Origin of the sequence: Vibrio sp. S17_S38 (genome assembly GCF_014694375.1) — a bacterium.
Lineage (GTDB): Bacteria > Pseudomonadota > Gammaproteobacteria > Enterobacterales > Vibrionaceae > Vibrio.
In genome coordinates this window covers 1-115,343 of sequence record NZ_JAAUWW010000009.1, presented here as the reverse complement: position 1 = coordinate 115,343, position 115,343 = coordinate 1, and the positions used below count along the sequence as shown (strand labels likewise).

The 115,343-nt window shown below is 40.0% G+C and carries 109 protein-coding genes (1 of these 109 running past the window's edge); 59 read left to right on the top strand and 50 right to left on the bottom strand.

Features of this window, described 5'->3' with window-relative positions; translation table 11 throughout:
* The 6 genes from ureC to HC725_RS08955 form a co-directional block, all read left to right on the top strand.
* Positions 1-1,694, top strand: the 3' portion of a protein-coding gene (gene ureC, locus HC725_RS08980) for an urease subunit alpha (RefSeq protein ID WP_190331474.1). The gene continues 49 nt to the left of window position 1, outside the view; 1,694 of the gene's 1,743 nt are visible here — the last part of the coding sequence; its start codon lies beyond the left edge, outside the window; its stop codon occupies positions 1,692-1,694.
* 42 nt (positions 1,695-1,736) lie between these two features.
* Positions 1,737-2,219: an urease accessory protein UreE gene (ureE, locus tag HC725_RS08975; RefSeq protein ID WP_086960172.1), complete on the top strand. Its 483-nt coding sequence runs from the start codon at positions 1,737-1,739 to the stop codon at positions 2,217-2,219.
* 73 nt (positions 2,220-2,292) lie between these two features.
* Complete coding sequence (locus HC725_RS08970) at positions 2,293-2,883, top strand: HupE/UreJ family protein (protein WP_190331473.1); 591 nt, start codon at positions 2,293-2,295, stop codon at positions 2,881-2,883.
* Between the two features lie 6 nt (positions 2,884-2,889).
* A complete protein-coding gene (locus tag HC725_RS08965) occupies positions 2,890-3,606 on the top strand; it encodes an urease accessory protein UreF (RefSeq protein ID WP_190331472.1) in 717 nt (238 codons plus the stop codon).
* Between the two features lie 36 nt (positions 3,607-3,642).
* Positions 3,643-4,308 carry an urease accessory protein UreG gene (ureG, locus tag HC725_RS08960; RefSeq protein ID WP_190331471.1) on the top strand — a complete coding sequence of 222 codons (666 nt, stop codon included), beginning with the start codon at positions 3,643-3,645 and terminating at the stop codon, positions 4,306-4,308.
* 185 nt (positions 4,309-4,493) lie between these two features.
* Positions 4,494-5,117, top strand: a complete 624-nt coding sequence (locus tag HC725_RS08955; RefSeq protein ID WP_190331470.1) for a flavin reductase family protein — start codon at positions 4,494-4,496, stop codon at positions 5,115-5,117.
* 224 nt (positions 5,118-5,341) lie between these two features.
* Here HC725_RS08955 and HC725_RS08950 read toward each other — a convergent pair whose 3' ends face one another.
* Entirely contained in the window at positions 5,342-5,923 is a 582-nt protein-coding gene (locus HC725_RS08950; protein WP_190331469.1) for a hypothetical protein, read from the bottom strand.
* Positions 5,924-6,248: 325 nt separating this feature from the next.
* Here HC725_RS08950 and urtA point away from each other — a divergent pair, with 325 nt between their 5' ends.
* From urtA to HC725_RS08910, 8 genes are all read left to right on the top strand, one after another.
* Positions 6,249-7,550 (top strand): urea ABC transporter substrate-binding protein, encoded by a 1,302-nt coding sequence (gene urtA / locus HC725_RS08945; protein WP_190331468.1) that lies wholly within the window; start codon positions 6,249-6,251, stop codon positions 7,548-7,550.
* A gap of 290 nt (positions 7,551-7,840) precedes the next feature.
* Positions 7,841-9,430, top strand: coding sequence for an urea ABC transporter permease subunit UrtB (gene urtB / locus HC725_RS08940; RefSeq protein WP_190331467.1), 1,590 nt, complete (start codon positions 7,841-7,843; stop codon positions 9,428-9,430).
* An 18-nt stretch (positions 9,431-9,448) separates the two neighbouring features.
* Positions 9,449-10,642, top strand: a complete 1,194-nt coding sequence (urtC, locus tag HC725_RS08935; RefSeq protein ID WP_190331529.1) for an urea ABC transporter permease subunit UrtC — start codon at positions 9,449-9,451, stop codon at positions 10,640-10,642.
* On the top strand, positions 10,639-11,502 hold the full coding sequence (gene urtD / locus HC725_RS08930) for an urea ABC transporter ATP-binding protein UrtD (protein WP_190331466.1): 864 nt from the start codon (positions 10,639-10,641) through the stop codon (positions 11,500-11,502). The genes urtC and urtD overlap by 4 nt, the downstream gene beginning before the upstream one ends.
* A gap of 2 nt (positions 11,503-11,504) precedes the next feature.
* Positions 11,505-12,200: an urea ABC transporter ATP-binding subunit UrtE gene (urtE, locus tag HC725_RS08925; protein ID WP_190331465.1), complete on the top strand. Its 696-nt coding sequence runs from the start codon at positions 11,505-11,507 to the stop codon at positions 12,198-12,200.
* A 99-nt stretch (positions 12,201-12,299) separates the two neighbouring features.
* On the top strand, positions 12,300-13,553 hold the full coding sequence (locus HC725_RS08920) for a mechanosensitive ion channel family protein (RefSeq protein WP_190331464.1): 1,254 nt from the start codon (positions 12,300-12,302) through the stop codon (positions 13,551-13,553).
* Positions 13,554-13,826: 273 nt separating this feature from the next.
* The gene (gene cueO / locus HC725_RS08915) at positions 13,827-15,398 is read left to right on the top strand and encodes a multicopper oxidase CueO (protein ID WP_190331463.1); all 1,572 of its coding nucleotides are present in this window, start codon (positions 13,827-13,829) and stop codon (positions 15,396-15,398) included.
* A gap of 96 nt (positions 15,399-15,494) precedes the next feature.
* A complete protein-coding gene (locus tag HC725_RS08910; RefSeq protein WP_190331462.1) occupies positions 15,495-16,325 on the top strand; it encodes an SDR family oxidoreductase in 831 nt (276 codons plus the stop codon).
* Positions 16,326-16,361: 36 nt separating this feature from the next.
* Here the strand turns inward: HC725_RS08910 and HC725_RS08905 are convergent, their stop codons facing one another.
* Positions 16,362-16,793 carry a MarR family winged helix-turn-helix transcriptional regulator gene (locus HC725_RS08905; protein ID WP_190331461.1) on the bottom strand — a complete coding sequence of 144 codons (432 nt, stop codon included), beginning with the start codon at positions 16,791-16,793 and terminating at the stop codon, positions 16,362-16,364.
* A 156-nt stretch (positions 16,794-16,949) separates the two neighbouring features.
* On the opposite strand from HC725_RS08905, the gene HC725_RS08900 reads away from it, so the two are divergent.
* The gene (locus HC725_RS08900; RefSeq protein WP_190331460.1) at positions 16,950-17,378 is read left to right on the top strand and encodes an organic hydroperoxide resistance protein; all 429 of its coding nucleotides are present in this window, start codon (positions 16,950-16,952) and stop codon (positions 17,376-17,378) included.
* Positions 17,379-17,600: 222 nt separating this feature from the next.
* Positions 17,601-19,145 carry a sensor domain-containing diguanylate cyclase gene (locus HC725_RS08895; protein ID WP_190331459.1) on the top strand — a complete coding sequence of 515 codons (1,545 nt, stop codon included), beginning with the start codon at positions 17,601-17,603 and terminating at the stop codon, positions 19,143-19,145.
* 45 nt (positions 19,146-19,190) lie between these two features.
* On the opposite strand, the gene HC725_RS08890 is transcribed toward HC725_RS08895, so the two are convergent.
* Entirely contained in the window at positions 19,191-19,739 is a 549-nt protein-coding gene (locus HC725_RS08890; RefSeq protein ID WP_190331458.1) for a TetR/AcrR family transcriptional regulator, read from the bottom strand.
* 107 nt (positions 19,740-19,846) lie between these two features.
* Here HC725_RS08890 and HC725_RS08885 point away from each other — a divergent pair, with 107 nt between their 5' ends.
* Complete coding sequence (locus HC725_RS08885) at positions 19,847-20,302, top strand: HPP family protein (protein WP_190331457.1); 456 nt, start codon at positions 19,847-19,849, stop codon at positions 20,300-20,302.
* A 156-nt stretch (positions 20,303-20,458) separates the two neighbouring features.
* Complete coding sequence (locus HC725_RS08880) at positions 20,459-21,211, top strand: SDR family oxidoreductase (RefSeq protein ID WP_190331456.1); 753 nt, start codon at positions 20,459-20,461, stop codon at positions 21,209-21,211.
* Between the two features lie 113 nt (positions 21,212-21,324).
* On the opposite strand, the gene gcvP is transcribed toward HC725_RS08880, so the two are convergent.
* A complete protein-coding gene (gcvP, locus tag HC725_RS08875; protein WP_190331455.1) occupies positions 21,325-24,207 on the bottom strand; it encodes an aminomethyl-transferring glycine dehydrogenase in 2,883 nt (960 codons plus the stop codon).
* Between the two features lie 247 nt (positions 24,208-24,454).
* Entirely contained in the window at positions 24,455-24,835 is a 381-nt protein-coding gene (gcvH, locus tag HC725_RS08870; protein ID WP_190331454.1) for a glycine cleavage system protein GcvH, read from the bottom strand.
* A gap of 336 nt (positions 24,836-25,171) precedes the next feature.
* Here gcvH and HC725_RS08865 point away from each other — a divergent pair, with 336 nt between their 5' ends.
* The 4 genes from HC725_RS08865 (at position 25,172) to HC725_RS08850 (ending at position 29,386) form a co-directional block, all read left to right on the top strand.
* The gene (locus HC725_RS08865; protein WP_190331528.1) at positions 25,172-25,762 is read left to right on the top strand and encodes a helix-turn-helix domain-containing protein; all 591 of its coding nucleotides are present in this window, start codon (positions 25,172-25,174) and stop codon (positions 25,760-25,762) included.
* Between the two features lie 240 nt (positions 25,763-26,002).
* On the top strand, positions 26,003-27,358 hold the full coding sequence (locus tag HC725_RS08860; RefSeq protein ID WP_190331453.1) for an alanine/glycine:cation symporter family protein: 1,356 nt from the start codon (positions 26,003-26,005) through the stop codon (positions 27,356-27,358).
* Between the two features lie 74 nt (positions 27,359-27,432).
* The gene (gcvT, locus tag HC725_RS08855) at positions 27,433-28,566 is read left to right on the top strand and encodes a glycine cleavage system aminomethyltransferase GcvT (protein WP_190331527.1); all 1,134 of its coding nucleotides are present in this window, start codon (positions 27,433-27,435) and stop codon (positions 28,564-28,566) included.
* Positions 28,567-28,828: 262 nt separating this feature from the next.
* Positions 28,829-29,386, top strand: coding sequence for a sugar O-acetyltransferase (locus tag HC725_RS08850; RefSeq protein WP_190331452.1), 558 nt, complete (start codon positions 28,829-28,831; stop codon positions 29,384-29,386).
* Between the two features lie 12 nt (positions 29,387-29,398).
* Here HC725_RS08850 and HC725_RS08845 read toward each other — a convergent pair whose 3' ends face one another.
* From HC725_RS08845 to HC725_RS08835, 3 genes are read right to left on the bottom strand one after another with little or no spacing between them, the layout of a single operon-like run.
* On the bottom strand, positions 29,399-29,659 hold the full coding sequence (locus HC725_RS08845) for a hypothetical protein (protein WP_190331451.1): 261 nt from the start codon (positions 29,657-29,659) through the stop codon (positions 29,399-29,401).
* The gene (locus HC725_RS08840; protein ID WP_190331450.1) at positions 29,625-30,110 is read right to left on the bottom strand and encodes a hypothetical protein; all 486 of its coding nucleotides are present in this window, start codon (positions 30,108-30,110) and stop codon (positions 29,625-29,627) included. The genes HC725_RS08845 and HC725_RS08840 overlap by 35 nt, the downstream gene beginning before the upstream one ends.
* Positions 30,111-30,135: 25 nt before the next feature.
* Positions 30,136-30,357 carry a hypothetical protein gene (locus HC725_RS08835; RefSeq protein WP_190331449.1) on the bottom strand — a complete coding sequence of 74 codons (222 nt, stop codon included), beginning with the start codon at positions 30,355-30,357 and terminating at the stop codon, positions 30,136-30,138.
* 341 nt (positions 30,358-30,698) lie between these two features.
* On the opposite strand from HC725_RS08835, the gene HC725_RS08830 reads away from it, so the two are divergent.
* The 3 genes from HC725_RS08830 to HC725_RS08820 all read left to right on the top strand — a co-directional run bounded on the left by HC725_RS08830 (position 30,699) and on the right by HC725_RS08820 (position 33,266).
* On the top strand, positions 30,699-31,586 hold the full coding sequence (locus HC725_RS08830) for a LysR family transcriptional regulator (RefSeq protein WP_190331448.1): 888 nt from the start codon (positions 30,699-30,701) through the stop codon (positions 31,584-31,586).
* Positions 31,587-31,776: 190 nt separating this feature from the next.
* A complete protein-coding gene (locus HC725_RS08825) occupies positions 31,777-32,280 on the top strand; it encodes a magnesium transporter (protein WP_238928465.1) in 504 nt (167 codons plus the stop codon).
* The gene (locus tag HC725_RS08820) at positions 32,277-33,266 is read left to right on the top strand and encodes an efflux RND transporter periplasmic adaptor subunit (protein ID WP_190331447.1); all 990 of its coding nucleotides are present in this window, start codon (positions 32,277-32,279) and stop codon (positions 33,264-33,266) included. The genes HC725_RS08825 and HC725_RS08820 overlap by 4 nt, the downstream gene beginning before the upstream one ends.
* Positions 33,267-33,441: 175 nt before the next feature.
* Here HC725_RS08820 and HC725_RS08815 read toward each other — a convergent pair whose 3' ends face one another.
* The 4 genes from HC725_RS08815 to fruB form a co-directional block, all read right to left on the bottom strand.
* A complete protein-coding gene (locus HC725_RS08815; protein WP_190331446.1) occupies positions 33,442-35,124 on the bottom strand; it encodes an RluA family pseudouridine synthase in 1,683 nt (560 codons plus the stop codon).
* Positions 35,125-35,278: 154 nt separating this feature from the next.
* Positions 35,279-37,024, bottom strand: a complete 1,746-nt coding sequence (fruA, locus tag HC725_RS08810; protein ID WP_190331445.1) for a PTS fructose transporter subunit IIBC — start codon at positions 37,022-37,024, stop codon at positions 35,279-35,281.
* Complete coding sequence (pfkB, locus tag HC725_RS08805; RefSeq protein WP_190331444.1) at positions 37,021-37,965, bottom strand: 1-phosphofructokinase; 945 nt, start codon at positions 37,963-37,965, stop codon at positions 37,021-37,023. Before pfkB ends, fruA begins: the two co-directional genes overlap by 4 nt.
* An 11-nt stretch (positions 37,966-37,976) precedes the next feature.
* Positions 37,977-39,110 (bottom strand): fused PTS fructose transporter subunit IIA/HPr protein, encoded by a 1,134-nt coding sequence (gene fruB, locus HC725_RS08800; protein WP_190331443.1) that lies wholly within the window; start codon positions 39,108-39,110, stop codon positions 37,977-37,979.
* Between the two features lie 436 nt (positions 39,111-39,546).
* Between fruB and cra the strand changes: the two genes are divergently transcribed.
* A complete protein-coding gene (gene cra, locus HC725_RS08795) occupies positions 39,547-40,548 on the top strand; it encodes a catabolite repressor/activator (RefSeq protein WP_190331525.1) in 1,002 nt (333 codons plus the stop codon).
* 64 nt (positions 40,549-40,612) lie between these two features.
* Here cra and madM read toward each other — a convergent pair whose 3' ends face one another.
* Together madM and madL are read right to left on the bottom strand one after the other, a co-directional pair.
* Positions 40,613-41,374 (bottom strand): malonate transporter subunit MadM, encoded by a 762-nt coding sequence (gene madM / locus HC725_RS08790; RefSeq protein WP_190331442.1) that lies wholly within the window; start codon positions 41,372-41,374, stop codon positions 40,613-40,615.
* A 22-nt stretch (positions 41,375-41,396) separates the two neighbouring features.
* The gene (madL, locus tag HC725_RS08785; RefSeq protein ID WP_190331441.1) at positions 41,397-41,807 is read right to left on the bottom strand and encodes a malonate transporter subunit MadL; all 411 of its coding nucleotides are present in this window, start codon (positions 41,805-41,807) and stop codon (positions 41,397-41,399) included.
* Positions 41,808-42,018: 211 nt separating this feature from the next.
* Here madL and HC725_RS08780 point away from each other — a divergent pair, with 211 nt between their 5' ends.
* Together HC725_RS08780 and HC725_RS08775 are read left to right on the top strand one after the other, a co-directional pair.
* On the top strand, positions 42,019-42,957 hold the full coding sequence (locus tag HC725_RS08780; RefSeq protein WP_190331440.1) for a LysR family transcriptional regulator: 939 nt from the start codon (positions 42,019-42,021) through the stop codon (positions 42,955-42,957).
* Between the two features lie 154 nt (positions 42,958-43,111).
* Positions 43,112-44,443: a DEAD/DEAH box helicase gene (locus HC725_RS08775; RefSeq protein WP_190331439.1), complete on the top strand. Its 1,332-nt coding sequence runs from the start codon at positions 43,112-43,114 to the stop codon at positions 44,441-44,443.
* A gap of 157 nt (positions 44,444-44,600) precedes the next feature.
* Here HC725_RS08775 and speB read toward each other — a convergent pair whose 3' ends face one another.
* Together speB and speA are read right to left on the bottom strand one after the other, a co-directional pair.
* Positions 44,601-45,536: an agmatinase gene (gene speB, locus HC725_RS08770; protein WP_190331438.1), complete on the bottom strand. Its 936-nt coding sequence runs from the start codon at positions 45,534-45,536 to the stop codon at positions 44,601-44,603.
* A 77-nt stretch (positions 45,537-45,613) separates the two neighbouring features.
* On the bottom strand, positions 45,614-47,527 hold the full coding sequence (gene speA, locus HC725_RS08765; protein ID WP_190331437.1) for an arginine decarboxylase: 1,914 nt from the start codon (positions 47,525-47,527) through the stop codon (positions 45,614-45,616).
* A gap of 626 nt (positions 47,528-48,153) precedes the next feature.
* On the opposite strand from speA, the gene HC725_RS08760 reads away from it, so the two are divergent.
* The 3 genes from HC725_RS08760 to HC725_RS08750 all read left to right on the top strand — a co-directional run bounded on the left by HC725_RS08760 (position 48,154) and on the right by HC725_RS08750 (position 50,085).
* Complete coding sequence (locus HC725_RS08760) at positions 48,154-48,816, top strand: hypothetical protein (RefSeq protein ID WP_061024339.1); 663 nt, start codon at positions 48,154-48,156, stop codon at positions 48,814-48,816.
* Between the two features lie 139 nt (positions 48,817-48,955).
* Entirely contained in the window at positions 48,956-49,492 is a 537-nt protein-coding gene (locus HC725_RS08755; RefSeq protein ID WP_061024342.1) for a hypothetical protein, read from the top strand.
* Positions 49,493-49,572: 80 nt separating this feature from the next.
* Positions 49,573-50,085 carry a hypothetical protein gene (locus tag HC725_RS08750; RefSeq protein ID WP_082315258.1) on the top strand — a complete coding sequence of 171 codons (513 nt, stop codon included), beginning with the start codon at positions 49,573-49,575 and terminating at the stop codon, positions 50,083-50,085.
* Positions 50,086-50,416: 331 nt separating this feature from the next.
* Here HC725_RS08750 and HC725_RS08745 read toward each other — a convergent pair whose 3' ends face one another.
* From HC725_RS08745 to ectA, 4 genes are all read right to left on the bottom strand, one after another.
* Positions 50,417-51,952, bottom strand: coding sequence for an aspartate kinase (locus tag HC725_RS08745; protein ID WP_190331436.1), 1,536 nt, complete (start codon positions 51,950-51,952; stop codon positions 50,417-50,419).
* 170 nt (positions 51,953-52,122) lie between these two features.
* Positions 52,123-52,509: an ectoine synthase gene (locus HC725_RS08740; RefSeq protein ID WP_190331435.1), complete on the bottom strand. Its 387-nt coding sequence runs from the start codon at positions 52,507-52,509 to the stop codon at positions 52,123-52,125.
* A gap of 133 nt (positions 52,510-52,642) precedes the next feature.
* The gene (gene ectB / locus HC725_RS08735) at positions 52,643-53,908 is read right to left on the bottom strand and encodes a diaminobutyrate--2-oxoglutarate transaminase (RefSeq protein ID WP_190331434.1); all 1,266 of its coding nucleotides are present in this window, start codon (positions 53,906-53,908) and stop codon (positions 52,643-52,645) included.
* A 96-nt stretch (positions 53,909-54,004) separates the two neighbouring features.
* Complete coding sequence (gene ectA / locus HC725_RS08730; RefSeq protein WP_446751359.1) at positions 54,005-54,547, bottom strand: diaminobutyrate acetyltransferase; 543 nt, start codon at positions 54,545-54,547, stop codon at positions 54,005-54,007.
* Positions 54,548-55,100: 553 nt separating this feature from the next.
* Here ectA and HC725_RS08725 point away from each other — a divergent pair.
* Complete coding sequence (locus tag HC725_RS08725; RefSeq protein WP_194687911.1) at positions 55,101-56,873, top strand: SulP family inorganic anion transporter; 1,773 nt, start codon at positions 55,101-55,103, stop codon at positions 56,871-56,873.
* Positions 56,874-56,989: 116 nt separating this feature from the next.
* Here the strand turns inward: HC725_RS08725 and HC725_RS08720 are convergent, their stop codons facing one another.
* The 6 genes from HC725_RS08720 to HC725_RS08695 form a co-directional block, all read right to left on the bottom strand.
* Entirely contained in the window at positions 56,990-57,247 is a 258-nt protein-coding gene (locus HC725_RS08720) for a glutathione S-transferase N-terminal domain-containing protein (RefSeq protein WP_190331433.1), read from the bottom strand.
* Positions 57,248-57,280: 33 nt separating this feature from the next.
* Positions 57,281-57,688: a hypothetical protein gene (locus tag HC725_RS08715; protein ID WP_190331432.1), complete on the bottom strand. Its 408-nt coding sequence runs from the start codon at positions 57,686-57,688 to the stop codon at positions 57,281-57,283.
* A gap of 113 nt (positions 57,689-57,801) precedes the next feature.
* Complete coding sequence (locus HC725_RS08710) at positions 57,802-58,341, bottom strand: YaeQ family protein (protein ID WP_190331431.1); 540 nt, start codon at positions 58,339-58,341, stop codon at positions 57,802-57,804.
* Positions 58,342-58,477: 136 nt separating this feature from the next.
* Positions 58,478-58,999, bottom strand: a complete 522-nt coding sequence (locus HC725_RS08705; RefSeq protein ID WP_190331430.1) for a CueP family metal-binding protein — start codon at positions 58,997-58,999, stop codon at positions 58,478-58,480.
* A gap of 121 nt (positions 59,000-59,120) precedes the next feature.
* Entirely contained in the window at positions 59,121-59,636 is a 516-nt protein-coding gene (locus tag HC725_RS08700; protein ID WP_190331429.1) for a DUF2301 domain-containing membrane protein, read from the bottom strand.
* A gap of 58 nt (positions 59,637-59,694) precedes the next feature.
* A complete protein-coding gene (locus tag HC725_RS08695) occupies positions 59,695-60,633 on the bottom strand; it encodes a M14 family metallopeptidase (RefSeq protein WP_190331428.1) in 939 nt (312 codons plus the stop codon).
* A 226-nt stretch (positions 60,634-60,859) separates the two neighbouring features.
* On the opposite strand from HC725_RS08695, the gene HC725_RS08690 reads away from it, so the two are divergent.
* The 3 genes from HC725_RS08690 to HC725_RS08680 all read left to right on the top strand — a co-directional run bounded on the left by HC725_RS08690 (position 60,860) and on the right by HC725_RS08680 (position 64,503).
* A complete protein-coding gene (locus tag HC725_RS08690; protein WP_190331427.1) occupies positions 60,860-61,696 on the top strand; it encodes a DUF6279 family lipoprotein in 837 nt (278 codons plus the stop codon).
* 218 nt (positions 61,697-61,914) lie between these two features.
* The gene (locus HC725_RS08685) at positions 61,915-63,876 is read left to right on the top strand and encodes a bifunctional 2',3'-cyclic-nucleotide 2'-phosphodiesterase/3'-nucleotidase (protein ID WP_190331426.1); all 1,962 of its coding nucleotides are present in this window, start codon (positions 61,915-61,917) and stop codon (positions 63,874-63,876) included.
* A 255-nt stretch (positions 63,877-64,131) separates the two neighbouring features.
* Positions 64,132-64,503, top strand: a complete 372-nt coding sequence (locus HC725_RS08680; protein ID WP_190331425.1) for a LysM peptidoglycan-binding domain-containing protein — start codon at positions 64,132-64,134, stop codon at positions 64,501-64,503.
* 312 nt (positions 64,504-64,815) lie between these two features.
* Here the strand turns inward: HC725_RS08680 and HC725_RS08675 are convergent, their stop codons facing one another.
* On the bottom strand, positions 64,816-65,097 hold the full coding sequence (locus HC725_RS08675; protein WP_342365936.1) for a universal stress protein: 282 nt from the start codon (positions 65,095-65,097) through the stop codon (positions 64,816-64,818).
* A 56-nt stretch (positions 65,098-65,153) separates the two neighbouring features.
* Positions 65,154-66,017, bottom strand: coding sequence for a LysR family transcriptional regulator (locus HC725_RS08670; protein ID WP_190331424.1), 864 nt, complete (start codon positions 66,015-66,017; stop codon positions 65,154-65,156).
* Between the two features lie 98 nt (positions 66,018-66,115).
* Between HC725_RS08670 and HC725_RS08665 the strand changes: the two genes are divergently transcribed.
* Entirely contained in the window at positions 66,116-66,340 is a 225-nt protein-coding gene (locus HC725_RS08665; protein ID WP_190331423.1) for a hypothetical protein, read from the top strand.
* A gap of 1 nt (position 66,341) precedes the next feature.
* A complete protein-coding gene (locus HC725_RS08660; protein WP_190331422.1) occupies positions 66,342-66,494 on the top strand; it encodes a hypothetical protein in 153 nt (50 codons plus the stop codon).
* Positions 66,495-66,623: 129 nt separating this feature from the next.
* Here HC725_RS08660 and HC725_RS08655 read toward each other — a convergent pair whose 3' ends face one another.
* The 6 genes from HC725_RS08655 to napF all read right to left on the bottom strand — a co-directional run bounded on the left by HC725_RS08655 (position 66,624) and on the right by napF (position 71,371).
* On the bottom strand, positions 66,624-66,761 hold the full coding sequence (locus tag HC725_RS08655) for a TIGR02808 family protein (RefSeq protein ID WP_190331421.1): 138 nt from the start codon (positions 66,759-66,761) through the stop codon (positions 66,624-66,626).
* Positions 66,762-66,809: 48 nt separating this feature from the next.
* On the bottom strand, positions 66,810-67,382 hold the full coding sequence (locus HC725_RS08650; protein ID WP_190331420.1) for a NapC/NirT family cytochrome c: 573 nt from the start codon (positions 67,380-67,382) through the stop codon (positions 66,810-66,812).
* Between the two features lie 62 nt (positions 67,383-67,444).
* Positions 67,445-67,927 carry a nitrate reductase cytochrome c-type subunit gene (locus tag HC725_RS08645; protein ID WP_190331419.1) on the bottom strand — a complete coding sequence of 161 codons (483 nt, stop codon included), beginning with the start codon at positions 67,925-67,927 and terminating at the stop codon, positions 67,445-67,447.
* A 39-nt stretch (positions 67,928-67,966) separates the two neighbouring features.
* On the bottom strand, positions 67,967-70,459 hold the full coding sequence (napA, locus tag HC725_RS08640) for a periplasmic nitrate reductase subunit alpha (RefSeq protein ID WP_190331418.1): 2,493 nt from the start codon (positions 70,457-70,459) through the stop codon (positions 67,967-67,969).
* A gap of 79 nt (positions 70,460-70,538) precedes the next feature.
* Positions 70,539-70,832, bottom strand: a complete 294-nt coding sequence (locus HC725_RS08635) for a chaperone NapD (RefSeq protein ID WP_190331417.1) — start codon at positions 70,830-70,832, stop codon at positions 70,539-70,541.
* Between the two features lie 53 nt (positions 70,833-70,885).
* Complete coding sequence (gene napF / locus HC725_RS08630; protein ID WP_190331416.1) at positions 70,886-71,371, bottom strand: ferredoxin-type protein NapF; 486 nt, start codon at positions 71,369-71,371, stop codon at positions 70,886-70,888.
* A gap of 248 nt (positions 71,372-71,619) precedes the next feature.
* Between napF and narQ the strand changes: the two genes are divergently transcribed.
* The 3 genes from narQ to HC725_RS08615 all read left to right on the top strand — a co-directional run bounded on the left by narQ (position 71,620) and on the right by HC725_RS08615 (position 76,190).
* On the top strand, positions 71,620-73,371 hold the full coding sequence (gene narQ, locus HC725_RS08625; protein WP_342365935.1) for a nitrate/nitrite two-component system sensor histidine kinase NarQ: 1,752 nt from the start codon (positions 71,620-71,622) through the stop codon (positions 73,369-73,371).
* On the top strand, positions 73,358-73,981 hold the full coding sequence (locus HC725_RS08620; RefSeq protein WP_190331415.1) for a response regulator: 624 nt from the start codon (positions 73,358-73,360) through the stop codon (positions 73,979-73,981). The genes narQ and HC725_RS08620 overlap by 14 nt, the downstream gene beginning before the upstream one ends.
* Positions 73,982-74,198: 217 nt before the next feature.
* Positions 74,199-76,190 (top strand): GGDEF domain-containing protein, encoded by a 1,992-nt coding sequence (locus tag HC725_RS08615; RefSeq protein ID WP_190331414.1) that lies wholly within the window; start codon positions 74,199-74,201, stop codon positions 76,188-76,190.
* Between the two features lie 94 nt (positions 76,191-76,284).
* On the opposite strand, the gene pstB (HC725_RS08610) is transcribed toward HC725_RS08615, so the two are convergent.
* The 9 genes from pstB (HC725_RS08610) to HC725_RS08570 all read right to left on the bottom strand — a co-directional run bounded on the left by pstB (HC725_RS08610) (position 76,285) and on the right by HC725_RS08570 (position 85,404).
* The gene (gene pstB, locus HC725_RS08610) at positions 76,285-77,034 is read right to left on the bottom strand and encodes a phosphate ABC transporter ATP-binding protein PstB (protein ID WP_190331413.1); all 750 of its coding nucleotides are present in this window, start codon (positions 77,032-77,034) and stop codon (positions 76,285-76,287) included.
* Between the two features lie 226 nt (positions 77,035-77,260).
* Complete coding sequence (gene pstA / locus HC725_RS08605) at positions 77,261-78,076, bottom strand: phosphate ABC transporter permease PstA (protein WP_190331520.1); 816 nt, start codon at positions 78,074-78,076, stop codon at positions 77,261-77,263.
* A 116-nt stretch (positions 78,077-78,192) separates the two neighbouring features.
* Positions 78,193-79,083 (bottom strand): phosphate ABC transporter permease subunit PstC, encoded by an 891-nt coding sequence (gene pstC / locus HC725_RS08600; protein ID WP_190331519.1) that lies wholly within the window; start codon positions 79,081-79,083, stop codon positions 78,193-78,195.
* 237 nt (positions 79,084-79,320) lie between these two features.
* Entirely contained in the window at positions 79,321-80,142 is an 822-nt protein-coding gene (locus HC725_RS08595; RefSeq protein WP_190331412.1) for a phosphate ABC transporter substrate-binding protein, read from the bottom strand.
* Positions 80,143-80,350: 208 nt separating this feature from the next.
* The gene (gene pstB, locus HC725_RS08590) at positions 80,351-81,166 is read right to left on the bottom strand and encodes a phosphate ABC transporter ATP-binding protein PstB (protein WP_203219072.1); all 816 of its coding nucleotides are present in this window, start codon (positions 81,164-81,166) and stop codon (positions 80,351-80,353) included.
* Between the two features lie 61 nt (positions 81,167-81,227).
* Positions 81,228-82,097, bottom strand: coding sequence for a phosphate ABC transporter permease PstA (gene pstA, locus HC725_RS08585; protein ID WP_190331411.1), 870 nt, complete (start codon positions 82,095-82,097; stop codon positions 81,228-81,230).
* On the bottom strand, positions 82,094-83,026 hold the full coding sequence (gene pstC / locus HC725_RS08580; protein ID WP_190331410.1) for a phosphate ABC transporter permease subunit PstC: 933 nt from the start codon (positions 83,024-83,026) through the stop codon (positions 82,094-82,096). The genes pstA (HC725_RS08585) and pstC (HC725_RS08580) overlap by 4 nt, the downstream gene beginning before the upstream one ends.
* A gap of 174 nt (positions 83,027-83,200) precedes the next feature.
* Positions 83,201-84,244 carry a phosphate ABC transporter substrate-binding protein PstS gene (gene pstS / locus HC725_RS08575; RefSeq protein WP_190331409.1) on the bottom strand — a complete coding sequence of 348 codons (1,044 nt, stop codon included), beginning with the start codon at positions 84,242-84,244 and terminating at the stop codon, positions 83,201-83,203.
* Between the two features lie 371 nt (positions 84,245-84,615).
* Positions 84,616-85,404, bottom strand: coding sequence for a ferredoxin--NADP reductase (locus HC725_RS08570; RefSeq protein ID WP_190331408.1), 789 nt, complete (start codon positions 85,402-85,404; stop codon positions 84,616-84,618).
* A 319-nt stretch (positions 85,405-85,723) separates the two neighbouring features.
* Between HC725_RS08570 and HC725_RS08565 the strand changes: the two genes are divergently transcribed.
* The 5 genes from HC725_RS08565 (at position 85,724) to HC725_RS08545 (ending at position 92,116) form a co-directional block, all read left to right on the top strand.
* On the top strand, positions 85,724-86,986 hold the full coding sequence (locus HC725_RS08565) for an ABC transporter substrate-binding protein (protein ID WP_190331407.1): 1,263 nt from the start codon (positions 85,724-85,726) through the stop codon (positions 86,984-86,986).
* A 77-nt stretch (positions 86,987-87,063) separates the two neighbouring features.
* A complete protein-coding gene (locus tag HC725_RS08560) occupies positions 87,064-87,942 on the top strand; it encodes a carbohydrate ABC transporter permease (protein WP_190331406.1) in 879 nt (292 codons plus the stop codon).
* A gap of 1 nt (position 87,943) precedes the next feature.
* Positions 87,944-88,756, top strand: coding sequence for a carbohydrate ABC transporter permease (locus tag HC725_RS08555; RefSeq protein WP_190331405.1), 813 nt, complete (start codon positions 87,944-87,946; stop codon positions 88,754-88,756).
* Positions 88,756-91,041, top strand: a complete 2,286-nt coding sequence (locus tag HC725_RS08550) for a glycoside hydrolase family 2 protein (protein ID WP_190331404.1) — start codon at positions 88,756-88,758, stop codon at positions 91,039-91,041. The genes HC725_RS08555 and HC725_RS08550 overlap by 1 nt, the downstream gene beginning before the upstream one ends.
* On the top strand, positions 91,034-92,116 hold the full coding sequence (locus HC725_RS08545) for an ABC transporter ATP-binding protein (protein ID WP_190331403.1): 1,083 nt from the start codon (positions 91,034-91,036) through the stop codon (positions 92,114-92,116). The genes HC725_RS08550 and HC725_RS08545 overlap by 8 nt, the downstream gene beginning before the upstream one ends.
* A gap of 61 nt (positions 92,117-92,177) precedes the next feature.
* On the opposite strand, the gene HC725_RS08540 is transcribed toward HC725_RS08545, so the two are convergent.
* Positions 92,178-93,215, bottom strand: a complete 1,038-nt coding sequence (locus HC725_RS08540) for a LacI family DNA-binding transcriptional regulator (protein WP_190331402.1) — start codon at positions 93,213-93,215, stop codon at positions 92,178-92,180.
* Between the two features lie 360 nt (positions 93,216-93,575).
* On the opposite strand from HC725_RS08540, the gene HC725_RS08535 reads away from it, so the two are divergent.
* From HC725_RS08535 to HC725_RS08515, 5 genes are all read left to right on the top strand, one after another.
* On the top strand, positions 93,576-95,225 hold the full coding sequence (locus HC725_RS08535; protein WP_194687910.1) for a phosphoethanolamine transferase: 1,650 nt from the start codon (positions 93,576-93,578) through the stop codon (positions 95,223-95,225).
* Positions 95,226-95,244: 19 nt separating this feature from the next.
* Positions 95,245-95,625 carry a diacylglycerol kinase gene (locus HC725_RS08530; RefSeq protein ID WP_190331401.1) on the top strand — a complete coding sequence of 127 codons (381 nt, stop codon included), beginning with the start codon at positions 95,245-95,247 and terminating at the stop codon, positions 95,623-95,625.
* Between the two features lie 131 nt (positions 95,626-95,756).
* Complete coding sequence (locus tag HC725_RS08525; protein ID WP_190331400.1) at positions 95,757-96,437, top strand: response regulator transcription factor; 681 nt, start codon at positions 95,757-95,759, stop codon at positions 96,435-96,437.
* Positions 96,434-97,921: an ATP-binding protein gene (locus HC725_RS16855; RefSeq protein ID WP_190331399.1), complete on the top strand. Its 1,488-nt coding sequence runs from the start codon at positions 96,434-96,436 to the stop codon at positions 97,919-97,921. Before HC725_RS08525 ends, HC725_RS16855 begins: the two co-directional genes overlap by 4 nt.
* A gap of 231 nt (positions 97,922-98,152) precedes the next feature.
* Positions 98,153-99,070, top strand: coding sequence for a DUF808 domain-containing protein (locus HC725_RS08515; protein ID WP_190331398.1), 918 nt, complete (start codon positions 98,153-98,155; stop codon positions 99,068-99,070).
* Positions 99,071-99,223: 153 nt separating this feature from the next.
* Here the strand turns inward: HC725_RS08515 and HC725_RS08510 are convergent, their stop codons facing one another.
* A complete protein-coding gene (locus tag HC725_RS08510) occupies positions 99,224-100,144 on the bottom strand; it encodes a LysR family transcriptional regulator (RefSeq protein ID WP_190331397.1) in 921 nt (306 codons plus the stop codon).
* Positions 100,145-100,373: 229 nt separating this feature from the next.
* Here HC725_RS08510 and hisC point away from each other — a divergent pair, with 229 nt between their 5' ends.
* Positions 100,374-101,483: a histidinol-phosphate transaminase gene (gene hisC, locus HC725_RS08505; RefSeq protein ID WP_190331396.1), complete on the top strand. Its 1,110-nt coding sequence runs from the start codon at positions 100,374-100,376 to the stop codon at positions 101,481-101,483.
* Between the two features lie 70 nt (positions 101,484-101,553).
* Complete coding sequence (locus HC725_RS08500; RefSeq protein WP_190331395.1) at positions 101,554-102,330, top strand: ABC transporter substrate-binding protein; 777 nt, start codon at positions 101,554-101,556, stop codon at positions 102,328-102,330.
* 257 nt (positions 102,331-102,587) lie between these two features.
* Here HC725_RS08500 and HC725_RS08495 read toward each other — a convergent pair whose 3' ends face one another.
* Positions 102,588-103,463, bottom strand: coding sequence for a pirin family protein (locus HC725_RS08495; RefSeq protein WP_190331394.1), 876 nt, complete (start codon positions 103,461-103,463; stop codon positions 102,588-102,590).
* Between the two features lie 304 nt (positions 103,464-103,767).
* On the opposite strand from HC725_RS08495, the gene HC725_RS08490 reads away from it, so the two are divergent.
* The 7 genes from HC725_RS08490 (at position 103,768) to arsH (ending at position 109,422) form a co-directional block, all read left to right on the top strand.
* Complete coding sequence (locus HC725_RS08490; protein ID WP_190331393.1) at positions 103,768-104,829, top strand: ABC transporter substrate-binding protein; 1,062 nt, start codon at positions 103,768-103,770, stop codon at positions 104,827-104,829.
* 74 nt (positions 104,830-104,903) lie between these two features.
* The gene (locus HC725_RS08485) at positions 104,904-105,671 is read left to right on the top strand and encodes an ABC transporter ATP-binding protein (protein ID WP_190331392.1); all 768 of its coding nucleotides are present in this window, start codon (positions 104,904-104,906) and stop codon (positions 105,669-105,671) included.
* Positions 105,664-106,458 (top strand): ABC transporter permease, encoded by a 795-nt coding sequence (locus HC725_RS08480; protein ID WP_190331391.1) that lies wholly within the window; start codon positions 105,664-105,666, stop codon positions 106,456-106,458. The genes HC725_RS08485 and HC725_RS08480 overlap by 8 nt, the downstream gene beginning before the upstream one ends.
* Before the next feature lie 225 nt (positions 106,459-106,683).
* On the top strand, positions 106,684-107,025 hold the full coding sequence (locus tag HC725_RS08475; RefSeq protein WP_190331390.1) for an ArsR/SmtB family transcription factor: 342 nt from the start codon (positions 106,684-106,686) through the stop codon (positions 107,023-107,025).
* A gap of 131 nt (positions 107,026-107,156) precedes the next feature.
* Positions 107,157-108,206, top strand: a complete 1,050-nt coding sequence (arsB, locus tag HC725_RS08470) for an ACR3 family arsenite efflux transporter (protein ID WP_190331389.1) — start codon at positions 107,157-107,159, stop codon at positions 108,204-108,206.
* A 65-nt stretch (positions 108,207-108,271) separates the two neighbouring features.
* Positions 108,272-108,703, top strand: a complete 432-nt coding sequence (arsC, locus tag HC725_RS08465; protein WP_446751358.1) for an arsenate reductase (glutaredoxin) — start codon at positions 108,272-108,274, stop codon at positions 108,701-108,703.
* Positions 108,700-109,422, top strand: a complete 723-nt coding sequence (gene arsH, locus HC725_RS08460; protein ID WP_274601397.1) for an arsenical resistance protein ArsH — start codon at positions 108,700-108,702, stop codon at positions 109,420-109,422. Before arsC ends, arsH begins: the two co-directional genes overlap by 4 nt.
* A 35-nt stretch (positions 109,423-109,457) precedes the next feature.
* On the opposite strand, the gene HC725_RS08455 is transcribed toward arsH, so the two are convergent.
* The 4 genes from HC725_RS08455 to HC725_RS08440 all read right to left on the bottom strand — a co-directional run bounded on the left by HC725_RS08455 (position 109,458) and on the right by HC725_RS08440 (position 115,184).
* The gene (locus HC725_RS08455; protein ID WP_190331514.1) at positions 109,458-109,886 is read right to left on the bottom strand and encodes a VOC family protein; all 429 of its coding nucleotides are present in this window, start codon (positions 109,884-109,886) and stop codon (positions 109,458-109,460) included.
* Positions 109,887-110,259: 373 nt separating this feature from the next.
* On the bottom strand, positions 110,260-112,725 hold the full coding sequence (locus tag HC725_RS08450; protein WP_190331388.1) for a pectinesterase family protein: 2,466 nt from the start codon (positions 112,723-112,725) through the stop codon (positions 110,260-110,262).
* A gap of 151 nt (positions 112,726-112,876) precedes the next feature.
* Entirely contained in the window at positions 112,877-114,469 is a 1,593-nt protein-coding gene (locus HC725_RS08445; protein WP_190331387.1) for a pectate lyase family protein, read from the bottom strand.
* A gap of 394 nt (positions 114,470-114,863) precedes the next feature.
* Positions 114,864-115,184, bottom strand: coding sequence for a hypothetical protein (locus tag HC725_RS08440; protein WP_190331386.1), 321 nt, complete (start codon positions 115,182-115,184; stop codon positions 114,864-114,866).
* Between the last annotated feature and the right edge of the window lie 159 nt (positions 115,185-115,343).

Here is a 115,343-nt window from a genome sequence, read left to right as displayed (position 1 = left end):
CTGGCGATCGATTACGCCTTGCCGATACTGAATTATGGCTCGAAGTCGAAAAAGATTTCACTGTGTATGGCGATGAAGTCAAATTCGGCGGCGGTAAAGTGATCCGTGATGGCCAAGGTCAAAGCCAATTAGTCTCCGAATTCACACCAGACTTAGTCTTGACCAACGCGGTGATCCTCGATCATTGGGGGGTGGTGAAAGCGGATATTGGTGTTAAAAATGGGCGAATCTGCGGCATTGGTAAAGCGGGCAATCCTGATGTGCAGCCGAATGTTGATATCGTGATTGGCCCAGGAACCGAAATCATTGCCGCTGAAGGTTCAATTGTGACTGCGGGCGGAATTGATTCTCATATTCACTATATTTGCCCGCAACAAATTGAAGAAGCATTAGCCTCTGGTATCACCACTATGATTGGCGGTGGCACGGGACCTGCAACCGGAACCAATGCGACTACTTGCACACCAGGCCCATGGAATATTCACCGCATGCTTGAAGCGTTAGATGAATTTCCGATGAACTTTGGCTTATTGGGTAAAGGTAATGCCAGCTTGCCGGAGCCTTTAATTGAGCAAGTGGAAGCGGGCGTGATTGGTTTAAAACTGCATGAAGATTGGGGGACAACGCCGGCTTCGATTGATAACTGTTTAACTGTGGCTGATCTTACTGATGTGCAAGTGGCGATTCATACCGACACACTTAATGAGTCTGGTTTTGTTGAATCGACACTGGCTGCTATTGGCGATCGCGTTATCCATACTTACCACACTGAAGGCGCAGGTGGCGGTCATGCACCTGATATTATTAAAGCCTGTGGTGAATCAAATATCCTTCCTTCATCCACCAATCCAACGCGTCCTTATACCGTGAATACGGTGGATGAACATTTAGATATGTTGATGGTTTGCCACCATTTATCGCCTTCAATTGCCGAAGATGTGGCGTTTGCCGAGTCTCGTATTCGTCGTGAAACCATTGCCGCGGAAGATATTTTGCATGATTTAGGTGCGTTCTCGATGATTTCATCAGACTCTCAAGCGATGGGGCGTGTCGGAGAAGTGGTGTTAAGAACATGGCAAACGGCGCATAAAATGAAAGTGCAACGAGGCCCGTTAAAAGAAGATCAAGCTGATTTTGACGCGCAGGATGAAAAATTTGGACATCAAACCCCAAGTGATAATTTTCGTCTACGTCGATATGTAGCGAAATATACGATAAATCCTGCGATAACACATGGTATTAGCCATGAAGTTGGCTCTGTGGAAGTGGGAAAACTGGCCGATTTAGTGTTATGGAAACCGGCATTTTTTGGCGTGAAACCAAGCGCTATTATTAAAGGCGGCATGATCGCAATGGCGCCAATGGGCGATCCTAATGCGTCTATTCCAACGCCACAACCTGTGCATTATCGCTCAATGTTTGGCAGTTACGGACAGGCATCTAAACACACGTCGATGATCTTTGTTTCAAAAGCGGCCAAAGAGAAAGACATTGCTGGGCAGTTAGGTTTAGGCAGTTTGATTGGCGTGGCAAAAAACTGCCGTAATATTTCTAAAGCCGATATGAAACTTAATGATTGGCAGCCCAAAATTGAAGTTGATTCTCAAACCTACCAAGTGCATGCCGATGGCGAGTTACTCACTTGCGAACCAGCGGAAGTCTTGCCAATGGCACAGCGGTACTTTCTTTTTTAACAAACGAATTATTCAATCAAACAAAATATTAATGGACCGAATATGATCGAATTAACACAGATCTTAACTGAAACACCGCCGAAAATTGACGGCACATTAAGCTTGCCAATAAACAGCCGAATTAAAAGCCGCTTAAAAGTGGTGTTAGACGATGGACGTGACGCAGGCTTATTTCTACCTCGCGGTAATATTTTACGTGGTGGACAAATTATAAAAAGCCAATGCGGTTTGCATATTGAAATCAAAGCCGCGCCTGAAACTGTTTCAACCGTTTATTGTGATGATGCGGTACTGCTCAATCGTGTCACTTATCATTTAGGTAACCGACATGTTCCATTGCAAATCTCGCAAGGCTGGGTTCGTTACCAACACGATCACGTCTTAGATGACATGGTCACAGGATTGCATGCCAAAGTGACGATCGAGCAAGCTCCGTTTGAGCCAGAAGATGGTGCGTATGGTGGTCGCTCTGGTGGACACAGTCACGGCGAACATGATGATAAGCACGAGCATCATCACCATTAAATACCCGTATTACTTTGGGTATACATTATTAGTAAAAGTTAAAAGAATTATAATTTTTAAAGGGATGTTAATTATGAAAACCACACGCTTACTGACTCTTTCTACATTATTGTCGGCACCGGCTGCTTTTGCCCATCCTGGTCACATGGCCCACAGCTCGATTGCCGATGGTATGTTGCATCCACTGACGGGATTTGACCATCTAACAATGTTACTAGGACTGGGCATTCTTATTAGCCGCACTACTGTTAATAACACTTCAATTAAAGGTAAGTTGAGCTTATTTGCTGCCGCATTAATGAGCTTAGCTATCGGTTTAATTGTCGGTAGCGCAGTGGGTGCGGTTAATGGTGTCGAGCTGATGATTGCAGCTTCAATTTTTGTAGTGGCATTAGGAATTTGGAATGCCTTTACCAGTCGAGAATCCTTAACAAAATTTTTAGTTACAGCATCAATTGGCTTGGTATTTTTCCACGGTTTCGCTCATGGTGTTGAAGCGACGGGAACATTATCGGGCTTTGGTGTAGGCATGTTGATCTCGGCAGCGGCGATTATGTGTGTCGGTGAGCGTTTATCACATTTTGTTGCCGGATCTTCTTTGGCAAACAAGTGGCTTAGCGCGGGTATTGCCGCATCCGGTATCGCATTAATGATGGCACCTTAATTACGGATGTCTGATGAACAACAGAGTCAGAATCCAGTTAATGATGTCGCTTGTTTTCGACTATTTCAACTGATTAGCCCATCCTTGCCGATTGGTGGTTTCACTTATTCGCAAGGGTTGGAGTGGGCAATTGAAAAAGCTTGGGTGAGTAATCAATCCCAATTAATGCAATGGCTTGAAATGATGCTCAAGAATAGCCTTACTACATTGGAATTACCGATTGTGGCGAAGTTTTATCAAGCATTAGAAGAGGATGATGAAGACTGTATTCAGTATTGGAGTAACTATCTTTATTCTTGCCGTGAAACCAGTGAATTGCGTGCGGAGGAATTGCAACGAGGTAAGGCATTATTCACGCTTTTAAAGCAGTTAGATATTCCGATTAAAGCGAGTTGGCAGCCGCAAGATGACCCCAATGCTGCTACGCAAAATCAGCTATTAGGTTTTTGTATCGCCGCCAAACAATGGGGTATTTCGTTGCATCATTTACAACAAGGCTATTTGTGGAGTTGGGCAGAGAACATCGTCACGGCGGGGGTGAAACTTGTGCCATTAGGGCAAACAGCAGGGCAACGATCTTTGATTCAACTTTCGCAATGGTTACCACAAGCGATCGTGCGAGCCAATCAAATTCAAGATGATGATATTGGTAGTTTTACGCCTTCGGTGGCGATTGCTAGTAGTCGTCATGAAACTCAATATACAAGACTCTTTAGATCCTAATTGAGGGATCTCATGAGCAAAGTAAAGGAAAAGAGAATGTCTCAAGTAGAAAGCACGCATATTGAACATAGTTACAATCAACTTAGCTATAAACAACCGCTACGAATTGGTATTGGTGGCCCAGTTGGATCCGGAAAAACGGCGTTATTGGAAGTATTGTGTAAAGCCATTCGTGATCGTTTAAATATCGCAGTGGTTACTAATGATATTTATACTCAAGAAGATGCGAAGATTTTAACCCGCGCAGAAGCGCTAGATGCCGACCGTATTATTGGCGTTGAAACGGGGGGATGCCCACATACTGCGATTCGCGAAGATGCTTCAATGAACTTAGCAGCAGTGGAAGAGTTGGCGAAACGTCATAAAAATTTAGACGTGGTATTTGTTGAAAGCGGTGGTGATAACTTAAGTGCCACTTTTAGCCCTGAACTTGCCGATCTGACCATTTATGTGATTGATGTGGCGGAAGGCGAGAAGATCCCACGTAAAGGTGGGCCGGGTATTACGCGTTCTGATTTATTGGTGATCAATAAAATCGATCTCGCGCCTTATGTCGGCGCATCGCTTGAAGTGATGGAATCGGACACACAACGTATGCGTCCGAATAAGCCGTATATTTTCACTAATTTGAAGAAAAGTATTGGGCTCGATTTCATTATCGATTTTATTATTACTGAAGGCATGCTAACGCCAAAATCTTAGTTACAGCCACTCTTAGTCGTAACAAAGATTGGTTGTAACTAGGATCGGTTGTCACAAAGATCGGTTGTCACAAAGATCGGCTATCACAAAGATCAGTTGTGACAAAAGCGGCTGTAATTGTAAAATAAGCAATTATTTTGATTATGTCTCGTTCTTCATTTCACAATGAGTCAAATAGGTACCCAATGCCCAAAAATCGTTACTATTATGAACCAACGCTCGGCCATGGTTTGGCTCATGATCCGCTCAGCGCCATTATCGGCCCGAGGCCCATTGGGTGGATTTCATCTGTGAATGGCCAAGGCCAGCGCAATCTCGCCCCTTATAGTTTTTTTAACTGCTTTAATTACCAGCCGCCGATCATCGGATTTTCGAGTATTGGTTTTAAAGACAGCGTGCAGAATATTTTGGAGACCAAAGAATTTGTCTGGAATCTCGCTACTCGTGACTTGGCAGTACAAATGAATGAAACCTCGGCGACGGTGCCTCGCGGCGAAGATGAGTTTATGCGTGCCGGTTTAACCGCCGTTATCGGTAAAAAAGTGCAAGCCGCTTTGGTTGGCGAGAGCCCGGTTAATTTTGAGTGCCGATTGTCCCAATGCATTCAACTTACTGCTGCCAATGGTGACTTAATTGATAGTTGGCTCATTTTGGGGGAAGTAGTGGCGGTGCATATTGATGAATGGCTATTAAAGGATGGCATTTATCAAACCACGCTGGCAAAACCCATCCTACGAGCCGGTGGGTTGTCCGCTTATTATGGAATTGATGAGACCCAGCGTTTTGATATCAGCAGGCCTTCGATTTAGTTTTTCAACTTGAGATTGGTGTTCATCTAAATCGGAGAAAATCACTTCTATCTCTAAAGATACGATATAAAGCTTAATCGCAATGCTTGGCCGTACTTGCCATTTTTCTGATTGATTAGCCACCAATTGCCTTCAACAATGACAATCGGCGGCTTCTCTTGTTTTACTGTTAGCTCAGTTCTACCTTAAATCAAGATCCGTGAAAGTAAGATTTCATATTATGTCTAAATGGTTTTCGATTTTACTTTTTCACTTAAATTAAGCAGATGTTGGGTTGCCGTCATATGATGTGGGTAGTGACTAAATTCTTGCTGCTTTTCCAAAGTCATTTGATATAAATCGTCAGAAATTCTCCAATATAGCTTAGAGGTATAAAGCATTGCCATTAATGGTTTATACACTTGTTGTTCATAAGCCAGCGCAAGGTTTTCTAAGGCTTCCTCACGTTCTGATTCATTCATTATAGGTTTTTCAATGGCATGAAGTGCATTCGTATAAGGCTGACTTTGGATGAGAATATCCATTAAAGGGCGATTGTTTTGAGCGAGATCTTCTAATGAATGTCTAATGATGGATAACCAATTATCTTGGGTTATATCGTAGTCAATGATATTGCTCACGTCAGTTTTTATCTTTTTTTCGATGATTTTTTGAGACTGTTTAAGCACCGGTTTTACAGCATGAAAGGGGAGTTGATATTCGCAAGCCAGCTCAACAATTAAAGCATGGAAACCACCATTAGGAAGATGAAGATTGGCCTTGAAAATCGCGAGTAGATCTTCTTGTTTCGCTGTCATTTGAGTCATGTATGGATGCTTTTTTGATAAGGTTAATGGCGGGTATTATTGCATGCTATGCATACGCTGTTGACCTTTAATGCTGAAAAATATTACTTCCACTTTTTTGCTCTTAAAGAGTGCACTGATTACTCGACGAATAAAACTTTCGAGTCACATCACTATTTTGGTGATTTATTTACATCCAACGCACCATTCTTGAGCATGTCTTACCTTGTGATGTTGTGATTATTATATAAGCCATTAATTAATATGTACTAATTCCTTTGGCACAGTCTTTGCTCTTCTTTGTTTATCTCATAATGAGGTTGTGATTCATCAAGGAGCGATAACCATGCAAAGTAAAGTGCAAAAAACTCTCAAAACCCGTTTAAAAGTGCTCGCCAGTGCGGCGGTGATCAGTGCGTGCGCATTTAGCGTTCAGGCGGCGGATACGATTAAAGTCGGTGTACTCCATTCTCTTTCTGGCACGATGGCGATCAGCGAAACCACTTTAAAAGACACTGTTTTAATGCTGATCGAAGAGCAGAATAAGAAAGGCGGCGTTCTGGGTAAGAAATTAGAACCTATTGTGGTCGATCCCGCTTCTAACTGGCCAATGTACGCTGAAAAAGCGCGTGAATTGATAGAAAAAGACAAAGTGGCAGTGACATTTGGTGGTTGGACATCAGCTTCTCGTAAAGCCATGTTGCCTGTCTTTGAACAAGACAACAGCATCTTGTTTTACCCTGTTCAATATGAAGGTCAAGAATCCTCGAAGAATATTTTCTACACCGGCGCAGCGCCAAACCAACAAGCGATTCCTGCGGTGGATTACTTAATTAACGATTTGGGCGTTAAACGTTTTGTTCTTGCTGGAACGGATTACGTTTACCCACGTACGACCAATAAAATCTTAGCCGCTTACCTGAAAAGCAAAGGCATTGCAGATAGCGATGTCATGGTGAATTACACCCCATTTGGCCATTCAGATTGGCAATCGATTGTGTCTAATATCAAAAAATTTGGTTCAGAAGGTAAGAAGACAGCCGTGGTTTCAACCATTAATGGCGATGCAAATGTGCCTTTTTATAAAGAGCTAGCGGCGCAAGGTGTGTCGTCGGAAGATATTCCTGTGATTGCATTCTCGGTTGGTGAAGAAGAGCTGTCTGGAATGGATACTGCGGCGCTTGTCGGTCATTTAGCCGCATGGAATTACTTTATGAGTGTTGATTCTAAAGCCAATGATGCCTTTATTGATACTTGGCATAAGTACATTAAAGATGACAAGCGAGTGACAAACGATCCAATGGAAGCGACGTATATCGGCTTTAATTTATGGGTGAAAGCGGTCGAAAAAGCGGGCTCAACCGATACTGATAAAGTCAGTGCTGCGATTGTTGGTTTATCTGTGCCCAACTTAACGGGCGGTACGGCAACGATGCTACCGAATCATCACATTACCAAGCCAGTTCTAATTGGTGAAATTCAAGATGATGGTCAATTTGATGTGGTATGGAAAACGGAAAAAGAAGTGAAAGGCGATGCTTGGTCTGATTTCTTACCAAGTTCTGAGCACTTAATCTCAGATTGGACCAAACCAATCTCTTGTGGCAGCTACAATACTGAGACGAAGAAATGTCTCGGCGCTGAGTAAATTTATCTTTGATGTGTGAAGCGCTGATTTACGGCTTCATATACCCATTTACTTGAAGCTGAAACTTTAATTATTTTGGGTATAGATAGATAAGAGAAGTTGGATAGATCCACCACGCATTCGGTTTTTATGCTTCGCCTTGCGAACGTCAATTTATCTCAATAACAGTTGAAGATACTAACGTTGAAGATCATAGCGTTGAAAAATAATCGCTGAATGCGTGTTTTACAGGGACGTATCACGTGAAGAAATTAATAATAACAATCACAACCTTTTTGCTGGTAAATTTAATGATTACTGCCAGTGCACAAGCTGATGATATTCAGTCATTAGATCAAGTTAAAACAGCATTACTGTCTAAAAAAAGTAACGATAAAAATGAAGCAATTGAATGGTTAGCGCAATCCGCTGACCTTGCGACTGCAAAGGCGGTGTTAACTCCTTGGCTTGACGGTAATTTATATACTCGAAAATCGGATGATGCTTTCTTTGTGATCCCGGATTTAGACGTTGGTAAAGAGGCACAACCGCTTTTGAATGATTCAACGACTGTAGATAAGATCCTCGTTGACAATAAACGTCATTTTTCTAAAGTGCGCACCAATAACTCTTTACGTTCTGATATTCGTGATGTTCTCTCACGCATGGATATTACCGATTCAAACCCTGCCACACGCTTACAAGCGATCAATAGTTTATTGGGCACCACTAATGCTAAAACGGTTGCAAAAATGGATGGGCAACTGAAAGTCGAAACTGACCGTGATGTGCAACGTGCTTTGGAGTTAGCTTTGGCGATCAACCAAGTATTAACCAGTTCAAATACTGCAGAACAAATTGATGCGATTGAAGTCATCGAACAATCTAAGCAATCGCAAGTGTACAGCGTCTTAACTCAAGTAATGAATAGTGATGCGGATGACAGTGTTACCAAAGCGGCGCAATTGGGCTTAAATCAATACAAGCAAAAGCAAACTATTTATGGTGGCGTTGAAACGGTTTTCTTTGGTTTGAGTTTAGGATCTGTTTTGGTGTTAGCCGGCATTGGCTTGGCAATCACTTTTGGTGTGATGGGCGTGATCAATATGGCGCATGGTGAGTTGATCATGATTGGTGCTTATACCACATATGTCATTCAACAGCTGATGCCAAATCATATTGGTGCGGTATTGTTGATCTCGATTCCTGCGGCATTTGTGGTATCAGGATTGGTCGGCATTCTGATTGAGCGTACCGTGATCCGCCGATTGTATGGTCGCCCATTGGAAACGTTGCTCGCTACATTTGGGATCAGCTTAATTTTACAACAAGCGGTTCGCAGTATTTTCTCTCCGTTAAATCGTTCCGTCAGCACACCAGATTGGATGTCGGGCGCTCTTCAAATTAACCCTATGCTATCGATCACTTATAGCCGCCTCTACATCATCATATTTTGTTTTATGGTGTTTTTAGCTTTAGTGGCTGTCTTGAAGAAAACACCACTTGGCCTACAAGTTCGTGCTGTATCGCAAAATCGTGCCATGGCGCGTGCAATGGCGCGTGCAATGGGCGTTCGATCTGAACGAGTGGATGCGATGACTTTTGGTTTAGGCTCGGGCATTGCTGGCGTGGCGGGTGTGGCGTTATCTCAATTGACGAATGTTGGACCGAATATGGGGCAAAACTACATCATTGATTCATTTATGGTGGTGGTGTTTGGCGGTGTTGGCAATTTATGGGGCACTTTAGTAGCCGGATTAAGTCTAGGTTTATTTAATAAGATTTTAGAGCCGTGGGCAGGAGCGGTATTAGCTAAAATTTTAGTCTTGGTTTTCATCATTCTTTTTATTCAAAAGCGACCGAAAGGTTTATTCCCACAACGTGGCCGCGCGGCTGAATAAGGAGGATTTATGATTAGTATGACTGGCTTTACAACTAAAACTGGTGGCACACCGTCAACCTTTTCTTCTCGTCGCTCGTTTATTGCGTCTGACAAAGGCGGAAAAATCACTATTTTGTTTTTACTTGCGCTAGCCATTGTGGTGCCGATTTTGAATATGGTGGTTCCAGAGGGAAATCTCTTCCATATCAGCTCGTTTACGGTCACGCAAATGGGCAAGTATTTATCGTATGCCTTAGTGGCTTTAGCGGTGGATTTGATTTGGGGATATTTAGGCCTTTTAAGCTTAGGGCATGGTGCATTTTTTGCCCTTGGCGGCTACGCGATGGGCATGTATTTAACACGTGAAATTGGCGACCGCGGTGTGTATGGCAATCCATTGATCCCTGATTTTATGGTGTCACTTAACTGGCAAGAACTACCGTGGTTCTGGCATGGCTTTGATCACTTTGCTTTTGCTGCGTTGATGATCATGTTAGTTCCGGGTGTCTTAGCTTTTGTGTTCGGATTTTTAGCGTTTCGCTCTCGTGTGTCGGGTGTGTATCTTTCGATCATGACGCAAGCGCTTACTTACGCGTTAATGCTTGCTTTTTCTCGTAATGAAATGGGATTTGGTGGCAGCAGCGGTTTAACTGGCTTTAAAGATGTACTCGGATTTAGCTTGCAACAAGACAGCACCAAAGTGGGTTTATTTGTGACCACGGTGGTGGCGGTTATTTTAGGGTATTTAATCTGTCGTATGGTGATCGCCAGTCGGTTAGGTCGAGTGGCGATGGCGATCCGAGATGCCGAATTACGCACCCGTTTTACTGGCTATGATGTGGATAGTATCAAGTTATGGATATTTGTGCTGTCAGCGGTACTTGCTGGTATAGCTGGGGCGTTGTATGTCACTCAAGCCGGTAGCACCAGTGCTGCGCAATTTGCGCCGGTTAACTCGATTGAAATTGTGGTGTGGGTTGCGCTTGGTGGTCGTGCCACATTATTTGGTGCGATTGTGGGGGCGTTACTTATCAATTATGCCAAAAGCTGGTTCACGGTAGAGTTTCCTGAGGTGTGGCTATTTGCTTTAGGTGGAATATTTGTGCTTTCTACCATGTACTTACCTAAAGGCGTAATGGGAGCGTTATCAGAACGTTGGGCAAGTAAATCGGGGTCAGACTCAAATCAAAAGCAACATGACCAAGCAGACAAAAACGAGGTGTCTTTATGAGTGTATTAGAATCGGTATCGGCACCTTTAAAATCTGCGGGTAATCATTTTGATAATTTTACCCGTCGTGATCAGGTGTTTGATTTCTTAAAACCAGTGAATCATCCATTGATCGACACTCGCCATAACATCATGTTGTACATGGAAGGCGTATCAGTTTCATTTGATGGATTTAAAGCCATCAACGATTTGAATATGTACATTAAAGAAGGAGAATTGAGATGCATAATCGGACCAAACGGCGCAGGAAAGACCACCATGATGGACATCATTACTGGGAAAACGCGCCCCGATCAAGGTCAAGTGTGGCTCGGGTCTAAAACTAATTTATTGACCATGAATGAAGCTCAAATCGCTAACGCGGGTATTGGGCGTAAGTTTCAAAAGCCAACTGTATTTGAAAGTTTGACCGTGTGGAATAATTTGGAATTGGCTATGACTGGCGCACGCACGGCTTGGTCAACGTTTCGCGGCAAGTTAAATGGTGAGCAACGTGATGAAATCGATGGAGTTTTGTCTCTGATTGGATTGGAGAATTGTCGGAAATTATTGGCTGGTGTACTCTCTCATGGACAAAAGCAATGGCTAGAAATTGGCATGTTATTAATGCAAAAACCGAAGTTATTGCTGGTGGATGAACCCGTTGCAGGAATGACACATCAAGAAATGGATCGCACGGCAGAATTGTTGAAATCTCTTGCAGGAAAACATTCAGTGGTGGTGGTGGAGCATGATATGGAATTTGTACGCTCAATTGCTGATCAAGTTACCGTGTTGCACCAAGGTCATGTTTTGGCGGAAGGGAATATGGATCAGATCCAAGCGCACTCGGAAGTGAAAAAAGTTTACTTAGGAGAATAAGGATGTTGAAAATTCAAGGCGTAAACCAGTTCTACGGTGAAAGTCATATCCTTTGGGATCTTGATGTTGAGGTCGAAAAAGGAAAATGCACGGTTTTAATGGGGCGTAACGGTGTGGGTAAAACGACATTATTACAATGCATTATGGGTTTAAATCCTATTAAAAGTGGCGACATTATTTTTAACGGCAGCAGCATTGTGAAACAATCTACCGAGCAACGTCCACACATTGGTATTGGTTATGTGCCGCAAGGTCGTCAAATTTTCCCTATGCTCACGGTGCAAGAGAACCTTGAAATTGGTTTGCCGATCCGTAAACGTGGCGATCGTAAAATCCCTGAATTTATCTTTGAAATTTTTCCGGTCTTAAAAGAAATGCTGCATCGCCGTGGTGGGGATTTATCCGGTGGTCAGCAACAACAACTCGCCATTGGTCGTGCGTTGGTAGTTGAACCGGGTTTGTTGATTTTAGATGAACCAACCGAAGGTATTCAGCCTAACATCGTACAAGAGATCGGCGATATCATCCGTATGCTCAATGATAAACATGGTTTAACCGTATTGTTGGTGGAACAAAAGCTACCATTTGCGCGTCGAGTCGGTCATCACTTCTGTTTATTGGATCGTGGTAAAGCGGTAGCTAAAGGTGAAATGGGCGATTTGAATGAGCAATTGATTAAAGAACATTTGACTGTTTAGCGGCCAAAGAAAATGTTAACAAATCTTATGCTTGGTATATATTCTGCCTAATAACAGATAACATACGGTTTTTAAAATTAACTCTGGAAAGTCTATTGTATGTTGACGTTTTTTAAAGACTTACTAACCCGATATGACATTGAACATTCACAATTTATTCATGTTGTAGAAGCCCTTGGTTTAATTGTTCTGATATCGATTGTTATCCATATTGTGCTTCATCGAGGTGTATTAGTCTGGATAAAATATCGTATAGACAAATCAAAAATAACTTGGCGCTATGTATTATTTCGCGGCAAATTGTTTAACCATATTGCTTTGTTGATTCAAGGGATCGTGATTGCCATTCAAACCAATTTATGGCTTTCAGCAGATAGTGCATTCCGCGATGTCATACTAACAGTCGTTGGGTTATGGATTATTTGGTTTGCCATGTTATCTCTATTTTCCTTGCTTAATGTGGTTGATACCGCACTTAATCGAACTCAAATTGGTCGTGATATGCCAATTAGAGGGATTATCCAAAGTATAAAAATTATTGTTTTTATTGTTGCATCTTTCCTATTCGCCTCTGTTTTATTCGGTAAATCTCCCTTAATCCTACTGAGTGGTTTTGGGGCAATGACGGCTGTCTTTATGTTAGTTTTTAAAGATCCTATTTTAGGTTTTGTTGCTGGGGTGCAACTTTCTGCTAATAAGATGCTTAGTGTTGGCGATTGGCTAGAAATGCCTAAATATGGCGCAGATGGCGATGTTATTGATATCAGTTTAACGACGGTGAAAGTACAAAATTGGGATAAAACGATAACCACAATTCCCGCTTATGCCTTAATTTCAGATTCGTTTAAAAACTGGAAGGGGATGACGGAATCTGGTGGTCGACGTATAAAGCGTAGCGTGTTGATTGATGCCACTAGTGTTCATTTTATTAACCAAGAAGAAACGTTAAGTTTGGGTAAGGCTCATTTTTTAGAAACTTATATTAAAACGAAAACTGAAGAGGTTTCTGTTTATAACAAGCAGAATAATATCGACGATACCAGTTTGATTAATGGTCGCCGCTTAACCAATATTGGTAGTTTTCGTGCTTATCTAGAACATTACCTTTTAGCCCATTCCCATATTCGTAAAGATATGACATTAATGGTGAGGCAGTTGCCACCGACTCACGAAGGGATCTCGATTGAGATTTATTGCTTTACCGATACAACAGTGTGGGTTGAGTACGAACGCATTCAATCTGATATTTTCGATCATTTGTATGCGGTACTACCAGAGTTCAAATTAAATATTGCACAAGCGCCAACAGGCAGTGATTTCCGTTCTTGGAATGAAAGCAAACATTCTAAGTAAATGAGATTAAAAAAGGTGTTTTGATCGATTCTGCACTGGCGACAAAAAATTGTTATCTCACGGCTTCTACTCACCGTTCAAAAATTGACTGAAGGGGTTGATAGCCGTGACTAATGCTGCTTATTCTCCTCCTTCTTATTTATTCTCCTTTTCAATTCCATACCTTTGAATGTTGTTGACCTTACCGCAAGGTCATACTTTATGTTGTTTAAAAACTATGTTGTTTAAAAATAAGCAATATTAATTAAATAACTTGTACTTCAAGGGAATAATATGGAACGTCGAGAGTTTATCAAAAAATCTGCAATCGCGAGTGTTGCGCTAACCACTATCAATCCACCTTATTCATGGGCGACTTCTTCGGCAAATACAGGTGCGCTACAGAGCCAGTCATCATTGCCTATTCCGCCTTTATTGGAAACTAGCTCAGAAAACATCACTCAACTGACGGTACAATCTGGTTTTTCTCAGTTTATGGTGAATACTCAAACAAAAACTTCCGGTATCAATGGAACATTTTTAGGCCCAGCGTTGAAAGTGCGTAGTGGCGATATTGCCAATTTACAGGTTAATAATCAGTTAGATGAAACCATCACTTTGCACTGGCATGGGCTTGATATTGCCGGTCAATATGATGGAGGCCCACATCAAAAAATTAAAGCAAATGAGCATTGGAATATTAATCTACCCGTTAATCAACCGGCTGCAACATGTTGGTTTCACCCGCATCAAGTACCACAAACTGCAGAGTTGGTGATGCAGGGCATTGCAGGATTAATTATTATCGAGGATGAGGTTACCGATAAGCTTAATCTGCCATCTACCTGGGGAGTCGATGATATTCCGGTAATTATTCAAGATAGAAAATTCGATGCGCAAGGTCAATTTGACTATGAATTACTGGATATTGTTAATGTAGCAATGGGTTTTTCTGGTGATACATTATTGATTAATGGTGCTATTCATCCAAAGATTGATGTACCTCAAGGCTGGGTTCGTTTGCGCTTCTTGAATGGTTCAAATGCTCGTAGTTATCAATTGGCGACGTCAGATCAGCGTGAATTTTATGTTATTGCGTCAGACTCTGGTTTTCTGGAAAAGCCAGTACCACTTAAACAATTGCATTTAGTCGCTGGTGAGCGTTATGAAATTCTTGTGAAGATTGAAGGTGATAAGCCTTTTGACTTTGTGACTTTACCTCTGCATCAAATGGGTATGATGATGCCTCCGTTTAACCAAACCGTACCATTTTTAACTCTTAACCCTCAAAAGACTCAAGGTAAAGGTGAGCTTCCGAAAAAAATGGTAGAGATCGAGCGTTACCAAGCTCAAGACGCTAAAGTGAAGAGAGAAATTGTTTTGGAAATGGGCGAAAATCTTGACTCCCAAGCGATGATGTTAATGATGAAGAGAAAGTCAGCATTGACTCAGCGAATGGCAATGGCGCAGGGACATCATATGAATGATAAAAATGTTACTCTGCTGACTAAAGATGAGCTGAAAGATATCAATCGCATCAATGGTCAACCCTTTGACATGCAACGTATAGATTTAGACGTTCATCAAGGGCAGCTAGAACATTGGGTCATCAGCCAAGGTAATGACATGATGCTGCACCCATTTCATATACATGGATGTCGTTTCCAAGTGCTATTAATGAATGGTGAGCGACCAGCCCCTCATCTTTCTGGATGGAAAGACACGATTGCCGTCTTACCGAAAGGAAAAACTGAAATCCTAGTACAATTTAATCATTTGGCAGATAAACATTATCCTTACATGGCGCATTGTCATATTTTAGAACATGAAGATACCGGGATGATGATGCAATTTACCGTCTCTTAATTTATTAACATGAATGACAAAGTATCGTGATGTTTCTATTGAGGTTGGCGGATATTTGTTGGGTATACTTTTATAATATAAGTAGGGCATAAACTAGTGACAAAAACTTCAATATTAATAACAGGTTGCAGTAGTGGGATTGGCCGCTATTGCGCAGAGCAGCTACATCAGGCTGGTTATCAAGTGATTGCCAGTTGTCGAAAACTTGAAGATGTGAGTGAACTTAAAGCGTTAGGCTTACATTGTATCCAGTTAGATGTTACGGATACACACTCTGTTCACACGGCATTAGAGCAAATGATGCAAATTACTGGTGGCAAGCTTGATGTCCTGTTTAACAACGCAGGTTATGGTCAAGGTGGGGCAATAGAAGATTTACCGACCGATGCACTGCGAGCACAATTTGAAACGAACCTGTTTGGCTTGCATGAATTAACCCGTGCGGTGATCCCATTAATGCTCAAACAAGGGCATGGAAAAATTGTGCAAGACAGCTCTGTATTGGGGTTGGTGGCAATGAAATATCGTGGTGCGTATGTCGCCAGTAAATTTGCACTGGAAGGTTATACCGATGCGTTGCGTTTGGAATTGATGGATACCAATATTGCGGTGAGCCTAATTGAGCCTGGTCCGATTGTCAGTCAGTTTAGAGCGAATTCATTCAAAGCAGTGCAACAGAATATTGATGTTGAAGGATCTCGCCATCGAGATAATTATCAGAAAACATTAGCACGGTTGGGGAGTGAAAAATCGTCTACTCCTTTTACTTTAGGGCCTGAAGCCGTATTAAAGCAGCTTCAAAAAATCTTAGATAGTAAGCAACCAAAACCACGATATTACGTGACAAAAGCGACGTATATTTTTGGTTATTTGCGCCGAATTTTATCTTCAAGCATGTTGGACAAAATTGTTGGTAAAGGTAGCTGATCCAACAAATACGATTGGTTTAAAATCGTGTAATTGTTAGCTTAAATCGTGATTAATTTTGTCTAATAATTGAATTAATTGGGTGGCTTCTTGTTGATCGATACTTGGAAATTGGCAGCGAATTTTTTCAGGGATATTGGCGGCTTGGCGTTGCAGTTTTTTACCCTCGGCAAGCAATGTCACCATTTTTTTTCGTCCATCATGCTGATCTTTCACTATAATTAATAATGATTTATCCGTCATTTTTTTCAACATTTGCGTCATTGCACTGCCGTCTATAGCAGTTTTTTCTAATAATTCGGCAATACTGATATTGTCTTTTTCCCACAATGCCATCATCACTACATATTGCGGATAAGTGAGATTAATCTCAACTAAGACTTCTCGATATGCACGTACGATACTGTTAGAAGCCATGTACAAGCGATGACAAATTTGATTATCAAGTTTGAGTTGTGGGTAATTCATGTGAGATCTCTGATTGTTGATGTCTTTATTTTAATTTGCATGCAAACTATTTGCAATTTTTAATTTGTTGGTCTAATCTATTTTGCATACAAAGTAATTGAGTCCATTTTATTGGACTGCATAATTTTAAACAACATATCAATAACAGGAGTTAACATGAACGTATTACAAAGTGTCGCTTATACTGCAAAAGCAACGGCAACTGGCGGTCGTGAAGGATCAGCAAAATCAGATGATGGTCGTTTAGATGTTGCACTTTCAACACCAAAAGGTTTGGGTGGTGATGACGGTCAAGGTACGAACCCTGAGCAGTTGTTTGCAGCCGGTTACGCAGCTTGCTTTATCGGTGCACTAAAATTAGTTGCTGGCCAAGAAAAAGTGACACTACCGAAAGATACACACATTGATTCAGAAGTATCGATTGGCCCAATTGAAGGTGGTTTTGGTATCGCAGTGAAATTGGCAATATCGGTAGGTGATTTAGATAAAGCTACAGCAGAAGCATTAGTTGAAAAAGCGCATCAAGTTTGCCCATATTCAAACGCAACGCGCGGTAATGTTTCAGTGGAACTATCAGTAATTTAATATTTTAAGTTCAGATCCAAATTTTAATCAAACAACAAGCAGCCTAATCTGCTTGTTGTTTTTATTTGTGATTATTTTTTATACCTCTATAATCTTCGCATTGACTCGTCTGATTGAAATTTAAGCTATTCTCATTATGTGAATATTTTACTTTTTCCATTCTCCTATTCACTGAAAGCTCGTTTTTTAAGACATTAAATTGATTATGTGTGTGGTATAAACATGCTCGTGCTTGATAATAGAACCCTTCTTATTGTTATTGTTCTCATTTCTATTGGTTCGGCTATTGCGCTTACTTTTCTTTGGCGAGTCCAGAATCAGCGTAATGGTGTTGGGTTTTGGTCTGCTGGAATGTCACTGATTGCATTAGCAAGTCTTCTCATTTCTGGTCGTGGTTATATACCTGACTTCATTTCTATCATCATTGCTAATTTATGCTATATCCTTGGTTTTCTAATTATTTCACGAGGGATTTTGGTCTTTATTGGTCGAAAACCTATCCTGTTTTTTGATGTATCCCTCCTTGCTGTTGCAACGAGTCTTTTTTACTACTTTCACTATATTGAACACAACCAGAATATCCGGATTGTGGTTTTTTCTGCCATCATACTCATTATTTGTATCGCCATTGTGATGAGTTTGCTCACGATTAATAATCAAGAACAACGTTCTTCTGGGCATGGTGTGGCCACTGTCTTTGCCTTGTTTGGTTTATTTAATTTCATGCGTGGAATAATGGCTTTCCTTTTTCCATCGGAACAATCAGTTATCGAAAATAGCCTGAGTACCACATTGCTATATCTAAGTGCTATTTTTTTGATTGGTGGTATTGCCATTACACTCATTTTGCAAACATATTCTGTTTTGTCATCAAGGTTGCGCACCCTTTCACTCGCGATTGAACAATCGGCTTCTTCTATTGTGATCACCGACAGTAATTGGATTATTGAGTATGTAAATCCTAGAGTTTTAGAAAAAACAGGTTATCGAGAAGAGGAATTAATTGGACAAAGCGCAGGTATATTTAGTACGGAGTTATTTGTTCAGACTGAAAAAGAACATATATCTAAGGTTCTTAACGCTGGAGAAATATGGCGTGGGGAGTTACTGACTAATAGTAAATATGAAGGTAATGAATTTTGGGAGCTGGCATCGATTGCACCAGTGAAACAAGCTAATGGACAAATTGAACATTTTGTTGCGGTAATGGAAGACATTACTATGCAAAAAGAAGCAAAAAAACAAATTCAACATTTGGCATACCATGATTCACTGACAGGATTACCGACCAGACAATTAATGATGAAGAGTCTTGAAAAGGCGCTATCTTCGGCATTACAAGAAAAAGTCGCGGTTTTATTTTTAGATTTGGATGGATTTAAATCGGTAAACGATAATTTTGGTCACGCCGCTGGTGATGAATTATTAAAAATAGCGACTGATAAACTGCGTTCTTGCGTGCGTGATAATGATATGGTCGCTCGTATTGGCGGCGATGAGTTTTTAATTGTTATCACTCAAGTGGTTGGAGGTACGATGCTTTCTTCGGTTGCGACAAGAATGATTAATACTCTATCTAGACCTTTTCATATCAATAATATTGAAGTAAGTGTGAGCGCTAGTATCGGTATTGCTATGTATCCTGAGGATTCACAAGATCCAGAAGAGTTAATTAAACTAGCCGATCACGCCATGTATGACGTTAAACGTAAAGGTAAAAACAACTTTGCGTTTGTCGATAAAACCGATCATTCCCCGAATGAATAAGTAAATCTCTCTGATCTTAATAGCTTAAAATCGATATAAGACGACTTACATTTTCAGTTGTTGTAAAACGCTTATGCATTTTTTGGGAGTAGAGAAATCATTGCCCACATAAGCAGTGGTGATGGCGCCTTCTTTCAATAAACAAATAGCATCTAATAATTCAGGATGTGGATTTGATAAATACTCACCAATAAGTTCGCGTACTTGCTGCTTGTGATACTGGCAATACTTCGAAATTTTACTGTCTTGATCTCTAAATTCTGCTGAAGTATTGATAAAAAAGCAGCCTCGAAAATCCCCTAACTCCTCGGTAGTACCTGAAAACCAATCTGTTAATGCATTAAATAGATTCTCAATTACTTCATTATTTCCTTTTGAATCCGTTAAGCGTCTATCTAACCACGTTGTAAAAATAGAATTTCTTTGCTCAAGAGCTGCAAGGACGAGAGTTTCTTTACTATCAAAGTAATTATATAAGGTCTTTTTTGCGATGCCAGAAACATTAAGTATTTCATTGATCCCAATAGAGTTAATGCCTTTGTTATAAAACAATTCAAGTGCGGTATTTAATAATATTTGTCGTTTATCATTCATGCGATCTCTCCTTTGATAACTTATATTGACAAAAGTAGACCACTCTGTCTACTATGTTTTGGTAGACAAAGTGGTCTACTTTGATTTTGTAACTTGGAGTGATAGAAATGAATAGATTAGTTTTAGCAATATTTGCAGGATTAGGTGCAGCAATAGCTATTGGTATTTTAACGTTTACAGAAACAGAAATAACTAACATTGCTTTGGTGATGGCTCCGTTTGGTGCAACAACCGTATTGGTATTTGGTTTACCGGAAAGTCCATTAGCTCAACCGAAAAATGTAATTTTGGGGCATTTCATTACTGCTTTTATTGGCATTTTCTTTGTGGAGTATATTGGGGTAACACCATTGAGTTTGGCTCTGGCAACAGGGCTTGCGGTGAGCGCTATGTTGGCCACGAAAACCACCCATCCGCCAGCAGGAGCGAATCCACTTTTAATTATGTTAACGGGTCAAAGTTGGGCTTTTTTATTCACACCTGTACTATTTGGCGCTGTCGTTATTGTGCTACTTGGTAAAATGATGCAACAGTTGCGAGATAGATTAAATGTTGTGGATTAAAACTAGGAAGCATTAGAGGTGTTATTCTTTAAGGCTTAGTTTTATCGCTTGCCCACAGAATCTATATTTGTATTAAGTTATAAAAGGTCGGTGGGTGATCGCTTCACTGATTAACGTTATGATGAAATCCGCTATTGAAAATATAAGGATGTATTGATGAGTCTTCAAAAAGTGGCAGTGATTACTGGCGGTGGGCGTGGTATTGGGGCTGCCACAGCATTACTTTTTGCAAAAGAAGGATATGCAGTCTGTATTAATTATAAGTCGGATTCAGAATCGGCGAACAAACTAGCCCAATCTATTACTGCCGAAGGTGGTAAGTGTATTACCGTTCAAGCGGATGTTTCTTGTGAAGATGATGTCATTCGAATGTTTTCTACCGTCGATCGGGAATTGGGCGATCTGTCTGTTTTAGTGAATAATGCCGGTATCTTGAAAAAGCAGTCACGTTTAGAAGATATGACTGCTGAACGCATCAACGCAATACTGGTCAATAATGTTACAAGTTACTTCTTATGTTGCCGAGAAGCCGTAAAGCGAATGTCTACTCAACATGGTGGATTAGGCGGCGTTATCGTGAATGTCTCTTCTGGCGCTGCACGTTCTGGTTCTCCAAATGAATACATCGATTACGCTGCGTCAAAAGGGGCCATTGATACTTTAACCAAAGGCTTATCTTTGGAAGTTGCGGCTGAAGGCATTCGAGTTAACTGTGTTCGTCCGGGGTTAATTTATACCGACATGCATGCAGATGGTGGAGAGCCTGAGCGAGTCGAAAGATTAAAGAGTATTATTCCGCTGCAAAGAGGCGGGGAGCCAAGTGAAGTAGCAGAAGCGATTTATTGGTTAGCTTCAGAAAAATCGTCATTTTCTACCGGCAATTATTTAGACTTAACTGGCGGTTTATAGCTCATATATTTGGGATGTTGCAAAAGACTTACCCAGAATTATTGATAAGACAAAAAACGAGCACCCAATTGAGTGCTCGTTTTTTATTATCATTAAATCCATTTACGGGTTAATTACTCAACATAGTTATCAATACTCGGGCATGAGCAAATCAAATTACGGTCACCGTAGACGTTATCAACGCGGTTTACCGTTGGCCAGTATTTTGAGCCTTGTGTATGCGTTGATGGGAAGCAAGCGATTTCGCGGCTGTATGGGTGATCCCATTCGGCTGCCATTAAATCTACTTGAGTGTGCGGCGCGTTAACTAACGGGTTGTTGTCGAGCGGCCATTCACCTTGTTGTACTTTTTCCATCTCTTTGCGAATTGCGATCATCGCATCACAGAAGCGATCTAATTCAGCTTTATCTTCTGATTCAGTTGGTTCAACCATTAACGTGCCTGCCACTGGGAATGACATGGTTGGCGCATGGAAACCGTAATCCATTAAACGCTTTGCAATGTCTTCTTCGCTAATGCCTGTCGCTTCTTTTAACGGACGAATATCAATAATACATTCATGCGCCACACGACCATTATGACCACGATATAAAACCGGATAATGAGGACGCAGACGTTCCATGATGTAGTTGGCATTTAATATTGCAACTTTGGTAGCTTCGGTTAATCCTTTGCCGCCCATCATGGCAATGTAGGCCCAAGAGATTGGTAGGATTGACGCGCTGCCAAGATCGGCTGCAGATACCGCGTATTCTTTGCCGACCACACCATTTTCAATATGACCCGGCAGGAATGGAGCAAGGTGAGATTTAACTCCGATTGGACCCATACCCGGGCCACCGCCACCATGTGGAATACAGAATGTTTTGTGTAAGTTAAGGTGCGAAACATCACCACCAATCACGCCCGGATTGGTCAGGCCAACTTGCGCATTCATATTCGCGCCATCTAAGTAAACTTGACCGCCAGCCGCGTGTACCATGTCACATACTTTTTGTACTTGTTCTTCGTACACACCGTGCGTCGATGGATAAGTGATCATAATGCTTGAAAGGTTGCTGTGGTGTTTATCGATTTTTGCTGCAAGATCTTGTAAATCAACATTGCCGAATTCATCACACATCACTACAACGACTTTCATTGAAACCATAGAGGCTGTCGCAGGGTTTGTGCCATGCGCGGAACTTGGGATCAAACAAACGTTACGGTGTCCTTCGCCACGACTTTGATGGTAGCGTTGAATCGCAATTAAGCCCGCGTATTCACCCGATGCTCCGGAGTTTGGTTGTAGAGAGAATTCGTCGTAGCCTGTTATTTCGCACAGTTGTTGCTTTAACGATGCAGCCAATGCGGTGTAACCTGCTGCTTGATCGAGTGGTGCAAACGGATGGATGCTACCAAATTCTGGCCAAGTGACCGGGATCATTTCGGCAACGGCATTGAGCTTCATAGTACAACTGCCTAATGGGATCATACCGTGCGTTAATGAGAAATCTTTGTTTTCAAGTTTTTTCAGGTAACGCATCATTTGAGTTTCGCTATGATGCGTGTTGAATACTGGGTGAGTTAAATAACTTGAAGTACGACGACAGTTTTCTGGGATCGCGGCAAATTCATTGGCAGCAATGTCAGAGGCAAAAGTATCGACTTTCCATTCAATACCAAATACAGCAAAAAGCGCTTCAATATCGTCTGCAGTCGCCGTTTCATCTAAGCTGATGCCTAGTTGAGTTGGGCTCTTACGTAAGTTGATCCCTACATGTTGAGCAGCATGATAAAGACGTTCGGTGTGCTCTTGGCTGTTGACGGTAATAGTGTCGAAGAAAGTGTTATGCGCAAGCTCATAGCCTGAATGCTTCAAACCAGCAGCAAGAATTGCAGTCAGATGATGAGTGCGACGTGCAATGGTACGTAAACCTTCTGCGCCATGATAAACCGCATAGAAAGACGCCATGTTGGCTAGCAATGCTTGCGCGGTACAGATGTTAGAAGTCGCTTTTTCGCGGCGGATATGTTGCTCACGAGTTTGCATTGCCATGCGTAGCGCTTGATTGCCTTTACTGTCAATGGAGACACCAATCACACGCCCGGGCATAGTACGTTTGTGTTTCTCACGTGTCGCCATAAAGGCGGCGTGTGGACCACCGTACCCGATAGGCACACCAAAACGTTGCGCGCTACCGATCACGACATCTGCGCCCATTTCACCAGCCGGTTTTAGTAAAGTAGAAGCCAGTAGATCGGTCGCAACAGTGACTAAAGTTTTATTGGCTTGAGCGGCGCTGATGATGTCGGTTAAATCACGAACTTCGCCGGTCGTGCTTGGGTATTGCAGCAGAGCGCCGAATACGTCTTGCTCGGCCAAAGAATCGATATGACCCACGATGACTTCAAAGCCAATAAATTCGGCGCGAGTTTTGACCACTTCGATAGTTTGAGGGTGCACATCGTCAGCCACAAAAAAGACAGAACTCTTGCTTTTTCCAGCGCGTTGACAAAGTGTCATTGCTTCGCCAGCGGCCGTTGCTTCATCTAAAAGGGAAGCGTTGGCAATGTCCATGCCGGTTAAATCCATGACCATTTGTTGGTAATTAAGCAGCGACTCTAAACGGCCTTGAGAAATTTCTGGTTGATAAGGTGTATACGCGGTGTACCAACCTGGATTTTCGAATACGTTGCGCAAAATAACATTCGGCGTGAAAGTGTTGTAATAACCTTGGCCGATAAAAGTACGCTTAATGGTATTGAGATTAGCAAATTCTTTCATCTGTCCGAGCATGCCGTTTTCAGACATTGGCGCTTTGAGTTCCATCGCATTATTAAGACGAATATTAGCTGGGACGGTTTGAGCAATAAGATCATCTAGGCTATTGGCTTTGGTATCACTTAGCTGATTGATGATATCCAACATGCGCTGTTGGTCGGTATGATTCGGGCCATTATGGCGACCGATAAATTCTTCACTATTGCTAAGAGAGTTTAATAAATTAGTCATGTCATTCCTTAAACTTAGATCTTTTACCTAAAACTACCTAAAGGAAAAGTCAGTAAATGAGGACTGACTTTTGAGTGGGTGTCACTGAAAAATTAATTAACTGAATATGGAAAACTTAATCGTCATTCCGTACATGAGCCTAAGCGAAGAGGATACGGAATCTCCTACAACGAGTTGAGTATTCAATCGCTTTAGGAGATCCTGAATCACGCTCGTTCCTCACTGTTCAGGATGACGAAAAGTTTAGTTAATCTTCTTCGATTGCCGCTAAATATTCTTCTGCACTTTTAAGATTTTCAAGCTCAGAAGGGTCGTCTAGTTTCACTTTAGCAATCCAGCCACCATCGTAAGATTCACTGTTAATAAGCTCTGGGCTATCCTCTAAATCTTCGTTAATTTCAACAACCTCGCCCGTAACTGGCGCGTAGATGTCTGATGCTGCTTTCACAGATTCAACTAAAGAGAAACCTTCACCCGCTTCAACGGTGTCGCCCACCTCAGGTAGATCAACAAATACTACGTCGCCAAGCATTTCTTGTGCGTGCTCAGAAATACCGATAGTGACTGTACCATCACCGTTATCGCGAACCCATTCGTGGCTATCTGTAAACTTAAGAGTCATGTCCATTTTCTTGCTCCAGAGTATGTCTTTTTAATCAATAATTTATACGCAATCGTTTGCTATGCATTTAAAATGTGCTTTGGCAAATCGTTACAAGTGTAATTCGGTAGAGGGTTTTTGCTTAATTTTTATCTTCATAACATACTTTTCACGGCTTCATTATTCAACTAAAAGTTTCCTATAAGAAACAAGTTTTCCAATTTTGCTACAAACCGCACCTTTTTGAACTTTGTTCTCTTTTCAGAAGATGAGCCACTCTGTACTATGTCGATAGCAATCGATTACGTTGAGCTATTTATATCACCAAGATAAGGAATATCAGTGAGCATAGAATCGACAAAAATGACGTTTCAATCTGATGATGCCGAGCAAACCTTAACGCCTCTCAATTTAGGGCAAAGATTAAAAGATATTCGTTTACAAATGGGGCTCACTCTTGAAGAGTCCAGTAAGCGGACAGGGCTTGCTCGCTCTACGTTATCAAAAATGGAAAACGGCCAGATCTCTCCTACTTTTCAGGCATTACAGAAATTAGCCACTGGTCTTGATATGCCGATCCCTCAAATATTTGAACCTCCAAAACAAGCGGGCGCGGTGGGGCGTCGCGATATTACTCTGAATGGTCAAGGCAAGCCTCATCCCACTTCCACCTATGAACATGAATTACTCGCCAGCCAATTATCCAATAAAAAGATGGTGCCATTTAAGAGCCGAATTCGTTCTCGTAGTTTTGATGATTACCAAGAGTGGATCCGACATGACGGTGAAGAGTTTTTATTAGTTCTTGAAGGTGAAGTACGCTTTTATTGTGAGTTTTATGAGCCCGTAGATTTAAAAGAAGGCGATAGCGTGTATTACGATGCCAGTATGGGGCACACGTTAGTTTCATTAAGTGAGGTTGACGGTTTAATATTATGGGTAACGGCGAAATAGGCACTATGTTTCACTATTTGTGGTTATCAAAATGTTACAAATATGTGGTTTCTTTTCACATTTTTAGATTTCAATTCTGACCAGAGCGATATTTCATGCTAATCATTGCGTGTCATTTAATGATGCCAATGTAATCAAAGGCGTCATTAGCGAGAGATCTGTATTGTGTTTCATCAAAAGATGTTTTTGAGCACAACGGAAGTTCCTAAAACTATAAGATTGAAATGAGAAGGATATGACATGGAAGAGTTAACCAACGTTGTTGCTGCTATAAATAGCGTGGTGTGGGGCGTTCCCATGCTGATTATGATTTTAGGTGTAGGGCTATTTTTAATGGTCGGCCTAAGGTTTATGCCTATCCTGAAGTTGCCAACTGGCTTTAAATTACTTTGGAAAGGGCGTTCAAGTAATTCTGATGGAGACATTACCCCGTTTAATGCCTTAATGACATCACTGTCTGCCACTATCGGTACCGGTAATATTGCCGGTGTTGCTACGGCGATTGCATTAGGTGGACCGGGCGCTTTATTTTGGATGTGGTGTACGGCACTAGTCGGCATGGCAACCAAGTATTCTGAAGCGGTGTGCGCCGTTACTTATCGTGAAAAAGATGCCAATGGTAATTATGTCGGTGGGCCGATGTATTACATTAAAAATGGTTTATCGAAAAAATGGGCATGGCTAGGCACTCTTTTTGCCATATTTGGTTCGGTTGCAGGGTTTGGCATCGGCAATGGCGTGCAAGCGAACTCAGTTGCAGATGCGCTTGACAGTAGCTTTGGTATCTCACCAATGGTGACAGGTATTGTATTGATGATATTGGTCGGCGCAGTATTAGTGGGTGGCATCAAGCGTATTTCCGATGTGGCGGGTAAACTCGTTCCACTGATGGCACTATTTTATATTGCAGCAGGCTTGGGAGTCATGATTACTCATGCTTCTGCTATTCCAGACGCGTATGCATTGATTCTTTCAAGTGCTTTCACTCCAGTGGCTGCGCAAGGTGGTTTTGCGGGTGCAGCAGTTTGGGCTGCGATTCGATTTGGTGTGGCACGTGGTGTGTTTTCCAATGAAGCGGGTTTGGGTTCTGCGCCAATTGCACATGCAGCAGCTAAGACTAAAAATCCAGTTAAGCAGGGCTTAGTAGCGATGCTCGGTACCTTCATTGATACTATTATCGTGTGTTCAATTACTGGTTTTGCCATCATTCTTTCGGGTGAATGGACCAGCGGTGCAACTGGTGCGGCGTTAACGTCTCAAGCATTTGGCAGTACGTTCTCTATGGGGAATGTGATCGTTGCGATCGCTTTAGCTATTTTTGCTTTCACCACCATTTTGGGCTGGAGTTTTTACTGCGAAAAATGTGTGCAGTATTTATTTGGCACTAAAGCGATTAAACCGTTCCGCATTATTTGGGTGCTTGCGGTGCCGGTTGGTGCCATGAGTTCACTTAATTTTATTTGGCTGTTAGCGGATACATTAAATGCCATGATGGCGATTCCAAACTTGATTGCTTTGGTGCTACTCAGCCCTGTGGTATTCAAGTTAACTCGTGATTATTTTTCTGGGAAAGATATTACGATTAAAGATTCATAATACTGTTGTTCGCCTTCTTTTTGATGAAAAGGAGGCGAATTTAAATGGCTTGTAATAAGCCCGTTGGAGGATTAATGACAGAGCAGCACTTGACAGAAGCACCCCTTAAAACACCTTTATACGCTGTACATGTAGAGGCAGGTGCCAAAATGGTTCCTTTCGCTGGTTATGATATGCCAGTTCAGTATCCATTAGGTGTGAAAAAAGAGCATTTGCATACGCGTGATGCCGCTGGGCTTTTTGATGTGTCTCATATGGGGCAACTTCGGTTAAAAGGTGCAAATGCGGCTGCGGGTTTAGAAACGCTTGTACCTGTCGATATTATTGATCTTCCTGCGGGTAAACAGCGTTACGCGTTCTTTACCAATGAGCAGGGCGGAATTATGGATGACTTGATGGTGGCCAATTTAGGTGATCATCTTTTTGTCGTCGTGAACGCGGCCTGTAAAGCTCAAGATATTGCTCATTTACAAGCCAACCTGCCAAATGATGTTGAGATTGAAGTCATTGAAGACCGTGCATTATTGGCATTGCAAGGTCCGAAAGCGTCAGAGGTATTGGCTCGTCTTGAACCTTCCGTCAGTGATATGTTGTTTATGGATGTGAAAGTTATCCAACTAAATGGCATTGAATGTATTGTCAGTCGTTCGGGTTATACCGGTGAAGATGGCTACGAAATTTCGGTTCCAAGTGCTAACGCTGTAGAGTTTGCAGCTATATTAACAGCGTTTGAAGAAGTGGAATGGATTGGCCTAGGCGCGCGTGATTCACTTCGTCTAGAGTGTGGTTTGTGCTTATATGGACACGATTTAGACACTACCACTACGCCGGTTGAAGCGAGTTTGTTGTGGGGGATTAGTAAACCACGTCGTGCAGATGGTGAGCGAGCTGGTGGTTTCCCCGGCGCCGATATTATTTTGCAGCAAATTGCGACGAAAGAGGTTGCTCGAAAACGTGTTGGTTTAGTGGGCCAAACCAAAGCACCTGTTCGTGAAGGCACTAAATTATTTGATGCCGATGATAACGAGATTGGTATTGTCACTAGTGGTACCGCAGGGCCAACAGCCGGAAAGCCTGTTTCTATGGCATATGTGGCGACGAACTTAGCGATAATTGGTACTGAAATTTTTGCTGATGTTCGTGGTAAAAAACTACCAATGTTAGTCGAGAAAATGCCATTTGTACCACAACGTTATTATCGTGGCTAATCTTAATATAATTGAGATTACTGTGATTGAACTTAATCTGACTAAGTTTTTAACTTTATTTTTTACAGTGTAAATTGAAACCCAATGGATGCCTCTTTGATTAAAGCATTCGTTGGGTTTTTTGTTTATCATCAATAACTTTTTTGTTTATCATCAATAACTTTTTTGAGAATATCAATCACACTATGTTTATTGGCAAAATAAAGTTTATTGGCAAAATAAACGTATTGAGAAAATAATGTGAAGTGGAGTAAGAGACAATATGACTGAATTCGAAAAAATGGTAGCAGGGCAAGATTTTGATGGCTTAGATGCGAGTATTGCCGATGTTCGCAAAACTACCACTGGATTGAAGTTGGCTTTTAATCAATCGCTGACCATGCAAGATCAGCATAGTCTTCTAAAAGACATGCTTGGTAGTATTGGGGAGCAAAGTATTATTACGCCGCCTTTCCATTGTGAATTTGGCAAGACAATTTTTGTTGGGGAAAACACGTTCTTAAATATGAATGTCACCATCTTGGATAATGCATCAGTCACTATAGGCGATCATGTTTTAATTGGACCAAATGTTCAGTTTTATACGGCGAGTCATTCAATGGATTATCAAAGCCGTCGACGGTGGGAAACATTCAGTAAGCCGATTGTAGTGGAAGATGATGTTTGGATTGGTGGTAGTTCAGTGATTAATCAAGGGGTCACTATTGGTGCACGTTCTGTGATTGCGGCTAACTCGGTCGTTAACAAAGATGTGCCGCCGGATTGTTTGTATGGTGGAACGCCAGCTAAGTTTATTCGCAAGATTGTTTCAGACGAGTAAATGAAAAAATGATTAATTCTTCGTTGTAAACTGATTAAAAAAATTCATGGCTAAAGAGGCAACGGGGTAAAAAAATCGAATCTTTTTTCTATATTTAACCATGATAATGCTGGATATGGCGATTCCAGTTGTCAGTTGGAAAGGGTGTTTTTTTGAATAAGTAGCAAGGGTTTTTAGTAATAAACCAAGCGCTAATTGAGTCTCTCTACTGGCATTCTTGCCCTCCTTTCTTTTTATTTTAATCGCGTGATTGAGCTGTTTTAGTGATGACATCAAGACCCTCCTTCAATTGAGAAATTGTTTCTTTGAAACCAAAAGAACGTATTAAACGTGTTTGCCAGTAAATTAAACCAGTTAAAATTAAGATCATTGCGAATAAGAATAAGCCGATACCGATTAGCACATTTTGAGTTAACACATAATTAACCACGCCAATACTGATGCACAAACTGAAGATAAACAGAATGAGTAAAGGAATAAACAAAATTTGGCAAATGATGGATTGTTTTGTTGCAGCAATGTTACGTTGCACTTCGAGATAGAAAAGTTGAGCAGTTGATTCAGACCACTGCCCAACTTCGGTTATGACTTTAGATACTTGATTAAAAGCCGATTTTATCTCGTCTACTTTATCGGTTATATCTTCTTCAGTCGGCAGTGGTGTGTCGGTTTGGTGATCATCAGAGGTTTCATTTTCATGCAACACTTTGTTGGTGTCTTCCATCCGACAATTCCCCTGCCTAATTTAATTATTTGATGAGTTTAGAAATGGCCCAGCCAGCTAAAAAAGCACAGCCAACACTTAATAATGGGTGCTCTTTAATGATGTTTTCAGCTTGGTTGGCTTTTTGTTTTATTTTCTCAGAACCTTCATTCAACGATTCTTCCACTTGATCTTTAACAGAATTAATCGCTTCTGTCGTGGCTTCTTCTATTTTATCTTTTGGGCTTTGAGTTTTTGCTGTGGCCATGTTCAATCTCCTTCGTTACATGAGGTAATGTTATTTAACGTACAATGAAATAAACAACTTATTTGTAGTTTTTACAATGTCTTAGTATGAAAAATAAACACAATCTAATGTTAGGCTAATTAGCCGAGTAATACAATGATGTACTGACTGAGAAGTGGAAACTAACGAGAATCTCTAGTATTGAGGCTTATTTACGATCGCTTCAAGCGAATACTTTAACACTATCATTTATAAATCAGTTTTATGCCTACTTTCATCTTGATTATTAGCATCTAATCTTTATTGTTAAGAATCAATTAATTTAAAGTAATTTTTTTCTCTAAATTTATTACGGAGTTAAAATGAAGAATCAAATCAAAAATCTAATCATATTTTTAGAAGTCTACAGTGCGGGAAGTTACCGAAAAGCAGGTCAAAATTTATCTGTTTCTATTACCTCCATTTCTCGTGCGCTTGCCGATCTTGAGTTGGATCTAAACTGCCAACTTTTCATAAATATTTCTGGGGAATTTAAACCAACCTCTAAAGCTAAAGGGTTATTTGAAGCGATACGCGTATCGACGAATCAAATTAGCCATGACTATAATATGTTTCGCTCTATGACTAATCACATTTCAATTTTACTCCCACCTCAATTATCATCTAATGGACTTATTAAATTAGTTAATGAATTCAATGTTCAACATAACCAAGAGCTTTCTTTATTTGAGCATTCATATTTTGAATCACGAGAGAGGGCTTTAGATGCGCTGATTAGTGGGGAGCTTGATGTGATGATTGACTTTGAAAAACCGAGTTCGTTTCGATATGAATCTTGTTTACTGTGTGAATTTGATCTTTTTCTTATTGCCTCAAAAAATAATCCTATTGATTTAAATAATGAAAATAATTACTCGGAATTTAAATTTGCCAAGAGTTGCTGGTTAGGTCAAAGGGGGGAATTATTAGAGCAAACATTAGGGATTAAACAAGAAGAACAAACGGGCATTTTAGTTCAGAACTTAACTACCTATTATTCCATAATTAAAGACTCTTCTCTTGTTGGTCTTGCTCCTATTATTGCCGGTAAAACATCTTTCTCTGATTATAAAATTAGTCATAAAGCCATTGGTACCATTAAGCTTTATTTTATCTGCACTAAAGCTGCTTTTGAGTCTAGGCCGATTGTAAGTTGGCTAAAACATAACTTTGAAGATACAGATTTTACCTTGTTTTTGTCCAGCCCCTAAAATTAATGGGTTGTGCTGAGTAATGATTCTATACGTCTTATATTTACTATTTATGCTCCCTATCACATCAACCTTTCTGGACAGCCTGCCTTGCTTAAGAATATGAAACACACTGTTTCATATTCTTTCGTTCGATATTTATATAAATTGCTACTTCTGCTTTCGAATCAATTTATGAATAGAGAAGAACATGCCAATTAACAAAAATGTACTGCCAACAATCGCTTGGAATAGAACGCGGTCAATGGTTAAAAGTATACTTATTCTTGCAGTATCTTTGTTAGTTACTGTGTGTTTAGCAAAAGCGTTTTCAATTTTAGGTGAGATACATGGTAAAGATTTGGATGAAAGCTATTTTGTAGATGGATATCCTACTATTTTAGTCTTACTTAACTCGGAATTTTTCATGGGTTTGATTTTTGTTATTACATTATCGGTCTTTGCTTATATTGCATACCTCCTTTGGCTGTTACATGAGATCGCAGTCCACAAAGCTCAGGCTAAGTCATCATCTCAAATCCAATTAATATTTGCATTGTCTTTATGCGGTCTATTTATCCATAAAGCATGGTGGGTTGTTGCTATTATTATTGCGTTTACGAGTTGGGAATCTATAGCGGAAAGAATTAGCCAAATTGTACGAAGAGACAGCCATAAAGGACCAAAATCTAACCTTGGTGGAGAGTCAGTATGAAAGAGATTATGTTGCCTTACATATTGATTATGTGGACGTTGGTAAAGCTTGGTGTTATTAAGTGGAATTTTAAAAATGCAGTATATATGGTCGGCTTTGGCTGCTTTATGTCATTTATGCTATTTACCGCCCATCGTTTTTGGTCGCCTGCTGATTTAACTGATAGCTCTACAGTAAAAGCACCGCATGCGGTTTTGAGCCCATTAATAGGGGAGCAAGTTAATAAACTGCATGTTACTCATAATCAAAAATTAAAAAAAGGTGACCTTATTTATACCTTGGTTGATACAGAATCCGTAGCAAATATTAAAGCCATTGAAGCTGAAATTTCCCAGCAAGATGAATTAATTGCCCAGTATTCTAGGGATATAAAGCGCAGTAAGGATGCCCCTGGCGTTTTTCCTTTGCGAGATATTGAGTTAATGAAGTCGGAGTTAATTCGTGCTAATGCAATGAAAATTAAAGCGAAATCCGATCTTGATAAGGCGATTTTTGAGCGATCGCGTATGGAGGTAAAGGCACCGTTTGATGGACAAATGTCCATTACTAATATCGCTGAAGGTTCTAGGGTTGGTAACATGCATATTTATGATACGGGTAGAAAATTTATTGAAATGCGCATACCGGATCAAGCTTATCGTTATATTCATATAGGTCAATTTTCTGAATTCTATGTCAATGCTTACCCGGGAGAAATATTTAGAGGTCGAGTTCATAGTGTTACTACTGGTACAGGTGAGGCCACGGTCTCTTTAAGAGCAAGCGATCAAAGTGTAAGGCGACATATTAGTAGTAATGCTCCAAATCATGGTCGAACGGTTATTATCGAATTTATCGAGCCTGAGGGTTATAATATACCAATAGGTTCCACAGGATCTGCTTGGATATCGGCTAAAAAACCGACAGAAGCTCTAGGGTTTATGGATATTATTGGGGCGGCAACAGTAAGATTAAAAGCGTATAAAGCTTATTTTAATGCTTTTTAATGAACCTATAAATTCAATGGTTTGAATTTTTTAATTATAAAAATATGGCACGATATTACGTAATATTTATATCGTTGTATCTATTTTTCAGTAAAGAAGGCTTCCTGATTTTTATAATAGAATTATTATACAGTCCATATTATTAATTTAATGCAGGCTTTCTTATTATGCTGCATTAAAAGGTTTCGTTTACCTCAAAATGCATCCATTTTTTATTGTATGGATGAGAAAATTCTAATTTTTGAGCGTGTAAATACAACCTGTTGGCTTTGGTGCCATATAAATCATCCCCGACAATCGGCATATTTAGACCATGAATATGAGCGCAATGGACACGCAGTTGGTGGGTACGCCCAGTTTTCGGATAAAGGTAAACTTTACTACGAATTTGGTTGTCATCAGCTGTTTGATGCTCGATTAATTCCCAATGTGTTTCGGCTGGCTTGCCATGTTGATCACACACCATTTGTCTTGGTCTATCATCTAAATCACCTCTTAATGGCAGGTTTATATCGCCATTAGTTTGATCTAGCTTACCTTCAAGGAGTGCCACGTAACGCTTTTTTACAAGGCGAGTAATAAACTGTTTCTGTAAGCTTTTATTGGCTCGACGAGTGAGAGCAAACACCAGTAAACCGGAAGTGGACATATCTAAGCGATGCAATACAAAAAGTCCTTCAGTATCGCTAAATTGCTTTTGTAGACGGTAGGAAACCGAATCTTGAACATTGACCCCCGGAACCGATAAAAATTCTGCCGGTTTATTCACCACAACAATGGCGTCATCTTTATAAATGATTTCAATTTCTTTGCCTTGTGCATGATTTTTTAGCAAAGGATTATCATCTAATTCAATACCGTGAAGCATATGAGCCAAAATTGGCTGGCACTTATTTTGGCAAGATGGATAGAATTTTTTATGCTGACGAATTTCAGATTTAGGCGATGAGCCCCACCAAAACTCTGCCATGCATATTGGGGTGTAATGATGTTTAAATGCATAATGTAGCAATTTTGGGGCGGCACATTCGCCTGATCCTGCTGGCGGTGTGACATCACCAAAAATATCTAATAAGGATTTTTGTTGTTGGTATTGGTTTAAAAATTGATATTGCTCGAACAGTTTATTTTGCAAGGTTGAAGACAAAGTTTTACGGCGCTGTTTTAAGGCATCGATTTGTGCGTTGTATTGGTTTAATCGCAGTTCGGCATCGGTGATTTTTTTCGCCCAACTTTGTTTTAAGTGCTTTTGCTGAGCTTTTTCCGCCACACTTTGCTTGCCAAGTTCATTAAGCAGCAGAGTTAGATCGCCATCGGTTAATGTTTTTTCAGATTGCTGGCGTACTAATTTTCTTTGTCTTCTACTTTCAATCATGTTTAAGCGAAGCGTTTCTAATTCTATTTGTGCTTGTTGTTTTTCTTGCTCTAATTGCAGGTTCAATTGGGTTAGAATCGAAGCTTGTTCTAGTGTTTTAATTTCTTGATTAATAACATTAATAGGGGCAGTTCCTTCTAGAAAGAAACCTTCATCTTTAAGCATATCAAATACCGGTGGCACGAAATTCGGTAGATGGTTTTGGTCGGCTAGTTTTCCAGAAAAAGCGGATAAATAACCTAATTGATCTTGCTGATTTTTGACCACTAATACACCGAACATTTTACCGTTTGATTCGAAATCATATTGCCAGTCTGTTTGGGTGAGTAAGTGTTGTTGTAATTCTTGTGCTGCTAGAATTGATAGAGGATCGGCTTCATAGCAAAAAGGGTAGGTAAACTTTTTTGGTAATGGAATATTGTCGGAAATCTCATCATTTATTCGAGTATTAAAAGATGTGAAGCAAGGATCAATAACAGACATGGTGAACTCGAATAAATAATATGGACTACGGATTTTACGCGATTGAGGTAAAGGAAGACAATTAAAAACGCCCTTTCTTGGTTTCCTATTTTTCTCAAATAAGTGACCAATATGAAAGGGCGTTTGTGTTTTTACTCTAAGTAACGAATAAACGTTAAGCTATAACGGCTTTCTCTTCTGCTCTATTTTTTAAGAATGCGTAACTGACACCGGTGACAATCGTCCCTGCGATAATAGCAACTAAGTACAGTAAGGCTGGCGTGATCGCATTAGGAATAAGCAAGACGAATAGACCGCCGTGTGGTGCCATTAATTTTGCGCCAAACAGCATAGACAGTGCGCCTGTTAATGCGCCGCCAGCCATACAGCATGGGATCACGCGCATTGGATCTTTTGCGGCAAAAGGAATAGCCCCCTCTGTGATAAAGCATAAACCCAGTACCGTTGCCGCTTTGCCTGCTTCACGTTCATTGGCTTCAAATTTGTTTTTGGCAAGGAGAGTGGCAAGGCCTAAACCAAGTGGTGGGATCATTCCTGCCGCCATCACGGCTGCCATTGGCGCATAAGTTTGTGATGCAAGTAAGCCAACCCCAAAGGTATAAGCCGCTTTATTTACAGGGCCACCTAAGTCAAAGCACATCATACAACCTAAGATCACGCCAAGTAGAACCGCGTTAGCCGATCCCATGTTGTTTAGGAATTCTGTCATTGCTGACATGATGCTGGAAACTGGACCACCGACGATGTAAATCATCACAAGGCCAGTAAATAAGCTCGCCAATAATGGAATGATTAAGATCGGTTTTAACGCTTCCATTGATTGTGGTAGGTTTAATTTTTCCGCAATAAATTTCGCTGCGTAACCGGCAATGAAACCTGCAAGAATACCGCCAATAAATCCAGCGCCAGTTGAGCTTGCGAGCATGCCGCCAATTAAACCAGGAGCTAAACCTGGACGATCAGCAATCGAAAAGGCAATAAAGCCAGCAAGAACTGGGATCATCAATGCAAAGGCCGATCCACCACCAATGGTCATTAACGCTGCGGCTAATGTGCCTTCTTGTTTAAAGGCTTCAATGCCAAAGACAAAAGACAGGGCAATACACAAACCACCTGCAACAACCAACGGCAGCATATGTGAAACACCTGTCATTAAGTGTTTGTACACCCCGGATTTTTCTTCATTGTTTGATGCCGATGACTGTGACTTTTGCCCTGCTTGATAAGGCTGAGCTTGTTCAAATGCTTTACTAAATTCTTGTTCTGTTTTTTTCAGAGCAAGGCCTGTACTGGTTTTATATAAATGCTTACCGGCAAAACGATCCAGTGGCACTTCAATATCTGCCGCAATGATGACTAAATCTGCATCGGCAATGTCTTGCTCAGTCAGTTGGTTTTTGGCACCAACTGATCCGCGAGTTTCAACTTTAATCTGATGACCTAATTTTTTACCGGTTTCTTGTAAGGCTTCTGCTGCCATAAAAGTATGGGCAACACCCGTTGGGCAAGCCGTGATAGCCACTATTTTCTTACTGCCTGAATCCGTCGCTATTGAAGAAGCGGTATTTTTACTGGTCGCGTTTTCTAGACTCAGAAGCGTGGCTTGGCTCGTCGCTTCTTCTAACCATTTTTGTGTGTCGTTAAAACAGGCGGATATATCGCCTTGGTAGACTTTTTTATCGATGAAGCGAGTCGTATCGACAACCGTATTGGCCGCAATAACAACAACGTCGGCTTGTTCGATTTGTTGCGCGGTTAATGGTGGCTTTACGATAAATTCAGATTGGCATTCAATATGTGCCGTCCAGCCTAGTGTTTTTGCGGCTTGTTCTAATAAACCTGCGGCAATAATGCTGTTGGCTACGCCACTTGGGCAAGCGGTAATAATGGCAATATTCATAGCAATGTCCTTGTTGTTATTTTTTGTTGTAAGGTTTGCACTGCTTCAAGGCTAGGTACGCCGACACCAACTTGGGTGACTGCCAGTGCGGATAAAGCGGTCGCAAAACTGAGGATTTCGTCTTCAGACCATTGTTGAAGATGGCCCCATGACATGCCAGCCACTAACGTATCACCTGCGCCAACCGTGCTCACCACTTGCATTTTAGGTGGTGAGGTTTGACGCCATTGACCTTTTTTTAGCCACATTACGCCATTAGCACCCATTGAAACCACAATGTTAGCAATACCGTTTTGTTCTAAGGTTTGGGCAGCTTGTTGACAGGCTTGGCTGTCTTTTAATTCTTTCCCAATGAGTTCTGATAGTTCTTCATCATTGGGCTTAATTAACCAAGGATGAGAGTGCAGGCCGGCTTCTAATGCTTCACGGCTGCTATCAAAAATGACTTTCTTGCCTAGTTGATGCAGTTTCTCAATCCATTGAGCACAAAGCTCTGGCGACACACCTTGCGGCAAACTGCCTGCCATCACAAAGTAATCATGGTCTTGCGCTAGTTCTAATAAGGTTTTTTCAAACTCAGCAATGGAGGTCCTATCGACCTGAACACCAGGAAAGTTGATATCACTCACATCACTAGCGCTATCAACCAGTTTGACATTGATACGTGTCGTGCCTTTTACGCGTACAAAGCGATCGGTGGCATTGATTTGTTCGAATAACTGACAAAACGACTCTTGGTTATCAGCGCCTAGAAAGCCCGTAACGGTGACTTTAGCGCCAAGTTCGGATAAGACTTTTGCCACGTTTACGCCTTTACCTGCCGGATGAAGCGTGCTTTTTGAAACTAAACTAACACTACCGACATTTAAGGTGTTGGTTAAATGACCAGTTAGATCGAGCGCTGGATTTAAAGTAATAGTGACGATTTTATGTTGAGACATATAACTCTCCTTTAACCTTCACCAAGGCCAGATTCAATCGCTTTACCAATTGAACTTAATGCCAACTCTGCATCGCTGCCATCTGCGATAAATTGCAAGCGGTGGCCGTGTTTTACCCCTAACGCAATCACTTTCATTAAGCTCTTAGCATTTACGCTCGATCCATCTCCATCTAAGTTTGAAACACGAATAGTGGACTCGAATTTTTTCGCTTCCGCGACTAACATTGCACCAGGACGGGCATGTAAGCCATGGGTGTTTTTGATCTTGAAAGTGGCTTGGTTGGCACTGTCTTCTGCAATTTCAGGTGCTTTTTCACTAACATCAAATAAGGCTAATAATTGTCCAACATCTGCATCTAGAATATCTTGCTGATGTTTTGACAAAATTAGCTGGCTGAGTTTATACAGCAAAGGCTTATGGCTAGCATTACAAGCGGAAAACGCAATTAAGCCGTGAACTTGTTGGCCTTCAAACTCACAATCATTAGCTGTAGATACAAATGACATAGCCGATCGATATACACCTTTAGATCCACTGACTAACCATAATCCAGCGCCTAAGTGAGTTGGTTTTTTGGTGATAACTTCGCTAATGTAATCGTCAGTTGTACAGCCACTATTACGTAATAAACCACTGGCAACCGCCGTCATTTGTAGCATGTCACTGGCTGGGAATTTGAGCTGAATTAATGTGGCGTCAAAATCGGCCATTAATTGTGTCTGGCCGTTAAGCACATTAATAATATCTTGTTCTGTTTTCGCTTCTTTTAGTGCAGCTTCTACGCCATCGGCAGATAACACTTTGGTCAGTTGCTTTAAAATGCCTAAGTGTTCATCGGACTTTGCCGCAATACCAATTGCTACATACACAGTGCTATTTCCCCAATCGACACCTTGAGGGAAATGATGGATAGCGACACCTGTTTTTTGAACTAAATCACGGGTATCGGTGGTACCGTGTGGAATCGCTATACCATTTCCTAAGAAAGTAGAAGACTGAGTTTCACGATTCAACATACCTTGAACATAGCCTGTTTCGACATAGCCTTGCTGGGCTAAACTTGCGGCAATGTGAGTGATCGCTTCGGTTTTATCTTTTGCCGTTTGGGCAAGAGTAATATTTTGTGTGGTTAGCGTCAGCATGTGGTGCCTCTTTTTAATATTTATAATTCTGTTTTATGAGTATAGAGTTTTGTTTTCATTTTATGGTGTCTGAGCTCTATAGCTTCTTTTAGATATATGGATTTTTTTTAGATGCATCAGTTTAGTTTTTAACTACAAATCTTAGTTTTCTTCATCGCTATTACTTAGCTGAAACGATTCAGCTTTTACCGCGAAAAAATTCAGCCAATGGTTATGTTTATCTAAAATCGTACTCAAATTTAATCTGTTTACTGTACTTTGCTTATGATCACAGATTTGAGTCTTTACTTTATTAATACACATTGGCTGAATCGTTTCAGCTTTTATAGTGAAACGATTCAGCTTATAATTCAAACATCGATTGAATTGATGCTAAAGATTTATGATCTGGTGCACAAAATAAGCACACTGATGCGATCAAATGGGGCAAATAACGATGACGCTAGATGAAATTGCCAAGTTGGCTGGAGTGTCCAAAACCACTGCCAGTTATGTGATTAATGGTAAAGCGACCAAGTACCGTATTAGTCAAAAAACGCAGCAAAAAGTCATGGCGGTGGTGGAAGAACATCAATACCAACCCGATCATGCAGCTTCGGCATTACGAGCAGGAAATAGCCGCTCATTTGGTTTGGTGATCCCTGATCTTGAAAATACCAGTTATGCTCGTTTGGCTAAATTGTTGGAATCGAATTCTCGTCAAGCGGGTTACCAGATTTTAATTGGCTGTTCAGATGATGATCCTCAAATAGAAAAAAATGTTGTGAATGCTTTGGTCAGTCGTCGTATTGATGCTTTATTTGTGGCTAGCTCTATGACTGATGCCAACGAATTTTATTTGAATGTCCAAAATAAAGGTACGCCAGTGATCGCACTCGATCGCCCATTAGATGATGAACATTTTAGTTGTGTGATCAGTGAAGATTTTGATGGTGCGCTACGATTAACCTCATCGGTTCTATTTGATGATATTCAAACAATTGGTTTGGTCGGAGCATTGCCTGATCTTAATGTGTCTAAAGAACGCCAACTTGGCTTTGAAGCGGCAGTGAGAAACCATGAAAAAACGCATTCTCCATTAACTACGATAATTGAATATGGTGCTCAATTTAATTCAGAATCTGGCCGTAAAGTCGTTGAAAAGTGGTTAGCGCAAGACATGATGCCTGACGCTATTATTACGACTTCCTATACCTTACTAGAAGGTGTATTAGATGTGTTATTTGAGCATCCAGAACTGATGGCGAAAGTCAGAATAGGGACCTATGGCGATAATCGTTTATTGGATTTCTTGCCGATTAAAATTAACTCTTTATCTCAACGATTCGAAATTATCGCAGACAGCGCACTAGAACTTGCCTTGAATGCATCAGCCAAACGTTATCAATTTGGTGTGGAGCTGGTGGCTAGGAAATTGAAAATTCGAGATGTTTCATAAAATAATCATTAAAAAGGGAGCCCACTTAGTGATGGCTCCCTAAAATTATACTTATGCTTTATTACTAAACTACGCTTCTGACCATGATGAATAGAACTGAAGGGGCCATTAAGCAACCTAAAGCAGTATAGAAAGCGGCAGTTAAGCATCCGTAAGGAACCAGTTTAGGATCGGTTGCAGCTAAGCCCGCGGCTACACCACTTGAAGTTCCCATTAAACCTCCAAAAATTACTACTGAGCGAGGATTATCTAATCCAATATATTTGGCAATAAACGGTGTCACGACCATAACTAAAATGGATTTAACTAAGCCTGCGGTAATAGAAAGTGCTATCACTTCAGAGCTTGCCCCTAATGCCGATCCAGTTACTGGGCCAACAATGTAAGTAACAGCGCCTGCACCAATAGTTGTCAGTGAAACCGCATCGGTATAACCAAAGGCTAAAGCGATTAAGACTCCTGCAAAAAAGGATGAGAAAATGCCTAAAAATAACGCGATGATCCCGTATTTACCTGCTCGTTTCAGTTCGTCTATTTTCACACCAAAACCAGTCGCAATAATACAAAAGTCTCGGAGCATAGAGCCACCGATTACACCGACACCAGCCAGCAGCGGAATATCCATCACACCTTTCTCACCACCAGTAAATACACCGCTGATGTAAGCCAAAGCAAGCCCTATGATGATGGCAATCGTAGACCCATGAATACGGCCTTTAGTGAATACATCAGAAAACCAGTAAGCAATCCACATTGTGACCCCAATAATGGCAAAGCCACTAATTAGGTTATATTTTGCAAAAACATCAAGTAAAGAATCGTACATATAAAGTCCTTATATAACCTAGTTAAAGGGAATCATTTTTAGGTAAGGTTGCATTTTTAGCGTCATCGCTTTTATTGGCATTTTTCGCTAAATTAGAAAGGATAGGGACTAATATAAATCCCAATGCCACGGCAACAACACCAGCGGTTATTGCCATTGTTCCACCACTCACTGCCCCAAATACATTTTGTTTGGCTGCCATCGCGACCACGACAGGAATATAAATAGCGCTCCAAAATGTAATCCCTTTTTCAACTTCGGCTTGTAGCATGTCCCTCGATTTCAAATAATTGCCAACAAAAATGAGGATAAGCATCGCAATCCCTATTCCTCCTACGTTGGCCGGAATTCCTATCAATTTCCCAAGTAAACTACCAATAGTGACACCTGCGAGTGTGCATATAGCAAGCAATGCGGTTCCAAATATGATCATCTCTACATCCTTGTATTATTGTTGTTATGAACGGTTAATTTTTCTTAGCTAGTTTATATTTGCAGTGATCATGTCCTCATATCACTTCATGGCTCACTCTTTGGCTAAAGTATTAGTGTGCAAAATTGACTTTACAATTAACCTTGAAGTCAGAGAGTTAACTTTAAGTTAATGGTTCTTCAGTAAGCCTAGCGGGGAAGGGGGATAGAGCATGATTGATGACGACATTACATTAAAAAAGCTACAGATATTTCTCTCATTTATGAGATGTAAAACACTTAAAGCAACGGCAGAACAGTTTGGGGTGAGCGGTGTTAGCATTCATAAAGCACTCCATTCACTAGAAGAAGGGTTGCGTTGTCCATTATTTGAACATCAAGGCAGAAACTTGATTCCATTGTCGAGTGCAGAAACGTTACAAATACGATGTGAAGCCATTTTTAATGATTTGAACTTGGCTATTCGGCAAACTCAAGAAAGTGGTGGGGTGTTTTCCGATAGCTTGAATTTAGGCTCATTATATTCATTGACCTTTGATATGGTGCCTAAAATCTTGACTGGATTACGGACTCGAAAACCGACTATAAATGTATCGCTTTCACAAGGTTCAAATGAGTTTTTATTTCAACAATTAGACAAAATGATTTTTGATGTGATTTTAGTCTCAATGGAAAGTGATAAACCCATTCCTGGTTATGTAATATTGCCTATTTACCAAGATGAAATGATGGTTGTGGTTTCTAAGTCTTCTCGATTTAGCTTGAGAGAGGATATTGGATTAGAAGAATTAACTAACGATCCCTTGATTACATTAAAGCCGGGATTTGCCACTTATTCGGATTGTAATCGCAGTTTTAAGAGGGCTCAAGTTGAACCAACCGTGACCATGCAAGTGGGGGATATTTTTACTTTGTTGAGTATGGTTGAATCGAATATTGGCTATTCAGTGGTGCCAAGCCGTGTCAAAGATAAATTTAATCCGAATATTACATTTATAAAAATTCGCCATGGGTACGGAGTGAAGCAAATTGTCTCGATGATTTGCTTAGAATCGAAAGAAAGAGATCCGAGCGTGTTAGCGTGTATTGCTGAATGTCGCTTATACTCTCTAGAGAAGCGGCGTCTATCTATGGGGTATAAAGCAGCTTAATATTAAATGCTCTATTTCGGTTAAAGTGAGATGAAAAATAATCTTATCTTAATTCTTGGTGTTTTTATCGGGTAGTGCTTTTTTTATAAAGTATGAAGGAGCCCTTGTGTTATCATGCGCGAGATTTCGTTTTATTTCCTTTTGGAGTACACCTTTGCAATTTAAAGATCTTGGTTTAGACAATCGATTACTGAAAAATTTACAGCATTATAATTTTTCAAAAGCGACTGAAATACAAAGTAAAGCTATCCCTGTTGCTATTGCGGACAAAGATTTGTTGGCATCATCAAAAACAGGTTCTGGTAAAACTTTGGCATTTGTGTTGCCGATGTTACATAAAGCCCTAAAAACCAAAGCTCTTTCTGCTAAAGATCCAAGAGGGGTGATTTTAGCGCCAACGCGTGAACTTGCAAAACAAGTATTCGGTGAGTTGAAATTTATGCTTGGTGGTTTGTCTTATACTGGCGCATTGATTGTGGGTGGTGAAAACTTCAACGATCAAGTTAAAGCGTTACGTAAATACCCGCGTTTTATTGTGGCAACACCTGGTCGTTTAGCTGATCATCTTGAGCATCGTTCGCTACATTTAGATGGTGTTGAAACCTTAATATTAGATGAAGCTGATCGTATGTTGGATCTTGGCTTTTCTGCCGAGTTGCGTCGTATTAGTAACGCGGCGAAGCATCGTCGTCGTCAAACGTTAATGTTCTCCGCCACGCTTGATCACGTTGAAGTTAATAATTTGGCAAGTGAGTTTTTAAAAGACCCAAAACACATTTCAGTTGGCGCATCAGCAGAAGAACATAAAGATATCGATCAGTCGTTCTATTTGTGTGATCACCTTGATCATAAAGAGGCGATCCTAGAACGCTTGATTAGTGAAGCTGAATACAAACAAGTTATGATTTTCACTGCAACACGTAGTGATACGGAGCGTTTGACTGAGAAGTTAAATCAGATGAGCCTCAAAGCCGTCGCGTTGAGTGGTGGTTTGAACCAAACTCAACGTAATAACATCATGAGTCAGTTTGAACGAGCAGTGCATAAAATCTTGGTTACGACTGATATTGCTTCTCGCGGTTTAGATATTGCCAACGTAACTCATGTTATTAACTTTGATATGCCAAAACATACGGAAGAATACGTTCACCGTGTTGGTCGTACTGGCCGTGCAGGTAATCGTGGTACCGCTTATTCTTTAGTGGGCCCGAAAGACTGGGCGAGCTTTAAAAATGTGGAAGCGTACTTACAACAAGATTTAGCTTTCTCAGTATTAGAAGGCCTAAAAGGTAAGTTTAAAGGTATTAAGCCGCGTCAGCCATTTGTTAAGAAAGGCCCAGCCAAAGCAAATAAAGTGGCGAAACAATCGACTACGCCTAAGAAACAAGCCAATCGTGATAAGAGTTTCTATAAAAATGTGGCAGTGGGTGATGATGTGTTTATGCCGAAAAAGAAAAAGAACCCAATTGAAAAAGACGACGAGTAAGTGTTTTTAATCAATTTTTAGGGTAAACATCTTTTTATAGACAAATAATAAAGCCAGTGAAGCGTTAATCGTTTCACTGGCTTTTTGCTGTCATGCTGATTGAGTCATCAATAAAGATATTAAGTCTTTCGGCCTATTAACCTATTAACCTATTAACTTATCTAGCGATGCGTTGTTGTGTCCACAGATACAATAGATCGAGCGCGATAGTTGCACCCGCTAATGCCGTTACATCACTGTGATCATAAGGTGGCGACACTTCAACCACATCCATTCCAACCAGATTAATATCTTGCAAGTTACGCAAGATTTTCAATATTTTGTCGGATGTCATGCCGCCGCATACTGGCGTACCAGTTCCGGGCGCAAAGGCAGGATCAAGACAATCAATATCAAAAGTTAAATACACGGGCTTATCGCCAACGATCTTTTTCACTCGTTCAACAATATCAGCGGCTGATAGGTCATTCGCTTCCATCGCGTTGATGACATTAAATCCGTGACCTTCTTGTTTGTACTCGGTGCGAATGCCGATTTGCACCGAATGCTCACGCGAGATCAAACCTTCATTTGGCGCATGATAAAACATGGTGCCATGATCGTAACGGCTGCCATTTGGGTAAGTATCGGTGTGGGCATCAAAATGGATTAATGCCATTTCACCATACTTTTTCGCATGAGCGCGTAGCAAAGGCAAAGTGATGAAGTGATCGCCCCCTAAACTTAATAAGGTTTTACCACTTTCAATAATCTCCGTTGCTGCGGCTTCTAAACGCAAAGTAAGATCTTCTGCATCACCGCAATCAAAAACGAGATCGCCAGCATCCACTACGTTCGTGTGTTTGAATAAGTTAAAATGCCACGGAAATTTTTTGCTTTCCCATGCAAGATTAACCGACGCGCGGCGAATCGCATCTGGCCCCATGCGAGCGCCTGATCGACCAGAAGTTGCCATATCAAATGGTACGCCTAAAATCACGACGTCAGCATCTGCTTCTACTGGGTTTTGCACCATTGGGCGACGCACAAAGCTCATTGAGTTTGAGTACAGTGAGTAATCTGGTTTGGTAAACAGATCATCAAACTTGTTCATCATAAATCCTTGTTATAGGCAAAGTCATTGAAGCGGCCTTAGTCAAAAAATTGGTCGCTTCAATGATGAAAGATGGTTTAAATATCTTCTAAATAAGTGTAACCAGATAAACCTTGTTCAAGCTCTGCGAGGATTTTTTCTTGTTCGCTGCTATCAACACGGTTTGCCACTAGTTCACGATAATTGCGGCGAATGTCATCTACATCAATGTGTACATAACGCAGCATGTCTTCAACCGTATCACCTTCATTTATTGATACAATTTCTGATTCGCCTTTGTCATTCACGTTCACTACAACCGAATGGCTATCACCAAATAAGTTATGCATGTCACCTAAAATTTCTTGGTACGCACCCACTAAGAAAAAGCCCATTAAGTAGGGAGTATCTTTATCCCAACGTGGTACTGGCAATGTGGTTTCAATGCCTTGTCCATCAACGTATTGATCGATAACACCATCGGAATCACAAGTAATGTCTAACATCACTGCGCGAGTTTGCTCTACTTGATTCAAGTTACTCAGCGGCATGACTGGGAATACTTGATCAATGCCCCATGCATCTGGCAGTGATTGGAACAAAGAAAAGTTAACGAAGAACTTATCCGCTAAACGCTCGTTCAACTCATCCAAAATAGGGCGGTGGAAACGGTTTTTATTGCTCAATTGCATGCGTAATTCGTAGCAAATACGTAAACAAACTTGTTCTGCCCAAGCACGATGAAGCAAGTTAATCACACCCGTTGCAAACTGGTTGTGGGCTTCTACTAAGTCACTTTGGGTGTCGTTATAAATCTCAATTAATGCGCGATCATCGGTGCCTTGAGACAAAATTTCCCAGTTACGCCACATGTTATGTAATAGCGTTGGTGCATCCGGTTCTGGTGCTTCAATGGTTTCTACTTTGTAGCTTTCTGTGCCAATAACATTGGTGATCAAAACGGCGTGGTGCGCGGTTAATGAACGTCCTGATTCTGAAATGATCGCTGGAGTCGGTTGGTTATACAACTGACAAATATCGCCAATAGTGGACACGATATTACGTGCGTATTCTGCCAAACCATAGTTCATTGAGCTGTGTGATTGGCTACGAGTACCATCGTAATCCACTGCCAAACCACCACCGACATCCATGTAATCCAAGCTTGCGCCTAGCTCGCGCAGTTCACAATAAAATCGCGCCGCTTCACTTACGCCATTACGCACATCGCGAATATTGGCCATTTGTGAGCCTAAATGGAAATGCACCAATTGTAAGGTTTCAAGTTGATCTTCCGCTTTTAGGCGATTGATCACGGTTAACACTTGGTTTGCTGATAAACCAAATTTAGATTTTTCACCACCACTTGATTGCCATTTGCCTGCACCTTGTGAAGCCAAGCGAATACGCAGACCCATGCGTGGCGTTACGCCCAAAGATTTTGCTTCTGATAACACCAGATCAAGTTCTGATAGCTTTTCTAAAACGATGAAAACTTTGTGACCTAATTTTTCACCAATTAATGCCAAGCGAACGTATTCACGGTCTTTGTAACCATTACAAACAATGACAGAACTTGCTTGTTGCGCTAGAGCTAATACCGCTAATAACTCTGGTTTGCTGCCCGCTTCAAGACCAAGTTGTTTATGTTCTAACTTAGCTTGGCTAGCAAGAATTTCGTCTACTACTTCTTTTTGTTGGTTTACTTTAATTGGGTAAACCAACAGGTAGCGGTTTGCATAATTGTATTCTTCAATCGCTTGGTTAAATGCGTCACACACATTATGAACACGTTGATGCAAGATTTGTGGAAAACGAACCAACGCTGGCAAAGTTAAATTTTGCGCTTCAATCTGTTTAACTATTGTACTTAGAGGTACTTGAAGATTTTCTTCTCCAGCACGCGGAGATACGGTCATTTCACCCGCATCATTAATACCATAAAAGCCTTGGCTCCAGTGACGTACATTGTAGTTAGCTCGGATTTGCTCTAGGTTCAAAGAATTTTCCACATCGGTCCCTCTCGTTAGTAAGAATTAGATAAACAAATAATAAATAAATTGATAATTGAATCAGTAACCTAACATGCTATGTTGTCTAGTAACTGTGATCTGATTCACGCGCATTAACGTACAATTTTTCAATTGAGTCCAATGAGAAAATTTTGTCGTTAAAATAAGAAATTTAAATGGGTGACAATGATTATTTTAGCTGAAAAATTTTGATAGATTGAGTAAAAATGTCATTTGGGGGATGTGGAAAAAATTGCCCAGAATGAAGCCTGTTCTAAGTGTGCTTTTGTCTCAAACTAGTAAGATGTTGTCATTCTGGATAGCGACGAAGGAGCGTAGTTCAGAATCCCCTAAGGCGTGTTGCTAACTATTTTATGCCCCCAAACCGATTTAGAGCAAAAATGTTATCTACCGATCCTTATAGCGACTTTCCATACCAAAACTAATTGTTAGGTAAAAGGCATACCATGTACCTATAGTTGTCTGTTTATGGGACACCTACTTCTATCCATTTAATGTATTTCCAATTGCGCAATACGATCTATTTACGCATGAAAGTGTTATTTTATGCGTAAATAGATCATATTGTAAGGCTGTGTCGTTAAACAATGAAGAGGTGCATTAAAATGGCGTTTAGAGCAGATGAAGAAAAAAAAAGGGGTTATGAGAAAGCCCTAAACTACTTAGTCCCAAGAGATGGTAGTCCAGAACTTAGGGAGCAAGCTAGACAGCTAATTATAGACCTAATCGACAAATATGGTCCTGTAATTGACTCATACCCATCTTGGCACCCTATGGTGTCTAATCATGATGATAGATACCCTGTTACAACTCCTAGCTATGAATGTGGCTATAAGGGCTTGGATCATACAATATTCCTTGCTCATGGCTTTATTACTTGCCCTTACCATGGCGCGGACGAGGTGATAGATGCTGTGAATAGGCTGCCTAATAACCATGTAGCTGAAATCGTAGCAGAACGCCTAGAGATTCCTTTATACAACTCAGCAACCGAATCAGTATTAGTTAAATGTGAGTGGCATGATGCTCTACCTTTAGATCGTATGATCCCTAAACACATAGCAATTCCACTAATGCTAGAAAAAGAAATTCCTTGTTGGAGATGGTCAACGTTTGGGGAAACTTGGGAAACGATGAGACCTTATTTTTTAGGTGATCCATATGGTAGTAGATCGTCTCTTTTTGTTAGCCAAGAGACTGGTCATGCAATGAAAACAATTTGGAATGCGATTATCAATACAGGAATGTATGGCCCAATTCGAGTATAAGTAAGGGAAATAGTGAATCAGCACATAAGTAATTGTTATTAAATGCTTTTTAGTAGAATCGCACTGAAATTTTCTGATTTAGTATGCAGATTTCCACGTATCACTTTTGCAGTAGACCTTTCAAGGAGTCTGTAGCCAAATGTCAAATAAAGAACCAAACAAAGTTCTGCAATGTTTATCAGTAACAGTAATGCTGGGAGTATCCTTGTATTTTGGTTCGATGAGTAAGCCAACAGAAATGGCATTGGCTATAACAGCTGGCTTCTTAGGGCTAATATTTGCCAATCTAGATAAATTCAAGAGCTTTAGAGCCGGAAATCTTGAAGCTCAATTGAGAGAAGAACAAATAGAAGCTGTTTTAGAAAAAGAAACTGAAACTTCGATTGAAGGAATAGACGAAGTCAATGCTCAAGTACCGAATGTTAATCTAGTTTCCGAAAGCTCGAAGAATGTCCTGACGGCCTTACAAGACCATAAATATACATGGCGCTATGTATCAGGCTTGTCTAAAGAAACAAACCTAACTCGAATTCAAGTTAAAGAGTCACTTCAATGGCTTTCAGAACATGGTTATGTTAAGAAATCACTTGGTAAAAATGGGGAAATTTGGGCGTCTACCCCAGAGGGACGCTATCTATTTGCATTAATTCGTTTTAACAGTATGGTCGATGCATAGGCACTAAAACGATGCCGTTAGCTTTATTTCGTACTAACTAATTTCTACTCATATGCCAGTTTGGCAACTTAGAGGGTTTTATGGATTTGTTTGAAAAATATCAGACATTCGTTGCAGGCTTGATTGGTTTTTTAGGAGTGATGGCTACTATAAAAGCAAACAGTGAGCAAAATAGAGCACAATTACGTGAAGAAAGAAAACAAGAAAGTAGTGCTCTTAGGTGTACATTAATAGAAGAACTTCGGCTAATTTCGGGCTCGTATACCTTGAACATAGAGGGTCTAAGTAATCGTAAGGTCTATCCCATTGCGTACATCCCTTCAACCCCGCATATTCAAGCGTTTAAACAATTAGTACCCAAGTTTGGACTACTGAATGCTAACGAAATTAAGAAAACAATGTTGGCTTATCAGTTGATTCAAGAGCTACCTGATAGGCTTCGCTTCTTACAAACAATGGATCAATCGGTGCATATCGAAAATTTTATCGCTATAGATGAATCACAGTGTAACAACGCAGTAGAAGTTTTTGATTCGATGCTCAGTCCCGTACTACAAGCTATTGAAATATTAGAGTGTTACGATAAACCTTAGTAATCATTTACGGCTAGTTTAAAATATAATCCAGTAAAAAGCTGAACCCACTCGATATTTAGATAGTTATCGGTGTTCCTTCAAGAGGTCTATCGTTGTTTAGTTGTGTATCAGTAAAATTAACCACTAAGCGAGAGGTTTTACTGTACCTCAGGTAATCCGTGAAACCCTAATTTAGGACAGTATATAACTCGAAAATGTCCAGAAACCATACAACTCACCGTTAGCGACCATTATAATAATGTCCATCCTAAAATTTCCCCTTTGACTGATAAATCAATAAAAGGGGAAGTTGTAGTAGGGCGGAGGTTGAGATGCGTAATCAATAAATCTACGCAGCTTTAATTTTCTTACGCACCCTTTCGGTCACACTGTGTTCGATAAACTCATCATGCAATGTGCAAATAGCAGCTTCATAATTGTCGTCATCAACCACAAATTGTACATCAACATTACGCATTGAAGAGTGAGCCGCTTTTGGTGTGATGTCTTGATTCATTAAGGCAATCATACCGTGGCTAAGCGCTTTGTTGGTGTCAATCGAAGCACCAATAACGGAAATCAGAGCAACCATTTTCCCAGTGATTTTGGCGTTCGGGAAGGTCTTTTCAGCGCGTGATAATACCTTATTTTTGCTTTTTGAGTTTCCGCCTAAATAATAGGTAATTGAGTTAGCGTTCATCTCTTTACCGACTAATTGCACACGTTCATCATTAATGATTTCCATTAATTCATAACCCACGTTATCTGCTTGTCCAACCATCGCTTGATCGAATATATGTAAAGCAAACACTTTGTTTCGACCGGCAATGATTTCAACTTTATCGACGCTATCTGCATCGCTATGAGGATCGTAATGATGTGAAATTAGCGTGCCATCATGATCAGGTTCAAAGGTATTTTTTATCACCAATTCAATACCACTTTTACGCAAGCCTGCGGCGGCATTGGGGTGAATGGCTTCCATACCTAAGTTTGCGAGTTGGTCGGCGACATCGTAATTGGTTTTACCCATTGGGCGCACTTTTTCAGGCCCAACAACACGCGGATCAGCGGTGCTTAAATGGTATTCTTTATGGATCACTGCTTTATTGGCTTTAGACAATACCGCCAAGCGGCTAAAGGTCATTTCGCTATAACCACGATCATAGGTTTTCATTAAGCCTTCATCGCAATAGACATAACCAGTGACAATTGGCAGTTCTTTGCTGACATCAATTTTTGACCATGCTTTTTCAATGATGCTATCTAAGTTTCCAGATACTACTTGACCATCTTCATCACTGTCCCAACCTGAAAGGTCGATGAATGTTGAATTTACGCCAAGAGTTTTTAGCTTCAAACAAGTATTGTAGGCACTGTGAGCCTCACCGATAGAAGATAAAAACTCTCGAATTTGAGGCAAGTAGTGCTGCATAGAAAACTGTCCATATTGGCACGTTTCCATGATGTTACTAATACAGCTGCTGGCTTTAGCAAGACGATCTTTAATGAAAGTATCGGCACGACGACGGCTGATGGGATCGGCAAACATATTTTCATTGATCAGCAACATGCGATGCTCTAAATCATCAATGGCATCTGTCCATGCATCATCACGATTTTCGACCAAGCGATAGATACCCGCTTTGCCGCTGCGCTTACATTCTAATAATGCATCAGTAATGCCACCATAGGCAGAAACGACAAACATTCGGTTATAAGGGTTTTCTGGGCGCAGTAGAATATTGTCTAATACAGCATCAAATGCTGACATGGAAGTACCACCAATTTTTTCGACGCTATGGCCGACAAGTTGGTGCTTAGCTGTATTAGTTAAAGGAGAGGTGTTTGAGTCTGAAGTGTGGCTTCTATGTGAAGAAGTCAAAATAAGCTCCTATTTTTGATGTTATAAAGACATTTTAAAGGCTGAGATGTTTCTTTTAGTCAGCTTTAAAGTCTTGATGATCTAAGTGCCATATATTGATAAAAAGACACTATTTGAATATTTCGGTATGGTTGCCGCCTCTAAAATGTAGAGGCAGCAATTTAAGGTCTTTAATCGACTAACGGATAAACACCATCTTTATCGTGGGTTTCAGCGCCAGTTAGTGGTGGATTAAATACACAAGCCATTACCATATCCGCACCTTTATAAGCACGAAGTTGCTGTTCATCATGTTTATCGAGAACATAAAGCGTGCCTGGTTTGATTGGGTAAGTTTCGCCACCAATGATTTCAATTTCACCTTCACCAGAGATGCAATACACAGATTCTAGGTGATTTTTATAGTGAATGTGAGTATCGGTTCCTGCATAGATATTGGTGATGTGGAACGAGAAACCCATGTTATCTTCACGTAATAACATACGAACACTTTCCCAAGTATCGGCCACAACACGGCGTTCACTGTTTTGGCATTCTTCTAATGTTCTTACTATCATTGTTATTTCCTTATTTTAATTCGAGCTCTATTGACGAAGTGCCAGTGCTTGCCACACTGGTATTTCATTGATAGGGAGATCATCTAAGATCTCACCATCCACTGATTGGTCTGTGGTTAAACAAACCTTGGGGCTAGGAAGCCCTCCGAGTCAATTTAGTGGATACTTTTGCAACTGCTTTTTCAAAGATATGAATACCTTGTTCAAGTTCTGACTCGCTCACTGTTAATGGGCAGAAGAACTTCACTACTTCATCATTTGGACCGGCGGTTTCAATCACCATACCGTTTTCAAAACAATCACTAGTGATCAAGTCAGCGATGTCGCCATCTTTACACTCGATACCTTGCATTAAGCCACGGCCTTTAATGCCAACAAATAAGTTTGAATATTGCTTAAGTGTTTTCTGCAGTGCTTTATTTAATTGCGCAGCACGTTCTTGAATATGTGTTTCGAAATCATCATTGTGCCAATAAGTATCAATGGCTTCAGCCGCCGTAATAAAGGCGTGGTTATTACCACGGAAAGTACCGTTATGTTCACCTGGTGCCCATTGATCAAGCTCTGGTTTCATTAGCATGATCGCCATTGGCAGACCGTAACCACCAATTGATTTTGATAGCGTTACCATGTCTGGCTTGATGCCTGATGGTTCAAAACTAAAGAAAGTACCAGTACGGCCACAACCTGCTTGGATATCATCAACGATTAATAGCACATCGTTGTCTTTACAGATCTTGCTTAAACGTTGTAGCCATTCGTTTGATGCTGCGTTTAAACCACCTTCGCCTTGAACAACTTCGACAATAGCTGCCGCAGGGGTGTCTAGACCTCCTGAATTATCGTTGAGCATGGTTTCAAATAATGCTAAGCCATCAATATCGGCATAGCCTTCGTATGGAAAACGGGTCACACCTGATAAAGGCATTGCCGCGCCACCACGGTGATGTTGGTTACCCGTTGCCGCCAGTGCGCCATAAGAGACACCATGGAAGCCATTGGTAAAGGCAACAATATTGGTACGATTTTTAATTTTACGCGCCAACTTCATTGCAGATTCAACCGCATTCGTTCCGGTTGGACCTGTGAATTGAACTTTATATTCAAGATCGCGAGGGGCTAAAATTTTCTCGGTTAAGCTGGTTAAGAAATGCGCTTTAGCTTCTGAGTGCATATCTAAGCCGTGGGTTAAACCATCTTGATCGATGTAATCAAGTAATGCTCTTTTTAGAACAGGGTTGTTGTGGCCATAATTTAATGAACCAGCACCCGCCAGAAAATCTAAGTAACGATCACCGTCTTCGGTGTGTAGCCAGCAACCTTTAGCCGATGAAAATACGACTGGGAAGTTGTTGGCGTAACATTGAACGTTTGATTCGTGCTTTTTAAAGATATTCATGAGTTATCCTGTCTATCATTTATGAATGTGAGTTAGCTAAAGTAGAGCTAACAAATTGAATATTTATTACTGTTTGATTTTTCTATTGATTGATCATTAGCTTGCGAGAGGGATATGGAATAAGAACTCGCTGTCATGTTCTCCATCGAAATGACGTTCTTTATCCAAAAACACTGAAACATTGCCTCGTGCACCATCTTCTCGCTCAATTTTTCTAAATAAGCTCCATGATCCGAGATTATCTTTGGTAATGGTTGTTTCTATTGCGGCAATGCCAGATAAAGATTCACGTTCAAGCAAAGCTTTAATCATTCGATAAGCCAAACCACAACCTCGACTCTTTTCTGCAACGGCCACTTGCCAAATAAATAACACGGGCTGTTCTGGTGGTGTGCTTGGTTTGAGGTAAGCCGAAACAAAACCTGCGATTTCACCATTTCTCTCTGCTAAAACGCAGGTTTCTTTAAAATGGGAAGTTTGCAAAAAGTTGCAGTAAGCGGAGTTTGTATCCAGAGGGGGACACGATTCAATCAAGTTATTAACTTGAATACCATCGCTTATTTCGGGTTTTCTAAATGTCCACTCATCTTGAGTGTTGGTCACTTTTTCTGGATGTGTCACCCTGGGTGCCGTAATCATCATTGCCCTATATTTTTGTATCCACATCATGAAAATTAATGGTGTGAATGGATTAATTTAAAAAGTACTAAATTTATTATTTTGTTTAGTGTACTAATCAATTTCGAAAGTGATCATAACGTTGTGACGAATTAATTCAACCCCTTATTCCTAATGGAAATATACAATCAATACCTATTTTATTGTTTTTAATGAGTTTTTATAGTTAATAAAAAAATATGATGTTTTTATTAAATGATTAGTGATCTAACTGATTTTTGGGTGGTGAATGACTGTTTAGGCCTTTTGCTTTATAGGCTTAACTGACTTTGGCCATCTAATGTAGGGTGGCAACGTAGATTATTAAAATCATGACTCATTACTGGTTGATATAACCGAAGTGTTCAATATGGATAGTAGTCATTCATAAGGTCGATATGATGGAAGGTAACGGGAATCGATTTTTATTAATTATAGAATCAGACTTAAATAAATGGTCTGTATTGGCATTCGATCAGCTATAATCACCTGATTAATTGTGGTTTTTATATGGAAAATGTAAGGATAAATTGCGTTGATCAAGGCATGTATCAAATATTGGCTACCGGGTTTTTACCAGCTTAAAGATTATCAGCGAGTTTGGCTTTCTGATGATATCCGCGCTGCATTCTCAGTTGTTGCCGTAGCCCTGCCGGTTGGTATTGCTTATGCTCAGTTAACAGGGGTAAGTGCTATTGTAGGATTATATTCTACGGCGCTTCCTATGATTGTTTATGCTTTTTTCGGTACCTCTAGACAATTAATTATGGGCCCCGACACTGCCACTTGCGCTGTTATTGCGGCTGTAGTTGCACCCTTAGCGGCAGGTGATGCCGTGAAATATTGGCAATTGGTTATTACTATTACTTTAATGACTGGGGCATGGTGCTTAATTGCCAGTTATTTTAGGTTAGGAATGCTGGCGGATTTTCTTTCTCGTCCTATTTTACTAGGTCTTTTGAATGGCGTCGCCATCACCATTGTTGTGGGGCAGTTTGCCAATATACTTGGTTTATCTTTTGAAAAAAATCAGCTGGTTGAGCAATTACTTGAGGCTCCGATGATTTTGGAGAGAGTGCATTGGCAAACCGTAATGGTCAGTTTATTTACGATTGCGATATATTATATTTGTAAATATTATCAGCCTCGTTTGCCTGCCGCGATTATTGCTATTATCGGTGCTTCTGCGATTACTTGGATTGGTCAACTTAGTCATTATGGCGTTCAGGTGGTTGGGGCTGTAGATGGCGGTTTTCCTGTGTTTCAAGCGCCAAAATTTAGCTTGGAGGACGGAAGAGAGTTGGTTATGCCTGCATTTAACTTGGCGATGGTAAGCTTTGTTAGCATGATGATTACGGCGCGCAGCTTTGCGGCAAAAAATGGTTATGAAATTGATGCGGATAAAGAATTTCGTGCATTGGGTGTAGCTAATTTCGCCTCTGCATTGTCTTCTGGTTTTGCGATTAGTGGGGCGAATTCTCGTACTGCGATCAATGATGCGAATGGTGGTAAAACACAATTAGTTTCTATTATTGCCGGTGTCATTATTGCTGTCGTTGCGGTTGTTGCTTATCAACCTCTGGAATTTATACCAATTGCGGCTTTGGGCGTAGTATTAATTGTTTCCTCTTTTTCATTGCTCGATATGAAGGGAATTTGGCTATTGCGAAATCGCGATACTAAGGCTTTCTACTTGTCGTCAATTACTTTCATGGGCGTATTAGTTATTGGTGTGATACCCGGTATTACCTTAGCTGTTTTATTAGGTTTGTTTCAGTTTCTAAGCACCATTATGCGCCCAAGTGATCAAATTCTAGGTTTGAGTCATAGGGGAAGTGTGCGAACTCTTGATGAAAGCGATAAAGTGAAAGCGATCCCGGGCTTATTGATTTATCGATTTAATTCACCATTAACGTATTTCAACGCTCCATATTTTAAGCGTCAATTATTAAAGTATGTGTATCTAGCGGATAAGAATGATTTAAGTTATGTCATTATTGACTCGGTTGTGAGTTTCACTTATTTAGATGCGAGTGCGATGACAATGATTAGTGATTTACAAGTGCAGTTGAAAAAACAAGGTATCCGTTTAGTCCTTGCAGGGCGTAAGCGTCAATTAAAATCTTGGTGTGATCTTATGGGAATTCAAGTGGGAGATGGTGGCATTATTATTCGATCGGATATGTATTTGGCTATTAAACTCTGTGCTTGTTATCAAGCAGCAGTAGAAAATGAACAGATAGTGCCATTACAAAGAAATGAATATAAAAAACCAGAATCAGATATCACGGTTTCAGCTGAAATTTAAGCCATTCATTTGACAGTCTTTCTTGAAAATAAAAAATCAGGCTCTTTAGGGGCCTGATTTTTTTATGCGTAATTGTCATTGGTTATTTTAAATATCAATGAGCATTTAATTTGTGATTAAGCTAATGCTTTTAGATAATCAACAATTGCATCAGATTCATATAGCCATGTTGTTTCTGAGCCACTTTCGATCTTTAAGCAAGGTACTTGTGTTTTACCCGTTGCCGTTACTTTTTCATCTTGATAATCAGGATTTTTACGAATATCTCTCAATTCCAAATCAAGTCCTAATTCTGTGATGGCGCGGCGAACTTTCTGGCAATATGGGCAGCTTTCAAAATGATACAGTGACAAGCCTTGTGTTGATGTGGTCATATCTAACTCCTTAAGAATTTGGAAGTAATGTTGTTAAATCTTACTAGTATCGAACTGTAAAAGATCGGCGTAAGCACTAGCACATTGGTATTTACTATATAACGTATCTTCAGCTTTAAACTTAGACACGTTTTGTTGCTGAGAAATTTCGGTCAGCTTATTTTCTACCAATGTTTGGTACTCTTCATGATGCGTTGTCCACTGGATTGGATATTCATTCATAATGTAAGAACCAATCTTATAGCTGCCTTCTTTATGTAAAAACCCACAAACCAAATAGCGAGTTAAATCTTTCTCTGGCAGCATTGCAGGATCAGATTGAGCCGCCGTGCTTGTTGATGTGGTAGGTGCTTTGGGTGATGTTTCTGCAAAGCTAGCAGTTGAGAGTAGAGCTAAAACGGTACATAGAGTGGCGCATAATGCGGTAGTAAGTCGAAGCATCCTGTCTTCCTTTACAGTAGATAAAATATGAATGGCATTATCATATCAAATATTGAGATGAGCGTATCACTTCATAAAATGTAATGATCTTTGTTATTTATCCAGAGTTCAGGTTATTTAGACTCTGACAACATTTCCCACGTTACTTCACTCTGCAACGCATCTGTTGATAAATAAATAGTATTGCCTGAAATCATGACACCTAAATCTAAAGTTCGAGCGATCATCTTAGTCGATTCCACTACTCCAGCAGGATCTAGACGAAAGATCTCCGCATTGAGTGTGGCAAATTTGGTTTGATTTTGTTTCCACCATACATCGGTTTTGGTGTTGAAACTGTAAATACTGACACGTTTCGCGATACGACTAGCTTTTTTTACTCGGTCGAAATCAGGCTCACCAGCTTCAATCCAATGCAATAATTGATCGTCTAATGATTTCACCCAAATATCTGGTTCTTCAATGCTTGATAAGCCTTTGGTAAATTGAAGATCGGGTTGGGCGTTTAAGCAATAAGCGAGCAGTCTTGCCATCATGCGCTCATTATTTTCTGATGGATGTTGAGCCACAGTTAGATTGAGCGAGTCATAATGATCATTGTTCATATCGGTGAGAGATATACGAAACTTATAAATAGTTGGTTTTAAAGCCACGAGTAGACCTTTGAAGGTAGGCGAAAAAGTAAGGCGCAATTGTACGTTATAAACTGCATAAGTTATCGAAATAAATAAAAAAGTTCACAACCTATTAAGTTGTGAACTTTCATTTTTTTGGACGAAGCCTAAAGGATTAGCTCAATTGCATCGTGGTGATGCAAGTTTTAGCATCATCTTCTGTGCTAAGAATTTGAGTGGCGGTTTTTCCATTGTAAGTAAAAGTGAACTCTAGATGCTTTTTACCTTTTGGCATCCAAAAATCAATAAAGCCATCTTTTTGTGTTTTCACCATACCGTATTTTAATACTTGTTTGGTGTCTAAATCGGTGATTTTCACTTGCATGGATTTTTCAACTAGTTCACCTTGGCAACCTGTTGGAACATGAAATCCACAAGGGTGAGTCTGATATTCGTAAGGGGCGATAGACAATAAGTGTTGGTCACCCGTCGAAATTTTAGTTTGGCTACCATCGCTAAATTTCGCCAGAATATGATCTGGAAATACTTGAATTGAAGCCGTGCCTTTACCGTGATATTCATGCGATTTCTCTAAGGCTTGTGGCGCCGTTAAGTTAGCAAAATCATCGGCTTGGTTTGCCCAAACAGAATTTGCAGATAAAGCAAAAGCAAGTGAGAAAAATGAAATGAGTTTCATGGGAGTACCTTTAAAGTTAAGTCAAAATTATTGAAGATGACTCAAGCATAAAGGTTACCATTAGGACAAGGTCAATCGATTTATCCCTATTAATTTAGAGGATAAAGCGATGAGAATAAAATCAGACTTGGAACTTACTTTTGTCACCAATATCGAAGTGAAATGGTTGACGAAATTTGGCGACACACATTCCCATTAATAATAGAAAAGAAGCAATAGAGAAAGCGTGCGTCAGAATAGGAAAAATCGATATCAACAAACTTAGCCAATATAAGATCAGCACAATAGGTGTAATACGGACTAAGTAAATTCGAAAGCAATAGTATTCTTTGATGGTTAATGCACTGGTGACTAAAAAGCTTGCGCCAATTGCTAAAATGGGCGTAATGCCAATCATAAGCCAACAGACTGAAAATAGAGCACTGCCTAAAATTATCCAGCGGATTTTTTTATCATAAATATGCATACAAGCTGCCGCAATCAAGGAGCTGCAAATTAACAGTTTGCTTGCATAGTCAAAAGGAATGAAATTATACAGTACCATTGCAATGGCCGACACACCGAAGCTTGAACGATATAAACCTACGGTTAAGTAATCGATGATATCTAGATCTTCTTTGACGTTAATGTCAGCCATGCAGTTATGTCCCTTTTGCTAGTTTACTAGAGAGATTAAAGTATCAAGCTACTGATGATCATTTAAGTGTAGTCAGAATATAATCGAGAGCGCCGACAATCGCGGCAACTTGAGCTCGGTTGCATTCGTCATCGGTTACTTTAGGACTATCTGGATAGACTTCGGTAGTGGTGCAATATTGATAATTGGTAAAGCCTGCACATAACCCAAGCGCCGCTAACGGATAATTAATAACACCATTCTGAGTGACATCGGAACCTATTATTTGGTTATTTTCATCCGCTGGTGCAATATGAGTGACATTACGAACGGAATCAATAATGGCTTTTTGTAGCGCATCATCGTCTTTTTCTGTGTCTCCCACAGTATAAAATCCATCAGGAATAATGCCTTTTTTACACTCAATACCATCACGAGCGGCGAGCGCTGGTCGAAACTCTAATTCATCCGTATCCGTTGTTTCGTGTAAATCAATATGGGCTAAAATCGACACGTTTAAATCTGCCACCATTTTCATTAATGCGGCTGATTCTTGAGCTGGGCTATTAGTCGTGAAATTACGATTAGGATCAAGTGCTTCAGGATTCCAACGATTAATGGTTTCGTATCCCCAAGGGCTGACACATGGCGCGATCACAATATTGAAATCAACGTGGTAATTTTTTTCTTCTGTTTGAGCAAATAAAAGTGCACCGTGTACACCGCTGGTTTCATAACCATGGACACCACCAGTCACTAAAATTGTTGGTTTATTGACATCCCACGAGCGTGTTTTTAATGCCCATAATGGATAACGATCTTTTCCAACCGGAATATTATCGTATTGCAATTCACCATACTGAAAAACGTCAAATTGATTTTTTAGCGCGTCAATTTTTGGTACCACTTCCTCGAAATAAGAACGTTTTACACTGGTTTGTTCTAACCACTGGCGTTTTTCAATATTGGTCCATTTTTGGCCTGGTGTTCCGATTGGAAATGCAGTCGTGGTGCTCATGAGAGTGTCCTTTATTGGTATTATTAACGTATCAATAATCTTAACACTTAGCCAAGAATGGCAGTAGTAGAAATCTACGCATCTTATTATTGATGAAGCTTATTTATTACCGATACTATCTTTATTTGCTTGTTGAGGCTTATGACTTAGTTTGACAGGAATAACGTAGCTTGGCGGTAAGTACTAAACTAAAGTAAGACAAACTACAAAAAGGCATGGGCACTTTATGTTAAAGCGAGTCATTATTTTCACAAGCATCATTTTGTTTACAGGATGTTCAACGCAGTTTTTATACGACCGATTAGATTGGATGGCAGCTCAGTATGTCGATCAATATGTGTCGTTAAATGATAAACAAGAGTCTATGTTGAAGCAGTCAGTTAACGAGGTTAAAGAATGGCATCGTCAGCAACAATTGCCAGCTTACATTGCCTATATTGATCGCCTACTGATGCTAAAACCATCTGAAGTTGGTACAGGGAAAGTGCAAAAAGAGTATGAACAACTAAAAGGCTACTCAAGACAGATTGCTACGCAAGTTATGCCACATTTATACGATCTGTTTATGACATTGGATCAAGCACAAGGTGATGAACTTTTTGCATCTCTACAGGAAAAATATCAATCAGAATATGCCGATTACAAAGATTTATCTGAAAAAGAAAGTAGAGATAAATCGTATAAAAGAATGGTTAAAATACTTGAAAAGTGGGTGGGCGATCTTTCTGATACACAAGATAGAGATGTAAAAAAGTGGAGTTTGGAACGTCCATTAATGAATCATGATTGGTTTAATCAACAACTCATCAATAAATCAGAATTGCAGGTGTTATTTTTACAGCGTAATGATTCCAGTACGTTTAAGGCAAAATTTATTACCACATTGCTTGAACCTGAAACTCTATACACCCAGCACTTGAAGGTTAAATTACAACAAAATAGCGCCATTACGGTTGGTATGTTAGTTAAAGTCATACAACAAATGTCCCCAAAACAACTTGATCATTATCATGATGAGCTGCGTGGCTGGCGTGACACATTCGTGGACTTAGCTGCGAAGTGACGATAGCCGCAGAACTAGTCGATGTCGTTAACTGGCGGATGCAGTTAAATAATTGAACTACGTCAATAGATAAGCTAAGTAGCGATTTCTATAGATAAAAATGAAGAGTGAATCACGCTTGCATGCCCATCGTCACATAAATGATATGTAAGCTGTTTTATTATTGCATCCACACGTTACACCTCTCTCATTATTAGAAAAGCCATATGGAGTGCTTAATGAAAATCGTTCGTCACCCTCTTTCTTTGTCGGTCTTGGTCGGGATGATCTGCCTGTCAAACTCTACTTTTGCGGATACTATTCATTTACGTGTTATCGAAACCACAGATATTCATGCTAATTACATGGATTACGATTATTACAAAGATAAGCCGTCTGACAAAATTGGCTTAGTGCGCGCGGCAACGTTAATCGAGAAAGCCCGCAAAGAAGTAACCAATAGTGTGCTGGTGGATAATGGAGATCTTATTCAGGGCAGTCCGATGGGAGATTATATTGCTTCGAAAGGGCTACAACCGGGTGAGGTTCATCCTGCTTATAAAGCGATGAATTTGTTAAAATATGATGTAGGTAATATTGGTAATCATGAATTTAACTATGGGCTGGATTTTTTAGCTGAAGCTACCAATGACGCTAAGTTCCCTTATGTAAATGCTAATGTTTATGAAGCGAAATCAGGTAAGCATTACTTTAACCCTTATATTATTAAAACGTATCAATTTAAAGATACGGATGGTAAGAATCAAAAAATAAAAGTGGGTTATATCGGTTTTGTACCACCACAAATTATGGTGTGGGATAAGAAGAACCTTAATGGAAAAGTGACGGTTAAAGATATTAAAGAAACGGCTCAAGAATTAGTGCCAAAAATGCGTAAAGAAGGCGCTGATGTGATCGTTGCTATCGCACACTCTGGTTTGTCGGTTGATCCGTATAAAGAAGGTGCAGAAAATTCGGCTTATTATTTAACCCAGGTACAAGGTGTTGATGCAATTGCATTTGGTCATGCTCATGCGGTATTCCCGAGTAAAGAGTTTGCTCATTTAGATGGTGTCGATATTAAAAACGGCACAATTAATGGCATTACGTCGGTGATGCCTGGCCGGTGGGGAAGCCATGTTGGTGTTATGGATCTGGTGTTAAAAGAAAAAAATGGTCGTTGGCAGGTTACAAAAGGTCGCTCTGAAGCTCGTCCTATTTTTGATGCCACGAAGAATAAATCGTTAGCAGCAGAAGATATGCAAATTAAAAACGCGTTAGATTCTGATCATGCTGCTACTCGAAATTTTGTTAATCAACCGATTGGTAAAGCCAGCGCTAATATGTATAGCTATCTATCGCTAGTGCAAGATGACCCAACGGTTCAAATCGTGAATATGGCGCAAAGAGATTATACCGAACGCTTTATTCAAGGCGATCCTGATCTTGATGGTTTGCCTGTACTTGCTGCGGCAGCTCCCTTTAAAGCCGGTGGTCGTAAGAATGATCCGGGTAACTTTACAGAAGTTGAAGCGGGTGAACTAACCTTCCGTAATGCCGCCGATTTATATTTGTACCCTAATACGTTAGTGGCGCTAAAAGTCACGGGGGCAGATGTTAAAGAATGGCTTGAATGTTCGGCGGGGCAGTTCAATCAAATCGATCCAAGCAGTAGCAAACCGCAATCTTTGATTAATTGGGATGGCTTTCGCACTTATAACTATGATGTGATTGATGGCGTTAATTATCAAATTGATGTAACTCAACCCGCTAAATATGATGGTGAATGCAAAGCGGTTCATCCTGAATCTCAACGTATTGTTAACTTAACCTATAACGGCGAGCCCATTAATCCGAAACAAACGTTTATTGTTGCGACCAACAATTATCGTGCTTATGGTGAAAAATTTGCAGGCACCGGATCTCAATATGTTGCGTTTGATTCTCCGGATGAAAATCGCACTATTTTGGCTGACTATATTTCTCGGGTGAGTAAAGAGCAAGGTCAAGTTACGCCAAGTGCTGATAACAATTGGTCATTTGCACCGATTAAAACTAAAGCGAATTTAGATGTGCGTTTTGAAACGTCACCAAGTAATAAAGCGGCTAAATTTATTCAGGCTAACGCGCAGTATCCAATGAAAAAAGCGGCGACAGATGATGTTGGCTTTGCTGTCTATCAATTGCAGTTAAATAAATAGCGTTGGTATGAATGGGGGCATGAAGCACAAGAAACTGATTTGTGCTTCAGTATCATCTGAATATGGTTACTGATCTAGAGTCAATTTTTGGATCTCGCATAGGTCTGGGAGACTGGTCGTTAGTGTGTATGTGGTATGAACCATTACGTCAAGGTAAGGTCAATAACAACTCGACTTATGGCGAATTTTCTATTTCTTTGTTAGGGTTATATTGGCTTTTTAATAATGAAGTGAATCTTTTATAGGGAGTTTATTATGAAAATAATATCTAAATTAGCTTTTACAGCGCTTTCGATTGGTATTCTTGCTGGTTGTGCATCTAATGATGAAATGACGGAACAGCAAAATAAGAATACTGAACAAATTCAAGCCTTACAAAGTCAATTACAGCAACAACAAGATCAATCTGATATGACGGCTCAGTCTGTAGCGCAGTTACAAGCAGATCAAGAAGCATTGAAAAAACAATCTGAAGATGCGGCTAAGGTTTATACCGTTAAAGAGAATGACACCCTTTGGTCGATTGCAAAAGCACATGACATGTCATTAGATGATTTACTTCAATTGAATGAGAACATTAAAAATAAGAATAAAATAACCATTGGTGAAATACTTAATATTAAGTAATGGATTCAATATTATTAATAAATAAGCCGTCGTTTGACGGCTTATTTGATCATTTGGAGCTTAAATTAAACGATGGTTGTTTATCTATTTTAGCTTCGAAGCTAGTTAGACATTGTCATTCTGGATAGCGACGAAGGAGTGTAATTCAGAATATCCTAAAGGGTGCTGTTAACTTGCTTTTGTTCAGCATTGATTCAACCGTTTACAGTTTGTTTAATAATATTACCTTTACGAAAACATTATCCTAACAAGCTTTTATCGATCTGATTAGTAACTGGGTGGGTCTATCCAATCCACCCAGTTATTTTCATATTAACGTATGATGAGAAGTGGCAAGTGAGTATGCTCTAACATTTTTAGGGTGTTACTGCCTAGAAATATTTGTGCAAGTTTAGAGTGCGAGAAAGCGCCCATCACCAACATGTCGACTTCATGATCTCTTTTGTAATCCATCAAAGAATCGAACACATTACCTTCTAAAAATTGAGACTTAACTTCAAAGCCATTTTCAATTAACAAAGCTTCAGTTTGTTTGAATTTATCCGCTAAGTCATTTTGGCCATTTTTTATTGTTACTAGGTGGCAATATTGCACTAAAACGTTTTTATTCAGTTTGTAAAATATTCCTCATTACCTAAAAATATCGTTGATTAATTAATGAAACCTTTCACATATTGGACGAAATTTTCTATCGATTTCGATATTCTTAAGGCATCCCACACCATATAAATATTCCAGCTAGTATCTTGTTCAAAGGGGATGACTACCAATTCATTTGAATGCTGAAGAATAGATTTTCTTGGTAAAATAGAGACGCCAACGTGGGATGTTATCAATGTTAAGATAGTTTGAATGTCATCGGATATGTAGCTTTCACGTACGTTTTTACCCATTAATATTCTCTTTATATGCCGGTTCATCTCAGACTTATCTTTCTGTGTCAGCATTAATAAATCATACTTATCCAGATAAAAATCTATCTGAGCACTTTGATAAAGATGTTTAGAAACGACAAGCACGAATTCATCAGATGAAACTTTAAGGCGCTCTAGGTTTGAATTTTTAGGCTCTCGCATAAAAGCAATATCTAACAAGCCAACTAATAACTTCTCCTCCTGCTCATGAGAAGCAAAATCAAGTAAAGATAAATGAGTACTGGCATATTGAGCTTTAAAGTCTCTAATAATATTGGGTAGGAAGTCATAGCTGGATTTACCAAATCCTATTTGTAGCGATCCCATATTATCCTGAGCGATCTCTTTGATGTAGGAGTCTACTTTAGCTATGTGATTGTTTAAACTAATAATTTCATTAATCATTATTTCGCCTTGGGAAGAAAGCATTACCCCATTTGGACTTCGAATAAAGATGTCAAAACCATACATATCTTCAACATTCTTAATTTGTTTAGAAAGCGCAGGTTGCGAAATGCATAGCTGATGAGAAGCAATTCGAAAGCTTTTCACTTTGGCCAATGTTTCAATTGCTTGTAGCTGTTTAATACTTATGTTCATAACTAAAAGTTATCAATGTTAGTTTATTTTCAATATACGTTATCACTTGGTTAGGTAAAATACTAAGCATATTCAATCAAAAAGTGAGTGTGTTCATCATGGAATTTTGCATTTTATCTAAAGACGATATTACGGTTGCAGAGGATGTTTCTAAGGAAGAGGCGTCAGAAGTGATGCTTAGTCTGTTTAAGCAAGGCTTTGTATTAGCACCGGTTTTGATCGAAGCTAACAATGCAGAAAATGCTAAGCTTGTCTTTAGCCATTGTTTTAAATGGGATGAATTAGGTAAAGCGATGGTAAATAAACAGTTATTAAGAGGCTAATATGAAAACTAAATGTTTTCTATTTGACCTTGATGGGACTTTGGTCAACTCAACGAAGACTATTGAAGCAGTATGGGGCGAATGGTGCCACAAAGTGAACCTAAATCCTTCGGCAGTGATTTCTTATTGTTATGGGGTTAGAGGCCAAGTGTAGTGGCCAATTAAATTTGGCCACTACTTTAGACGTTATCAATACATTTTTTTACCCTCTGATACTTAAACAAAAAGCCCCATTCATTATTTAAAATGAATGGGGCTTTATTATGGTGCGCTATGTATTTGATTAATCGATTTGTTTATCTTTAGTCATCGATAAAATAAAAATACAAATGGCAGCAACGGCGGCAAACCCACCTAAAATAATCACTGGCATCGCGGCATAACCTAAGACGTGCCACATTACGTATTCTAAAGTACCCATTAATTTTCCTCTTCCTATTTCTGATTAAGAGTGGGGGGAGCTGACTGATTACCAGCCTTCCACATCTCTCATATCAGGTAGTTTGTGGGCAATACCTTTGTGACAATCGACACAAGTTTTGTCGCCGTCTGCCAATGCGGTTGAGTGTTGTTTAACAGCACGAGGCCCTTGTTCTGAGAAATCCATATAATTGAACTGATGACAGTTACGGCATTCTTTCGAGTCGTTGTCTTTCATTCGTTGCCATTCTCGGTGTGCGAGGTGGCCACGGCGTGCTTTGAATTTTTCTTCTGTATCAATCGTGCCGATGAAATGGAATAACAGTTCTTTTGATGCTTGTACTTTACGCACAATTTTGTCGGTCCATTTATGAGGGACGTGACAGTCAGAACAAATAGCACGTACACCAGATCGATTAGAGTAGTGAATGGTTTCGCGGATCTCTTTTACTATCGGCGCGTGGCAGCCTGAACAAAATTCTTCGGTATTGGTTGCTTCCATTCCGGTGTTAAATGCTCCCCAGAATAATAGCCCCCCCATAAAGCCCATTAGCAGTATGATCCCTGCCGCGGCTTTACTTGGCGTGGATAAACGCTTCCAGAAATTTTTGATAATTTTCATAATATTCTCTCTTGTTGCTTGGTTGGAGACACGATAGCGTGACTCCAACCAAGCGCAGCGTTTTATTTTAACGAATCAACACGTTGGAATTCGTTTTCGACCAAAGGTTTTGCATCGGCTTGTGGTACATGACACTGCAAGCAGAAGTAGCGGCGAGGTGAAACATCAGATAAAACTGCATCTTCACGGTTCACATAGTGAGTAACACTAATTTTTGTCGCGCCCATTTCTTTGGCGTTTTTCCAGCTATGGCAAGAAAGACATTTATTAACGTTTAAAGACACTTCATAGTTACGAATGGTATGTGGGATCAATGGTGGTTGATACACATAATCACTGTCTAATTGGTGATCTTTAGGAAAGCGTTTAAAGTTATCCGCTGGGCGAGTGGATTCTAGTTCACTTGCACCACGTAACGATTGCAAGCCACCGATCCCGCCAGGATTTGTTGCAACTGGGGTCGTTTTGTCACTTGCATCTTCTGCTTGTACGGCGCCGATGATCAACATTGAAGCTGCCACGAATGCCATGATGATTTTTTTCATAATCTTCTCCGATTTCTTTGAATTCTAAATGCGAGATACTTAAACGCTAGCCACTTTGGTGATCTTCACAGGACATTTTTTAAAGTCAGTCTGCTTAGATAGCGGGTCAGTTGCATCAAGAATCAATTTATTGACTAAGATACGAGCATCAAAGAAAGGTACAAATACCAAGCCTTTTGGCGGGCGGTTTCGACCACGAGTTTCAACACGGACGCGTACTTCACCACGAGGCGATTGCATGAGCACTTCATCGCCACGGCGTAAATTACGACTTTCTGCATCATCAGGGTGAATGTAGCAAAGTGCGTCAGGTACGGCTTTGTACAGTTCAGGTACACGGCGAGTCATGGTGCCAGTATGCCAATGCTCAAGAACACGACCGGTGCATAACCAAAGATCGAATTCTTTATTTGGCACTTCTGGTGGCGCTTCGTATGGCGCTGAGATGATCAGAGCTTTACCATCAGGTTTACCGTAGAAATCACGACCTGCACGTTTTGCGTATGGGTCATATTCCGGGTTAAAACGCCATAAGGTTTCTTTACCATCAACGACAGGCCAACGTAAGCCGCGCACTGTGTGATAAACATCATATGGAGCTAAATCGTGACCATGACCACGACCAAATGTAGCGTATTCTTCAAATAAGCCTTTTTGGACATAAAAACCTGCTGATTTAGCGTCATCGTTGAGTTCTTGAGCTTCTTCTAATGGGAATTTGTCGACATTACCGTTAAGGAATAAAATATCGTACATAGTTTTGCCACGAAGCTCAGGTGCTTTTGCCATGAGCTCAGCATCCCACACTTCTTCAATTTTGAAGCGTTTTGCGAATTCCATGATTTGCCAAAGATCGGATCTTGCGCCTTCAACTGGAGATACTTGTTGATACCAAGCTTGAGTTCGACGCTCAGCATTGCCGTAAGCGCCTTCTTTTTCTACCCACATTGCAGTTGGCAAAACGAGATCAGCCGCTTGCGCGGTTACTGTTGGATATGGGTCAGAACATACAATGAAGTTTTCCGGATTACGATAGCCCGGTAGGCGGTCAGTATTGATGTTTGGACCTGCTTGCATGTTGTTATTACACATGACCCAGTAAGCGTTTAACTTACCATCTTTTAGCATGCGGTCTTGTTGTACAGCATGAAATCCCGGTTTGGCGGGAATTGTGCCTTCAGGTAGTTTCCAAATCTTCTCCGCCGTTTTACGATGCGCAGGATTTGTTACCACTAAATCAGCTGGAAGTCGGTGAGCAAATGTACCCACTTCACGAGCAGTACCACAAGCCGAAGGTTGGCCAGTTAATGAGAACGGGCTGTTACCAGGTTCTGAGATTTTACCGGTAAGCAAGTGCAGGTTATACACGAGGCTTTGCATCCAAACGCCACGAGTATGCTGGTTCATTCCCATAGTCCAAAGCGACATCACTTTGGTTTTTGGATCCGCGTATTGTTTCGCCATTGCGATAAGATCTTCAGGTAGCACACCTGACATTTCGGCAGCTTTTTCTAGAGTGTAAGGGGCAACTGATTTTTTGTATTGTTCAAAGGAAATATCAGACATATCGCCTGAGTTAGCATTTTTGGCTTTAACTTGCAGTGGGTCGTCGTCACGAAGGCCATAGCCAATATCGGTTACTGCTTGTTTAAAATGAGTATGCTTGTTGACGAAATCCCAATTAACTGCATTATTTTGAATAATGTAATTGGCAATAAAGTTTGCAATAGCCAAATCAGATTGAGGATGAAAGATCATTCCTTTATCAGCTAATTCAAAACTACGATGGTAGTAAGTAGAAAGGACATTCACTTTAACATGGGGATGACTTAAACGACGGTCAGTGATACGTGTCCATAGAACAGGGTGCATTTCAGCCATGTTTGAGCCCCAAAGCACGAATGAATCTGCGTGTTCGAAGTCATCATAGCAACCCATAGGTTCATCGATACCAAAAGTACGCATGAAGCCAACCACAGCAGAAGCCATGCAGTGACGAGCGTTTGGATCAATGTTATTAGAGCGGAAGCCTGCTTTCATCAACTTAGATGCGGCGTAACCTTCCATCACGGTCCACTGACCAGAACCAAACATACCGACACTGGTGGGACCTTTTTCTTTAATGGCTTTTTTGAATTTTTCGGCCATTACATCAAAAGCGGTGTCCCATGAGACTGGGGCAAAGTCACCGTTTTTATCAAATTTACCGTTGCTCATACGAAGCAGTGGAGTATTTAAACGATCTTTACCGTACATGATTTTTGATAGGAAGTAGCCTTTGATGCAGTTAAGGCCTTTGTTTACAGGAGCTTCTGGATCGCCTTGTGTTGCAACAACCTTACCATTTTGAGTTCCGACTAAAACAGAACAGCCAGTACCACAAAAGCGGCAAGGGGCTTTGTCCCATTTAATCGCGGTTTCATCAGAGCTTACAATCAGGTTAGTGGCAGAGGCCGAAAGGCTTATCCCTGCTACTGCAGCCGCCGATGCTGCTGCGTTTGCTTTAACAAACGCACGTCGTGTCATTTTCATACTTTATCCTCAGATTTGAATCCAGTCATATCGTTATTCATTATAATTATTGATGTTCTATATTGTTACTTTGTCCGAATTACTCGGCGTTTATAAATTGTTTGTCATCCATTTCATTATCATCGAGATCACTTTCTATTTGATGAAAAACTAAGGCAACACTCAGTACATGTTCAAGGTTGTTAATTACATCAATAGTATCGGTGATATAACCTTGATTTTGAGTTTCAACCACGACAACTAATTTGCCTGCTTCACTTTCGCCGTAAATTTCCACACCATCTAAACATTCTATTTTTGCTTTAATCTCTGTTAGATGTTTTGGTACGACATGAACCACTAAGCTTGAAATGTGCACTTCATTCAGCGCCATAAATACCGCTCTCTTTTAAGTTAGTTTTATTGTTGAATTCGTTTTATCTTTATTTACATTAATTTGATCTGTATCGCGTCTGTTGGGCAGACGGAAACACAAGCACCACAACCATTACAATGTTCAGACTCAATATAGGGTTGAGCGACGACGCCAACGGCTAATTTAAATCGTATAGCTTGGGTTTCGCACATTTCACCACAACTTCGGCATTCGACATTTTGTTTCGCAATACAGGTGTGTTGGATATTTGCTTTAGCTGTCCATGCGGAGTCTTGTTTGGGGAAAAACAAAGGCTCAGGACAAGCATCCGCACATTGATAACAAAAAGTACACTCGCCTTTTTGAAAATCCACTACAGGAAATCCACCATCCCCAATTTGAATGATATGTTCGGGGCAATTTTTAATGCAGGCCCCGCATTGAGTACACATATCGGTAAATTGATCTTCTTTTGCCCAAGGAAGATGGGGGATGTCAGATGTTTTCTTACGTGTAAAAAGTTGGCGTCTTGATACATTTATCGGCTGACTGGCCACGTAATCACCTTCGTCCAGTTTTGACTACATCAAGGTAAATCTTATGTAGTAAATTCATACTTCTATATCCCTATAAATTGTAGTTTCTTATAGTAAAGCATAAATACCCACAAAGAGGTAAAGGTATGTATAATTTGTTTAAGATCAATTTATTTGATGCATAAACTTCACATTTTTTTTCTTCATCAAGTAACATAAAAAATTAATGAGTGCTTCGCGTCTCTAATATTTAGCTGAAAGGTTATAAAGTGAGTTCAAATGTAAAGCGGTACGGTTTGAAAAAATCAAAGACGCCGATCGCGACCAGAATTGGTAAGGGATTGTTATATATATTATTTCTTGTGATTTTAGCCATGGGAACGGCATTATTAACTTTGTCTTATAGCTTGCGTGATGCTGAAGTGGTAAATGTGGCCGGTTCATTGCGGATGCAAAGTTATCGTTTGGCGTATGATTTACAAAAAGACTCGCCAGAACTAGGGCATCATATCGATTTATTTGGACAGTCTTTGCATTCGTCAGCCATGCAATCTCTCAGCAGTTTTTTCGTTCCTAAAGACATACAGCAGCAGTATCAAGCCATTGTTCAACGATGGGATAGGCTTCATCAATTATTATCATCACAGGAAAAAGTATCATATCTAAATGATGTACAAAGCTTGGTCGATCAGATAGATCATTTCGTGTTTAGTTTACAAGAATTTTCAGAGGATAAACTTAAACTATTATCTTGGATTGGTGGTGGGTGTTTAGGGCTGATTTTATTCATCACGATCAGTATTGTGAATTTTGTCCGTAAAAAAGTAGTGAAGCCACTCGATCAACTGCTTGAAGCGAGTCAGCAAATACGAGACAAAAATTTTAAGATTCAATTGGACACGCACAATGAAACTGAATTGGGGGTACTGGCACTTAGTTATCAATATATGGCTAAAGAATTAGGGCAGTTGTATCAAGGTTTGGAAGCCGCGGTCGATAAAAAAACCCATGAATTACAGCATGCTAACTCATCGTTGCAGATCCTTTATGATTGTTCTGAAGCGCTTTCAAGCTCTCGCTTATCGACTCATGATTTTCAAGATATTGTCGATTCTCTTACCAAAGTGGAAGGTATGATTGCTTGTCAGTTATGGATAGATGAAAAAGGGGGCGGCCATACCGAGCTTCAGTCTGGTTTGGAAAGGAATATGCCTTGGCGTTCATACGAATTAGAAATTAATGGTATGTTGTTAGGTCAACTTCGCTGGCAACACCAAACGGACGATGCTGAAAAAGTGCTGATGGATAATATTGGACGTATATTTGCCCGAGCATTGTTTTTTAACCATAGCCAGAAACAAATTGAGCAGTTAATTTTAATGGAAGAACGTGCCACGATCGCACGAGAGTTGCACGATTCACTAGCGCAATCTTTGTCCTATTTGAAAATTCAAATGACACTCTTACGACGTAATTTGGATCAAGATTTCTGTCAGCAGCGTTGTATAATTTCAACAGACATTGTTCAAGAGGTCGATTTGGTTTTATCACAAGCGTACACTCAACTCCGAGAATTATTGAGCACCTTTAGGCTTAACATCAAAGAAGCGGATTTTGGCGAAGCACTCAATGAAATGTTAATACCATTAGATGCTCAAACCAATGCGATGTTAGTGATAGATAATCAATTACTTTCAATTCAACTGGATGCTCAACAACAAGTACATTTATTGCAATTTATTCGTGAGGCAGTTTTGAATGCAATAAAGCATGCAGAGTGTGATGAAATTACCGTGTATTGTGGTGTAGAGAATAGGCAAATAATAGTGAGCATATTAGATGATGGTATTGGATTTGATCTCACACAACCGAAACCGAATCATTATGGTTTATCTATTATGCAAGAGCGAGCTTTAAGGCTTTTGGCAACGTGTGAATTTAATACGAAAATAGGCTCAGGTTGCGAAGTTAAACTCACCATGAATATGGACACAAAGGAATATAATAATGACAGTATGTAAAGTAATGTTGGTTGATGACCATCCTTTAATGCGTCGTGGTATTGGTCAATTACTTAGCTTTGAAGATTGTTTTGAGGTGATTGCAGAAGCCAGTAATGGTGTTGAAGCTATTGCATTAGCGCATCAACACCAGCCCGATATGATCCTATTGGATTTAAATATGAAAGGCATGTCGGGGTTAGATACGCTCCAAGCGATGCGTAAAGAAGGCATCGACAGCCAAATTATTATTTTGACGGTATCTGATAATCCAGCTGATATTGATACCTTGATCAAAGCGGAAGCGGATGGTTACTTGTTAAAAGATACCGAACCAGAAGAGTTAATTCGATTGCTACAACAGGCTCAATTAGGTAATAGAGTGTACAGTGATCTGGTGCATGAACATTTACTGAACCGAGATAGTAAAGAAAATGTGTTGGATCAACTTACTGACCGAGAAATGCAGATTTTAAAAGAAGTGGCGAAAGGGTACCGAAATAAACAGATTGCCGATCATTTGTTTATTTCAGAATCGACAGTAAAAGTACACATGAAAAGTTTACTGAAAAAATTACAGGTTTCTTCTCGTACTGCCGCAACGGTTTTATATTTAGCGATAAGCTCTTAGTTATTTAGATTGCGAATTATTTGGCGATAACTTATTTTTCTATTGTATTGATTGTGTGTTGAAATATACCTGAATGGTATTTTTTGTGATATTTAACGGAGACATTATTAATCCGTAGAATTATTGTGTATATTTCACAGTGAAGAATTAATAAAAACAGTAGGGAGTTTTGAGCCAATATCAAAACTCCCTACTGTTTTTTCAGCTGGTGGATATTATGTTGTATAAAGAAAAAACATTAAGGCGTCGAAGTTTTACTTCAGCTGTCGTTATCACTTTGATCGGTATGTTGCTGCTGGGAATGAATGCTTTTAGTAGTTTACAGTCCCGAATATCAGAAGTGATTTTACCTAACGTAGCCGCAGAGCTTAGCAACTTAGGCTTTAGCACTCAAAATGAGTTTGAATTTCTACGGTTCACCGCGTTACATCAAGACTCATTAGATTCGAACTTTCGCGCTGAGGCTGGGTTGGATGATAATCGTCAAGACTGCTTAGATCAGATCACGACGGATCCTAAATCGCTGAATTTTAGTAATCGCCCACAATCTATGAATACAGGCAGTCAGCAAGGTGGATTGTTACTTGGAAATGATGATTTGAGCCAGTATACGGATAAAGAGTTAAAAATACTGTGTATCGCGCTTACCACTGGGCCAGCTAATTCACAAAGTCTGCGTTTGACCAATGACAATTCTAAAATTTCCTCGTTATTTTATTTTTTGCCCTATAAAAAGAACTATTTTTATATTTACAATGTTGAAGCGGAATCTGATCAATTTCCATTTTATCATCCAAGTTATCTTCTTTCAGTGATCGATAAGTTTGCTCACAGTAGCTCGAATCCTTATTGGATTTCAGAACAATATACCGATCCTCAAACCAAGCAAGATACCATCTCTTTAGTTAAGAATATTACGGATTTTCAAGGCCATATTGTTGGTTTCTTTGTCCGTGATTTATATACTCAATACTTATCAAACTTGATTGAACAATCTATGGCCCGTAGTGAGAATGAGGCTAACATATTTGATTATTCCAATATTGAGTTTTTGATTGATCAAAGAACTATATACACACATATGTCTCATGTTAATCCTACTATGTTCCAACAACTGACGTTTACGAATAAGCACCTTGCTCTGCAAAATGCATCAGACTTTGGCCAGCTTTCTATACGTATTTCCATGCCTATATTTTTTGTTATTAAGTTATTGATTAACCTTTACCCTACACTACTTCTTTGGCCTTTATTCTTGTTTATTTTCGGCTATATATCAACTTTGCAGCTATTACGTGGGCTACGTGAAGGTGATAAACAGTATTTTGACTCACTCACTCAAACTTATAATCGTAATGGCTTGAATAATAAAGTGTATAAAAAGATTGAAAAGGCCGTTGCTAACAATAAAGATGTGCATATTTTCTCTATAGATGCGAATAAGTTTAAACAGATAAATGATAAATACGGTCATGATATGGGTGATAAAGCGATTGAGTTAATTGCTATCGCACTGCGCCATATATGTAAGGATGATGATGATATTATTCGACTAGGTGGTGATGAGTTTTTAATGGCACTTTATATTCCAAGAAATGTTGAGTTCGACTCAGAACAGTTTATGGAACGTGTGAATCAAAAAATCACCTATGACTGCAAGGCTCGTTCGATACCTTATTTTTCAGTGAGTGCTGGATATATTACGTTTGATCTCAATAGCCAGCAGAGTTTAAGACAAACGCTAAAAATGGCTGATGCTATTCTTCTCAATAAAAAATCGATTGATAAAATTGAAACTATTTGTGAAGAGTTTGATAGCTTTGGGATTAACTTATCGGATGAAGAAGTTGAACTTAAATTGGCTATGAATAGCCGTATGCAATACATCACTGCAGAGCATTTATTACAAGATGAATTGAACGAGCAAGTCCTTTCTGTATACCACGGAAAGTTGAATTATTTGATTAGTAATTATTTTAAAATGATGTACTCATGTAATCGAACTAATGATAGTTTGCATGATCATCGAATGAAGATTATTGAAAGTCATCATTTGGCTGGTGTTCCGATGTCGGTATTTTACTTTTTATTTATTAAGTACAGCCACTTCTTATTTAGAGATATGGATTTAAGCGATGCAGAAATCATGGTGAATAACCGAGTTCTTTCGTATGAAGTTCATTTTATTTCTAGCTTAAAGGCACGTTAATCCTACCTTCTAATACAAAAAGGCCCCTCATAATTGAGGGGCAAAAGTTCCATCGCTTTTATAGTTATTCTTTCAACGTAATGGTGCTTTGAACTTAACCAAAGTCACCGTTTACATAACCTTGAGTTCGGTCATCTTTTGGATTACTAAAGATGACGGCGGTTTCATTATGCTCAACTAATTCACCCATTAAGAAGAAAGCGGTACGGTCTGAAATCCGACGTGCTTGTTGCATGGAGTGGGTCACAATCACAATGGTGAATTCTTTTTTAAGTGATTCCATCAAATCTTCAATTTTATGCGTTGCAATCGGATCAAGCGCTGAAGTTGGCTCATCCATTAAAATAACATCTGGCTGCATGGCTATCGTGCGGGCAATGCATAAACGTTGCTGTTGACCACCCGATAGACCAAAAGCATGCGATTTTAAGCGGGCTTTTACTTCATCCCATAATGCTGCGCCGCGCAGCGATTTTTCAACTACTGTATCAATGTGTTTTTTATCTTTAATCCCTTGGGCTCTTAGCCCATAAGCGACATTTTCATAGATACTCATTGGGAACGGGTTCGGCTTTTGGAATACCATTCCTACTTTGATTCGCAAATCTGCCACATCGATATTACCGTAAATATCATGTTCATCCATGGTGACTTTACCGGTAATTTTTACTCCGGCTATCAAATCATTCATACGATTTAAGCAGCGTAGTAGGGTGGATTTACCACAACCCGATGGACCAATTAATGCCGTTACTTTCTTCTGTGGAATCGGTAAATTGATGTTCTTTAGCGCTTGGTTGTTACCGTAAAATAAATCCAGATTTTCAATATTAAATTTGTTCATTTTAAGATTCTCTTTTCTTTCCAAATCCGCTTATTTCAATGATTACTATAGGCGGATTTATCAGTAATAATTTAAGTTCAGCGTTAATGCTGATGTATACCCATCTTACTGAAGATGCAGTTTTGTTGGCTATGTTCACTATCCCCAACTTAGACTAGCTAAGCTCATTGGGCTTCGTTTACTGGCCGCCTCATTGCAACTTCAATTACTTTGGGTATAGACCGTATTAGTAATTGGCTTTATTAAAGCGACTGCCGAGTAATTTGGTTAGCATGTTGATAATAAGGACTAATACAATCAAAACAGTGGCGGTGCCGTAAGCTTGGTTCCATTCATCTATGGTAAATAGCTCAGTGGTTAGTTTGTAAAGATGCACGGTTAATGTTCGGCCTGAGTCAAACACGGATTCGGGGATCCTGGCGACCATACCAGCGGTTAAAAATACCGGGGCAGATTCACCAATAACACGGCCAATACTCAATATGACAGCAGTAATAATGCCGGGCATGGCACTTGGTAGAATTAAGCGCCAAATGGTGTAGATTTTAGACGCGCCCAAACCATAAGATCCTTCTCGGTAAGTCTGTGCTACCGCCATTAATGATTCTTCGGTGGTACGAATAATTACAGGCAGAATCAAAATGCTGAGTGTTAATGCACCTGATAATAGAGAGAAACCAAACCCCATCACGGTGACAAAGAAAGTCATACCAAATAAACCAAAGATAATCGATGGAATTCCGGCTAAAGATTCAGTACAAAAACGGATGACTTTGACTAATTTACTGCCTGGTTTAGCGTATTCCGTTAAGTAGATCGCGGTCATTATTCCCAGTGGAGCGGCAACGGCAATGGAGGCGATAACCATATAAATAGTGGCAATGATCATCGGGAATATACCGTGTTCATCTCCCGTTCGGGTGTAATCATCGGTGATGAAGTTCCAATCGACATACTGTAAGCCGTTCGACAGGATGTACCACATGATCCAGAATAAAAAACCAACCGTTAAACCCGCAGAAATCCAAATGAAAATATTCATTAATGCGTCTTTGAATTGGCGCTGGTTTTTTAATTTGTTGCGTAATTCTTGAGAAATAGCTGGTTGAGAAAGTGCTGATTGAACATCGATTTTTGTAGAGTGAATAGTCATGACAACTACCTCGCTTTCTGGCGGTTAAGGTAAAGTAAACCGGCATTTAAAATCATAATAAAAGCCAGTAGAACCACGCCAGTTGCATAGAGTGCACTTGCGTGAATGCCACTTGCGTATGACATTTCAATCGCAATATTAGCCGTTAAAGTTCGGGCAGAATCTAAGATCCCTTCAGGCATAGCAGGGGCGTTGCCCATCACCATTATGATTGCCATCGTTTCACCAAGCGCGCGAGCAATACCTAAAATAACCGCCGTCATAATGCCTGAGCGAGCTGCTGGCACGAGAACTTTAAAAATGGTGTAAGTTTTAGAGGCTCCAAGTGCCAATGAAGCTTCTTTATAAGCTTGAGGAACGGCGCGGATTGAGGTTTCTGATACGGTAATTACCGTGGGGAGGATCATGACACCGAGTACAATAACTCCGGCTAGAATAGTGTTGCCAGCAGGAACATTAAAGATGTTTTGAATGAGCGGTACGATGATTACTAGCCCGAAGAAGCCGTAAACAACCGATGGAATACCTGCCAGTAATTCAACCGCAGGACGAATGACATCAGCTAGCTTTTTAGGGGCAATTTCCGCAATGAAAACGGCCGTTAATAATCCAATTGGAACCCCAACTATAACTGCACCAAATGTCGAGACGACAGAGGCTACGATCATAGTGTAAATACCATAAAGTGCCGGTGGTAACCAATTATCACCGAAGATTATGGCAGAGACACCAACGGCTTTAAAGGCAGGAAGACTTTCCGCAACAATAAAGTAGGCGATAAGCGCCAGTGAAACAATCCCAACAATTGCACTACCTAAAAACAGGATGTGGAAGATTCTCTCTCTCCAATCAATACCTGATTTTTGGCGCAAATTTGGTTTAGGGTTTACATTCATGCTTTGACTACGATCAGCGTGTTGCTGGGGATGATCGGTCGTCTTTTTAGTTTTGGCGACAGTATTCATAAGCTTGTCACTATCATTTTAGTCACTATTTGTTTATTACTCAGATGAGATAACGAATAGTGGCGATGGTCATAATCAAAATTCACATTCCAGCGTTAGCCTGAAATGGAAAATAAGCTGAGTTCTCACGAACTCAGCAATAATTTAAATGGTGTCGTGTTCTAAATCTTAGTGGATGTCGATGTAGCCATGAGATGTCACGATTTTTTGTGCATCTTTCGTTAACATCCAATCAAGGAATTTTTGTGCTGTTGGTGAAGGCTTACCTTCGTGGTACAAAACAAGGAATGGTCGAGAAACTTTGTAAGTACCATTTTTAATATTAGCAACCGTTGCATCAACACCATCAACCGATAAAGCATGGACGGAGTTATCAACCGTTCCTAAAGAAATGTAGCCAATCGCGTAAGGGTTACTTGCAACCATGGTTTTTAGACCGCCGTTACCGTTAGCAACTTGAGCACGTTGAGAAATCGCAGAAACTTCTATTTTGTTGACTTTCATTTTCAGATCCATGATGTCTTCAAATGCACCACGAGTACCTGAAGCTGTATCACGTGTAATGGTTACGATAGGCTTATCTTCACCACCAACTTGTTTCCAGTTTGATACTTCACCTTTGTAAATAGAGGTGATTTGCGCAGCGGTTAAGCTTTTCACTGTATTTTTAGGGTTAACGACAACTGCGATACCATCGTGTGCAATGATTTCTTCTTTCAATCCGGATTCTTTTTCGGCAGGTTTTAAGTTACGTGATGACATGCCTAAATCAGCAGAATTATTTTTTGCCGCTTTAATCCCAGCAGATGAACCAGGGCCTTGAACTTCAATAAAAACATCTGGATTTGCTTTAGTATAAGTTTCAGAGAACATTTCCATTAGTGGGGTAACACTGCTTGAACCAACCGCAGAGATCGTTTCTTTTGCTGATACAGAAGTTGCGCTTAGTGCACCAAGAATTGCTAAGGTGCTGATTAATGTCGTTTTCATACCTAATTTCCTTTAGTGGCATCATGCCGTTGAGTTGTTCAGTTGACGAGAGACACTCTAAGGTTGAAATATGACAGTTGTGTGACAGTAATTTGAAAGGTAGATGACAGTAAAGAAAGTGCGATATTTTTCTTAAGTAAGATGGGCTAAATTCGCTACTGTAAAGTGTGTTGCAGTAGCGGAATAAAATTCTATATTTATATTATGATTATCCGAATTCACCGCCGATGTATTCAGAAGTCATTGTTTGTTCTGGGCGATTAAAAATTTTCTCAGTTTGACCAAATTCCACCAGTTCACCTAAATGCATAAATGCGGTGAAGTCGGAAATACGTTTGGCTTGCTGCATGTTGTGCGTCACGATCACAATGGTGAACGTTTTTCGTAATTTAGTGATTAATTTCTCAATACCTAATGTCGCGATTGGATCTAACGCCGAGGTTGGTTCATCCATCAAGATCACTTCTGGTTGTAATGCGATGGTGCGTGCGATGCATAAGCGTTGTTGCTGACCGCCAGATAATCCCATCGCATCGGTATGAAGTTTGTCTTTCACTTCTTTCCATAAACGAGCGTGTTCTAAAGCATCTTGAACGCGTTCGTCCATCTCGCTTTTTGAGACTTTTTCTTTTAAACGAATACCAAAGGCAATATTTTCATAGATTGTCATTGGGAAAGGGGTTGGTTTCTGGAAGATCATGCCAACTTTACTGCGAAGTCCGTAAAGATCGGTTTCTGCGCTGAGAATATTATCTTCATCAAGGGTGATTTTACCTTCTGCATAATGCTCATCATATAGGTTATAAATTCGATTCATGGTGCGAAGTAGTGTTGATTTCCCGCAGCCTGACGCTCCAATAATAGCGGTGACATGGTTATCATAAATAGGCAGGTTAATATCTGAAAGCGCTTGTTTCCCTTCGCCATAAAAGAAATTTAGTCCTTGGATGTCCATACGTTTTGATAACTTTTTAGTCTCTATTTGGGGCGTTATTATTGTTTCTGTATTTTGAGTTTTATTCATATTCTTTGGTGCCATCATGGCTGGATGATTGATAACCGTCGATGCAGTAGCGTTCATGATTTTATCCTTGCTTCTTCTGATGTTTAAGTTGTGCATGTTTTGCAAGCATGGTCGGCAGTACCCGAGAAGCTATATTCAGCAGTAAAATTGCAACCGTAATGATCAGTGCTCCGGTCCAAGCAAGGTCGTTCCATGAATCATAAGGACTCATGGCGAGTCGATAAATAGTGACAGGTAAATTTGCCATTGGACCATTCATATCAAGTGACATAAAAGTGTTGTTCAGTGCGGTAAAAAGTAGTGGTGCGGTTTCACCCGAAATACGAGCAAATGACAGCAATACACCGGTTAAAATGCCAGCGCCAACACTGCGATAACTAAGTGATAAGGTGACGCGCCATTTTGGTAAGCCAAGTCCTGCTCCGGCTTCACGAATACTTTTAGGTACGAGTTTTAACATCTCTTCGGTGGTTGAAATGATCATTGGTAGGGCAATCACGGCTAACGCGAATGAACCCGCCCAACCAGAGAAACTGCCTGCTGGTTTGACACAAATTTCGTAGATAAATAAGCCGATCAGAATGGATGGCGAGCTCATTAGCATGCCATTTAAAAATCGAATTGTATCCGCCAGTTTTGAATTTTTACCGTATTCAGATAGCCAAGTTCCAGCGAATAGACCAATAGGGATAGCGATGGCAATACCCACAATACTTATCATCAAGCTTCCGACGATGGCATTAGCAAGACCACCTTCACCACCCGGACTTGGCATGGATTCGGTAAAAGTAGACAAGCTTAATCCACGTAAACCTTTAGACAATAAGCTGTAAACAATAATGGAAAGGATCAATAAACCCAGTCCAGTAGCACCATAACAAAGGCCACGGAAACATTTGCTTTTAACGGTGCGCCATTGAGAACGAGTCATGATTGGTTCCCTTTTCTTAGTTGGATACGGGCATAACCCATGACGATGAAAGTGATAACAAACAATACAAGACCAAGCTCTAGTAAAGACGCAAGGTGCAATGGGTTGGTTGCTTCATTAAATTGTTCTGCGATGGTGGCAGAAATCGATGTAGCTGGCATAAATAAAGAGGCGTTGATGTCTTGTGACCCACCAATCACGAAAGTAATCGCCATGGTTTCGCCTAATGCGCGGCCCAGAGCTAAAATAAATGCGCCTAAAATAGAGCTTTTAATAGAAGGTAATAAGACTTTTAAAATCACTTCATAAGAATGTGCTCCGATGCCATAAGAAGACTCTCGTAATACATTCGGTACGGTGGCGAGGGCATCTTTAATCAATGAAGTGAGAATAGGCAAGATCATAATGGCTAAAATGATGCCAGAGGTGAGTAAACCAAGACCGATAGGCGGACCACTGAATAAATTGCCGATCACAGGGATTTCACTTAAATGATCCAGTAACCACATTTGTATATTTTCAGAGAACCAAGGAGCAAAAACAAATAAACCCCACATACCATAAATAATACTTGGCACTGCGGCGAGCAGTTCGATGGCAATACTGATAGGTTTTGCGACCCATTTAGGAACAAGTTCTGATAATGAAATGGCAATCGCAATACCAATTGGGGTCGCCAATAATACAGCAATAACCGCGGAAACAATCGTACCGTACAATGCATTGGCCGCACCAAACAAGGATTTAACCGGATCCCAATCTGTACTAGTGATAAAGCCAAAACCAAATTGAGAAATAGCAGGCCACGCGCCTCCAACTAAAGAAGCAAATAACGCGATCATCAATAACATAATGCAAATTGCGCTAGTAAAGCTGGTTCGACGGAATAAACGTTCTACACGATTATGCGTAAAGAATTTTGGAGACATATGCTTCGGTTTTGTATTTCTGGGCGGTTGGGATATCTCGATATTAGACACGTTCAATGTTCTATTCCTGTTATCAATTTTTATACCCAAATCTTTATATCCAAAGTAGACAGGCATATTCAATGACGAAAGGGTGATGGCTTTGCGGGCATCACCCTTGGTCACGATTTTGTCTTATTTGGTATAAACCGCTTTACCATTTGTCGACTTAATGTCTTTTGACCACATGGTTTCAACCATATCAACTACGTTTGCAGGCATTGGTACATAGCCTAACTTAGTGGCGATATCGCCGTGTTTGTAACCCCACTTGAAGAACTTCAATACTTCTTGAGCTGTTTCTGGGTTAGCTTGTTCTTTATGCATTAAGATGAAGGTTGCCGCTGTCATTGGCCATGATTTAGCGCCCGGTTGGTCATTCAGCATCAGTTTGAATCCTGGTGCATTTTTCCAATCTGCATTGGCAGCTGCTGCTTGGAATGAGGCGAGTTCTGGTTTCACAAAGTTGCCATCTTTGTTTTTCATTTGAGTGTAAACAAGGCTGTTTTGCTCAGCGTAAGCGTATTCAACATAACCAATAGCACCTGGAGTACGTTTCACTAGGTTTGCAACTCCTGCATTCCCTTTGCCGCCAAGCCCAGTTGCTGCTTTTGGCCACGCGATTTCTTTACCCATTCCAACTTGAGCAGCCCACGTTTTGCTTGCGCGTTGTAGATAATCTGTATAGTTGTAAGTTGTACCAGAACCATCTGAGCGGTGAACTGTTATCACCATTTGGTGAGGTAGTGTTAGGTCACTATTAAGTGATTGAACTTCAGCATCATCCCAATATTTCACTTTACCTAGGTAGATATCGGCGAGTGCTTCACCTGAAAGTTTCAGTTCACCAGCTTTAATACCTTTAATATTGATAACCGGAACAATTGATCCCATTACCGCAGGGAATTGAACAAGGCCATTTTTGTCTAATTCTTCTTTACTTAAAGGCGCATCCGATGCACCAAAATCAACTGTCTTTGCTTCGATTTGTTTAATACCACCACCCGATCCAATCGCTTGGTAGTTAAGTTGTACACCCGTTTCTTGGTTGTAAACTTTTGCCCAGTCTGCATAAACCGGATAAGGGAAAGTTGCACCAGCACCATTAATTGTGGTTGCTGCCATAGTTGAAGCCGATGCCATTGCTAACGAAGCTAAAAGGAAAGTGTATTTCTTCATTTTTCCATCCTGAAATTTGTAAGGAAATGTATTTTCATTTCCCAATCTACATTCCCTATATGTCAATTTCGTTACAAGACATCATTAAAAGTGAGATCATAAATTTCAATTTCGATCTATTCTTATTAAGCATTTGTTTAAATAATATATTTATCTGGTTGAAGGCATGTGAGAGGGTGGTTTTTAGGTGGTGACTATCTGAAATATTAGGAAGGAAAAGCAGGTTCTATTCTTTTTATCATGTTTTTATTGTTACATTTTAATAGTGTAATTGATGCTTGAGTTATGATTTTTTTATTGGGGGCTACTCTGTCGCAATCAATGATTTTTAGTGTCACCTTTTGCGACAGAAATGTTCTTATGGAGTTATGTTACCAATAATTTTCGAAACTAAATTGACCTGCTTCTCGACGTAAATGTTTTTTATATCCCATATTTTCTAGCGTATCCCTGGTGTCGTGCACCATATCGGGATTTCCACATAAATAGAAAAAGCTTTGCTGTTTGGTTAACGGAACATGAGCTACCGCGGCTAATTGGCCAGATTCAAGCAAAGCAGGAATTCGGCCTTGCAATGCTCCTTTTACCGACTCACGCGAAACAATTGGAACATAACGAAGCTTGCCTTGATATCGCTTCATTAACTCAATGATTTTCTCTTTATAAACTAATTCGGATTGAGTCCGGACGGCCTGAACTAAAATTAAATGTTCAAAATGTTGGCATGATTCCGTTTCTTCTAATATTGATAAAAACGGCCCAATGCCTGTACCTGTCGACAACATCCATAAATCTTTTGTGTTCGATGGGATCTCATCAAGTGTCATAAACCCAGCAGGTTGAGTACCAACATAAAGAGTATCGCCTATCTGTAAATGTCCTAAATGTGGTGTGAGTTGACCTTGTGGGATCTCGATGACTAAAAACTCTAGGATTAGATTATCATCTCGAATAGTTGGTTTATTCACCATGGAATAGGCGCGTCTTACCCATTCATCTTGTTGATTAAGTAACGCTAGTTTTGAAAATTGTCCCGCAATAAAAGCAGGAGAAGGATAAGTATTAGCAGGGACTTGAACCGTGAGCGAAAAAAGGTGTTCCGCCCAATCAGTGCGCTGAATAACACGACCAGTTGTAAAACCGAGAGGTATATCTTTCATTAGCGACTCCTTATTCATAAGTACAGCTTTTCTATCTTATACCTATAGCGTTATCAAGCAAGACTCATTCTCATTCCATGTGGTTATTTCATGAGAGCTTGAAATTTAAATAATCGTATAACGAGAATTTTATTTTTAGTAAATATTTCCTAAATTATTTTTAATAAGATCGAGTATTACCATGTTGGATAAAGTGATACGTGATCTTCATCACTAGATGAGTTGACCTTGGTTAAGTTAGACGTTGCTTAGTTGCTAGGCTGTCAATAAGCTTAATTCGAGTTCAATAACACTCGTTTATAACAAAGGACTGAGATTGATGAAAAATAATAAGAAAATATCGACGATATTAGCATTCATCCTACTTGCTGCAGGGATAGCAAAAACCAGTTACGCAGAAGAATTAACCGTTTGGGCGTGGGATCCTAATTTTAACGTGGCAGCGATGAAAGAAGCGGCGGAACGTTATAAAAAAATTGATCCTAGCTTTGAATTAAAAGTGATCGATTCAGGTAAAAATGATATCGAACAGAAGCTGCATACCATGCTGGCATCTGGTATTACTAATGCCTTGCCAGATATGGTGTTAATTGAAGATTATAATGCCCAGAAATATTTACAAGCTTACCCGGGCTCTTTCACACCATTGCAAGACAACATTGATTATTCAAAGTTTGCACCATACAAAGTAGAAGTGATGACCATTGGTGATAAAGTTTATGGTCTTCCATTTGATTCCGGTGTCGCAGGGTTATTCTATCGTAGCGATTATTTAGCGAAAGCCGGTTACAAGCCTGAAGATTTGCAGAATATCACTTGGGATAAATTTATTGAGATTGGCAAACAAGTGAAACAGAAAACTGGCGTGAATATGCTGACTTACGATATCAATGACGTTGTTCTTCCACATATTATGATGCAATCAGGAGGGGAGTGGTTCTTTACTAAAGACGGAAAATTAAACATTACGTCCAATAAAGCCTTAAAAGAAACACTTAAAACGATTAAAGCGATTAATGATGCAAAAATCACACGTCGTACTTCTGGCTGGTCTAGTCTAGTTGGCAGCATTAATGCTGGACAAGTGGCTTCGGTCACCACGGGCGTTTGGATGATGGGCTCTATTAAGAGTACTGAAGATCAGAAAGGCAAATGGCGAGTCGCGCCAATTCCAAGTCTAAACTTACCTAATGCAGTCCATGCATCTAATCAAGGTGGCTCAAGTTGGTATGTACTTAGTGCTAGCAAACACACCAAGAAATCGATTGAATTCCTGAAAAATACTTTTGCATCCGATAGCGAGATGTATCAAAAACTCCTTGTTGAACGTGGTGCGTTAGCCACCTATTTGCCGGCTGCATCCGGTGAGGCGTATACCGTTAGCGACCCATTCTTTTCGGGGCAGCCTGTCTTTTCTGATTTTTCAAAATGGGTAACACAAATCCCCCAAGTTCCTTATGGAATGTATACCCAAGAAGTCGACAACGCCATTGCCGCAGAGATCCCTGCTCTGCTTGATGGTGATTCGGTTGATGATGTACTAGAACGAGTAGAAACCGCGCTGAAATACCAAATTCAGTAACGACCTCCCTAGGGTAATGAGAGCTGGGGAAGGCCCAGCTTTCCGTCTCTATTCATTCTCGTATTAATGGTGTAATAATGAATAAAGTTAGATTACATAGGCTTTATGACGTTAACGGTTGGCTGTTTGTGAGCGCTGCAGTGGCGTTAATTGCTTTGATGACTCTCTATCCAATTGCGAAATCACTTTGGTTGTCATTGCATTCTGGTCGTGGCGTATTACTTGAGTTTGTTGGTTTTGGTAACGTTGAACGCCTGTTTCATGATCCGGTTTTTAAGAAGGCACTATGGAATACGTTAATTTTCTTGGTGATCCAAGTACCTATTATGATTGTATTGTCTCTCGCAATATCGTCGTGCCTTAATTCTACTCAACTTAAATATAAGTCTTGGTTTCGTTTGGCAATATTTTTGCCGTGTGTGACTTCACTTGTCGCCTATTCCATTTTATTTAAAAGTATGTTCGGTCTTGATGGTGTGGTGAATTCATTTTTAATATTTTCTCATATTATTGATGAGCCTATTCCGTGGTTAGCTGATCCATTTTGGTCGAAGGTTACCATTATTATTGCGATTACATGGCGATGGACGGGATATAATATGATCTTCTTTTTATCGGCTATGCAAAATATAGATAAGTCAATTTATGAAGCAGCAAGAATTGATGGTGTCAGTCCGATTAAACAATTTTTATTTATTACTGTACCACTATTAAAGCCCGTTATTTTATTCACCAGCGTGACCTCGACAATAGGAACACTGCAGTTATTTGATGAAGTGATGAATATTACTAATGGTGGGCCAGCAAATGCGACCATGACGCTCTCACTTTATATTTATAATTTATCCTTCACCTTCGTACCTAACTTTGGTTATGCCGCGACCGTGTCGTATGTCATCGTGGTTTTTTCAGCGCTGCTTGCTTTGATTCAATTTAAAGCGATAAGGAATGATTAATATGTCGAGTAATAAAATAAACGTCATCTTAATGCATGCATTTCTGGTGTTAATGAGTTTTCTTTCTTTATTTCCTTTTTATTGGATGTTGGTGTCGAGCACAAATAGTACCAATCAAATCAATATGGGAAAATTTACTTTTGGTGATCAACTTTGGGTGAATTTACACAACTTAACCAGTCAAGTTGATCTGCTGCAAGTTTTTTGGAATACCTCAAAAATTGCGATCATCAGTACTGTGTCAACGTTAGCAGTATGTTCGATAGCCGGTTATGCATTTGAAATATATAAAAGCAAAAACCGAGATCGGGTTTATGTTGCGTTATTAGCGACAATGATGATTCCTTTCGCTGCTTTAATGATTCCTCTTTTTACGATGTTTGGAAAGGCTGGATTATTAGATACCCATTTAGCGGTCATCATGCCAACCGTGGCAGGGGCTTTTATCATTTTCTACTTTAGGCAATGCACAAAAACTTTTCCGAAAGAGCTGATTGATGCTGCTCGGGTGGAAGGTGTCGCTGAATGGAAAATTTTTGTGTACATCTATGTGCCGGTGATGAAAGCCAGCTATGCAGCCGCTTTTGTCATTGTTTTCATGGCTTCTTGGAATTCTTTTCTATGGCCATTGATCGTTTTGCAATCGAACGATCTTAAAACCATCAATTTGGTGTTATCGAGTTTCGCTTCTGCCTATTCTCCCGATTTTGGGCTGATCATGGTGGGAACGGTGATCTCTACACTTCCGAGCTTGATTATTTTCTTTGCAATGCAAAAACAGTTCGTTGCAAGCATGACTGGAGCCGTAAAATAATGCGTGATACTCATTCTATTCATAAAAACTGGTTCTTTTGCCAAGGCTTGAAAAAGACGAATCAAATGCCTGAGCAATGCCAACGTATTGAAATTCCTCATAACGCGGTAGATGTTCCTTTTAATTATTTTAATGAGCAAGAGTTACATCAAGACTTTACTTATTACTATCCATTAGCGTGTCATGAAAGCGATCTAGTCAAGCAGCAGATCATGTGTTTTGAAGGCGTTATGTGTAATGCTCACGTTTATGTAAATGGTGTGTTAGTTCAGCAGTACAGTGATGGCTTTACTCCCTTTGATGTGCATTTAACGCCTCATCTACAAGTGGGTGAAAACCTTATCGTTGTGACATTAAGTGGTGTTGAGAACCCTAATATTCCGCCCTTTGGTGGCATGATTGATTTTCTTTGTTTTCCGGGGATTTATCGTGATGTTAGTGTGACCTCATTTGACGCCGTACGAATTGAAAATATCAAAGTTGAAACGTGCAATGTCTTAACTCAGCCTTCTGTCAATTTGAAGGTTATGTTGCAAGAATTATCCCCATATACTGGGCCACTTAATCTTACTTTTACTTTGATTGACCCTGACGGGGAATCTATTGCTACTGAGCAATGGAGCGTTGCTACGGTAACAAACGAGGCTCTGGAGCTTAATGTTTTTTCCTTGGATAAGGTGCAGTTATGGGAGCTTGATTCTCCTAAACGATACCAAGTGGAAGTGACTTTATCCGGTATGGACATTAATGATTGCTATCGTACTTTTTTTGGTTTCAGAGAAGCAGAATTTACCGTTGAAGGCTTTTACCTTAATGGCTCACGTCGTCAGTTAATTGGTATTAACCGGCACCAAAGTTATCCGCATGTCGGCTATGCTATGGGAAAGCGCGCTCAACAGTTGGATGCCGATATCATTAAATATGAATTAGGGTTTAACCTTGCTCGTACTTCTCACTACCCACAATCCCCGTATTTTTTAGATCGTTGTGATGAAATTGGCCTATTAGTCTTTGAGGAGATTGCGGGTTGGCAACACATTGGTGACAAAGCATGGCAGCAAAAATCGATTGAAAATGTGGCGGCAATGGTGAAAAGAGATTGGAATCACCCAAGTGTTATTTTATGGGGGGTGAGAATTAATGAATCACCTGATGATCATGATTTTTACACCCAGACCAATGCGGTGGCAAAGCGACTGGACTCAACACGTCAAACTGGCGGTGTTCGTTGTATTCAGAACAGTGAATATCTTGAAGATGTCTACACTATGAATGATTTTATTTTGACGGACAGTCAATTAAACCCTGCAGCAGCAGTGAATCTGCGTAGCCCACAAAATGTGACAGGCTTAGATAAACCTGTACCGTATTTAGTAACGGAATATGCAGGTCACATGTATCCGACTAAGCGTCATGATTGTGAAGTGTGGCAAAACGAGCATGTGATGCGTCATTTAAAAGTATTGGATGCGAGTTTCGCAAATTCGAACATCAGTGGTGCGATTGCATGGTGTTTATTTGATTACAATACCCATCGAGATTTTGGCAGTGGCGATAAGGTGTGCTATCACGGTGTGACGGACGCTTTCCGTGTGCCAAAGTTTGCCGCGTATGTTTATTCCAGCCAGCAAAGCCCAGATAACGGCGTGGTCATAAAACCCGTGACGTATTGGACGCGCGGGGAAAGACCAGAAGCGAAAGCTTTACCTTTGGTAATATTAACCAATTGTAATTATGTTGATGTTCAAGTGGGCTCAGGAGAATCACGCCGATTTTATCCGGATCGTGGACGCTTTGCTCATTTGCCTCATCCACCGATTGTGATTGATCAAATGAACCAAGGTGATCTGCCGCTTGGGGATTGGGGATACACATGGAGCGACTTAAAACTAAGCGGCTATGTGAATGGTGAAAAGGTGATGGAAACAGAATTATCCGCATCGCCCGTTCCTACGCAATTAGAAGTGACAGTGCAAACGACTGAGTTGAATGCGCACTGTGGAGACACGACACGTGTAGTACTGAAAGCGCTCGATCAAAAAGGTCATCTCATGCCGTATTTCCAAGATGTCGTGAGAGTGGAAATCAGCGATAATTTACGTTTAATTGGCCCTGGCGCATTGTCGATGGAAGGAGGCGTCGCCAGTTTTTGGGTTCGAGCTTACCAAGGTGGACAAGGCTCTATTCAAATACAAAGCCAAGTGTTTGCCCTCGAGAATATTGAACTGATGGTGAAGGAATGCCTAGTAGAGAAAAAGGACAATAAAGAGGTTCAACATGGCTAATATTTTACTGAAAGAAGTCGTAAAACGTTATGGTAATACCCAAACTATTCATAATATTGATCTGGAGATTGAATCGGGTGATTTTGTAGTATTTGTTGGGCCATCGGGTTGTGGGAAATCAACGTTATTGCGCATGATCGCAGGTTTAGAAGATATTACCGACGGCGAGATTCATATTGATAATAAAATGGTCAATCAATGCGATCCTGCTGCGAGGGGAATTGCGATGGTGTTTCAGTCCTATGCGTTATATCCGCATATGACCGTCGAGCAAAATATGGGATTTGGGCTAAGAATGAATGGCAGGCCAAAAGAAGAAGTGAAAAAGCTCGTGCACGAAGCGGCTTTAACGCTTCAATTGGATAGTTTACTTGATCGTACACCTAAACAACTATCTGGTGGGCAACGCCAGCGTGTTGCGATTGGACGAGCGATTGTCCGTGAGCCGAAAGTATTCCTATTCGATGAGCCTTTATCTAACCTTGATGCTGAATTGCGGGTTGAGATGCGTCTACAAATTGCCAAGTTACACCAAGAGATGGGCAATACCATGGTTTATGTTACTCATGACCAAGTGGAAGCGATGACCTTAGCGGATAAAATCGTGGTATTAAATAAAGGCCATATTGAACAAGTTGGATCCCCTATGGATCTTTACCATAAGCCTAAAAATTTGTTTGTAGCAAGTTTTATTGGATCACCAAACATGAATTTCATTAAAGGAAATATTATTGACATTCAAGGTGATGCCGTGACGATCATGATTAACAATATAGAAAAAATGACAGTTCAAATTCCTGAACACCGATTACAACGTAATCAAACAATCACTATCGGTATTCGTCCTGAGCACTTAAGCCTAGAATCTACAGGGGATGTGCAACTTTGTATGCATAATGAAGTGACAGAAAGGTTGGGTAATGCCACCTATTTATTTGGCACTTTTTCTGGGATTGATAACTTTAAAGTATTTTTAAGTGGGGATAATAACCCTAAGCCTTATAGCAGCATCGAATTGAGTTTACATAGCCAAGATTGTCATATATTTGATGAAGCAGGGCTAAGGATTAATTAATTATTTATTGCTTGTTCAATAACCTCTCATTTTTACATATTAATGGGAGGTTTTTTTATTTTTAATGGGTCACGCTTTCAATTGGAAAACTTTCCCGCCAGATCATTTCATACCCTAATAATACGGATTTTTTGTATTGTCGCCCTGCGACTAATTCAAGAAAGAGATCGACGGCCGATTCGCCCATTTCGGTTGCAAATAGCCGCATGGTAGTTAGGCTCGGATTCAAATGTTGGGCGGTTGGAATATCGTTCATGCTGATGACTTTTATTTTTTTTGGTATGTCAATGTCTCGTTCTTGGATCGCGCGATAAACACCAATAGCAATAATATCTGTAGCAGCAAATACCACGTCAGGCCATTGATTTTGATCTAACAACTCAGACATGGCGTTGTAGCCAGATTCAATGCAAAACAACTGACTGACTTTGCATAACTCGGGATGATAAATTTTTTTCTCTTGAGTCAGATTTCTAAAGACATGTAGCCTGTCCTCATCATTACCAATAAAGGCCGGGCGTTTAGCTCCGCTATTAATAATGTTCGAAACTAGTTCGGTAGCAGCAGCTTTTCGATCAAATAAGACGGAATCACTTTTTTGAGCCAGTGGATTGGAATCAATAAATATTAGCTGCCTATTTTGTTGGTAAATGCTATCAATATCTTGTGGGCTAAAATGACCAACACAAATCACCGCTTGGGCGTGTTGTAGGAAATATTTATTGGCTTTTAAGTGCGACGAAAATGTGTTTCGTAATGAAATATTAAAGTGATGGCAGCGGTTTTCAATTCCAATGCGAATGGAGGTAAAATAAGGGTCGTTTAACTCTTCTGTCGGGGAAAGAGAGTGTACAACGACTAAATTGAGTGTGGTATCACTCGCCAGTTTGAAGTGGGTGCGGGCTGCAATCGCATGATCTTCTTTTTGGCTTTCTTGTTTTCTCTGCCTTGGGGATCGATAGCCCAGTTCATCTGCAACTTTCTTAATCAACAGTCTTTTTTGCTTAGTGAGTGACAAACTAGGGTCATTATTTAATACCCTTGAAACCGTGGAAGGGGAGGTTTCTGTTTTGTTCGCAATATCTTTTACGGTAGTCAAATTAATTATGTCCTAAATATTTCCTAAATTTTATCGAAAGAATGTATTTGAAAAAGTGATAAAAGCTCAAATTATAAGAAATTAAATTTTATGGGGACAAAATTCGGTCTAGATAGCTACATACTTTGATACCAGAGCTTAGCAGAGTTGAGCGAGTACATATCTAACTATGATATTTTTTACGAGTCATGCTTCTTGTCATGTTCTTGCTGTACGAATGAAGGTAGGTTTCATAGAAAATGTTGTTATTCTTTATTGTGTACATCGTTCAATTGAGTTGAGGAAAGATTCAGCTTGTCTTCAGTAAACCTTAAGTTTCAGAGTTTATTCTCGCTTCACTTTGATTTTATAGGTTTCCCCATGAGCAACATTCTGCCTAATAAATGGTTCAATATCGTTTCGCGTCCGACTATGAAAGTGACGACTTTGATCGTCATACTCTCCATATACTATGGTTTTGTGCTGAACTACCCAATAGTGAGTCGTATTTTTTCATTAAGCACAGATGTTCCTGACTTTTGGTTCCCTTATACGGGGCCGTTTGTGCTGTGTTTTGCTTTTATGGTGGTTTTTTCCTTATTAGCTTGGCCTGCTGTTTTTAAACCGATTATGGCGGTTATTACCCTTACTTCTGCCATCGCTTTGTATGGCATAGTGACGTACAACATCTTGTTTGATATATCGATGATAGAAAATGTTTTCGGAACGAATCCATCAGAAATTTCGTTTTATCTTACCTTCCGATCAGCCTTGTATTTTGTGGTGTTTGGCCTTATTCCTACAATATTGATTTTCTGGGTTAAGCTTGAGTATAGATCGTCTATTTTAAAAGAATTACTCAGTCGAATTATTGTGGTTATGATTGCGGTTTGTGGGATCGCGTTGATTGCGGTTACCACCTACAAAGATTATGCCTCGGTAGGAAGGAACAATAAGTATTTAAACAAAATGATTATTCCTGCTCATGTTTATAATACTTTCCAATATGTGAACAGAAATTTCTTAACCAAGCCTTTAGATTATGTTTCTCTTGGGCAAGATGCTGCGTTGCAACCTGTAGAAAACAAGAAGCCGACGTTGGTGGTGTTTGTTTTAGGTGAAACGGCTCGTAGTATGAATTTCACGGCTAATGGCTATGCTCGTGATACTCAACCATATACCAAAAACTTAGGGTTAATTTCGTTTAAAGATGTGTCTTCTTGTGGGACTTATACGGCGTTGTCTGTTCCATGTATGTTCTCGAATATGGACCGAGAAAATTACAAAAAAGCACGCGCTAATAGCCAAGATAATGCCTTAGATATTATTGCAAAAAGTGGCGTTAAAACCTTATGGATAGATAATGATGGGGGAGATAAGGGCGTTGCTAAAAAAACCACGTTGATTGATATCGATCCGAAAAAACACCCGAAATTATGTAATGGAGAAACGTGTTTTGATGAGGTGATGTTAAAAGAAGCACAGCCATTTTTAGCTTCGGATGACAGTAAAAATAAGCTTTTAGTCCTGCATACTATTGGCAGTCATGGGCCAACCTATTTCCAACGTTTTCCTGCTGAAAAAGCAAAATTTGCACCTTGGTGTAATAGTAAAGATATAGAGCAATGCAGCGATCAAGAAATAACTAACGTTTACGATAATACATTGGTATATACTGACTACTTTTTATCGCAAGTGGTTAAAACGTTGGAGCAGTATTCCGACAAATATAATGTGGCAATGATGTATATGTCCGACCACGGTGAGTCATTGGGTGAACTTGGTTTATACTTGCATGGCACGCCGTATTCACTTGCGCCGAAAGAGCAAACAACCGTTCCATGGTTAATGTGGATACCGAAACAATACGCTACTCAGAAACACATTAATCTGGATTGTGTGAAGAGTGAGTCTAAAAAAACGGGCTACTCTCATGATAATTTATTCCATAGTGTTATTGGTTTTATGGGTGTGACAACCAAAGAGAAAAATGATCAAAAAGATTTATTTTCAATTTGCCAATCAAAATAATATTAATTGAGTTTTAAAAATGAACGAAAAAGAAATAGTCAAACGCACCGGTATCAGTCGTCTTATGTATACGCTGGTACACAGTTCTAATGGTGTGAAGTGGTTGGTAAAAAATGAAGCAGCGTTCCAACAAGAATTGATATTGTTTGTGCCGCTAACCGTGATTGCACTATGGCTTGATATTCCAGCCATGCACACATTAGCGATTATGTTATCGATGATGTTTGTCTTATTTGCAGAAATGACCAATACCGCGATTGAAGCAGTGGTTGATCGTGTTGGTTTGGATTACCACGAACTTTCTGGTGTGGCAAAAAATGTCGGTTCAGCGATAGTGACATTAAGTTTAATCATGTCTGCAATGGTGTGGGGCGTGGTGTTATTTACCCGGTTTGCATAAAATAATGAATGTGATTGGTAAAAATTAAGGTCCACGTGTTGGGCCTTTTTATTGAGCTTTTGCCACCATTCGAGTGTTATTGATCTAGTATTTACTCAATACTGAAACTCATTGATACCCTGTGAGAAACTATGAAATTATTGATTATCGAAGATTCTGAAGCGTTACGTCGAAGTATTATGGTGGGCTTAAATAATCTTGGTTTTACGGTTGATGAAGCTGGAGATGGTGCAACAGGTTTAAGCATGGCGTTGCTGAATCCGTATGATTTGATCATTTTGGATTTAATGCTTCCTAATGTTGATGGCATGGATATTTTGAAGTCACTCAGAAAACAAAATATCGAAACCAAAGTGATCATATTGTCGGCTAAAAATCTAACGAAAGATAAAATAGATGGTTTGATGCAAGGTGCTGATGATTATTTAACTAAGCCATTTTCATTTGAAGAGTTGCATGCCCGAATTTTAGCCTTATTGCGCCGAGGTCAAACCAACCAAGTGAGTAATAGTCACCACATCGCTGGCTTTACACTCGATCTTGAAACAAAAAATTTCTCTTATTTGAATCAAGATATAGATTTAACCCGCAATGAATTTAAGATCATTGAATGTTTATTTCTGGCCCAAGGACGAGTGGTGAATGTTGAAATGATCAGCGAAGCCGTAATGGGCAACTTTGACCATTTATCCAAAAATACTATTGAATCACACCTGTCATCGGTACGAAAAAAAGCGCGTGAATGCGGTGGTGATTTACCCATTAAAAATAAGCGCGGTTTTGGCTATATTATAGAAAAGAGTGCATCGTGAAGAATAAAAAGCCTCGTTCAATCAAGCGTAATTTAGTGAATTCAATATCATTTTTATTTGGTGTGATTATTTTTGCCGTTTACTTATCCGTTGATTTAAGTATGGATGGTTGGGCAGATTCACAATTTGATAAAGCCTTGGTGAATAAAACAAATTATTTGAAATCTTTAGTTCGTGTCACTGACGACCAAGTTGATTTTGATGACACCATGATGAGTGAGTCCACGGATAATGGGGATATTCATTATTACCAGTTATGGTATAAAGATAGTATTTTCAAACGCTCTAATTCTTTAAATTCTTACCCAGATTATGAGTTGTTAAAAATTCCTTTACCGCTTAATACCACGCAAATTCTTGATGTAAGATTGCCAAATGGGGAAACCGGAAGAGCGTCAATTTCCTACTTTCTTCCTGATTCTGAGTTATTAAATACCACTCATGTTCACCCTGCTTACTTAGCATTGTATGAATCAAATGACTCCTTAGAGGATATGTTGCTACTTTTGGATTTATTATTGATAGTGAGCTTTTTCTTCTCTCTTTTCTTAATGCGATATATTGCCACGCGAATTGTTAATAAGGGTTTAGCTCCATTACAGTACCTTAATGAAGAGATCAAAAAAATTGAGGTGAACTTGAATCTAGGGGACTCTACTGTTCAGTTAATTGAAGATCCTGCCTCAGAGGTACCAATTGAAGAAATTGCGCCAATACGTAAAGAACTGAATGCGTTTATTACGGCAAATCAGCTTTTTTTACAAAATGAACAACGTTTAACCAGTGATATTGCGCATGAATTGAAAACGCCTATTGCTGAGATCATGAGTTTGAGCGAAGTCTATATTCGTTATCCAAATGATGAGCGTATAGGGAAAACCTATAAAGAAGATATGCTAAAAATATCCACTAGAATGAAAAACATTGTGGACAAACTGCTTCTTCTGCATCGTTCTTCATCGAAGTTACTGCATCTTGAGTATGATGATGTTGATACCGAGAAAATGATCCAGCAAGTGCTAGATGATTTGTTATTCAAGGCGCCTAATATCCAAGAGAGAGTGACTTGCGATCTGAAAACGAGTCTTTTGTATGGCGATTCATTTTCTCTTAATGTGATTATTAATAACTTACTTGATAATGCGCTGTTTTATAGCCCCGATAGCTCTAAAGTTGATATTGAGATCCTACCGACTGGTGATGAAAATAAATGGCAGTTACAGGTTAGCAATAATCTACGCCAACCACTCAGCCAGCAAGATATTGAGCATATTTTAGATCCTATGTACCAAGCCGATAGTTCGAGAACTTCCAATGAACGACATGGGTTAGGGCTTGCGATCGTGAACAATATTTGCATACAAAATGCTTATCAATTGACTTTTAACACCGATATTCCTGATCGCATTATTTTTAGTGTTGGACCAATCTTATCGGCATCGAGTGATCATTTGGAAATCGTAAATGAGGAAATAAAAGGCTGAAAAGCTTCTGTTTTTCTTTTTTTATATTTCGTTAAGATGCTTGCTTAATAGACACTATTTATAATTATAGAGTCTATTATCCCCCCTTCATATTATGCATCTTTGCACCTCTACCTAACGCTGGTCGTTAGGTAGATATTTCTTTATTATCCAGCCAATAAAATGCTTTTGAGTATATATTTTTCTATTATCGTATTATGATCCAGATCTGATTTTTATTTAGGAAAACTCATGGCTGGATTAAGTCTGCTTACATTATTAGATGATATTGCTTCTGTGCTTGATGATGTGGCATTAATGTCGAAAGTGGCCGCTAAAAAAACCGTTGGTGTATTAGGTGATGACTTAGCATTAAATGCCCAACAAGTTTCGGGCGTGCGGGCTGAACGTGAGATTCCTGTTGTATGGGGGGTAGCAAAAGGATCGTTTCGTAATAAGTTGATTTTAGTACCGGCTGCTTTGCTCGTGAGCGCGATCGCTCCTTGGCTAATCACTCCTGTTTTATTAATTGGCGGCTTGTACTTATGCTACGAAGGCGCTGAAAAGGTACTGGAAAAATATCTTCATCATGAACATCCCGTCAATAATCAATCAGATGTCAATCAAGACAATAATGCTCTGACTCCTGAGGAGCTTGTGGCCTATGAACAAAAGAAAATCAAAGGCGCGATTCGTACCGATTTTATCTTATCACTAGAAATCATCGTGATTGCATTGGGGATAGTGCGAGGGCATCCGCAATTAACCCAGATTGCAGTGGTAAGTCTTATTGCATTTATGATGACGTGTGGCGTTTATGGGCTTGTCGCTGGTATTGTCAAATTAGATGATTTAGGTTTCTATCTGCAACGAAAAAGCCAAAGAAAGGGCGCTCTTAGTTTTTTAGGTAATGGTCTTGTTGCTATGGCGCCTAAATTAATGAAAGTGCTCACTGTCGTTGGTACTATCGCGATGTTTTTAGTTGGTGGGGGTATAATTGAGCACAGTCTACCCATGATACATCATTGGACATTAGCGCTTAATGCACCTTTTGCAGCGCTGACGTTTGTGAACTCAATCACACCCCTCGTCATTAGTGGTTTATTAGGTCTAATTGCCGGATCAATATTAGTTGGTATTGGACAAGTATTTTTTAAGTTGAAGCATTAGATTCAAAACTGGCTTTCTATAATAGCCCAATGGATATCGTCCTATTTCAAGCTGTACTTAAATGATGAGTGTTGTCGTTTGGTATCGCTTGTTGCACTTATCTATATCTACTAGAGCTTGTTGTTTGGCATAGTATCTCAACATGCTTGAGCTTTAATTTTCTGCGTTTTCAACTTCTTTGCATAGCCACGTAATTAATAGATTTAAACTTTCATTCGCAGTCAATTTTGGTCGAACTAAGTAATAACCCTTTCCTGATGTAATGCGTAGTGGATGCGGTGTTACTAAACGACCTAATTCAATTTCTTGTTGTGCAAGTGTCACATCACCAATTGTAATCCCAAACTTTTGAATGGCAGCACTCACTGAAAGGTCAAGAGTGGCAAAGTGTTGATTTTTAGCGCCGGTTAAATGAATGAGCTGAGGCTGTTGTAGCGCTTTACTTGCATGAGTTAGCCATAAATCCCAGTCCGATTTTTGTGGAGTCGCATGCAGCCATGTGAGTGAGTTAAGGTTCGCTAAGTCAAAACTTCCATTTCCCTTTTGTTTCGTAAGTAACTCTGGTGAACACATGGGCGTGAGCACTTCTTCAAACAGTAAATCAGCAAGTAAGTTTTCAGCATTGTGTGAGTAGTCGCCATAGCCAATAGCAGCATCGAAGGATTCAGCGGTAAAGTTAATTTGATGCTTAATGGTTGAGGTCAGTTCTACATCAATCTCTGGATGAGCTTGCTGAAAATTCATTAACTTAGGGAGTAGCCAAGGTGTAATGCAACTGGGTGCTTTTAGTTTTAGCTTTTGCTTATCGTAGGAGATTTGTTCTACGGCACGTTGTAACTGATTCAAAATCGACTCTACCGATGCCATAAAGGTATGTCCTTTGCTGGTCAATGTTAATCCTCTCGCATGTCTTTGAAATAGCGTCACATCCAGTTTTTGTTCTAGTGAGCCAATTTGTCGACTAACCGCGCCTTGAGTGAGGTTTAAACGTTGTGCTGCGGCGGTAAAATTTTGCTCTTCTGCAGTGATTAAAAAAGCATGCAGCTCTTTCGTTGAAGGTAGTCGGCTAAACATGGCGTTCCTTGTCTGTTTATTTTGTTTTTATGGACGCATGGCTTTTGTTATTTTATCTTTTTAGTTATGCGTTTTTATCATGGCTAGTATGACAACTTTTCGATTCTAATTTCAACTTGATTTTGTATATGATGTGAGTGTAAAAAATAAATATGCATATATATGGCATTAATATTTATTATTTATCGCATTTGTGTATTTTATTATTCAATTTAAACTGAGGGTGGTCATGAAATCATTAGCTGAAAAATTAGTTCCACCAGCGGTAGAAAAACTCATACCTTATCAATCGGCACGTCGTATTGCTCGTCAAACCGAAAATACAGGGCACTTATGGCTTAATGCAAATGAGCTTGAAAGTAGCTGCCAATACGGTGATGTGACCGAAGGGAGAAACACGCACTATAATCGTTACCCTGATTTTTTACCTCATGATATTGCCGCTGACTATCAAGCTTATTGCGAGCATCAATCTAACGTCGTATTTCAACCAAACCTTGAAACCATTGCGGTGAGAGGCGCCGATGAAGCGATTGATTTATTAATTCGCACGTTTTGCCTACCGGGTAACGATCAAATTCTAGTGTGTCCACCTACTTATGGTATGTATGAGTTTTGCGCTGATGCCTTTTCTGTTAATACTACTGTGGTGCCATTATTAGAGAACTTTCAATTGGATCTCGCCACGATAGAAACCAAGCTTGATAAGACCAGTTTAGTGTTTTTATGCTCGCCTAATAATCCTACTGGCAATGTGCTGCATCAGCAAGATCTGCTTACCTTATTAGAAGCCAGCAAAGATAAATCGCTAGTGGTGGTTGATGAAGCTTATATTGAATTTGCACCGCACACCTCTGTGGTAGGTTTAATGGCTAAATATCCACATTTGATTGTGATTCGAACCTTATCAAAAGCTTTTGGTTTAGCGGCGATTCGGGTGGGTTTCATGTTGGCAGATTCTAGCGTGATGACCTATGTTTCTCGTTTAATTGCACCTTATCCTATTGCTGATCCTAGTGCTGAAATTGCTCAAAAAGCATTGAGTCCAGCAGGAATTAAGCAGATGGAGCAGCAAACCAAGTTGCTAGCAGAAGTAAGAGACTGGTTTATTGCTGAAATTTCAGAATTAGCTATTGTCGAAAAAGTTTATGCTTCGAGTACTAATTTTGTTCTCGTGCGATTTAACACTCAAAGTAGTATGTATGATTACTTAATTAGCAAAGGCATTGTGGCAAGAAGCCCAGCCAATGAATCGAGTGTGAAAGGCTGTGTTCGTATCACCATTGGCAGCAAAGCCAGTATGGTTGAAACATTAAATACGTTAAAACAATATACCTAATATAAACAATACGCCTAATACAAACAGTATATCTAATATGAGTAACATAATAATTTAAAAGGATTTAGTCATGAAAAAAATAATTACGATTGCGGCTGTGCTTTGTTCTATGTTGTGGTTACCGGCGCAAGCAGCTGATCAAAAAGTAGTGCGTTTATCTTCAGATTTCACCTATCCACCTTTTAACTACAAAGATTCAAATGGTGAGCCTGCAGGTTTTGATATCGAAATTGCCGCGGCATTATGTAAAGAAGCTAATTTTAAATGTGTGTGGAGCACTCAAGATTGGGATGGTTTGATCCCTGCATTATTAGCGCGCAAATCGGATGTCATTATGGCTTCAATGCGCATTACTGAAGAACGTAAAAAACGTATTCTGTTCACCAATAAGTATTACCAAACTCCGGCTCGTTTTGTCGCAAAAAGTGATGCTGGTTTTACTCTGGATAAAGCAGGACTAACAGGCAAAAGCATTGGCGTTCAAATTGGTACTATTCATGATACTTACGTGACGGAAAAATTTGGTGATGTGGCGACGATCAAACGCTATAAAGGCCAAGATGAAGTCTATTTAGATTTGGAAAATGGTCGTCTCGATGCAGCGTTTGGTAATGCTGACCAACTTCAATTAGCGTTCTTAGATAAACCATTAGGAAAAGGTTTTGTGTTGGCGGGCACGCCAGTAACGGATAAAGCTTATGTAGGAGAGGGAACGGCGTTAGCTCTGCGTAAACAAGATATCAAGCTTGCGGAGGCTTTTAATAAGGCAATAGCAGAAATACGTAAAAATGGCACTTACGACAAAATTGCAGCTAAATATTTCAACTTCGATATTTATGGTGATTAGGCCAAAAAATCATAAAGCTATTTTTTAGTTGTAGCGAATTTTAAACAAAAAAATCCCTGCTTTCGTTTACTCTAAAGCGATAAACTAAGCAGGGAGTGGCTATTATGATTGCGAATCAGAAGCACACAAAGTAATTATAACGATCTATTGATGCTTGGGTATGTTAACTATTCATGAAGCTTTTAGTTTTCGATCAACATCTCAAATAGCGCTAGCTCTGAAGCTCCATGTAGTTAGGTAGTTAACTATGATAAAGACTAATAACGATGAAATTTACCCGCTTGATAGTCATTAATTGCTTGGTTAATTTCATTAATGCTGTTCATCACAAAAGGTCCGTGGTGGACAACTGGCTCATCAATCGGTTCACCCACAAAAATCAGCAGTCCAGTATCAGAATCCGATGTTATTTCAATTTCATCATGGCTATTTAGCAACGGGATGACAGGTTTCATGATGGCAAAATCACTTTGCTTTAATGATTTTTCTGAAACGGTCACATCACCTTTATAGACATAAATAAGTGCATTATGGCTACTTGGTATTTTGAGTGAAATAGTGTTACCCGCTTGGGCTTTCCAATCAGCGACAGTAGCAGGTACGCCTGTATCCGTTAATGGACCTTGTAGTGGTTCACCATTCACGATTAAGTCGCCTGATAAAATTCTCAGTAAATTCGTTTCGGTTATAAATTTTTCAGTAATTGATTCAGGCTGAAAATCAAAATATTTAGCAGGCTTCATTTTGTCGCGCGCTGGTTGATTAATCCAAATCTGAAAACCGTGTAATTGACCATCTTCCATGATCGGCATTTCGCTGTGGATCACGCCTTGCCCGGCTGCCATCCATTGTGCGCCACCGCTGCGTAATTCACCTACATTACCCATATGATCTTTGTGTTGAAAGTGCCCATTCATCATATAGGTTAATGTTTCGATACCGCGATGGGGGTGCGGAGGAAAACCACCCACATAATCTTTTTTGTCGTCAGCTTTTAATTCATCCACCATTAAAAACGGTGAGAAGTATTTATTATTAAAACCAGCAACCCGACGAATTTTCACCCCGTCACCATCGGATGTATTTTGAGATTGCATAACGAAATGCACGGGACGTTGATTTAATTGAGACATAGTGACCTCGGGATAGTTAGTTGATATACATTCATAATAGAGCAAGATATTGCGCTTGATGATAGGGGGAGATAAATGAACTTGTTCGAAAAAATCGAACAACAAAAGTAGTTATGTATGTAATTGAGATGTGTACAGCGGCTATGAATGCACCTTTAAGCGAAGAGTGTGCGGTGGGGGCTGTAATGATCATTGATTCCACTTATAAAATGACATAGCTTAGTAATAACCTCCGATTTGTAACAATTTATAAATGCATTTTTTCATTAAGATAACGATAAAAATAACCGTCATGGAGAACAGGATGTTCAACCCTCAAAGAAAACCTCTACTGGCCTTAATTGGCTCACTTGCTGCTTTATCCACTTTTTATACCGCTAACGCTTTCGCGCAAGATACCACTGCGGTTAAAAACACAGAAATCACTGTGGGCGCACTACGTTTCACCAGCCATGCTGCGACTTTTGTGGCGCTTGAACGTGGGTACTTTAAGCAGCAAGGTTTGGATGTGAAACTGAAATTCTTCCAAGCGGCGCAACCAATGGCAGTTGCGGTGGCATCTAAAGATGTTGATTATGCGGTGACCGCAATGTCGGGTGGTTTGATTTCCTTGGCTGATAAAGGCGCGATTAAAATTATCGGCGGTTCATTGTCAGAAGATCCTAAAGTCAGTGGTCAAAAAATTGTGGTTTCAAATAAAGCATTTGAATCTGGCGTAACCGATCCGTCTAAACTTGATGGAAAGACGTGGGCGATTTCCCAGAAAGGATCGTCGTTCCATTATGTTGGCGCACAAATTGAAGCCCAAGATCACATCACCATGCACTTTAAACCGTTGCAAAAAGTGGGCGCTATTATTGGAGCAATGAAATCAGGTCAAGTGGATGCATGGTCGATTGTGCCACATATTGCTAAGCCTTTGGCGGATGCCGGTGCGGTTCATATTATTGGTAATGTGTCGGATTACTTACCCAATTACCAAGTCACCACTATTTTTACCTCCACGCATAATGCTACCGACGAACGCGCGCAAACTAAAGCATTTCTGACGGCAATTGCTAAGGGTGCGGCGGATTATAATGCTGCCATGATTGATCATACCGCGGGTCAGCAAGGTGAAGATGACATGGTGAAACTAATCCATAAATACATTTATACCGATCAACCTCTCGACAAGGCTGCCCCAAGCATCATCAATGGTTCGATGCGATTGAATGCTGATAACTTCTTAAACATGGGCTCTTTACAAAATCAATTGGATTGGTTTCAGCAAGGTAAGATGGTTAATACTTCAATCGAGCTGACTGATATTGTGGATACCAGTTATGTTAAAACAGTTGATGCTAAATCGGTTGCGGTTAAATAAGTTGATAAAAAAGCAATTGATACGAAAGAAGAGCCCACTAAATAAGAATCCATTAAATAAATACCAGAGACACTATGAATTTAAGCATTGAACAACTGGGTCATTCGTACGGACAAATAGAAGTACTGCGTGATATTAATTTGGACATTCCTACCGGAAAAATCGTGTGTATTGTTGGACCTTCTGGCTGTGGGAAATCCACGCTATTACGGTTAATCGGCGGTTTAGAGCAAGCAAGCAGTGGACAAGTTTTACAAGTCGGCGAGCCGCCACAAGCATGTTTGAATCCGCTAACGTATGTATTTCAGCATTTTGCGCTGCTGCCTTGGCGCACGGTAGAAGGTAATATCAGCGTAGTATTGGAAGATCATAAACTGTCGAAAGGACAAGTAGACATCATCATTACCGATGTTTTGGCACGAACCAATTTAAGTGATTTTCGCCACGCTCTGCCCAAGCAATTATCGGGCGGAATGAAACAACGAGTGGCGATAGCCCGTGCGTTGGCAGTGAAACCGGCGGTAATGTTGATGGATGAACCTTTGTCGGCACTCGACAGCCAAACCCGCGAGCTATTGATGGATGATTTGGTGAGCTTGTGGATTAAAGAACCTTTCACTGCGGTATACGTTACGCATAATTTAAATGAAGCGGTGAGGTTGGGCCATAAAATTGTGGTGTTGTCTCGTCGCCCTGGTTGCATTCACGAAGTGGTTGAAATTGATACACCATTGAATGAACGTCATGCGGGAGATGCAGCGTTAGCCGAAAAGCAATCTTACTTATGGAACTTAATGCGAGATGAAGCGATGGCCGCAGAAGGAGAGTTGATTGATGGATAACCTAACTCAGAAACCGGTGCCATTTCGCGGCGGAGGTTTTGCTCCTCAGCCGAAACCTTGGGTTGGTGTCATTGTGTTTATTGCATTGATTGCGCTGTGGGAGTTAGGCTCTCGCAGTGGATTTCTGTCACCACTAACCGTTCCTCAACCTTCTAACGTGTGGGCAACTTTTGTCGATCTCTATCAAAGTGGTTTGTTATGGCAGCAATTGTTGCCGTCATTAACTCGTTTAGCGGTAGGGGCGAGTATCGGTGTGTTGGTTGGGATCAGTCTAGGGTTAATGATTGGTTTGTTTTCATTGGCGAGAGCAGGGCTAGTACCATTAATCTCAGCAATTTTCCCAATACCTAAAATCGCATTATTGCCGTTATTTGTTATTTGGTTTGGTATTGATGAAGCTTCTAAATATGCACTCATCGCTTTTGGTACTTTTACCCCAACCGTGGTGGCGACTTATGGCGCGGTCGATAATGTCGATCGTTCGCTTATTCGTATGGGACAAAGCTTCTCAATGTCGTGGTTTTCGATTGTGCGTAAAATCGTACTGCCGGGCGCAATGCCGGGCATTTTATCCGGTCTGCGAGTCAGTTTAGCGATTGCGATTATCTTGCTGGTGGCGGCAGAAATGCTTGGCGCTGAATACGGTATTGGTGCATATATTCTTGAAGCTGGTTCTCTGTACGATCTCGACCGTCTATTTACCGGAGTGGCGATATTGTCGCTGCTTGGCATCATTATCAGCTTTGTGATTGGGAAAATAGAAAAGCGGCTGTTGAAGTGGCGTTAGAATTTAATTATTGATATGACGATAAATGCCCCACGAAGATTATTATCTCGAGAGGCATTTCTTTATCTGGTTTTTGGACAATTTTACGTTATGAATAAAAGCACGTTACGAATAGAAGGTTTTACGATCCTGTTTTATGAACGAAATATGTAAAATATTCTTGCCATTTACAGAGACTACATCTATTGTTATCGTAATTCGACGATAAACGAAATAAGTAATAATATGATCAAAGCATGTAGCTCAACCAATCAACAAGCTTTTCAAGTTAATACGGATGATTTAGCCCGAGAGCTACAATTCTCTAAACTAGCTAAAGCATTATCACATCCCGCTAGAGTTCGGATCTTAACCATATTATTGAGATTAGATCGCCTTGATGGTTGTCTTAATAGTGATTTGGTTTCCCAATTAGGGCTAGCACAATCAACCGTATCAGAGCATTTACGCATTTTAAAAGTCGCTAAATTGATCAGTGCCGAGCCGATTCCACCTAAAATGTGTTATCGCATTAATCGAGCGACATTAAATGAATTCAGTCATTTATTTGATGATTTTAACAATTAATCATGACGCCCTTTACAGGCTAACACACAATGTAATTGCCCTTTTAAACAAAGAAAATTATTTCTTATTAGCAATAAAATCGTATTTCGACGATTTACGATAATAATAAACTTTACACATGAGGATAAACCATGGAACAGATATGTAAGCCTAAATTAGGTTTTCTAGACCGTTATTTAACGCTCTGGATTTTTCTTGCCATGCTAATTGGTGTTTTTATTGGGGTGGTATTTCCACAAATTGCTAATTGGAACGAATCAATGAGTATGGGATCGACCAATATCCCACTGGCGATTGGACTAATTTTAATGATGTATCCACCGCTTGCTAAAGTTGATTATAGCTTACTTGGACAAGTCACTAGAGATAAAAAAGCCATTACTTTATCGCTGGTTATGAACTGGATTGTTGGCCCCATTCTGATGTTTGCTCTTGCGATGATCTTTTTAGGTTCTCATCCCGGCTATATGGTGGGTATTATCATGATCGGACTGGCACGCTGTATCGCGATGGTATTAGTTTGGAATGATATTGGCGGTGGTAATAAAGAATATGGCGCGGCATTGGTGGCTATTAATAGTGCGTTTCAAATCGTTACTTACAGCTTTATGGCGTGGTTATTTATTACGGTTCTTCCACCTGTTTTTGGCTATGAAGGTATGGTAGTGGATATTTCCATTGGTGAAATAGCACAAAGTGTTGCTATTTACCTTGGAATTCCATTCTTAGCGGGTTATTTAAGTCGTAAATGCTTAGTTGCGGCTAAAGGCATTGATTGGTACACCCAAGTATTTATTCCACGTATTTCCCCAATCACGCTGGTTGCTTTATTGCTTACCATTATTCTGATGTTTAGCTTAAAAGGCGAAATGATATTTGAATTGCCGTTAGATGTAATATTAATCTCGGTTCCATTGTGTATTTATTTTGTTGTGATGTTTTTCACCAGCTTCTTTATCGGTAAAAAAATGGGCTTACCGTTTGATAAAAATGCTTCTATTGCTTATACCGCAACAGGCAATAATTTTGAATTAGCCATTGCCGTATCTATTGCCGTTTTTGGGATTAATTCACAACAAGCTTTTGCTGGTGTCATTGGCCCATTGATTGAAGTACCCGTGTTGATTTTCCTCGTTAATAGAGTACTAAAAATGAAACCTAATTACCGTGTAAAAAACTGAAAAAGTGTATGTAATTTAATACTTAATATAAATACCAAATATTCTAACCAATAAGTGAGAAAATAATGATGACAACGATTACTATTTACCATAACCCAGAATGTGGTACATCTCGTAACACCTTGGCACTTATACAAAATACAGGTGTAGAACCCGAAGTAATTCATTACTTAGAAACGCCACCAACACGCGAAACGTTAATGAAATTAATTGCAGATATGGGGATCTCGCCTCGTGAATTACTTCGTAAAAATGTTGATCCATTTGAAGCTTTACAACTTGCCGAAGATAAGTTTAGCGACGCTGAGCTAATTGATTTTATGCTGGTCGACCCAATTTTAATCAACCGTCCAATAGTGGTCACCCCAAAGGGCACCAAACTTTGCCGCCCTTCTGAAGTGGTGCTTGAGCTTTTAGATGCCCCACAACAAGGTGAATTTAATAAAGAAGATGGTGAAGCAGTTATCAATAAACAAGGACAGCGAGTGTCTAAATGAGTAATTTTCAGAATGAGATGCCAGCATTAAAGCGCGAGCTACTATTTTATGATATCAATGTTGATCATAGTGGAGACGAACCTTGTTTGCAGCCAGTAAAAATTTTGATGCTATATGGCTCGGTTCGAGAACGTTCTTATAGTCGCTTAGCCACACAAGAAGCGGCTCGATTATTGGAATATATGGGGGCAGAAGTTCGTATTTTTAATCCATCAGGTCTGCCGTTGCCTGACGATGCGCCGGACACTCACCCTAAAGTGCAAGAATTACGAGAAATGGTTCGCTGGTGTGAAGGAATGGTGTGGTGCTCACCGGAGCGTCATGGTGCGATGACCAGCATTATGAAAGCCCAAATTGATTGGATCCCTTTAACTGAAGGTGCGGTTCGTCCATCACAAGGAAAAACACTCGCTATCATGCAGGTAAGTGGTGGATCTCAATCATTTAATTCATTAAACCAAATGCGTATCTTAGGACGATGGATGAGAATGTTTACCATACCTAACCAATCTTCAGTAGCAAAAGCATGGTTAGAATTCGACGACGAAGGCAGAATGAAACCTTCAGCTTATTATGACCGGATTGTGGACGTTATGGAGGAATTAATGAAATTTACTTTACTATTACGTGGCCGAGTTAATGAATTAACAGACCGTTATAGCGAACGTAAAGAAAGCGCCGCTGAATTATCCGTTAGAGTGAATCAAAATAATATTTGATCTAGGCCTATATCGTTTTGCTCAGCGACAATATCTTATGACTTAGCGAACAGCTGACTCGTGTCTTTAAAGGCTTTGAATTCTAATGCATTACCACAAGGATCGAATAAAAACATGGTGGCTTGTTCCCCAACTTGATCTTTGAAGCGGATGTAGGGCTCAATCACAAATTCAATATTAAAGTATCTTAGCCGGTCAGCAAGCGCTTCCCACTGTTCCCATTGCAACACAATACCAAAGTGAGGCACGGGAACATTGTGACCATCCACGGCATTGGTGTGTGCATGTTCTTGAGTGGTGGTTTTTGGGTGCTCATGAATCACTAATTGATGGCCATAGAAATCAAAATCGACCCAATGATCACTAGAGCGGCCTTCTTCGAGCCCAAAAACGCGATGATAAAAATCACGAGCAGTAGGTAAATCGTAAACAGGGATGGCAAGGTGGAAAGGGGATAATGTCATAAATTCTCCAAGCGATTTAGTCAATAAAGGAATATTCATGTTGTCACTTATAATAAAAGTGATGCAGTTACTATAGTTTATAGAACTATCATGTGTTGAATGGATCGCTGTATTTGGATCTGATAATAATCGTAGTCTTGTGCTGAGTTAAAATGGATAACTAATTATCTCCAGATTTTTCTTAAGTTATTCTTACTTATTTTTATGATGTTTGATTATTAAAATGGTTTATTTCAGTGGTCGTGATGCTAACTATTTTAATATTTGTGGTGATAATATAGCGTTGTCCTTTCTCATAGCTTTTAGAAAATCGCCTTAAAATCACGTTAGGCATTTTAAGGCGGGAGATTATTTGTTTTCGTTTTAATAATCGTTATGGTTGAGGGTTCCAACCTTGACCATTATTGTAATCACTAAAGATGGCACTTCGAGTTAAATAAGGCGTGGCTTCTTGCTGAGAAAGCAAATACACGCCTTGTCTTGCGCTTAGATTTATTGGATTACCACTAATATCCATGGTATTGAACTCACGCCAGCCGGTGGTTGCGGTTGGTGTACTTGGATTAGGGCTTGGTTGCCCATTAATGCCTTCTACTGCCCAGCCAATATTCGCAATGTGTGAGTCGACGTTGCTGTTGATGAGAACCACGTTATCGTAATAATTACTGTATCCTGCACTGCGCGCAAAATAGGTGGAACCTCCTGCAACCGTATTTCCTACTGGGCCTGCGCCATGAGTAAACTGACTATTGAGGAAGACAAACCCCGGAGAGTCTGCCGCTACGGTTCGTGCTTGTAAAATATAGCCGCCAAGCGTCTCAAGGTTGGTACCATCTTTGGAGTCGCCAAGGGTTCTAATTTCGGAGTTTTCGAATAGAGCGGTGTGATTATTTCCCCAAATAAAGTCGACATTACCGGCAATTAAACTGTTGTAAAACCAGCTGTAGCCTTTGAGTTGGAGAGTGTCTTGCTCACTGATAAAGTGCACATTCTTTGCTATAAATCGTTGCTGATCGCTGCCGTTAAAATACAAGGTTTCAGCTTGGTTAGAAGCCGTGCTACTGCGAATATGGCTATTTTTTAAGGTTAAATTTTGCAAGGTGAAGTTATCCGAGGACTCGACTAGAAGAACACTTCGACCACCTTCAACGCCATCTCCCACAGAAGATTTTCCCGAACCCGAGTTTAAGGTTTCATAGTTGTCATATTCGATAATTGTATCTTGTGGTGATATGCCTTTAATAGTGAGGTTATTTTGGTTGGCAATATAGAGTAATTCTCGATAAGTACCGGCAGCTAAATTAATGTCCACTGGTGTGTTGGGATCGCCTTTTTTCATGACATAGTTTAACGCGCCTTGTAAGGTGGAAAAATCACTACTGGCCGAAGTACCAACGTTAATATTAGTTGGATTCGGTGAGGCTGTTTTGGTAGTAAATTGCCATTGGCTATTTTTACCAAGTCCGGCAAACTCTTTGCCGCCAATCTGTGCTCCACTGACCACATCATCACCGACCACAATATAGTAACTTTCACCTGCGTCTAAGGCATCACTATGAGGCTGAATATGCAAAGTATTATTGGTTAGGTAGATTGGGTTTTGGTTGACGTTACGGTGTTGTTCTTGATTTTTATATCCAAGAGAGTTCACATCATTTTGTAGATATAAAGTATCTACCAACACATCATCATTGCTGCGGTAAATTCGCACTTCACCTTTGGCGCTTAACGCGGGAGAATTATCAAAGGTGAGGGTGAGTTCCGTATCAATATGCTGTTCAGTGCTATTAATGGCGGGCATAACTTTATTGTCTAAATCGTAGCTTTGAGTTGGCATCACAAAAGGGGCTTCAACATTAACCGTAATACTTTTTGCTAGAGTTGGATCGGATCCAGATTGGAAAACCACTATGGCTTGCCCGACTGATAATGGGATTAAACTGACCAAGTCACCGGATTGATGAATGGCGATTATTTTTTTATCATTGCTTTGAACTGTGAAGTCATCGGCTGTCATACCATCGCTTTGTATTGCGGATACCTGAATATCCAGTGATTCTCCGCCAGCAATCGCACTGTCCCAAGTCGGTTGTTTATAATCGAGTACCATTAATACTGGTTTTAATCTTGGGTTACCGACTTTGATGTAATCGACTTCAAATGAACGGTTGTTGGTGAAAATGCCAAAAGGCCCCGGTTGTAATAAATCAATGCTGGTTTGTGGGATGGTTTGGCTACTGATTTTTTCACCGTCCATGTATAAGGTCATTTGGTCGCCTTCAATATCAAAGCGAACTTTGTACCAAGTGCCATCATCTCCATCGTTGGCACCTAAATAAATGGGAGTAGAAGTTTGTGATGGACGGCTAATTGAACCAGAATCACTGACGGCCATTTCCACTTTGGTACTGCTTGGCGAGTTTTGTAAGTTCATCCCTCCACCCAGCCAATTACCTTCACCTTGCTGATGTGCAATAAGAAATAGCTGTTTATTAGCGGTGGTACTGTTTTGCCTTGGACGGATCCGACCTTCAATAAAATAATCATCATGTGCTGAAATTTTACTTTTTCCGTCTTCGCCGATCATTAATATTTCACCGCCTTTACTGCCAGCGGTATATCGTAAATAGCCACTTTTCGCTGGCATATCAAAGATGCCATCCGGATCGCCACCTTCTGTTGCCAATGTATCCCATTTGCTTAAATCATCTTTGTTAAAATCAGCACAGAAATAGAGATCTGTCATATCTTGGCAGACTGGTAATAGTTCTAGCTTAGTTTGATAGCATCCCGACAATATTAATGTAGAGAGCAACGGTAAGGCCAATGTCTTATTCATAATGTCCCTTTAGAATAGATATTTTTATAATTGAATAGAGTGAAACGTGATGCTTTTGTTCGCAGTAATTTTATTTGCGAGCAATCAGTTTCTGCTTTTTAAAATGGTGAGAAATGAGTGAGAAACATTTTCTCACTCATGATGGTATGACCTATTTAGTGCTCAGTTTTCCTGAACCTGCATTAGCCAATATTTCAGCTTTGAGATGCTTTGGTTTTTCTAATTTATAACGGTAGGTTTGTTTCGGCAGCCAGAATGCATTTTCATCTTTTGGATCAAGAATCGTGACGTTAGCATTAGAGCTTGAGCTGGTGGATTTATCGATGGCAAATGGAGTGAAATCAACCACGCTATTATTCACAACGTTACCGCCAGAATAAAAGTAAGTGCCACATTCTGCGACTTGGTAGCCTGCTTTGGTGCATTTATCGATGTTGGACGTTTTAGAGCTAAAGCCAATGATTTTGGACCAATCTTCGGTGCCTGAAATATCAAACACGTTGTTTTCTGCATAAATTTTAGATGCCGTGCCTAAAATAATGGCATCTCCCATTTTATAAACAGTTTCTTCTGCATTTGCATTCAAGTTGTAATAGTTGTTGTATACATGGACGCGACCAAAGCGTACGCGAGGCATCCGTTGACCTGTATTTTCCCAATAGTTATGGTGGAAAGTGACATCAATTGAACCTGGGCCATAATTGATTTCTGGATTGGCTGAATCACTACCACCCAGTAAGTTAGTTTTATCGTGGTTTTTAAATACGTTATAAGAAATGGTGACTTTACTGGAGCCATTGGTGACATCGACTAATCCATCATGGTGTTGCACTTTTTGTTCTTTCTCGTTGTAAGGCGCGGTAAAGACTGGAGGGAATTGATCATCGGTGCGAACACCATCGCTAAAGGTGTTGTGATCCACCCAAACATGTTGTGCATTATTTAACGTGATCAGATCGTATTCTGAATTCCAACGTCCACCTTCTATAGAAAGGCAAGCAGCAGGATTTTGAGTATCACTGATAAAGGTTTCACGGCAATCGCCTTGACCGAATTCATTAGTATCAATTTTAAACGAATCCGTTGAACTCCAACCTGGGAAATCATCAAACGCATCTTTGAATTCAATATTACGGATCACCACGTTGGTGACAGGCTCTGCGTCTTTTTCGCTTTTTCCTAATACCAGTGAACCATGTTGAATTATGGCATCACTGCCCACACCTAAAATGGACGTATTGGAACCTACTCGTAACACAATATGGTTAGCTTGGGCTTTTTGATAGCAAGAACGAGCATTTTCTAAAGGGCCACTAACTGGCTGTGGTTTGCCATTACTGGCTAAATCTTGTTTATTCCATTCATGTGGATTAAATCTCTCGCGATAAGCGGTATAGAAGTCATCATAATTGGTATAACCAGAATCAGAACACTGCGCCATGTAGTCGGCTGGAGTCACGGCTTTTCCATCGCCATCGGTTGATAAATCAATTAAACCTTTAACGTAAATGATTTTGGCAGTATTACTTGGGTTGGCATTTAAATTCGCATCTTGCGATCCATATAAAGCAGTGATCAATTGATGTCGATTTTCTACGACGTAGGTTTCTGTTTCTTTTGCGGTATTTCCTCCGGTTACTGGCCCATCTACAGCTGCCCATCCATCAGCGCCTAAAGACGTAATATCATAATTACAACCTGAAACTAGCAAGCTGATTACAATACCAAGTGATAATTTTTTCATACATTCCTCGTATTATTACTTTCATATTATTGGAATGTAATTTATAGAACATGATTTTAAAAAACAAAGCACGCCATTTCATTTTGTTGATCTTTGTCATGCGTTTATGACGGAATTGGATTAAAATAAAGCGTTGGATCAATTAAATTCTGGGGGATAAATGAACGTTTTCTGTTCATTAAGTCATCGATTGGTTTATTTTAAAACGAAAGGCTTCTTGGCAGGTATCTGAATATTTAATACATAATGAGAAAAAGAGTAGTGTTAATGATATGAATAAAGCGGTGTGTATAAGCCAAATGACACGGCTGTTTTCCTGCAGGGGTGTCATTTAGTACCAAGATAAACATAGATAATGACTCCTTATTATCTAAATTTCGTTTAATTGGTTGTATTAGTTTTTATCACCAATAATGCTGACGGTTTTTGAAATGGCATTACCATTTTGGTCATTAACCGTAAAGGTATAGCTTTGTATATTATTGCTATGGTTTACGAAATGCATCTGACCATGATCATTGGTCATTACTTGACGAGATCCCATGCCGTCGACAGTAACAGGATAATCGGTTAATGGCTGACCATTTTGTTCTACGGTGACTATCGCATTATTGTAGCGTTGAGATACTTGTAAAGTTACATCTGATGAAGATGCAGCCATTGCCGCTGAACTAAATAGAGTTGTGATAGCGATTGCAGTTAATAATTTTTTCATGGTATTTCCTCCGTCTGATTAGACTCACCAATGAGCTAATCAATATGCAGTAATTATAAGTGTGATCATTATCACAATAAATTGGAATTATTCGTTCAAGTCGGTCAAATAATTCGAATGTTGTGGATTGGCAAATGATTGTTAGCATTTTTGCAACAT

Coding starts and splice junctions, on each gene's coding strand:
- HC725_RS08655 (WP_190331421.1), bottom strand. CDS start 66,761: ATGGGTACTTTAGAATACGTAATGTGGCACGTCTTAGGTTATGCCGCG.
- HC725_RS08495 (WP_190331394.1), bottom strand. CDS start 103,463: ATGTCTCAATTAAATCAACGTCCCGTGCATTTCGTTATGCAATCTCAA.
- HC725_RS08840 (WP_190331450.1), bottom strand. CDS start 30,110: ATGGAAGACACCAACAAAGTGTTGCATGAAAATGAAACCTCTGATGAT.
- HC725_RS08670 (WP_190331424.1), bottom strand. CDS start 66,017: ATGAACATAAGTATTAAACAGCTACAAGCAATTGAAACATTGGCCAAA.
- gcvT (WP_190331527.1), top strand. CDS start 27,433: ATGACAGAGCAGCACTTGACAGAAGCACCCCTTAAAACACCTTTATAC.
- HC725_RS08755 (WP_061024342.1), top strand. CDS start 48,956: ATGTCAAATAAAGAACCAAACAAAGTTCTGCAATGTTTATCAGTAACA.
- HC725_RS08880 (WP_190331456.1), top strand. CDS start 20,459: ATGAGTCTTCAAAAAGTGGCAGTGATTACTGGCGGTGGGCGTGGTATT.
- HC725_RS08510 (WP_190331397.1), bottom strand. CDS start 100,144: ATGTTTAGCCGACTACCTTCAACGAAAGAGCTGCATGCTTTTTTAATC.
- HC725_RS08570 (WP_190331408.1), bottom strand. CDS start 85,404: ATGAAAGATATACCTCTCGGTTTTACAACTGGTCGTGTTATTCAGCGC.
- HC725_RS08815 (WP_190331446.1), bottom strand. CDS start 35,124: ATGTCTGTTATTGATCCTTGCTTCACATCTTTTAATACTCGAATAAAT.
- HC725_RS08720 (WP_190331433.1), bottom strand. CDS start 57,247: ATGACCACATCAACACAAGGCTTGTCACTGTATCATTTTGAAAGCTGC.
- arsH (WP_274601397.1), top strand. CDS start 108,700: ATGAGTAATTTTCAGAATGAGATGCCAGCATTAAAGCGCGAGCTACTA.
- HC725_RS08740 (WP_190331435.1), bottom strand. CDS start 52,509: ATGATAGTAAGAACATTAGAAGAATGCCAAAACAGTGAACGCCGTGTT.
- HC725_RS08920 (WP_190331464.1), top strand. CDS start 12,300: ATGTTGACGTTTTTTAAAGACTTACTAACCCGATATGACATTGAACAT.
- HC725_RS08665 (WP_190331423.1), top strand. CDS start 66,116: ATGGAATTTTGCATTTTATCTAAAGACGATATTACGGTTGCAGAGGAT.
- HC725_RS08525 (WP_190331400.1), top strand. CDS start 95,757: ATGAAATTATTGATTATCGAAGATTCTGAAGCGTTACGTCGAAGTATT.
- HC725_RS08515 (WP_190331398.1), top strand. CDS start 98,153: ATGGCTGGATTAAGTCTGCTTACATTATTAGATGATATTGCTTCTGTG.
- HC725_RS08595 (WP_190331412.1), bottom strand. CDS start 80,142: ATGAAAACGACATTAATCAGCACCTTAGCAATTCTTGGTGCACTAAGC.
- cra (WP_190331525.1), top strand. CDS start 39,547: ATGACGCTAGATGAAATTGCCAAGTTGGCTGGAGTGTCCAAAACCACT.
- HC725_RS08555 (WP_190331405.1), top strand. CDS start 87,944: ATGTCGAGTAATAAAATAAACGTCATCTTAATGCATGCATTTCTGGTG.
- HC725_RS08550 (WP_190331404.1), top strand. CDS start 88,756: ATGCGTGATACTCATTCTATTCATAAAAACTGGTTCTTTTGCCAAGGC.
- arsC (WP_446751358.1), top strand. CDS start 108,272: ATGATGACAACGATTACTATTTACCATAACCCAGAATGTGGTACATCT.
- HC725_RS08970 (WP_190331473.1), top strand. CDS start 2,293: ATGAAAACCACACGCTTACTGACTCTTTCTACATTATTGTCGGCACCG.
- HC725_RS08865 (WP_190331528.1), top strand. CDS start 25,172: ATGACGTTTCAATCTGATGATGCCGAGCAAACCTTAACGCCTCTCAAT.
- pstA (WP_190331520.1), bottom strand. CDS start 78,076: ATGAATATTTTCATTTGGATTTCTGCGGGTTTAACGGTTGGTTTTTTA.
- madL (WP_190331441.1), bottom strand. CDS start 41,807: ATGATCATATTTGGAACCGCATTGCTTGCTATATGCACACTCGCAGGT.
- speB (WP_190331438.1), bottom strand. CDS start 45,536: ATGAACAAGTTTGATGATCTGTTTACCAAACCAGATTACTCACTGTAC.
- HC725_RS08500 (WP_190331395.1), top strand. CDS start 101,554: ATGAAAAAAATAATTACGATTGCGGCTGTGCTTTGTTCTATGTTGTGG.
- HC725_RS08530 (WP_190331401.1), top strand. CDS start 95,245: ATGAACGAAAAAGAAATAGTCAAACGCACCGGTATCAGTCGTCTTATG.
- urtC (WP_190331529.1), top strand. CDS start 9,449: ATGACTGGCTTTACAACTAAAACTGGTGGCACACCGTCAACCTTTTCT.
- napA (WP_190331418.1), bottom strand. CDS start 70,459: ATGAAAATGACACGACGTGCGTTTGTTAAAGCAAACGCAGCAGCATCG.
- HC725_RS08650 (WP_190331420.1), bottom strand. CDS start 67,382: ATGAAAATTATCAAAAATTTCTGGAAGCGTTTATCCACGCCAAGTAAA.
- urtD (WP_190331466.1), top strand. CDS start 10,639: ATGAGTGTATTAGAATCGGTATCGGCACCTTTAAAATCTGCGGGTAAT.
- HC725_RS08760 (WP_061024339.1), top strand. CDS start 48,154: ATGGCGTTTAGAGCAGATGAAGAAAAAAAAAGGGGTTATGAGAAAGCC.
- HC725_RS08890 (WP_190331458.1), bottom strand. CDS start 19,739: ATGAATGATAAACGACAAATATTATTAAATACCGCACTTGAATTGTTT.
- HC725_RS08690 (WP_190331427.1), top strand. CDS start 60,860: ATGTTAAAGCGAGTCATTATTTTCACAAGCATCATTTTGTTTACAGGA.
- HC725_RS08905 (WP_190331461.1), bottom strand. CDS start 16,793: ATGAATTACCCACAACTCAAACTTGATAATCAAATTTGTCATCGCTTG.
- ureE (WP_086960172.1), top strand. CDS start 1,737: ATGATCGAATTAACACAGATCTTAACTGAAACACCGCCGAAAATTGAC.
- HC725_RS08845 (WP_190331451.1), bottom strand. CDS start 29,659: ATGTCATCACTAAAACAGCTCAATCACGCGATTAAAATAAAAAGAAAG.
- HC725_RS08820 (WP_190331447.1), top strand. CDS start 32,277: ATGAAAGAGATTATGTTGCCTTACATATTGATTATGTGGACGTTGGTA.
- HC725_RS08950 (WP_190331469.1), bottom strand. CDS start 5,923: ATGACTCAAATGACAGCGAAACAAGAAGATCTACTCGCGATTTTCAAG.
- ectB (WP_190331434.1), bottom strand. CDS start 53,908: ATGAATATCTTTAAAAAGCACGAATCAAACGTTCAATGTTACGCCAAC.
- HC725_RS08645 (WP_190331419.1), bottom strand. CDS start 67,927: ATGAAAAAAATCATCATGGCATTCGTGGCAGCTTCAATGTTGATCATC.
- HC725_RS08965 (WP_190331472.1), top strand. CDS start 2,890: ATGTCTGATGAACAACAGAGTCAGAATCCAGTTAATGATGTCGCTTGT.
- HC725_RS08955 (WP_190331470.1), top strand. CDS start 4,494: ATGCCCAAAAATCGTTACTATTATGAACCAACGCTCGGCCATGGTTTG.
- urtE (WP_190331465.1), top strand. CDS start 11,505: ATGTTGAAAATTCAAGGCGTAAACCAGTTCTACGGTGAAAGTCATATC.
- HC725_RS08695 (WP_190331428.1), bottom strand. CDS start 60,633: ATGAGCACCACGACTGCATTTCCAATCGGAACACCAGGCCAAAAATGG.
- HC725_RS08620 (WP_190331415.1), top strand. CDS start 73,358: ATGACAGTATGTAAAGTAATGTTGGTTGATGACCATCCTTTAATGCGT.
- HC725_RS08830 (WP_190331448.1), top strand. CDS start 30,699: ATGAAGAATCAAATCAAAAATCTAATCATATTTTTAGAAGTCTACAGT.
- ureG (WP_190331471.1), top strand. CDS start 3,643: ATGTCTCAAGTAGAAAGCACGCATATTGAACATAGTTACAATCAACTT.
- madM (WP_190331442.1), bottom strand. CDS start 41,374: ATGTACGATTCTTTACTTGATGTTTTTGCAAAATATAACCTAATTAGT.
- pstC (WP_190331410.1), bottom strand. CDS start 83,026: ATGTCTCCAAAATTCTTTACGCATAATCGTGTAGAACGTTTATTCCGT.
- HC725_RS08705 (WP_190331430.1), bottom strand. CDS start 58,999: ATGAAACTCATTTCATTTTTCTCACTTGCTTTTGCTTTATCTGCAAAT.
- HC725_RS08480 (WP_190331391.1), top strand. CDS start 105,664: ATGGATAACCTAACTCAGAAACCGGTGCCATTTCGCGGCGGAGGTTTT.
- HC725_RS08680 (WP_190331425.1), top strand. CDS start 64,132: ATGAAAATAATATCTAAATTAGCTTTTACAGCGCTTTCGATTGGTATT.
- cueO (WP_190331463.1), top strand. CDS start 13,827: ATGGAACGTCGAGAGTTTATCAAAAAATCTGCAATCGCGAGTGTTGCG.
- HC725_RS08450 (WP_190331388.1), bottom strand. CDS start 112,725: ATGAATAAGACATTGGCCTTACCGTTGCTCTCTACATTAATATTGTCG.
- urtB (WP_190331467.1), top strand. CDS start 7,841: ATGATTACTGCCAGTGCACAAGCTGATGATATTCAGTCATTAGATCAA.
- HC725_RS08490 (WP_190331393.1), top strand. CDS start 103,768: ATGTTCAACCCTCAAAGAAAACCTCTACTGGCCTTAATTGGCTCACTT.
- fruA (WP_190331445.1), bottom strand. CDS start 37,024: ATGAATATTGCCATTATTACCGCTTGCCCAAGTGGCGTAGCCAACAGC.
- pstA (WP_190331411.1), bottom strand. CDS start 82,097: ATGACTCGTTCTCAATGGCGCACCGTTAAAAGCAAATGTTTCCGTGGC.
- urtA (WP_190331468.1), top strand. CDS start 6,249: ATGCAAAGTAAAGTGCAAAAAACTCTCAAAACCCGTTTAAAAGTGCTC.
- HC725_RS08535 (WP_194687910.1), top strand. CDS start 93,576: ATGAGCAACATTCTGCCTAATAAATGGTTCAATATCGTTTCGCGTCCG.
- HC725_RS08715 (WP_190331432.1), bottom strand. CDS start 57,688: ATGCTTCGACTTACTACCGCATTATGCGCCACTCTATGTACCGTTTTA.
- HC725_RS08545 (WP_190331403.1), top strand. CDS start 91,034: ATGGCTAATATTTTACTGAAAGAAGTCGTAAAACGTTATGGTAATACC.
- HC725_RS08560 (WP_190331406.1), top strand. CDS start 87,064: ATGAATAAAGTTAGATTACATAGGCTTTATGACGTTAACGGTTGGCTG.
- HC725_RS08660 (WP_190331422.1), top strand. CDS start 66,342: ATGAAAACTAAATGTTTTCTATTTGACCTTGATGGGACTTTGGTCAAC.
- HC725_RS08485 (WP_190331392.1), top strand. CDS start 104,904: ATGAATTTAAGCATTGAACAACTGGGTCATTCGTACGGACAAATAGAA.
- HC725_RS08615 (WP_190331414.1), top strand. CDS start 74,199: ATGTTGTATAAAGAAAAAACATTAAGGCGTCGAAGTTTTACTTCAGCT.
- HC725_RS08835 (WP_190331449.1), bottom strand. CDS start 30,357: ATGGCCACAGCAAAAACTCAAAGCCCAAAAGATAAAATAGAAGAAGCC.
- HC725_RS08825 (WP_238928465.1), top strand. CDS start 31,777: ATGCCAATTAACAAAAATGTACTGCCAACAATCGCTTGGAATAGAACG.
- pstB (WP_190331413.1), bottom strand. CDS start 77,034: ATGAACAAATTTAATATTGAAAATCTGGATTTATTTTACGGTAACAAC.
- HC725_RS08860 (WP_190331453.1), top strand. CDS start 26,003: ATGGAAGAGTTAACCAACGTTGTTGCTGCTATAAATAGCGTGGTGTGG.
- HC725_RS08445 (WP_190331387.1), bottom strand. CDS start 114,469: ATGAAAAAATTATCACTTGGTATTGTAATCAGCTTGCTAGTTTCAGGT.
- fruB (WP_190331443.1), bottom strand. CDS start 39,110: ATGCTGACGCTAACCACACAAAATATTACTCTTGCCCAAACGGCAAAA.
- HC725_RS08565 (WP_190331407.1), top strand. CDS start 85,724: ATGAAAAATAATAAGAAAATATCGACGATATTAGCATTCATCCTACTT.
- HC725_RS08700 (WP_190331429.1), bottom strand. CDS start 59,636: ATGGCTGACATTAACGTCAAAGAAGATCTAGATATCATCGATTACTTA.
- gcvP (WP_190331455.1), bottom strand. CDS start 24,207: ATGACTAATTTATTAAACTCTCTTAGCAATAGTGAAGAATTTATCGGT.
- ectA (WP_446751359.1), bottom strand. CDS start 54,547: ATGATTACGGCACCCAGGGTGACACATCCAGAAAAAGTGACCAACACT.
- HC725_RS08885 (WP_190331457.1), top strand. CDS start 19,847: ATGAATAGATTAGTTTTAGCAATATTTGCAGGATTAGGTGCAGCAATA.
- HC725_RS08780 (WP_190331440.1), top strand. CDS start 42,019: ATGATTGATGACGACATTACATTAAAAAAGCTACAGATATTTCTCTCA.
- hisC (WP_190331396.1), top strand. CDS start 100,374: ATGAAATCATTAGCTGAAAAATTAGTTCCACCAGCGGTAGAAAAACTC.
- HC725_RS08635 (WP_190331417.1), bottom strand. CDS start 70,832: ATGGCGCTGAATGAAGTGCACATTTCAAGCTTAGTGGTTCATGTCGTA.
- arsB (WP_190331389.1), top strand. CDS start 107,157: ATGGAACAGATATGTAAGCCTAAATTAGGTTTTCTAGACCGTTATTTA.
- pstS (WP_190331409.1), bottom strand. CDS start 84,244: ATGAAGAAATACACTTTCCTTTTAGCTTCGTTAGCAATGGCATCGGCT.
- HC725_RS08455 (WP_190331514.1), bottom strand. CDS start 109,886: ATGACATTATCCCCTTTCCACCTTGCCATCCCTGTTTACGATTTACCT.
- HC725_RS08900 (WP_190331460.1), top strand. CDS start 16,950: ATGAACGTATTACAAAGTGTCGCTTATACTGCAAAAGCAACGGCAACT.
- HC725_RS08440 (WP_190331386.1), bottom strand. CDS start 115,184: ATGAAAAAATTATTAACTGCAATCGCTATCACAACTCTATTTAGTTCA.
- HC725_RS08685 (WP_190331426.1), top strand. CDS start 61,915: ATGAAAATCGTTCGTCACCCTCTTTCTTTGTCGGTCTTGGTCGGGATG.
- gcvH (WP_190331454.1), bottom strand. CDS start 24,835: ATGGACATGACTCTTAAGTTTACAGATAGCCACGAATGGGTTCGCGAT.
- pstC (WP_190331519.1), bottom strand. CDS start 79,083: ATGAATGTAAACCCTAAACCAAATTTGCGCCAAAAATCAGGTATTGAT.
- HC725_RS08895 (WP_190331459.1), top strand. CDS start 17,601: ATGCTCGTGCTTGATAATAGAACCCTTCTTATTGTTATTGTTCTCATT.
- HC725_RS08750 (WP_082315258.1), top strand. CDS start 49,573: ATGGATTTGTTTGAAAAATATCAGACATTCGTTGCAGGCTTGATTGGT.
- HC725_RS08475 (WP_190331390.1), top strand. CDS start 106,684: ATGATCAAAGCATGTAGCTCAACCAATCAACAAGCTTTTCAAGTTAAT.
- pstB (WP_203219072.1), bottom strand. CDS start 81,166: ATGAATAAAACTCAAAATACAGAAACAATAATAACGCCCCAAATAGAG.
- HC725_RS08850 (WP_190331452.1), top strand. CDS start 28,829: ATGACTGAATTCGAAAAAATGGTAGCAGGGCAAGATTTTGATGGCTTA.
- pfkB (WP_190331444.1), bottom strand. CDS start 37,965: ATGTCTCAACATAAAATCGTCACTATTACTTTAAATCCAGCGCTCGAT.